General features: G+C 42.4%; 89 protein-coding genes, 1 tRNA gene and 5 pseudogenes. 10 read left to right on the forward strand and 85 right to left on the reverse strand.

Annotated features, from left to right (window positions below):
* Positions 1-537: 537 nt before the first annotated feature.
* The 50 genes and pseudogenes from NF418_RS05490 to NF418_RS05735 all read right to left on the reverse strand — a co-directional run bounded on the left by NF418_RS05490 (position 538) and on the right by NF418_RS05735 (position 36,070).
* Complete coding sequence (locus tag NF418_RS05490) at positions 538-1,023, reverse strand: PBECR3 domain-containing polyvalent protein (protein WP_256778764.1); 486 nt, start codon at positions 1,021-1,023, stop codon at positions 538-540.
* A pseudogene (locus tag NF418_RS05495) lies at positions 980-1,726 on the reverse strand (CHAP domain-containing protein); the annotation flags it as partial. The pseudogene NF418_RS05495 and the gene NF418_RS05490, both read right to left, overlap by 44 nt.
* Positions 1,692-2,042, reverse strand: coding sequence for a phage holin (locus tag NF418_RS05500; RefSeq protein WP_256778765.1), 351 nt, complete (start codon positions 2,040-2,042; stop codon positions 1,692-1,694). The pseudogene NF418_RS05495 and the gene NF418_RS05500, both read right to left, overlap by 35 nt.
* 1 nt (position 2,043) lies before the next feature.
* Positions 2,044-2,469 carry a hypothetical protein gene (locus NF418_RS05505; protein WP_256778766.1) on the reverse strand — a complete coding sequence of 142 codons (426 nt, stop codon included), beginning with the start codon at positions 2,467-2,469 and terminating at the stop codon, positions 2,044-2,046.
* A 3-nt stretch (positions 2,470-2,472) separates the two neighbouring features.
* The gene (locus tag NF418_RS05510; protein ID WP_256778767.1) at positions 2,473-2,685 is read right to left on the reverse strand and encodes a hypothetical protein; all 213 of its coding nucleotides are present in this window, start codon (positions 2,683-2,685) and stop codon (positions 2,473-2,475) included.
* Positions 2,686-2,688: 3 nt separating this feature from the next.
* Entirely contained in the window at positions 2,689-3,195 is a 507-nt protein-coding gene (locus NF418_RS05515; RefSeq protein WP_256778768.1) for a hypothetical protein, read from the reverse strand.
* On the reverse strand, positions 3,192-3,428 hold the full coding sequence (locus tag NF418_RS05520; RefSeq protein ID WP_256778769.1) for a hypothetical protein: 237 nt from the start codon (positions 3,426-3,428) through the stop codon (positions 3,192-3,194). Before NF418_RS05520 ends, NF418_RS05515 begins: the two co-directional genes overlap by 4 nt.
* Before the next feature lie 4 nt (positions 3,429-3,432).
* Positions 3,433-7,605: a phage tail spike protein gene (locus NF418_RS05525; protein ID WP_256778770.1), complete on the reverse strand. Its 4,173-nt coding sequence runs from the start codon at positions 7,603-7,605 to the stop codon at positions 3,433-3,435.
* A complete protein-coding gene (locus NF418_RS05530) occupies positions 7,602-8,390 on the reverse strand; it encodes a distal tail protein Dit (protein WP_256778771.1) in 789 nt (262 codons plus the stop codon). The genes NF418_RS05525 and NF418_RS05530 overlap by 4 nt, the downstream gene beginning before the upstream one ends.
* A gap of 8 nt (positions 8,391-8,398) precedes the next feature.
* Complete coding sequence (locus tag NF418_RS05535; protein WP_256778772.1) at positions 8,399-11,836, reverse strand: phage tail protein; 3,438 nt, start codon at positions 11,834-11,836, stop codon at positions 8,399-8,401.
* On the reverse strand, positions 11,836-12,156 hold the full coding sequence (locus NF418_RS05540; protein WP_256778773.1) for a hypothetical protein: 321 nt from the start codon (positions 12,154-12,156) through the stop codon (positions 11,836-11,838). The genes NF418_RS05535 and NF418_RS05540 overlap by 1 nt, the downstream gene beginning before the upstream one ends.
* Before the next feature lie 38 nt (positions 12,157-12,194).
* Positions 12,195-12,542 carry a tail assembly chaperone gene (locus NF418_RS05545; RefSeq protein ID WP_105100369.1) on the reverse strand — a complete coding sequence of 116 codons (348 nt, stop codon included), beginning with the start codon at positions 12,540-12,542 and terminating at the stop codon, positions 12,195-12,197.
* A 10-nt stretch (positions 12,543-12,552) separates the two neighbouring features.
* Positions 12,553-13,086, reverse strand: a complete 534-nt coding sequence (locus NF418_RS05550) for a phage major tail protein, TP901-1 family (RefSeq protein WP_256778774.1) — start codon at positions 13,084-13,086, stop codon at positions 12,553-12,555.
* A 15-nt stretch (positions 13,087-13,101) separates the two neighbouring features.
* Positions 13,102-13,485, reverse strand: coding sequence for a hypothetical protein (locus tag NF418_RS05555; protein WP_172073977.1), 384 nt, complete (start codon positions 13,483-13,485; stop codon positions 13,102-13,104).
* On the reverse strand, positions 13,482-13,835 hold the full coding sequence (locus tag NF418_RS05560; protein ID WP_256778775.1) for an HK97-gp10 family putative phage morphogenesis protein: 354 nt from the start codon (positions 13,833-13,835) through the stop codon (positions 13,482-13,484). The genes NF418_RS05555 and NF418_RS05560 overlap by 4 nt, the downstream gene beginning before the upstream one ends.
* On the reverse strand, positions 13,828-14,136 hold the full coding sequence (locus NF418_RS05565) for a hypothetical protein (protein WP_256778776.1): 309 nt from the start codon (positions 14,134-14,136) through the stop codon (positions 13,828-13,830). Before NF418_RS05565 ends, NF418_RS05560 begins: the two co-directional genes overlap by 8 nt.
* Complete coding sequence (locus NF418_RS05570) at positions 14,133-14,450, reverse strand: phage head-tail connector protein (RefSeq protein WP_256778777.1); 318 nt, start codon at positions 14,448-14,450, stop codon at positions 14,133-14,135. Before NF418_RS05570 ends, NF418_RS05565 begins: the two co-directional genes overlap by 4 nt.
* Before the next feature lie 4 nt (positions 14,451-14,454).
* Entirely contained in the window at positions 14,455-14,619 is a 165-nt protein-coding gene (locus NF418_RS05575) for a hypothetical protein (RefSeq protein ID WP_256778778.1), read from the reverse strand.
* Positions 14,619-15,458 (reverse strand): N4-gp56 family major capsid protein, encoded by an 840-nt coding sequence (locus NF418_RS05580; protein ID WP_256778779.1) that lies wholly within the window; start codon positions 15,456-15,458, stop codon positions 14,619-14,621. Before NF418_RS05580 ends, NF418_RS05575 begins: the two co-directional genes overlap by 1 nt.
* A gap of 3 nt (positions 15,459-15,461) precedes the next feature.
* A complete protein-coding gene (locus NF418_RS05585) occupies positions 15,462-16,055 on the reverse strand; it encodes a DUF4355 domain-containing protein (RefSeq protein WP_256778780.1) in 594 nt (197 codons plus the stop codon).
* Between the two features lie 138 nt (positions 16,056-16,193).
* Complete coding sequence (locus NF418_RS05590) at positions 16,194-16,403, reverse strand: hypothetical protein (protein WP_256778781.1); 210 nt, start codon at positions 16,401-16,403, stop codon at positions 16,194-16,196.
* A 7-nt stretch (positions 16,404-16,410) separates the two neighbouring features.
* On the reverse strand, positions 16,411-16,656 hold the full coding sequence (locus NF418_RS05595) for a hypothetical protein (protein ID WP_256778782.1): 246 nt from the start codon (positions 16,654-16,656) through the stop codon (positions 16,411-16,413).
* Positions 16,657-16,720: 64 nt separating this feature from the next.
* Entirely contained in the window at positions 16,721-17,266 is a 546-nt protein-coding gene (locus NF418_RS05600) for an NUMOD4 domain-containing protein (protein WP_256778783.1), read from the reverse strand.
* Positions 17,267-17,269: 3 nt separating this feature from the next.
* Entirely contained in the window at positions 17,270-17,458 is a 189-nt protein-coding gene (locus NF418_RS05605) for a hypothetical protein (protein WP_044672854.1), read from the reverse strand.
* On the reverse strand, positions 17,455-18,120 hold the full coding sequence (locus NF418_RS05610; protein WP_238143442.1) for a hypothetical protein: 666 nt from the start codon (positions 18,118-18,120) through the stop codon (positions 17,455-17,457). The genes NF418_RS05605 and NF418_RS05610 overlap by 4 nt, the downstream gene beginning before the upstream one ends.
* Positions 18,060-19,007, reverse strand: coding sequence for a minor capsid protein (locus tag NF418_RS05615; protein WP_256778784.1), 948 nt, complete (start codon positions 19,005-19,007; stop codon positions 18,060-18,062). Before NF418_RS05615 ends, NF418_RS05610 begins: the two co-directional genes overlap by 61 nt.
* Positions 18,997-20,391, reverse strand: coding sequence for a phage portal protein (locus NF418_RS05620; RefSeq protein WP_256778785.1), 1,395 nt, complete (start codon positions 20,389-20,391; stop codon positions 18,997-18,999). The genes NF418_RS05615 and NF418_RS05620 overlap by 11 nt, the downstream gene beginning before the upstream one ends.
* Complete coding sequence (locus NF418_RS05625; protein WP_256778786.1) at positions 20,391-21,620, reverse strand: PBSX family phage terminase large subunit; 1,230 nt, start codon at positions 21,618-21,620, stop codon at positions 20,391-20,393. Before NF418_RS05625 ends, NF418_RS05620 begins: the two co-directional genes overlap by 1 nt.
* Complete coding sequence (locus NF418_RS05630; protein WP_256778787.1) at positions 21,610-22,143, reverse strand: terminase small subunit; 534 nt, start codon at positions 22,141-22,143, stop codon at positions 21,610-21,612. Before NF418_RS05630 ends, NF418_RS05625 begins: the two co-directional genes overlap by 11 nt.
* 74 nt (positions 22,144-22,217) lie before the next feature.
* Positions 22,218-22,323 (reverse strand) — tRNA-OTHER (locus tag NF418_RS05635).
* Positions 22,324-22,485: 162 nt separating this feature from the next.
* Complete coding sequence (locus NF418_RS05640) at positions 22,486-22,899, reverse strand: transcriptional regulator (RefSeq protein WP_256778788.1); 414 nt, start codon at positions 22,897-22,899, stop codon at positions 22,486-22,488.
* A gap of 74 nt (positions 22,900-22,973) precedes the next feature.
* Complete coding sequence (locus tag NF418_RS05645; RefSeq protein ID WP_256778789.1) at positions 22,974-23,822, reverse strand: prohibitin family protein; 849 nt, start codon at positions 23,820-23,822, stop codon at positions 22,974-22,976.
* 222 nt (positions 23,823-24,044) lie between these two features.
* Positions 24,045-24,353: a DUF1372 family protein gene (locus NF418_RS05650; RefSeq protein WP_256778790.1), complete on the reverse strand. Its 309-nt coding sequence runs from the start codon at positions 24,351-24,353 to the stop codon at positions 24,045-24,047.
* Positions 24,340-24,558: a hypothetical protein gene (locus NF418_RS05655; RefSeq protein ID WP_044672869.1), complete on the reverse strand. Its 219-nt coding sequence runs from the start codon at positions 24,556-24,558 to the stop codon at positions 24,340-24,342. Before NF418_RS05655 ends, NF418_RS05650 begins: the two co-directional genes overlap by 14 nt.
* The gene (locus NF418_RS05660) at positions 24,545-24,952 is read right to left on the reverse strand and encodes a RusA family crossover junction endodeoxyribonuclease (RefSeq protein WP_256778828.1); all 408 of its coding nucleotides are present in this window, start codon (positions 24,950-24,952) and stop codon (positions 24,545-24,547) included. The genes NF418_RS05655 and NF418_RS05660 overlap by 14 nt, the downstream gene beginning before the upstream one ends.
* A gap of 391 nt (positions 24,953-25,343) precedes the next feature.
* Entirely contained in the window at positions 25,344-27,608 is a 2,265-nt protein-coding gene (locus NF418_RS05665) for an AAA family ATPase (RefSeq protein WP_256778791.1), read from the reverse strand.
* A gap of 8 nt (positions 27,609-27,616) precedes the next feature.
* Positions 27,617-29,200, reverse strand: a complete 1,584-nt coding sequence (locus tag NF418_RS05670) for a DEAD/DEAH box helicase (protein ID WP_256778792.1) — start codon at positions 29,198-29,200, stop codon at positions 27,617-27,619.
* 9 nt (positions 29,201-29,209) lie between these two features.
* Positions 29,210-29,770, reverse strand: coding sequence for a hypothetical protein (locus tag NF418_RS05675; protein ID WP_256778793.1), 561 nt, complete (start codon positions 29,768-29,770; stop codon positions 29,210-29,212).
* 18 nt (positions 29,771-29,788) lie between these two features.
* A pseudogene (locus NF418_RS05680) lies at positions 29,789-30,524 on the reverse strand (hypothetical protein).
* 1 nt (position 30,525) lies between these two features.
* Positions 30,526-30,945 carry a hypothetical protein gene (locus NF418_RS05685; RefSeq protein ID WP_044681205.1) on the reverse strand — a complete coding sequence of 140 codons (420 nt, stop codon included), beginning with the start codon at positions 30,943-30,945 and terminating at the stop codon, positions 30,526-30,528.
* 47 nt (positions 30,946-30,992) lie between these two features.
* Complete coding sequence (locus NF418_RS05690) at positions 30,993-32,093, reverse strand: ATP-binding protein (RefSeq protein WP_256778794.1); 1,101 nt, start codon at positions 32,091-32,093, stop codon at positions 30,993-30,995.
* A gap of 10 nt (positions 32,094-32,103) precedes the next feature.
* A complete protein-coding gene (locus NF418_RS05695) occupies positions 32,104-32,307 on the reverse strand; it encodes a helix-turn-helix transcriptional regulator (protein ID WP_256778795.1) in 204 nt (67 codons plus the stop codon).
* A gap of 13 nt (positions 32,308-32,320) precedes the next feature.
* Positions 32,321-33,613 carry an AAA family ATPase gene (locus NF418_RS05700; protein WP_256778796.1) on the reverse strand — a complete coding sequence of 431 codons (1,293 nt, stop codon included), beginning with the start codon at positions 33,611-33,613 and terminating at the stop codon, positions 32,321-32,323.
* A complete protein-coding gene (locus NF418_RS05705) occupies positions 33,594-33,821 on the reverse strand; it encodes a hypothetical protein (RefSeq protein WP_170239321.1) in 228 nt (75 codons plus the stop codon). Before NF418_RS05705 ends, NF418_RS05700 begins: the two co-directional genes overlap by 20 nt.
* A complete protein-coding gene (locus NF418_RS05710; protein WP_256778829.1) occupies positions 33,812-34,588 on the reverse strand; it encodes an HNH endonuclease signature motif containing protein in 777 nt (258 codons plus the stop codon). Before NF418_RS05710 ends, NF418_RS05705 begins: the two co-directional genes overlap by 10 nt.
* Positions 34,560-34,790: a hypothetical protein gene (locus tag NF418_RS05715; protein WP_256778797.1), complete on the reverse strand. Its 231-nt coding sequence runs from the start codon at positions 34,788-34,790 to the stop codon at positions 34,560-34,562. The genes NF418_RS05710 and NF418_RS05715 overlap by 29 nt, the downstream gene beginning before the upstream one ends.
* Positions 34,783-35,013: a hypothetical protein gene (locus NF418_RS05720; protein WP_256778798.1), complete on the reverse strand. Its 231-nt coding sequence runs from the start codon at positions 35,011-35,013 to the stop codon at positions 34,783-34,785. Before NF418_RS05720 ends, NF418_RS05715 begins: the two co-directional genes overlap by 8 nt.
* Positions 35,006-35,278, reverse strand: a complete 273-nt coding sequence (locus NF418_RS05725) for a hypothetical protein (RefSeq protein WP_256778799.1) — start codon at positions 35,276-35,278, stop codon at positions 35,006-35,008. Before NF418_RS05725 ends, NF418_RS05720 begins: the two co-directional genes overlap by 8 nt.
* A gap of 40 nt (positions 35,279-35,318) precedes the next feature.
* Entirely contained in the window at positions 35,319-35,573 is a 255-nt protein-coding gene (locus NF418_RS05730; RefSeq protein ID WP_002936992.1) for a hypothetical protein, read from the reverse strand.
* A 302-nt stretch (positions 35,574-35,875) separates the two neighbouring features.
* On the reverse strand, positions 35,876-36,070 hold the full coding sequence (locus NF418_RS05735) for a hypothetical protein (RefSeq protein ID WP_256778800.1): 195 nt from the start codon (positions 36,068-36,070) through the stop codon (positions 35,876-35,878).
* An 89-nt stretch (positions 36,071-36,159) separates the two neighbouring features.
* On the opposite strand from NF418_RS05735, the gene NF418_RS05740 reads away from it, so the two are divergent.
* Positions 36,160-36,825, forward strand: coding sequence for a hypothetical protein (locus tag NF418_RS05740; protein WP_256778801.1), 666 nt, complete (start codon positions 36,160-36,162; stop codon positions 36,823-36,825).
* A gap of 377 nt (positions 36,826-37,202) precedes the next feature.
* Here the strand turns inward: NF418_RS05740 and NF418_RS05745 are convergent, their stop codons facing one another.
* The gene (locus NF418_RS05745; RefSeq protein WP_105125659.1) at positions 37,203-37,412 is read right to left on the reverse strand and encodes a helix-turn-helix transcriptional regulator; all 210 of its coding nucleotides are present in this window, start codon (positions 37,410-37,412) and stop codon (positions 37,203-37,205) included.
* 482 nt (positions 37,413-37,894) lie between these two features.
* Between NF418_RS05745 and NF418_RS05750 the strand changes: the two genes are divergently transcribed.
* From NF418_RS05750 to cysK, 3 genes are all read left to right on the forward strand, one after another.
* Entirely contained in the window at positions 37,895-38,644 is a 750-nt protein-coding gene (locus NF418_RS05750) for a S24 family peptidase (RefSeq protein ID WP_256778802.1), read from the forward strand.
* Between the two features lie 375 nt (positions 38,645-39,019).
* Positions 39,020-40,177 (forward strand): tyrosine-type recombinase/integrase, encoded by a 1,158-nt coding sequence (locus tag NF418_RS05755; RefSeq protein ID WP_256778803.1) that lies wholly within the window; start codon positions 39,020-39,022, stop codon positions 40,175-40,177.
* Between the two features lie 228 nt (positions 40,178-40,405).
* Entirely contained in the window at positions 40,406-41,338 is a 933-nt protein-coding gene (gene cysK, locus NF418_RS05760) for a cysteine synthase A (protein ID WP_256778804.1), read from the forward strand.
* Between the two features lie 183 nt (positions 41,339-41,521).
* Here the strand turns inward: cysK and NF418_RS05765 are convergent, their stop codons facing one another.
* The 13 genes from NF418_RS05765 to NF418_RS05825 all read right to left on the reverse strand — a co-directional run bounded on the left by NF418_RS05765 (position 41,522) and on the right by NF418_RS05825 (position 56,088).
* Entirely contained in the window at positions 41,522-41,893 is a 372-nt protein-coding gene (locus tag NF418_RS05765) for a S1 RNA-binding domain-containing protein (RefSeq protein WP_105144517.1), read from the reverse strand.
* A gap of 1 nt (position 41,894) precedes the next feature.
* Positions 41,895-43,295, reverse strand: coding sequence for a bifunctional Cof-type HAD-IIB family hydrolase/peptidylprolyl isomerase (locus tag NF418_RS05770; protein ID WP_256778805.1), 1,401 nt, complete (start codon positions 43,293-43,295; stop codon positions 41,895-41,897).
* 45 nt (positions 43,296-43,340) lie between these two features.
* Positions 43,341-43,982, reverse strand: a complete 642-nt coding sequence (locus tag NF418_RS05775; RefSeq protein WP_105108451.1) for a response regulator transcription factor — start codon at positions 43,980-43,982, stop codon at positions 43,341-43,343.
* Positions 43,954-44,970, reverse strand: a complete 1,017-nt coding sequence (locus tag NF418_RS05780) for a sensor histidine kinase (RefSeq protein ID WP_256778806.1) — start codon at positions 44,968-44,970, stop codon at positions 43,954-43,956. The genes NF418_RS05775 and NF418_RS05780 overlap by 29 nt, the downstream gene beginning before the upstream one ends.
* Positions 44,967-45,662, reverse strand: a complete 696-nt coding sequence (gene liaF / locus NF418_RS05785; protein ID WP_172082954.1) for a cell wall-active antibiotics response protein LiaF — start codon at positions 45,660-45,662, stop codon at positions 44,967-44,969. The genes NF418_RS05780 and liaF overlap by 4 nt, the downstream gene beginning before the upstream one ends.
* Positions 45,663-45,758: 96 nt before the next feature.
* Positions 45,759-47,771, reverse strand: coding sequence for a Stk1 family PASTA domain-containing Ser/Thr kinase (gene pknB, locus NF418_RS05790; protein WP_256778807.1), 2,013 nt, complete (start codon positions 47,769-47,771; stop codon positions 45,759-45,761).
* Complete coding sequence (locus tag NF418_RS05795) at positions 47,771-48,508, reverse strand: Stp1/IreP family PP2C-type Ser/Thr phosphatase (protein WP_256778808.1); 738 nt, start codon at positions 48,506-48,508, stop codon at positions 47,771-47,773. Before NF418_RS05795 ends, pknB begins: the two co-directional genes overlap by 1 nt.
* Positions 48,509-48,545: 37 nt before the next feature.
* The gene (gene rsmB, locus NF418_RS05800) at positions 48,546-49,859 is read right to left on the reverse strand and encodes a 16S rRNA (cytosine(967)-C(5))-methyltransferase RsmB (RefSeq protein WP_256778809.1); all 1,314 of its coding nucleotides are present in this window, start codon (positions 49,857-49,859) and stop codon (positions 48,546-48,548) included.
* Positions 49,849-50,784 carry a methionyl-tRNA formyltransferase gene (gene fmt / locus NF418_RS05805; RefSeq protein ID WP_256778810.1) on the reverse strand — a complete coding sequence of 312 codons (936 nt, stop codon included), beginning with the start codon at positions 50,782-50,784 and terminating at the stop codon, positions 49,849-49,851. Before fmt ends, rsmB begins: the two co-directional genes overlap by 11 nt.
* Before the next feature lie 140 nt (positions 50,785-50,924).
* Positions 50,925-53,318 (reverse strand): primosomal protein N', encoded by a 2,394-nt coding sequence (locus tag NF418_RS05810; RefSeq protein WP_256778811.1) that lies wholly within the window; start codon positions 53,316-53,318, stop codon positions 50,925-50,927.
* 69 nt (positions 53,319-53,387) lie between these two features.
* Entirely contained in the window at positions 53,388-53,702 is a 315-nt protein-coding gene (gene rpoZ, locus NF418_RS05815) for a DNA-directed RNA polymerase subunit omega (RefSeq protein WP_004195201.1), read from the reverse strand.
* A 32-nt stretch (positions 53,703-53,734) separates the two neighbouring features.
* The gene (gene gmk, locus NF418_RS05820; protein WP_043025413.1) at positions 53,735-54,355 is read right to left on the reverse strand and encodes a guanylate kinase; all 621 of its coding nucleotides are present in this window, start codon (positions 54,353-54,355) and stop codon (positions 53,735-53,737) included.
* A gap of 119 nt (positions 54,356-54,474) precedes the next feature.
* Positions 54,475-56,088: a ribonuclease Y gene (locus NF418_RS05825; protein ID WP_256778812.1), complete on the reverse strand. Its 1,614-nt coding sequence runs from the start codon at positions 56,086-56,088 to the stop codon at positions 54,475-54,477.
* 127 nt (positions 56,089-56,215) lie between these two features.
* Between NF418_RS05825 and NF418_RS05830 the strand changes: the two genes are divergently transcribed.
* Both NF418_RS05830 and NF418_RS05835 read left to right on the forward strand, forming a co-directional pair.
* Positions 56,216-56,698: an S-ribosylhomocysteine lyase gene (locus NF418_RS05830; protein ID WP_172054340.1), complete on the forward strand. Its 483-nt coding sequence runs from the start codon at positions 56,216-56,218 to the stop codon at positions 56,696-56,698.
* A 546-nt stretch (positions 56,699-57,244) separates the two neighbouring features.
* Positions 57,245-58,405: a DUF6688 domain-containing protein gene (locus NF418_RS05835; protein ID WP_256778813.1), complete on the forward strand. Its 1,161-nt coding sequence runs from the start codon at positions 57,245-57,247 to the stop codon at positions 58,403-58,405.
* A 290-nt stretch (positions 58,406-58,695) separates the two neighbouring features.
* Here the strand turns inward: NF418_RS05835 and NF418_RS05840 are convergent, their stop codons facing one another.
* The 5 genes from NF418_RS05840 to NF418_RS05860 form a co-directional block, all read right to left on the reverse strand.
* Positions 58,696-59,535: an HAD family hydrolase gene (locus NF418_RS05840; protein ID WP_171999726.1), complete on the reverse strand. Its 840-nt coding sequence runs from the start codon at positions 59,533-59,535 to the stop codon at positions 58,696-58,698.
* Between the two features lie 139 nt (positions 59,536-59,674).
* Positions 59,675-61,435, reverse strand: coding sequence for a dihydrolipoyl dehydrogenase (gene lpdA / locus NF418_RS05845; protein WP_099831571.1), 1,761 nt, complete (start codon positions 61,433-61,435; stop codon positions 59,675-59,677).
* Between the two features lie 269 nt (positions 61,436-61,704).
* Entirely contained in the window at positions 61,705-63,093 is a 1,389-nt protein-coding gene (locus NF418_RS05850; protein ID WP_256778814.1) for a dihydrolipoamide acetyltransferase, read from the reverse strand.
* Between the two features lie 216 nt (positions 63,094-63,309).
* A complete protein-coding gene (locus NF418_RS05855) occupies positions 63,310-64,305 on the reverse strand; it encodes an alpha-ketoacid dehydrogenase subunit beta (RefSeq protein ID WP_014638601.1) in 996 nt (331 codons plus the stop codon).
* Between the two features lie 388 nt (positions 64,306-64,693).
* The gene (locus tag NF418_RS05860; RefSeq protein ID WP_002942391.1) at positions 64,694-65,662 is read right to left on the reverse strand and encodes a thiamine pyrophosphate-dependent dehydrogenase E1 component subunit alpha; all 969 of its coding nucleotides are present in this window, start codon (positions 65,660-65,662) and stop codon (positions 64,694-64,696) included.
* 229 nt (positions 65,663-65,891) lie between these two features.
* Between NF418_RS05860 and NF418_RS05865 the strand changes: the two genes are divergently transcribed.
* On the forward strand, positions 65,892-66,551 hold the full coding sequence (locus tag NF418_RS05865; protein ID WP_256778815.1) for a trimeric intracellular cation channel family protein: 660 nt from the start codon (positions 65,892-65,894) through the stop codon (positions 66,549-66,551).
* Between the two features lie 35 nt (positions 66,552-66,586).
* Here the strand turns inward: NF418_RS05865 and NF418_RS05870 are convergent, their stop codons facing one another.
* From NF418_RS05870 to rimP, 8 genes and pseudogenes are all read right to left on the reverse strand, one after another.
* Positions 66,587-67,735: a carbohydrate-binding domain-containing protein gene (locus NF418_RS05870; protein WP_256778816.1), complete on the reverse strand. Its 1,149-nt coding sequence runs from the start codon at positions 67,733-67,735 to the stop codon at positions 66,587-66,589.
* A gap of 240 nt (positions 67,736-67,975) precedes the next feature.
* Positions 67,976-68,329, reverse strand: coding sequence for a 30S ribosome-binding factor RbfA (gene rbfA, locus NF418_RS05875; protein WP_024379497.1), 354 nt, complete (start codon positions 68,327-68,329; stop codon positions 67,976-67,978).
* Positions 68,330-68,483: 154 nt separating this feature from the next.
* A pseudogene (gene infB, locus NF418_RS05880) lies at positions 68,484-70,835 on the reverse strand (translation initiation factor IF-2); the annotation flags it as partial.
* Positions 70,836-71,189: 354 nt separating this feature from the next.
* Positions 71,190-71,282 (reverse strand): annotated as a pseudogene (locus NF418_RS10770) (translation initiation factor IF-2 N-terminal domain-containing protein); the annotation flags it as partial.
* 17 nt (positions 71,283-71,299) lie between these two features.
* Positions 71,300-71,608, reverse strand: a complete 309-nt coding sequence (locus NF418_RS05885; RefSeq protein ID WP_238594771.1) for a YlxQ-related RNA-binding protein — start codon at positions 71,606-71,608, stop codon at positions 71,300-71,302.
* Entirely contained in the window at positions 71,595-71,891 is a 297-nt protein-coding gene (gene rnpM, locus NF418_RS05890) for an RNase P modulator RnpM (protein ID WP_029177377.1), read from the reverse strand. Before rnpM ends, NF418_RS05885 begins: the two co-directional genes overlap by 14 nt.
* A 16-nt stretch (positions 71,892-71,907) precedes the next feature.
* Complete coding sequence (gene nusA / locus NF418_RS05895; protein ID WP_256778818.1) at positions 71,908-73,062, reverse strand: transcription termination factor NusA; 1,155 nt, start codon at positions 73,060-73,062, stop codon at positions 71,908-71,910.
* A 39-nt stretch (positions 73,063-73,101) separates the two neighbouring features.
* On the reverse strand, positions 73,102-73,572 hold the full coding sequence (gene rimP / locus NF418_RS05900) for a ribosome maturation factor RimP (protein ID WP_256778819.1): 471 nt from the start codon (positions 73,570-73,572) through the stop codon (positions 73,102-73,104).
* A gap of 230 nt (positions 73,573-73,802) precedes the next feature.
* Here rimP and NF418_RS05905 point away from each other — a divergent pair, with 230 nt between their 5' ends.
* Positions 73,803-73,988, forward strand: coding sequence for a hypothetical protein (locus tag NF418_RS05905; RefSeq protein ID WP_256778820.1), 186 nt, complete (start codon positions 73,803-73,805; stop codon positions 73,986-73,988).
* 34 nt (positions 73,989-74,022) lie between these two features.
* Here NF418_RS05905 and trmB read toward each other — a convergent pair whose 3' ends face one another.
* From trmB to NF418_RS05925, 4 genes are read right to left on the reverse strand one after another with little or no spacing between them, the layout of a single operon-like run.
* Positions 74,023-74,658, reverse strand: a complete 636-nt coding sequence (gene trmB / locus NF418_RS05910) for a tRNA (guanosine(46)-N7)-methyltransferase TrmB (protein WP_105109340.1) — start codon at positions 74,656-74,658, stop codon at positions 74,023-74,025.
* Positions 74,655-75,449 carry a cell cycle regulator CcrZ gene (gene ccrZ / locus NF418_RS05915; RefSeq protein ID WP_256778821.1) on the reverse strand — a complete coding sequence of 265 codons (795 nt, stop codon included), beginning with the start codon at positions 75,447-75,449 and terminating at the stop codon, positions 74,655-74,657. Before ccrZ ends, trmB begins: the two co-directional genes overlap by 4 nt.
* 49 nt (positions 75,450-75,498) lie before the next feature.
* Positions 75,499-76,539, reverse strand: coding sequence for an ABC transporter permease (locus NF418_RS05920; protein ID WP_256778822.1), 1,041 nt, complete (start codon positions 76,537-76,539; stop codon positions 75,499-75,501).
* Positions 76,536-77,270, reverse strand: coding sequence for an ABC transporter ATP-binding protein (locus NF418_RS05925; RefSeq protein WP_256778823.1), 735 nt, complete (start codon positions 77,268-77,270; stop codon positions 76,536-76,538). Before NF418_RS05925 ends, NF418_RS05920 begins: the two co-directional genes overlap by 4 nt.
* A gap of 61 nt (positions 77,271-77,331) precedes the next feature.
* Here NF418_RS05925 and NF418_RS05930 point away from each other — a divergent pair, with 61 nt between their 5' ends.
* Positions 77,332-77,745, forward strand: a complete 414-nt coding sequence (locus NF418_RS05930) for an HIT family protein (protein ID WP_256778824.1) — start codon at positions 77,332-77,334, stop codon at positions 77,743-77,745.
* A 1-nt stretch (position 77,746) separates the two neighbouring features.
* Positions 77,747-78,046 (forward strand): chemotaxis protein, encoded by a 300-nt coding sequence (locus NF418_RS05935; RefSeq protein WP_172054004.1) that lies wholly within the window; start codon positions 77,747-77,749, stop codon positions 78,044-78,046.
* Positions 78,047-78,181: 135 nt separating this feature from the next.
* Here NF418_RS05935 and tnpA read toward each other — a convergent pair.
* The 4 genes and pseudogenes from tnpA to tsaE all read right to left on the reverse strand — a co-directional run bounded on the left by tnpA (position 78,182) and on the right by tsaE (position 81,144).
* Positions 78,182-78,673, reverse strand: a pseudogene (gene tnpA / locus NF418_RS10685) (IS200/IS605 family transposase).
* A gap of 275 nt (positions 78,674-78,948) precedes the next feature.
* Entirely contained in the window at positions 78,949-80,187 is a 1,239-nt protein-coding gene (locus tag NF418_RS05945) for an LCP family protein (RefSeq protein ID WP_256778825.1), read from the reverse strand.
* Positions 80,184-80,711 (reverse strand): GNAT family N-acetyltransferase, encoded by a 528-nt coding sequence (locus NF418_RS05950; protein ID WP_256778826.1) that lies wholly within the window; start codon positions 80,709-80,711, stop codon positions 80,184-80,186. The genes NF418_RS05945 and NF418_RS05950 overlap by 4 nt, the downstream gene beginning before the upstream one ends.
* Positions 80,704-81,144 carry a tRNA (adenosine(37)-N6)-threonylcarbamoyltransferase complex ATPase subunit type 1 TsaE gene (tsaE, locus tag NF418_RS05955; protein ID WP_306172680.1) on the reverse strand — a complete coding sequence of 147 codons (441 nt, stop codon included), beginning with the start codon at positions 81,142-81,144 and terminating at the stop codon, positions 80,704-80,706. The genes NF418_RS05950 and tsaE overlap by 8 nt, the downstream gene beginning before the upstream one ends.
* Between the last annotated feature and the right edge of the window lie 212 nt (positions 81,145-81,356).

Consider the following 81,356-nt stretch of genomic DNA (forward strand, 5'->3'; position numbering starts at 1 on the left):
AAGTTCTTGATAGACTGACCACTTTGGCGTAGTTCATAGATTTCGATTTTGTCTTCATAGCTCAATTTCATAAAAATAGCACCCCAAATGTTAGATTTTTTCTGTCTAACTTTTGGGGTGCGGTTCACTTAGATAGTTTTTTTACTTATTATATAGCTGTTTATAGTTACAACTCCCCGACTATTCCCCGACCTCTGGACAAGGTCTTTTTTTGTCTGCAAAAACGGCAATTTTGCAAAAATGACCGTGGATAAGGTAAGTGCTATTTTGTCATTTTGCCCGTTTTGTCAAAATAGAAATCAAATCTCGCAACCATTATTGACAAAATGGCTATTTTGAACGAAAAGATTACTGTGTTTTACTGTATCTTGAGACTATCTTGAGATTATCTCGAGCACAAAAAAAGCCCCCAGCGTTTGCTGAGGGGTTTTTGAAATACAATGATAGCGGTTGGGCGGCGTATCCAACATCTCAGGTACTCTCTCGAGTGCGTCAGGAGCCTTTCTGACCTCGTTATCATTCATTGTATTTAGTTTACTACTTATCTTCTATTTTGTCAAATGTTTTGATGCGACCGTTTCTCTTCATGTGATTTAATTTGGAATCTGTGATGTCATAAACCGAAGCCACAAAGAAATAGTCGTTTTTCTTATCTAGTTTGACAGCGACCAGAACATTATCTGCAAGGACTTTGATAACTTCAAAACTCTCTGTCTTCACATTCTTATTTTGACCAACAAAATCCGGCGAATCCAAAATAGTAGCAACATCTGGGATATATTTGATCATCTTTCGATGTCTGCTTTTTAACATATGTTTTTCAAGATTTTCTTCGTGGATCAGGATATCGGTTGCAGAAGTTTCTAACCCTACTATTTCCTTGATTTTTTGACTAATTTTTACATTGTATTTCATGATTTTTATTATACCACATTCCTTTTCACAAATCATAATCCCCAACAAACGCTGGGCTGAAACTTTATTCGATGTTTCCCCACAAGCTAATGCGGTTTCCTGCTTCATCTGTCTGACCGATTGCCATGTAATTACGCAAACCGCTTCCGCCGATGTAGGATATCCAACGGTAGCCATTTGCAGAACCTTTGCTGTCGTATTTGACAGATTGACCAGGCTCATAAACAGCCACAATTTCACCGCTGAGGTTAGGTGCACGGCGGACATTGATAGGGCTTTCGCCGACAGTGAACGTCCCGGTCTCCGGAATTAGCTCAATCTCATCGCTTGTAGGCTCTGAGTAGATTGGTGTATCTGCATTTTGAGCATACGGCGGATAAAACCACCCGGTAACTCCCGTAAAATCACGAGTATTATACCGTGCTGGACCACCAACTTGTAGGCTATCCCAATTACCATCGATATTCTGCTCGATGGTCTGCATGGTATAGCCGTCACTGTCCGAAATGACAAGGCCTGTATGTCCAAAATGATGACCAGGTACAGACATCACGAATATTGCCCCTGCCCGTGGATTGGCATCGGTAGGCATATGATGTACTTCCCAACCAACGCCAGCTGCTGAATTTAGCAGGTCAATAGCATTTCCCCAAAGATCAACACCAAACCAATTTTTGGCAATGTAGCATGGCAGGTCTGCACACTGTGTCCCAAACATGCCATCCTTATCAACACCCATGCCAGCGTTGGCAAGGTTAATAGCATACTGTACTACTTCATTTGCTGTCGTCATTCGTTTCTCCTTTCCAGCTATCATTCATCTGCTTAACCGCAGCTTCGATAAATGTTTCCAATTGAGTTTCGGTCATGTAAATATCGTATTTAGCAAGCTGACTAGTGATTCGTCGCTTAGCCATATCGTACTTATCAATGTTTTTGTCCTGGTCCAGGGCAGCAATCTGCTCTACTGCATTGACGGCATTTCTTGCCAAAATCTCTGTGATTTCAATGGCGCGTTTTCCGCCCTTGGCAAGCAGATACTTCTTGATTTCGTGGATTATCACACCAGCTAGGATTCCGAAAATCCCTGTCGCTGTACCTAAAATAAGCTCTGATAAATGATTCATATTATTCCTCCTTCATAGGTAATTGAATATAAATTTGGTACATGGTCTCAATCTCGCCATTACCGCCAAGTATCTTGTAGCTGTCAAAAAGTTTGGCAATCTCCCTGCGTTCCTCCAATGTTGTCCAGCCTCGTTCGATAGCCGTTTCCAAGTCTTTGTACAGCAGATATCTACGGCTACTGCGACTGCTATTTTTAAGCGTGCCTACCTCTTCCTTGACATCGCTAAGGCTGTTTCGGTTATCGCTAACGACCTTTTTTACATTGGACACATCGTCTTTGATGTCTTCCATACTCTGTTTAAGTTCGCCGAATTGAGCCTTATTGAGATTGTTAGACCGTGCAGCTAGATATCCAAAACCACCAGTAGCGATGACACCAATGGTAGGTGCCACCGCTCCAATGATATGTAAGATTTGATCTGGCATAGGCTACTTCCCATCTTCTGCAACGGTTTCGTCAAGCATTTCTTTGACGACATCGCGCAAGTTCCAAAGGTTAGGCACCTCTTCAAAAGTCGCAATGCCATTGGCAACACGACGGTACCAAGTTTTCGCTACAACATGTTTCTTTGTAAATTTCATAGTAAATTGTCCTTTCTTAATTAAGCTAATTCCTGTCAAAATTGTATTGATAAATCCCATGATCTATTCCTCAATTTCTACCTCAACATCATGAGGGGTATTGTCCTGTGGAATTTCTTCAGTCACTTCCTCTTCTCCAAATTGACCTGCAAAGCCTGTGAACATAATGGTCAATTCAGCGACTGCGTCATCAATCTTAGCCTGCATATCTGCTTCTAGATTGCTAAAACGCTCATTACGTTCAGTTTCAGCTGCATCTTGCCGATTCTTGATAGCTTCGAATTCCTGCTTTGATTCGGCCATGAATGATTTGGCTTCTTTCGTCACTTGTTCCAGTTCATCAATCTTCTGCACGCTTTCGGCCATGGCACGGTCTGCGTACTCTGATTTAAAGTGAGCCTCACGGGCCAATTCGACAAGTTCGCTCTCAGGCTTATCCATGTGATTGCCCGCTACCTTTTCTGTGTAGGTCGCATAACCACCAGTCGTTGATGCGATGGCGATTTCGGTATGACTGACCACTCCGTCTGTATAGATAGGGTATTTCCCTACCACATTCCACGCTCTCATTCGACTACCTCCACAGTCATATCATCAAGTTGCTTTAATAGCGACTCATTGTGTTCTTTTAAATTTGCGTTCTCTGCTTCCAGCTCCTGGATACGATTAGTAAGAGTTTGCTCTGTATTCGCTTGTTGGTTAACAGTTGCTTGCAAACTCTCGTTTTGGGCTTCCAGCGTTGCGATAGTAATAGCTTTGCTTGCAATTTCAATTGCTAACTTTGATTGGATTTGTTCGTTCATTTTTTTAACCTCTACTTAATAATTGAGATAGTGATGCTCTCCTAGCACCAGCCTGAAATATGATATCATCACTCGTAAATCTTATGGATACAAACGCCCCGCCCAGGCCTATAGACACCCCGTCAGAATCTCCACCGATTCTCAAATATTCGTCCCCATAAAAATTCGGATACAACTTTCCACTTGTTAACCGCAAAGATGTCGGGATGATAACATTTCCAGTACCTCCATTTACCTGAATGGCAGTCGAGTATACACCGCCGGTTGATAATTCATACCCAAGGGTGATTGTAGAATTCTTTGATGTGTAGATATCAATCCCTTTGCCTAAACCGGTACCTAATTGTGTGATATTCCCATACCCGATTCGTCCGACTACAGAATTGCCATCTTTGAATACGAAACCGCTTTGGTTATTATTGACTGTTATTACACCAGTTGCTAAATCAAAGGTAGTTGCATCGTTAACTGCGGTAATCGTTTTACCTTTCATCCACTCAATGAATGCATTTTCGATTTTCGCTTTGATAAATTCTGCATCGAGACCCTTGATATTCGACACGTCCAGATTGATGATTTTAGCTATCCCTGCATCAATCTCACCGATATGTGCCGTACCGATTTGACCTTTGCCAATCTTAGCGGATGTAATCACACCGTCTTGAATGTATGTGGTTCCAGTAATCTGCACCAACTTACCGTCAATCTTGACCGAACCGTCTTTGTTTAAATTTAGCTGATTGAGTACCGTGCCAGAGTTGGTCAAGTTTTTTACTGCCCAGGACCCAGCAAGCGTGCTGACTTGTGTCTTGAGTCCGTTAGTACCAGATACTTCTGTGACTAGTCCTGCTGCAGTCTGCACTAACGTACTGACAGTCCCATTAATCGTCGAAATAGTCCGTGTGTGACTGTCGACTGTGTCGCGGACTGAGTGCAGTGCTGTGACGGTGGCGAGGTCTTCAAGAGCTGGTGACCAATCTGTAGACAACACTCCAAATTCGATTTTAGGATTGCTTACTTTAACATTACCATCTGCCTGTATCCATAATGTTGGAGAATAAAATTTTGTAATAGTTTTACCTTCAGGGACTGTGAATGTCTGGCTAATTCGCTTCTTGCTTGTATCTTCAGCTTGCCAAACTTCCCAATAATTCACTACACCGTTTATCTCAACTGAACAAGCTAAACCATACCGTTTTCGTGAATTTATAGTGGAAACATTGGTACCCTCGACATCACATGATATTGTAACTGATTTTATTTTATTCAAATTGTCAAGCAGTTCTGGAGAAAGTGAGATTACTTTACTGCCCCATCCCCCACTTATTTCTGTTTTGGAATTAAGTAGGTAGTTTCTCCCACCAACTTCAGTCGGAATAAGTGATTTAGTCTCACTAATTGTCCGACTAAAACTATCTGCCGTCTCTTGCACGAGATTTTGGACTGTCGTAGCCAACGCATAAGGCTGCAAAGCGCTATTTGTGATGTACCCACGACCTGTGATATTATTATCCACCTGCGCCTTCGTCTGGTAGCCTTTACTAGTGATAGCAGATTCAATCTGTGTACTGGTCAAGCGCTTGCTAATCTCTTGTGCATTTTGCGTAATAGCCGTTTCAGCGCTATCAACTCGACCGGTCAGCGTATTGTAATCGGTCTGAGATACTTTGCTAGATACGTCACTAATCAACTGACTAATTTTAGTCTCAGCAGTCGTGACCTTGCTATCAGTCGTAGTCAGGCTAGTCGATAATTGCTCGACACCCGAAGCAGTCTGAGTGATCGTGGTTTTGACTAATGATATTTCATCAGCTAAATCTTCAGGGGCCAATGTGTAATCTGTAGGTATCCTTCCAAATTCGATTTTAGGATTGCTTACTTTAACATTACCATCTGCCTGTATCCATAATGTTGGAGAATAAAATTTTGTAATAGTTTTACCTTCAGGGACTGTGAATGTCTGGCTAATTCGCTTCTTGCTTGTATCTTCAGCTTGCCAAACTTCCCAATAATTCACTACACCGTTTATCTCAACTGAGCAAGCTAAACCATACCGTTTTCGATTATTAAATTCAGTGACATTCCTTCCTTCGACATCACAGGAAATTGTGACAGTCTTAATTTTCGACAAATTAGATAGTAAGTCACTCGACAATTTAAACGTTTTGTTTGACCACCTACCTGCGCTACTGATTTCGGCTTGAGATTTCAAAATGTAATTTCTTCCACCTATCTCGGTCGGTATCTTTCCTTCAACCTCACTAATCTCAGTTGTTATCCTGCTGCCAAGCTGTGTGATAGAACTTTCAGCTGTTGAGATGCGCTGTTTCGCTTGGTCAAAGTCGCTTGATTTGACACGACTGGCAATTTCACCAGCTTGGACTTGCAAGGTGGATTCAGCAGATGAGATACGCCCTGTCAGAGCTTCAACAGTTGCCCTTGTAGCTAGAAGTTTGATAGTTTCCTTGGTTTGGCTCAAATCTGTAGATACATTAGATATCTGTCCAGATAATAAGGTTTTGGCAGTTTCAACCAGCCGAGTCGCTTCTGATATTGCTTGACTCTTAGCTGTTGCCAACTTTGTTTCCGTAGCCTGTCTTTCGACTGTGTCGAGCCGTGTCGCTTCAGCGATAGCTTCGGTCTTGACCTGGTTGGCTCTAGCCAATGCACTAGCAGCATCCGACTTTGCCTGGTTGGCAAGCGATTCGACAGACTGGGTTTTGGATAAGATGTCTGCGACCTGTCTGTCGTGTTCCTGTGCCTGTGCTTGCATGGATTGGTTGACTTGGGCGATTTCTTCCGCGATTCTATCTCTTAAAGCTTCACTGTCATAAGTCCGGAGGATTTCTTCCCAGACTTCTCCTGTCCAGCGCAACATGATTTTATGTCCCTCATGCTCTGAATCTGGCTTAAACCAAATATCATTGATTAAGACCTTGCCTGGATACTGGACAGTAGGGTCTTCAGTGCCGTACCAGTTATTATTAAAACCATCAGCGCTTGGCAGATAGTCCGGCAAATTCTGGACAAAGTTGGAAAATTCATTATTAACAAACTGCTCTACAGCCTTGTCTGCAATAGTCTGAACTTTGGCTTCGTTACTTTCGCCGATTCGGTCACCCAACTTAATGTCGCTGGATTGATTATTCAATCGGTTGAAGGTAATTTCAAAAATCCGAGTATCATAGTCCAGTTTTTTATCATGCCGAACCACTCGAATCGTATCTCCAACCTTGACACCTCTCAGATAGACACTTGAGGTCTTCAAGGTCAACTGCGGACGTGCAGCATCAATCAAAGCCCTGTAAGTCCGCTCAATCAAAATTTCTGGATTCTCTTCTTCCGAAAAGTCCACAAAGCCGATTTTAGGCCGCATGGAGCCATCAGCGTTCTTGATACCGTATTGTCGCGTCATCAAGGGCAATTCTAGGTATTTCTGTCCTTTAGGCTTGTTGACTGGCTTGCCTTGTGTCCTTGACCAAACTACATCTTCAAAGGTGATTTTTCGACCGTATCCGTCACCAGTTTCTTCACCCTTGCCACGTCCGACCAGGGCAGTAAAGATGTTGGTACGCTCCACCTCTTGCAGGATTTGCAAGGCATTGTGACCATAGACCACACGCTTACCGACTGCTTCACCAATTCTTTGTTTAAAGTCAATGTAACGGGCACCGATTTGATTTCCGTTCATCTCGACAAAGAATTGCATTTCCAAGTCCCAGACTTCACAGACCTTTTTCAAGGCATCGAATATCGACGTGTAGTAGAAATTGGTACTGTGTGCCGTTGTTTCACCAACAAAACGAGCTTGCCAGTTGGTACCAGCAAGCAAGTCTGCAATCACATCACGAGCCAAAGCATTCTTTGGACGCTTATCAAAGACTGGCGACTTCCGAAGCTCCTCGATCCCTGACTGGACACCAATCAGCGTTGTCAGACTATCCGAAAACTTCTGGGCCACATAGAAATAATGAAAAGTGTGGGCATCTTCTATGGTCTGAATGGCCATGTACTCAACCTGTTCCAATTCATCCGCATTCAGCCCTTTGAGTTCAACCGTCAAACGGTCAGATACATACCGCTCTGTCGTCAATGCGTACTTTTGCAGGGCAGTCTTGACAGCCGATTTTCTGACAATCTTTATCAGCTTCTCGTCTTTATCGAATAAATAAATCACGCTCTCTCATCCCTCCAAACTACATTTTTTACTGTGGCATTCCGTGCCGTAATCCTGTCGCCGTTCTTCACCGTGAATTGCTCCAAGGGACTGAACCGCTCCAACTCACTGAGAATACTTCTGCCATTGTAAGTGGCAGTTACTTCTTCATCTCCAAATGTGACCACAATGTCTTTTCCAGCCACATAAGAGCCAGAGAAGGATAAAATCTTAGTTCCGTTGATAATCTGTACTTGGTTAACCGTTCCAGTCGGTGTGACCGTAATAGACTCAGGCAAAACTTCCAATGCATCCGATAAAGAAATAAGCCCAGTAGAATTCTGGGCATTTTTCTTTTTATAGCCGTCTGGCACTACCAGAGTGAACTTGCTGACGATAGAAAGAGAAGTTTCCTCAATATCATCCGCCCCACTGAAGTAGCCATAGTAGGTGTAAGTCGGTTCGTCCTTGAAAGTAATTTCCAGATACCCACTGCTTGCAAGTGTCCGCAAGATCCTGTTGAGTTTCGCAAACTTGTCTCGCATATCCGCGCTGGTTCTAGCTTCCAGTTGGTACTTAATTTCAAGCACCCGTTCATCATCAGACACATCTTCTACCCAAACACCTCTACGACCAGGGACAGAGGTTGTCTTGATCGATTGACCAAGCAAGCCCCTACCTGTTACCGTCAAATGGCGGTAGCCCTCAACCAGTTGATTGAGGGGTACTCCGTTGATGGACATGTTGTCGGAAGGGATTGATTGAACTAGCTGATTGCCTGTTGTTGTGTCTGTATAATCGTACATATCCCCTCCTAATAATTATCTAAAATCAATTCAAGATTTTGAGTGTTAGTAATATCTTCCGTAAAAGCACGGAAATTATTTGCCCCAAGTCTAAAATGGAACTCCATCGGCTGTTTCGGTCTCGTTGATTGTTCGCTATTCAAACTCAATTGACTAGCAATAGTATGCTTCATCGCACTGAACTTCTCCCCGATATTCAAAGGTTGGATGTCTGGAATAGCAGAAACTGCCAATTTATCAGCTACCTTGCTAACAGCTGGAATCATCCCTTCCATACCGACTGCCAAGCCCTCACCAGTGTATCCTCCAAGTTTCGCCATTACCCTTGACGGCGAGTGGATACTCAAGGCCCGACGGATTGTAGCAGCAACATTGCTCGCAATCGAATTGGCAACACTGTAGATATAGCCAGCTTGACCGGCTAAGCCATTCGCAAAACCTGCGCCTGCAAAACTACCTGCCGATGACATTTGACCTGCTAACCCTCTAAATATCGACACAATCTGATTACCAGATGATTGCGAAACACTCACAGATCTACTCATTCCATTTGAAATAGCGCTAACCAAAGCACTCATGGAACTTGTTGTTTGCGATCTAATTCCATTGAATGTGGTATTGAAAGCATTTTTTAGATTATTCAAGCCATTTTGCGATGTAGACACAATCTTACTAAAGCCACTCTGCACATTCGTAGCCAAGCCTTGCATGGCAGTTGAAGCCGCTGTCTTAGCTTGGTCAAAACCTGTTCGGATAGCATTGGTAATCGCCGTCGACTGAGATTGTGCAGTTGAAGCCGCTTGTGATAATTGGCTAGAAATGTCACTGCTCAAACCTGCAACCGCATTTGAACCGGCTCCCTGCATAGTTTGCAAGTTACTGGAAACATTGCTATTGATAGCCTGTGCCTGACTAGTCGCATTAGCTGAAGCTGTGGCGATATTAGCCCCGATACCGTTCGCTAGTTGCAAAGTATGATTCACACCATCCAGGTTCATACCGCTGACTGCCCCGGTCACACCCGAAGCCATAGCCTGCGCTTGACCCGTTGCGCTTATGTTTGCAGTCGCCAGATTAGCACCGATAGACGTGGCCAGAGACTGTACATCTGCAGTGGCTTGCATATTGGTCTGGCCTGTTGCGGTTGTTACACCAAGCTGGAAGTTTTGCATATTCAAGCTCGCACTTGTTGCCATCTCAGCCGTCTTAGCAGAAACAGTAGCAGCCGTCGTACTGGTATCAGCAGTAACTTGACTATTACTTTCTTTAGACTTACCAGTGATCCAATCAAATGCAGAAGTAAATCCGTTTTTAATACCTTCCCAGACACCTGTAAGAGCCTGAGGAATAGCTTCTAACATTGCTTGACCAAGACCAATAATCAACTGAATACCTGCTACGATAATTTGTGGCAAACCTTGAATTAGGGCGCCAGCGAGCTGAACAATCATTTGTATCCCTGTCGAGATAATCGTCGGTAAGGCGCCGACTAAACCTTGTATCAATGACTGAACAATAGAAATAGCTGTTTGCACAATCTGCGGTAGATTTGTGATAATCCCCTGTGCCAAGGTTACGATAATCTGCAAACCACTCTGTAAAATAGTTGGCAGATTTATGGCTACCGAGCTGATAAAACCTGCCACAATACTCTGAGCAGTTGTTAGCAAGGTCGGGATATTCTGCACAACTCCCTGTGCCAACTGAACCAAGAACTGCATACCGACGGACAACAATTGAGGCAGGCTGGTCAAAAGACCATTAACCAATACCCCTACAATCTGAACGGCAGAGTTAATCAACTGACCAGCATTGGCACCCACACCCTGCACCAAGGAAGAAATCAAAGCGACTGCCCCTTGAAATACCGCAGGAGCATTGGCAACAATGACCTGTGTGAATTGTTGGATTAACTGCGTCCCTTGGTTGATTAACTGAGGGATTTGACTCACCATTCCATTTACCAGATTGGTGATGATGGTCGGACCTTTTGTGACCGCTACATTGACCAATTCATTGATTTTATCTCCGAACTGCCCCTGCAACAAACCAAGACCGGCTAGAAAGACACCGAAAATCGCCGCTGGCATCAGGGCGTTCATGGCTATCCCAGCAAAGGTTGTCATAATCGAACTCATGCCTGAAAATGCAGTTCCGAAAGTCCCTAAAACACCACTCAAAGCACCAGAAAAACGAGGGAACAAAGCAGTTACCCCAGATAGTTTGGCAGTTAAAGCTGCAAATGGAGCTGTTAGTTTGGCACCAAGAGGAGCAAATTTTGCACTAAGAGCATCCCCCAAGTACATTCCTTTAATCGCAACAGTTTCCAGGCCCCCTTTTACTGTTGCCACTGCAGGTCCAAACGGAGCAAAAACCTTACTCAAATGTCCACCAAATGTTGACAAACCAGTTTTGACCTTCGAAAAACCACCCTGCAGAGTATCTAAACCGATTCCCAATTCACCAAACTTAGCATGTAAGCCAGCGATTCCTGCCAAAACACTTGCCCCACCAATAAATGATAAAGCTTGTTTCAAGACAGGGAATTTTTGAGCGATAAAGTCCACCTTTTCACCCAAAGAATCAAATTGATTTAACTCTGTACCAAATGCACGAATTTTTTCGGCTGCATTGTTCGTCCAGGTTGTGATTTGTTTCATCCCTGAAATAGCATCGTCGAAGAAAATACTACCTATAGCAGAAGCAAGGTCTGTCCCGCTTTGTTTCAAATTCCCAAGGGCATTCTCAAAACCGTCTGCCTCACGACTAGCTTGCCCAAGAGCTCCAGATAGCTTATTCCCATCCTCGACCATTTGTAGTAGGGTCAGTTGTTTCTGGGCTTCATCCAACTCTTTGAAGGATTTACCATAAAGTTTGTTAGCAGCTGCATTCCGAGTAGTTTCTGTAGCAGAAATACCCAAAGCCGCATCATTCTCATAATTTCCTTTCAAGAAAGACTGCAAACTCTCCGTCACATCCTCAATAGAACGGTCGTAGAAAGCCGCACTATCTGCTGCAACCTTAGTCGCCCGACTGGTCAAATCTAGCGACTGAGCAGTATCCATACCCGCCGTCTTACCAAACGCCGCAATCTTCGTGAACGAATCCTTTAGTCGATTGGAGCTAATATTGGTTTCAGACGAGATAGCCTTCAAAGCACTCGTCGCATCGCTCTCCATTGTGTCAAAGACCTGGCTAAACTGAGCCTGCATAGCTCGGTAAGACCCTTCCGACTTGGTCGCAAAACCAACCAAGGCAGTAGCCGAAGCCCCTGCTGCCGCAATCGCAATCTTAGCCGCATTAGCAAATCCACTGGCGTAAGCACTGGAAGCCTTGGTCGACACCGAACCAAAGTTAGCAATCTGATTCTCTGCATATTTCAGTGTGCTTGTAAATCCCTTATCCACAGCCCTGAGGACTGCTTCAACAGTATATGATTTTGACACTAATCCCCTCCTTCTCTAAATTCACGAAGCCTGTTGACCCGTTGGATAAGCCGTTTGTCTACCGTCTTGGTTCGCTTACCAAACAATTCTTCGTACCGTTTTTGGCGATCATAGAAATCTGACATCTCTTTATACACGTACTCACCTTTTTTATTTGTCGCCTTGGCATTTCGGTTAGCCATTGCCTGCAAGTGAATAAAGTACTCCTTGTCTAAATATGACAAAAAATACCCCCTCATCCTGAGAGAGTATTCTTTCAATGTCATTCTTCTAGCCACATCGTAGTCCGTCACGCCCAACAATCCGAAAATATCCGCCAACAAACTCTCATACTGTTCTTCAGAACTAGGGGAAGAGATTACTGTTCGACTTCGGCTCTCAACTTGTCGACTTGGAGCTTGGTAGCTGGTGCAGTTTCTAAGCTCTTTAAAAAATCTGTAAACACCGCATCCAAATCAGGCTGTTCAAAAATCCACTCTTCGATGTCCTTCTTGCTAGGAATAGACTTCAAGGTGTGGGTAGCAGATAGGATAATATCCTGCAAAATCACAGGGTTATAGGTCCCAAGATAGTACAAAGCAGACTGGATACCTGCACCAAAATGAATTCCATTGCCTGAAATACCGTATCTCTTGTCCATCTCACGAATAAAATCAAGACCATAATGCAATTCATAGGTCTTCTTGCCAATCGTAATCTCTTTCATTTCCTACTCCTTAACCTGTAATTGCTGTCACATCTTGGAAAGCATAAGCAATTTCTTCAGCCTGTTCAGCCGTCAAAGTTGCATGGCCTTCCTGAGGTTTTCCGTCCACCTTGAACTCTGTTGACAAAGTTTCTAAGTCGTTAACGTTCGACGGCACTTCCCAAGATGCCAAACTTCCCTGCATATAGAGAGCTGGGTATTTGCCACCTTGCTTCTCGCCAGCAAGGTCAATCTCCCACACTTCCAATTTAAAGCCTTCAACTACCGAATCCTTCAACATCTTGTTCAATGGGTCGCGAGTTGTCACCGCTTCAATTTCCAACGTAACTTCCAAACCGCCGACAGCGTTTACTACACCATCTTTGGTCTTCTTAGCGTCTGATTCACGCTCGTACTTGATTTTATGTTCGATTTGTAGGGCTAATTTTGCAGCTGCAGTCTTATCTCCTAATTTACGAAACATCAGAATCTTGTCTTTACCATAGGCTGCCGCCAATTCTTTCAAATCTGTTGTCTGCTTAGCTACTGCTGTAGTTCCTGACATATTTTCTTTCCTTTCTTACAAAAAACGAAATGTGACATCTGCCACACCGTGATAAAGCACCTCAGGGGTACTATTGTCTTTCAAAAGCTGAGTATCACTGGTCAAGTCCATAGACCATTGCCTGCTATCTAGTCGCTTGATACGACTGCATACTTCCATCACCCTTGCCAAGGTATCAGATACAAGTCGACGGTCCTTGAAAGACCCCCAGACATGAATATCTACAGCTACCGAACCAATCATTCGCGACTTGGTCGGTCTGGGCAACAAATGCGTATCCCCCATGACAATAAAGGGGTAAGCCGTCCCCAAATCAGGCAAGGTTGGGTAGACTTTCAAATCCAGCTTACTCACTTCTTCCATAATAGCATCATGGATTTGTTGATCTGGTTGCTTCATTTCAATACCTCTCCAAGAGCTTCGATAAACTCTGGCTCTACTTTTTCAAGAGCTGGCTTCATAAACGGCTGAGCTTCCATGAAACGCGTTCCCTTCTCCAGATAACCTGAATAGTCTGTCTTAGCTTCGACTGCCCCTTCAAGCCCCATTGCTCGAATTTCAGGCGTGATACTTCGCTTGGTCGCTCCTGTGGAATAACCCTTGCTAAAGAATGCTTTTCGCTTGGCAACTGTGTCTAATCGAGCCGTATAGTCCTTCACGACTCCTTTAACAGCCGTTAAATTTGCCAAAGCCTTCAAATCCTGAGCCATTTTCTTATTGCCCTTGATTTCAATCAATGCCCTAGCCACCTGGATACACCTCACTAACATACAAGACAAAGCCTTGTAGACCATGGTTGACTTTCTTCAACACCTTAAAACGTCGCCCATTCACGAAGACCTCCTGCCCAACAGGGAGTTCTCTCTGTACATGGACAGTATGCGTTGCCTCTGCCAGCTTATCCGACATCCGATTAAGCGAATGAACACTAATCGGGCCCAAATGACAAGGGATAACGACCTCCTCGCTATCCCCTACCATACGCCCTAATTCAGTGTCGTATCGTTCCCCAGACACCGTCACAACGGTCAATCTATCCGCGTATCTCATAGCATTTTAAACCCCGCTTGGAAGTCGCTGGCAAACTGACGGTGAATAACCTTGTCGTAGCTAGCGAAATCATCAAGGTCAAAAGACATAGACAGCCCTTCGACCCCGTGACTTGACATTCCTTCCGAACCTAGCTTATTGAACCGCTTCACCATCACTTCAACGATGATGAATTCCAGAGAACTAGGCACAAATGCTTGATTGGTATAAGCCATGAAATGAGCTTCTGTGAGTTCTCGAATCACTTCCAAGAGATCATCTTGTAAGTTATCAGAAATCCCCAACAGAGCCTTTACTTGCTCAATAATCTGCATAAGCTTACCCTTTCAATACTTTGATGATATCTTCTTTTTTCAAGTCATCCGAAAATTCCAGACCTTTCTGTCTTCCCAGCTCGATAAGTTCGCTTTTCTTCATTTTTGAAAAATCTAGCCCACTCGCCTGGTCATTATCTTCGTGATGACGACGTAGCAACATACCCATTAGTTACCTCCGAAGCGAACTACTTTCGTATCGTCATAAAGGTACACGCCATAATGCTCATCACCAGTGATGACTGTGGTTTTTTTCAAGATGTCACGGTCAGTCTCGACAGAAACATCACGTTTCATGTTGATAACAAAAGCACCGTAACGAGCATCATCCTCTGTATCTGTCGAACGTGCGGAAACGGCAACAATAAAGCCTTGACCAGCCGTCACTTTCTTAGAACGAACGATTTCAACACCCAAGACTTCACCAAACACACCAGAGACAAGTGCTTGAGCCCCAAGCTCTGACCCACGCAAGAAGTCTTTGCCTGCTGCAGTACGTAGCTTCATGGCATCAACAGGGTTAAAGATACCAACGTAACGCACATCTTCCTCATCCGCAAAAATATCCAGAGCTTTTTGAATCGCTTCAAGTGTATTCGGCGCATCTGTTACGTGTTGGGTAGCTGTCTTAGCCAATTCGATAATGTCGTTATCAATCTTATCAGCAATAGCCAAACCGAGTTGACGAACAGCTTCACCGACAGGGTCACCCATACCAGATAGGATAGCTTCATCAGTGATTTCATAACCTGTAGCGATTTTTTTAATGGTCATTTCAGTAGTAGTTGTTCCAAGCTTGTTCAATGGAATTGCTTGACCTTCTGCTACTTCGGATGCAGCACCTGTGTAAGTAAACTTAGGTACAGTCAATTTTGTACCAGGCTGACCAACAAGCGTACGTTCAACAGTTGCTAGCGGTGTAAATTTCAATAACTTAGGTAATTTAGCAGAGATGTGGTTTGCCATTACCTGCGGATTGATTAAATCCGCGATTTTAGTTTGTGTCATACTTTAATATCCTTTCGATAATTTCTCATATAGTTCTGGATCAGATTTTTGCAAATCCAGTTGAGCACGATAGCTCATGCGATTAAATTGCTCTTGGGTAATACTTGCTGAAGTGGTTTGTTCAACCTTCTTCGGTGTCTTACCTTTAAGCATTTCGCTGACTTTCTTGTCAGCAAGGTCATTCACTAGAGCAGAGAAGCTATTCACAGCCTCTTGCGTGGCTTCTGCGGTGTCTCTGACGACAAAGCCTAGGATTTCATCATCGGCAACCAAACCGCTCTCAGAAAGCATTTTAGACGCTTCTTTTTCAAGACCGCTACGGTTGATTTTAGCTTCAAGTTCAGCGATGTAGTCGGCCTGTTTCTTAGCTTCATACTCAGCTTTTTGCTCAGCGTTCATTTTACGCAACTTCTCAGCTTCATCTAGCTTAGCTTGGTACTCCCTTTCAGCAGCACGTTTGGCTTTGCCTTTTTCCTTCTGAATGATAGCGTCAAGCTCTTCCTGTGTGAATGTTTTTTCAATAGCTTCAGCCGTTTCTGAGGTGTCAACTGCCTCTTCTTCGGTTTCAACTACTGTGTTTTTAATATCTTCTGCCATACGGCACCTCCTTTTTAAGTCCAGAGTGGACTGATAAACCCTGCACCTTTTAAAGCCGTGAGCAAGTTTTGGGCATAAATAAAACCGTATGGATTTCCAAACGGTTAGGTTATGAAATTATCGCAGTCTTTCCTGCTGTCAAGATGAGCGGCCACCTCCTATCAAAAGACCAGCCGATGCAGACCACCCTGCAATATTGTCAAAGTAGAAAGCACCACTTTTTTCTTGATTTGTACTCTTTCCAAAATAATCAAAAGCAACATATTCATCTGTCACATCCACATTACTTACATCTTGAAACAATAATGTTTCGCCATTTTTCAAAAAAATAATAATTTGTTTTTCCATTTTTCTCCTACTTTCTACTAAACCAAGACTTCTTGGTGTTGCTATTAGCCACTTGCTTCTCGATTTTGTCAAATCTTGAATTGGTAGCTTGCGCGTTGCGTTCGATTATCGAACGTAATTCAGTGTTTTCTTTTACCTGCTTAACAATCTTGTCATTCTGCTCAATCACAGCTGACATAAGCAAGTGCTCACGAGCCAAACATTCGGCTAACTTGATTTCAAGCCAACGCTTTTTCTTAATACGCTTGTTCATAGCGACCTCCTTTCTATTTTTTTGCAACAAAAAAGCACTTAGATTTCTCTAGGTGCTTGAGTTATTAAATTTTCTTCCAAATAAAGCCGCCATATTTCCAACCCTTACGAATACCGTGGCCAATCGCTGTTGCATTTATACCCGTTTGTCGTTCTGCTTCTCGCATGCTTGGGAACGTTGCAATTAAGTTCATATCTAGATCATATTGAGCTACTTTAATTGACCCCTTGCAGTTTCTTCGGTGTCTTTTGTCGTTCAGACCTGTTGAATATGCGTGGTTATTATTTTCTTTATATGTTGCCCATTCTAAGTTTGAAATATGGTTGTTCAGCTTGTTTCCGTCAATGTGGTTGACGGTTTCTTGCTCTTCTTCAGATGAAAAAGCTGTAATAACAAGCCTATGGATATATCTATTGTGGTTCTTATTGTCCTTGTAAAGACTTACTTTGAGATAGCCACTTGTTGACAATGATGGTTTTTTTGGTTTCCCTTTTAGAGATTGAAGACCTTTATTATGATTGACCATTCTATCAACACTTCTGACATTTCCATAATTGCTGACTTCATACAATCCTTCAAAGTCTGTCACTTCTTTCCAAATTTCAAGCATGAACTACACTCCTAATACAAATTTTTCGGCTTCATCATCTGTTAAAGGACGGCCAAGCCGTTCAGCTTCTGAAGCTATCTCTCTAATGTTGTATTTTGGCATATCATCAGAGGGCAGAGTATAACAACCTTCTGCTATTCTATCAACAGCGTCGTCAAGTCTAATCAAAGACTCCATTGCTTCTTTTGTCATTTTTTGTCCCCCTCAATGAGTTCATATTTACTTAGCAGATTATAAGCAGCCTGTTCATCAATTGCCATCACACGACCTGAAACAAGTTTTGCTCCAAGCTCTTTTTGATAGTGCGCAATAAGGTCTGTTTTCGCTGTGAAGTAAACAAAACCACCGTATCCGTTTGAGTCACTCTTTTCAGCAGCTATGGCAAACAAATGTCCACCAACACCGTTATATTCCTTGTTAGTTCCTCTATTTTCAGGAGAACTCTCAACAATATCAACATGAACAGCGCTATTGGCATTATCAAGTTTCAAGGCAATCATTCCTTCAACCCTATCAGAGTTATTACGATATAGCTTGTAAATATCATATCCGTTTGATTGAGGTTTAGACCAATCGAAATTCCAACCACTGCTTTTCAACTTCCTTGCTTCTGATGGAGAAATCCTGTCACTAACAAAATAATTTGTCTTCACTATCTCGCCAGTTTTTGCGTCTTCTAAGCATGGTGTGAACTTATCAAGTTCAATATAATTACCTTCACCTAAATTATACCTTGTTTTTCTTCCTTCGTCAACTCCTATTCCTGTATTGTAGATGTTGTTTTCCCGCTCTACTACCGCATTTCTGGAATTAGCACTTTCTCTGATAAGTTTTTCATACTCTTTATCAGACATTGAAAAGTGTGCAGCAGTAGAGCAATGACAAAAGGGTGCATGGGTGCAGCATTCTCTCCAGGCTCCATGTCCTTGACTTTGAATATCTTTCCATCTAACTTAGCACAATTCCTACATGCTGACGGTTCTGCGATGAATTCATATTCATCATACCCATTAGCTATATAGGCCTGTTTCTGTCCCTCAGTAGCTACTCGAGCACCTTCTGTTACTGCCAAACGCTTAGCTTCACTGACCAAAACATTGAACTCCTTACGTAGCTGAGCAACCATGGTAGTCGGGTTCTTACCCTGCAAAAGCAAGCGTTCAGTCATTTTGGCTACAACTTCACGCAAAGCCGTTTGCCTTTTCCAGATATTGTCCGACCAATTAGCCCCATGAAAAGGAGTATTTAAAATAGCCTGTGCCGTAGTACCGATTTGACTAGCTGACAAAACAGACCGACCAAGCAAGCCAGATTGCGTTTCAATAGCTTTGACGAATTCATCATTCAAAAAACGCTCCGTCAATTGACGCTCATCTTCTGCTAACGCAATCAATTCCAGATCTAGTTGATACTGTAACAAAGCAAGCCGATTTGTCTTCATTTTCAAGTTGTACAATGCCAACTCTGAATTCGCTCGTGCAGAAAAATTCTTCTCAGCTACATACCGCTTGGCTTTCTCCTCAAAAGACTTTACATCGAAATCATCAACTCGAGCCTTCACTTCGGACAATGACAAACCATGCTTATCAGCGTAACGTTGCTCAAAGGCTCTAATTTCCTTTTCTAGCTCGTTAAAGTGATAAGAGTATAATCTATCCATCTCCTCGCCTAACGTCGCACCACGCTCCATTTTGGCTAGCTGTTCAGCTTGTATCCGTTTTTTCCAATCATCACTCGCCATCCGCTATCACCATCTGACTATCTGGCTGAAGGTCCTTGTCAGTCATCCGCTCATTTATTGCGATTTGTTTGGATAACAAGCTAGAACTCTCTTCCTCTTCAGCCATTTTCTCTAATTCATCTTGTGGGCTATCCACGATGGACAAAACAGATAGCTTAGTAGCATTAGAAACTTGACCTGAAAGCTGCGCTACAATCTGGGCTTCTTCAAGGACGTTGCGTGGCACGTTCCGAGTGAATTGGTACTTGATACCAGTCCAACCATTGCTCGGTACTTTTGCCATTGGCACGTTAAAGACAATCTCATACAATCTGTTGAAAGCAGACTGCATTTTGCGGTCTTTCATCTTGGCTAGGTTGTCCATTGCTTGCAATTTGAAGGCTAGTGCAGTTCCCGAAGCATTACCAAAATCCTCTTCGGACAGATTTGCGACCATAGAAATTGCAAAGATGGACTCTTTGAGCAACGCGATCAAATTTTCTTGAGTTGTGTCTGAGTTTGGTTTTTCCAGGAAGCCGACATCGGGCAATGGACCATCCGAACCATTCCTCCACAAGTTGAAGATACGATTTTCTCGGATTTGTCCTGCCATATCACTGTCCAACTCAACACCCACAACCTTCAAATAAGCATCTGCGAAATAGTCAACGTCATTAGCTTTCTCGCTTGCAGCTTTGTTCAGAGCATTGATGAGCGTTTTGACACTATCAAAAATTCCTTGACGCTCTTCATTCTCGATTAGCTCAACTACTGGCAATCTGCCATAGATGTGAGGTGTGCGTTCGTGGAATGTGACGCCCCCTCCCTGTTGAAAAGTTGCATCAATGACTTCCGACGCAGTGATAACCTGTCCATACCCAGTTGCCGCACCTTCATCAAATGCGTACCGAACAGCAAATAACGGCTTTTCTTGGATACTATCATCATGAACAATAAGCATATTTGCTGGGCTATTATAGGTTGCCCTCGTATTCCCTTCCTCGTTCTGATAGACATACAGGAAAGCATGTCCAAAAATATCTGCAATCTTGGCCATCTCAAACTCATTGTCTTCCATGTCATTCAATTTGCGGAAATTGTCAATGAAATCTACAACAGCAGTATCATCGTGAGTAATTTTCACTGGAACTCCGATTTGATACCCACTGAACGTATCAACGATATATTTAGCATAATTGATGACTAGTCTATTATCTGGTTTCCATGGGTCTTTAGGGCTACCCTTTAAAATACTATGATTTGACATGTACATGTCTTCGTTTTCAAGATAGCCTTTAAGCAATTTTGAACGATGCAAGTCAACAGCATCTGCCACCAACTCTGGCGTAATTTCTTCCGCTGATGTTGTCAATAGCTTTCGTTTGTTTATGCTAACTAGCGACATTAAAAACCTCCCTTAAATAATTTGATTTTGCTACCAACCCCCTGAAATTTTGAATAGATAGCATAACGAAGTGCATCCAGTACATCATCATTCTTCTTTTCTGGCTCGCCTGTTTTCTCATTCCAGACATACTGATAGATTTCATCCTTGAATTTTTCAACCTTTTCCGAACAAACAAAAAAGCGACCTTGTTTCATCAACTTAGCCACTTGTTCAATTCCGCTCAAAACAGATTTATCAGCATTCACGCATTTTAGATGTTCTCGTTCAAACCGTGCGACATGTTCAGGACGAGCAGAGTCTGCATAGAAATAGATATTCCCGTACCGTAATTTGATGTCTTTGGCAATCTCCACCCAGTAATCAATTTCTTGGTACTGCGCAGCGTGTTCTTCCAGGAGATAGACACGTCCATCTGCCGTCTGTCCGCAGACAACGATGGCCCCATGGTGTTCATATCCCCAGTCAACCCCAGCATAATAGATAGTGATATCGTCTATTGGAATAGCATCACCAGAGATTAACATGTCTTCTTTGAAATCACGATAAACAGCTCCTTCACCACTGACCCAACGGCCGTAGATGCCACGTTCTGTAAACATACCACTCGGCGTTGTTGCGATAAGGTTCTCGATATACCGCTGGTTTAAGAATGTATTATCAAATATCGTAAAATGATTGGCGATAATGCTCTTGTCATCTGCTTTGTCAATGTAATCTTTTTTCAGCCAGTGATTTGGATGGTCTGGGTTAGTATCGCATATAATACGAGCGCCAAAACCTGAACAACGCTTGCGGATTTCGTCAAAGACTTCCTTGTTTGCTAGCGTCGCTTCGTTGATATAAGCTCCGTATGCCGTCATACCACGGATGGCACGCAAACCAGCGACTGAACCTGTGAAAGTCGTAACCACATACACACCAAAGAGCGTAAAGTTCCCATGCTTATCAAACTTGAAATCTAACCCATACTTCTCTGACAGTTCTTGCAAGATGTTAGTCCGCAAAGTACCAGCACTAGTTGCGCCTAGAATATACATAGGATTGTCAACACCGCAAGTCTTAGCATTTCTTTTCGCTCTACGCAATTCCATGAGAAATAAATCATTATCCAGCTGAGTCTTCCCTGCACGGACAGCCCCGTGATTGATCATCATGTACCAATCTTCACGCAAAGCCCGCTTTAAGATACTGAGTTGCTTATTGTGGTATAACCTATCAATTCCCATTTATTTCCTCTTCCAATTTATCAAATAGCTTGTCTAGGGCTTGTTCTGTCCGGTTGGTGTTCTCGCTGTCAGACAGCATTTTAACTAAGCTATCTGCTGATTTTTGTCTTTCCTTGATTCTCGGAGGAACTTCTTCAATACTCGTAGTACCGCTAACCGAAGTCACAACTTCGAAATCAGTTTCTTCTCCTCGAAGCACCCTTGTGTGAAATTGTTTGATTTCAACCAAGGACGCAATGGATAGTTCTGTACTTCGTTTATCAAAGTTTTCCTTTAATATCTTGATAACTTCTTGGACGTGAAAAAAGTCAACAAAAGTCAACAATCGATTAGATATTTGCTTAGCGGTCTTCTCCGAATATCCAGCCTGTCGTGCCGCTTCCGTAGCATTTTTAAACCCACTTGAAATATAAGCGAGTACGAACTGCTTCTGTTTTTCTCTCGCCGATGGCCAATCTGACATCAGCTTGATTGCATCGCTAGTTAGCTCGTCAATAATTTGTTGATGTCTATCAATGACCACCACCTCCAATCAAAATTAAAAAGCCACACGATTGTGTGACCAATTTTCCAACTTGAACTACCAATTCAAATGAACGGGAACAGCAGGAATCGAACCTGCACATAGCGTTATGCCGTGGACGTCACACGGTCTTGCTCAGGGCGCTACCCTTGCCAATTTCCAATCTTGGCTCATGTTCCCACAGATAGCGTCCATAGATGTCGCACGCAACATCCGATAGCCACAGCTTTATGCCTCTTTTTACGGGACCGTCTCCCGAAGGGATTCTATCATAACCTTGTAATCTGATGATACAACTTTAACATTAAAATCGTGACACTTATACACTTTTTTGTGTCAACTTTACAAATCTCCTCGAAAATCTGCAAAAATTGTCAAAATCCGCTCTCTTTTGCGATAGATACTCTTGCGAGATACATTAAGCATAACAGCTATTTCCTCCCAAGTATTTACCGACCGAATTGACCAGCGTAAATAGAAAATCCTTTTTAGCTCGTCATCCAAAGACTCAATTGTTGCTTCCACAGCTTTTCGGAATTGCTCTAGTCCGTTTATCCTCACATCACTCGACCAACGTGCCACAAGCGACTCTGTTGGTTTAGAAACGATATTCGGCTTACCCCCACCAACATTGCAATCGTTGGACACCTCTGTTTGGATTTCAAGCTTGCGGATAGCGATTTTCTTGTCAATCTGTTGGTAGTCAAATAACTTCGAATCTAATGCTCTCAATTCTACATCTGATAACTTGTTCACACTCGCACTCCTTTGTGATATAATATTATTAGAGTTTTATTCACATAGTCAGTACAAGTGTGCTGGCTTTTTTGTTACTCTTGATTCGTAATCACATCCCCTTGTGTGATAACTTCAATCCAGCCATGCTCCAAACGAGCCTCAGCTTCTTTCATTCGAATCAAATTATCCGAAATAGAGTTATTCAATTCAGCGTTGGCTTTTGCTTGACCTTGAGCCTTGATAACCTCAGCATCGGCATCAGCTTGAGCTTGGATTTTTTTAGTTTCTGCTTCAATCTTAGCTTTCTCTTGGTCCTGTTTAGCTGAATCTACTTGTTTCTGCTTAACAGATTCATCTTTGATAGCTTTTTCGATTTCATCGCCTGCATCTTGGTCAGTGATAGTAAATGATACAAATTCCAAGTTATCTGCTGCAAACCGTTCTTTTAGCTTCTGGTCAATTTTGCCATAAACTTCTGTACGCTTAGAGCCTAGAACTTCATAAATATCATACTCACCAGTTACGGATTCAATGGCCCGTTGCACAGCTGGAGCGACAACGCTATTACTCACGTTTTCTAGGTCTGTGTAATTAGTAAACACAGTCATAGCTTCTGCCTTGTTGACCTTGTACTTGACGTCAATATTGGTATTTAACCACTGACCATCTTTCGTCTGTGTCGTGATAGCTTCCATGGTCTTGGTCTGAACTGATGTCGGCAATTTATACACCTTATCAGCAAATGGTACTTTAAGATGGTAGCCCGTCTGTAAAGTTTTTTCTTGTACTCCATTGAAAGCAGAGACTTTCACACCTACGGTATTTGCTGGAATTTTGACAACCGCGGTCAATCTAAAAAATACTGCAAAAATAATAAGTCCAATAATTGTAGCGCCTGCCGCTACCTGACGTTTTGTTACTTGAAATTCATTTTCATACATTGTTTTATTCCTCCAATTTTATAATATTCGTCCCCCACCCGTACCACAATAGGGAGTTGGACTATGATACCATTTGCAATTACTTTCTATTTATTTTATTTGTGGCTGACCGTACTGCCATTGGCCCATAATGTGACTTTGATCTACAAAGGAGTCCTCCTTTTTAATTTATTTTTGGCAGAATGACCAACCGACCTGTGACAGTCGGATAGCCTTAAGTCATCAACTACCCCTTCCTTGTAGGTAATCCGGAATATCGTCACCGATATTAATACTCTCGTACTGATCCTTGGTAACGAGAAATTTGCCATAGGCACCGATTTCTACATAGTACCTACCGTCAATAATGTCCTTCCCTGTGACTTTTCCAACCATAGTCACGCCCGCATTATCAACCTTGTGAATAATAACCGTTTCACGTTCTTTCAGTTTCATAATTTCTTGTTTGGATTGTTCGAGTTTAACGATAAGTACAATTATCACTCCAAGCAAGATGACTAACGGATTCAATACTTTTTTAAACCTTTCCATTTGCTTTCTCCTCTAGCCAATCAAAAATCATTTCAAACTGATTCATGACCAGTCTGTCATTGTTGTACTTCTTGCTGATTTCCGCCATAGATACCACAACCCAGTTCCAGTATGCCTGTGTATTAAATCCAACTTCTTGCATCTTCTGGTTACTGGCTCGCATCCAATTTGGGACTTCTGTTTCAAAAAATTCAATGTAATTCATCCAGCACCTCTACTTTGATATAGATACCGACTTGATCAGACCAAAACTTCTCGACAATCTCGCTAGCCACTTGGGCATCATCTTCCCAAAATCCAACTGCAGTCATGCAGTCCTTTAACAACTTCTGCAGATTATCTGTATCTGGTTTAGTCGTCTTGTACTGGCCATGCTTCGTTTTCTTTGTCCGAGGAAACAACCATTTGACTGTCAGACGAATCGGACCATGCAGCTTATCTGGAGGTAAATGCCTTGCCAATAATGCCTCATATTTTGCTCTGGCATCTGCCAACTTGTCAGGTTCGTAAAATTGTGGCTTCCCGTTTACCACTCGGACCTGTTTTTGCTGATGTGTCACAGTCGGTATTTTTTTCATCGGCAGGAAAAATTCAACCACCATATTTATTTTACCTTTCCATATTTTTTTTATCTTCGCGACTAAGTCCATGTCAGGGGACATGGTTACAGGGTTACATGGGGGAGTCTTAGGACCCCCATGTTCCTGTTCATGTACCCATGGACCATTAGGGACATTTCCTAAATTCTTCTTCTCGAAGAGAGAAGAATTCTGTCCCTCGGTTTGTCCCTGAATTTCTCCAGTTTGTCCCTAACCCTCTAAACCTGCATGGTTGAGCGATTTCTTAGGGACATTTTCCAGTTTGTCCGTTGTCCAAAACTATCATTTGGGACACAGGGACATTTTCCAGTTTGTCCGTAATTTCGGACAGACAAATTGGATTTTTGTCCCCAGTTTGTCCCTCCAATTTGTCCCCAATTTGTCCCTGTCCCTAACCATTATTTTTAGGTAATATTTGACCTTTTTCAACTTCAAATTGACCTGTATTTTTTAGCCATCTTCGGATTGTTTTTTCACTTATTGGTTTTTCTTCCGTCGAAAAATATTCTACAACTGCATCAATCGTCACAGGTTCAAGACCGTCATCTAGGATTTGGATTGCGTTCATAAGTTTTTCTTGCTTATCCTTCGCAGATTCTTTCTTAGCTTTCGGACCTTTATCAAGGTTTTTCTGCCAATTCGGCTTGTTATCATCCAACTGAATATCAGCCAGCACGCCCGATGTGTCTACACTATGCACTGGATAGCTAAACCACATATTGACTGGCTTAAACTTGGCAAACTCACGCAGCGTACCTTCCACACGCCACGCAGTAGAAATCTCCACCGCATGCACAACCTGGGAAATCTCGTCTGTATAGACCTTTCGGACTAATACATCCTTGATGGCTTTTTCGAAGTGATCCCGCATCTGCACCCTGCTTTCCAGGTCATCCAAGCTGACATACTGCTGATAGTAGTCCAAGGCACGCTCCTGCAAGGCTTTTTGATAGATAGCACAGGTAGCTTTGTCAGATCGCATCTTAATCAAGTCATCGTTTAACTCTAGCTCTACCAAGTCAATCAAAGCATCTGGATCGCGGGCAAAGACTCCCGAGCCACTTGCGCGGTCCATGGACTTCTTACCACCTTGACTACCTTTTGAGTGGTGGTGGCAGTAGATAACGCTACAACCAAGCTCGGTCGCTACCTTGTCAAATTGATTGGTAAAGTGTGCCATTTGGTCTGCACTGTTTTCGTCGCCCGTCAAGACCTTGTAAATTGGGTCAATGATGACTGCGATGTAGTCTTTTTTTAAGGCCCTACGGATGAGCTTTGGTGCTAGTTTGTCCATTGGCACAGTCTTACCACGTAAGTTCCAGAGGTCAATATTTTGGATATTGTTAGCTGGCACACCCATAGCCGTATAGACATCCTTAAAGCGATGCAAGGCTGACGGTCTGTCTAGTTCCAGATTGACATAGAGGACATTGCCTTTGGTACATTCCCAACCCAGCCACTTGATACCCTCTGCAATAGCAATTGAGAGCTCAATCAATGCAAATGACTTTCCAGCTTTTGATGGCCCTGCCATAAGTAGCTTGTGCCCCTGTCTGAGTACACCTTTGATAAGTTCTGGTGCCAAAGCTGGCATATCATCCCAAGATGCTGCAAGCCCTTCTGGATCTGGCAAATCGTCATTCAAATCCTCAATCCATTGGTACCATTCTTCATAATTGGTCTTACCAATATTGGTATCAATCAAAAACTGCTTCTTGCCGTTTCGCATGATACCAGGCATCCGAGATAATCGGCTAGGGTTACGGTTTTGGGTATCAATGTCCAGTCCGTTCTTCTTGCATATTTGGTAAATGTAGTCCACACGTTTCCGGTATTCTTGGTAATCTCTAGCATCTACCTTGACGATAGCATGTAAGGACTTCTTCCCACTATGAACCAATGCTGCAATAGGCAATTCAAGCTCTTTAAACAAAGCGTACTGCTTACCTAATTCCATGCTGTCGGATTCAACCAAGGCATAGCGGAAGTCAGTCACATTGTCATTCTTGACACCTTTCCCATCCAGCGGGTTGAAACGAATCCAGGCCCCGGCTTCTTCCTTGTAGTCACCAAAGACCGCTCCAATATCACCGTTACACCCCTGCAAGAGCTGAATCAACTCGCCAGCCGTCCTATCGAACGCACCTTGTGTAGGTTTGTATATCGGTCCATTATCAGTATCTATCTGATAGGTCTGTGTGACATAGCCAACGTTATCCGTGCTATTGAAGATTGTTTCCAAGTAAGTAATCAATTCCTGAACTGGCGCCCAGTTGAGAGGCTCACGAATCTCTTTTGATTCTATCCAGTTCTTATCGACAATCTTATAATCACGGTCAATTGTGTCATTCCACCCCAATTCATGGGCATCATCGGTCATTTTAAATTCAGATACCCAGCCATTATCTTTGGCCATTTGGGTGATAGTTGCCCCGGTTACTGCACCAAGACTACCACCCTGGAAAGTATCCCATTTTTTGAAACACTCCCCTCGCCTATATCTAACTGGGTCTTTTTGCGACCACACATCCCAATCCATTGCTGTGTAGCCCTCTTGCTTGAGAGCCATCCCTACATTAACCCAGTCTTGATATGACAGAGTGGCTGGGTTAATGTAATCAAGCAATGGGATGAGGTCAAATTCTCTTTCTGTCATTTACTCTCCTATCCTGGTTGATATTCTCTCGGACTGACACCAGCCGGACATCTCCATCCAGCTGCTGCTATCCGGTCAATCATGGACCTAGCTTGGTCAAATTGCCACATACCGACATTGCGGAAACCATAGCGTTCCAGCAGTCTGATCTGCTTCGGTGTAGTCAATCCTTCATCGCGACGTTTAGATAATCGGTCAAGTAATTTAGCAGCTTTACCAGCATTCCCAATCTCATCTGTAAAAATGCCAAATTTTTCCAAAGCCTGCTTCTGCTTGGCGGATACTGGTGACTGCTCCCAACCAAATTCTGGTACATAGTCCACCAAATCTTCCGCATGGATTGACATTTCAAATTGCAACGGATCCACTAGCTTCCGCTTGCGTTTCCGCATTTCTTCCAGTTGCTTAGCCAACGCTTCTTCACGCTGAGCTACTACATCTTCTGCCGATTTGACTTCTAGCTCCTCGATGTCAAAGAGAGCTCCAGCTTCTTCTTCCATGTTCTCAACCATCTTCTTGGCTACTTCTTCTGTGCCTGCGATAAGATGTGCAGGTCGGCAGAGCTCGTGCCTCTCTGTGTGCCACAGGAAGTCAAGTAGTAATAGATTTTCTTTCCCTGGGAATAAGCGAGTGCCACGTCCCACCATTTGGCTATATAGAGCCCGTACTTTGGTCGGCCTAAGAACCACTACACAATCAACTGACGGGCAGTCCCAACCTTCTGTTAGGAGCATAGAATTACACAGTACATTGTACTTATCCTTGTCAAAGTCTTCCAAGACTTCTGCACGGTCCTTAGATTCTCCGTTGACTTCGGAAGCTCGAAAACCTTTGGCATTTAAGATGTCACGAAACTTTTGCGATGTCTTAACCAAGGGCAGAAACACTACAGTCTTACGGTCCGCACATTGCTTGACCATCTCGTCAGCTATCTGTTCAAGATATGGGTCTAGCGCAGTCCCAAGGTCACTAGCCTTAAAATCTCCCGACTGCATAGACACGCTCGATAGGTCCAAAGTCAAGGGAATTGTCACAGCAGTAATCTTGGATAAGTAACCAGACTTGATAGCCTGCACCAAGGAATACTCATAGGCCAGACTGTCGAAATATTGCCCTAGATTTCGCTTATCGCCTCGGTCGGGAGTGGCGGTGACTCCTAAGACATTGCTGTCGTCAAAGTGTTGTAAGACACGCTGGTATCCGTCTGAGATAGCATGGTGGGCTTCATCGATGATAATTGTGTCAAAATAATTTGGTGGAAATTGACTCAATCGCTTCTCGCGTTGCAAGGTCTGTACCGACCCGACTACAACCCGAAACCATGAGCCTATAGAGGTACTTTCTGCCTTTTCTAAGGCTGTGCCCAGCCCAGTAGCAGTCATTAATTTATCAGAGGCTTGTTCCAGCAATTCCGACCTATGAGCAAGGACGAGCACACGCTCGCCCATTCGCACACGGTCTTCAATGATTTTGGAAAAGACAATCGTTTTACCGCATCCTGTTGGCAGAACCAATAGTGTCCGCTTGCGACCTGACTGCCATTCCTGCTGGACTGCACCACGAGCCTCCTCTTGATAATCTCGTAGTTGCATCTATCCCCCCTAGAATCCTGCAAAGCCACCTTGAGTTGGTTGTGTCGGCTGGGTTGGCTGTTGATATTGTGCCTGCGGTTGTTGATAACTAGGCTGTTGTGGCTGACTAGCATTTAGCACTTTAGACCAATCAACATCATCTGCATAGATCATAGACTTGATATTGTCAAATTCCTGGTCGGCATATTTACCAGTACCTTTGCGTTTGTTAACGCTACAAACACCTTTAGCACCAATAATGTTCCAGTTCATACGTAGTGGTTCCCCGTGTTTCTTCTGGCCAATCGCACCGAAGAATGCTGATAACATTCCTTCTGTTGAAGTGTGCAGGAACAGATTATGCTTCAATTGAGCCGTACCTTCAGCAGTTTCAATCTCAATAGAGACAACTGCTTTGTTGCACGCAGGTAGCTTCCCTGGATTTTGAGGATTAGGCGTGTGACGTGTTCGTTCGATACCTGTTACTGTAAACTGATAATCCCCTGGAGTAAGCGTGACGAACCCGCCGTCATTAACGATTTCATCTTCCCATCCAAGTTCACGTTCTGGTTGATTGTATTGTTGTGTCATTCTGATATTCTCCTTTGATTAAGCTAAAATTGTGATGTTGTCTTGTTCGCCTAACTTGGACTTCAAGTAGTCGGCAATGTTGTTGATGGCATCCAGTTTCCACTTGCCCCCATCAGCTTCAAATAAGGCCATATAGCCTGCTTTGTTGATACGGTAGATGAACTGGCTAGCAGGTTGTTCCACCTCTGCAAATGTCCGATATGGTCGCAAAGTGACAGGGTTTGGCGCTTTAGCTTGACCAAGGCTAGCTACACCCGTCTTGATAGTTGCGGTTTGACTTACACCGTTATCAATAATTTCTGTACCATTGTCAATCTTTAAGGCACTGGCGAATTCAAGCACTGTGCCACGGTCTTCTGCGTCTGCAAATTTAGACTGCAGCATGATGTTAAAGTCAGACGCTTCTTCATACTGGTCAAAACGAATATATGGTGCCATTGATTCGACCGTGACCAACGCTACTCGATTAGCCTCCTTGTCCAGCTCTTCGTAAAACGGTTACTTCTTTTGGACCTTCGACAACAACCAATACGCGCTTGTTTCCTAGCTGATCCAAATCAGTCTTCAAATAATCTACTAGACTGTCTAATGTATTGAGATAAAGCCGAGGCGGAATTGGTCTGGCATCTAACTCACGCAATGAATGGATGTTTCCGTCATAGTAGAGCTTGCCGTTTCCTGCTGCAATAATCTTTTCTTCTCTGTTTGCTAATTCAACTGCATACTCCAAAGCATCTTTGATATTTTCTGTCATTCTAGTTACCTACTTTCTTCTTGTTAAAATCAATCACTTCAGCGTTGATACCTTTTTCAATTTCTTCTACTGGTTGCCCAATGTCTGTACGAAGCTGTGCCTTATCATCAAAATACATTTGACCCGGCATGTTACTCCTAAGCTCATTGGCATAAGTCTTACCGTCTTTCTTGCCGACAAGCACCGTAGTCGCAACGCCAGTCTGTGGTGCAAGCGTGGATTTTACATCCATGCTTGTGCTGACTACTTCGCGACTATCATCAGCCTTCATAGTTAGCGTGATGACTAGCTTACGAGCAACCTTGCTATCAGTATTTGGATCAAGGATATTGTCAAAAACCTTTTCCAACTCCTTGTCTACTTTTTCCTGCAATCCGCCCTCGCCGAGAGCAGATAAGTCCAATTTAATTGTTTTGTCCATTAAGTTTTAACCTCGCTATCATTTCTAAGACCCAAAACGGTCTGAATCTAGTTACCTTCGACTGTAAAGGGCATCTCTGGGTTTGCACGAACTTGTTTTGTAATAACTTCAAGAGTTGCACCCCAGTTCGCTACAATCATGTCCCAATACTCAGGAACAAAATTTTCAATCGGTGTCCCCATCGCATAGTGACCGCGAATGTAAGCTACTTGTTGCAATTCTTCAGCAGTCACATTTGCTGGTGTCATTAAATCCGTTAACGACCTAGGAAGAGATGGTGGATATGCTGTAGATAAAGACTTCGATTGCTCTTGTACAGACTGCTCTGGTTGGTCAGTTCCCAACATTTGTGTCGGTTGCTCTACATGTGCAGATTCGTGTGCGGATTGTTCCTGTACTGATGTTGGTTGAGCTTGCGTTTGTGTCGCAAAGATGTGCGCAATACCAGCAAAGTCCATGGGCAATTCTTCCGGCAAGTTATGACGATTCTTGGCGTCCCAGCTTGGCGAATGAGTGGTTTGCATGACACGCTGACCACCCTGTGCTTTTTGCTTCTTGGTCTTGTCATCTGTGATGATGTAGGTCTTGTAGTTGAGGAATAGTACCATATCCGCCCATTCTTTGACCTTGGCAGATACGTTGGTTTCCGTCTTTTTGTTGCTCAATTTGAGCTCGTAACGGTCATAGCCACCTAATTCATCGGGCTTGGTGAATTTCTTGACTTGGGCATGAGCAGTTAGTACTACGTTGATACCGAGTTCAACTAACTCCTGCAGTCTGTCTAATAGCCGTCCAATCTCCTCGATGAGATAAGTATAGCCACTGCCCCAGTTAAAGTCTTCGATACCACTCTTGTTGTGTTGGGCACAGATATATTGCAAGGCCAAAGCCTCTGCCCAGTCGATCGTGTCAATGACCAAGGTCTGACAGATTGTCGGATTGGCCTTGACAAATGCGATGTGATTCATAAGCATGGTCCAGCTTGTCGGCTTGTCAGCCCGTGCCACATCCATGTTATCTGTGGAACCTTCCGTGTCAATAAAGAGCGGATTGGGAAATTGAGCCGCTAGACTAGACTTGCCAATCCCCTCTGGACCATAGATGACAACACGTTGGGCCCGTGCCCGTTTACCTTTTGTAATTTGCATTATTGTTCTCCTAATCTGAATAAAATAGTTCATCGATGGTGATGCCTGGTTCAACCTCTGCGACAATGGTCTTGATTGCTTTCTTTTCCTTGTCATTGAATGGTGTTTTGCCAGTTTCTTTGTTGTTGTACGACTGTAAAGAAATATTTAGCTTGTTCGCCATTGCTTGCTGGGTTAACCCTAACATGACGCGATAGCCTTTGAGTTTGCTCATGCCGTTCTCCTTTCTAAAATCCTCCTTCCCAAGCTGGTTTAGCTTGGACTTGTTGATGTTGTTCATTTTCGACCGAGTATCCGTCTTCGATGATGATTGAACACTCATCACCAGTAGACACCCGTGTCGCAATAGCTTGCAGACCTTCTTGCTCCAGCCACGCTCCGAATTGCTGCAATGTGACCTGGTCCATCTGCTCCAGTTTGTCGATGAGCACAAAGCCACATTCTGGCTTGAGTTTGCGTACAATAGCAGTGGCAACTTGCAGTTGTTGGCTGCCACTCATGTTGTCCCAGCGCTGACCAAGATAGAGCAATTCACCGTCATCAACTGACAGACCTTCCAACGGCAAGTCAGCGTTGGTCAGCAGGTCACGTTTTTGCTTGCGGACATCTTCGATTTCAACCGATAAGGCATTGTACTGCTGACGAATTTCTTTAGCGTCTTCCTCGGCTTTTTCTTTATCCAGATTGGCTCGAACCTTTCGGTTAATATCATCAATCTGCTGGATATTCGCTTCAATTTCAGCAGTTGATTCATCGTGTAGCTCAATCGCATCCTTTTGCGCGATAGCCAAGTCCTGCTTGTACTTATCACGTTCATCAATCGCTTTGGCCAGTTCCTGCTTCAATCGATCTACAGCAGACTCTGCATTCTCATATTGCATCTTGATAGTGGCTACATTTTGACGCTTGCGGGCATTCTCACCATTCTTGGCTAAGATTGCTTGTTGTTGTTGGATAAGCTCTGCAATGCTGACTAGCTCTTTAGGAGCTTCTGGGTAGAATTCCTGCTCCTTGGCAAACTTCTCCTTCTGGTCAGCTATCACACCGATAGCATGACGGTTATTATAAAGCTCTTTTTCCTTGAGTTCCAGCTCCGCCAATTGGTTGCCAACACCGATAATCTGCAAAAGCGTTTCAGCTTTCTCTTTTGGTGTGCTGTCCATAAACTTAGGCAGATTGATAGCGAGCTCTTCCACAAAGCTATCCAACAGCTGCTGTCCGCCTTTCTGGCCATTTGGATCAATGACCTTTAGGCTGGCATTCTTCCCCTTACGCTCAACAATCAAGCCATTAGACATCACGATTTTTAGCGTTGGTGGTACCTGTGAGCCCTCGCGCTGAGCCTGGCTAGGCTTGTACTTATTGCCACCAAGAGCCCAAGCAATTGCATCTAGCACACTTGTCTTACCTTGATTATTGTTACCACCCACGATGGTCAGACCTGTTGCGGACGGCTCGATTTTGACCGCCTTGATGCGTTTGACATTTTCGATTTCAAGTCTATTGATTGTCACTGTCATAATTTCCTCCAATAATTAATCGACTTTCTTTGACTACTTTTTCTGTACTGACAACTTCAGCGTGGTTCAATGCATACAGTAATAGCGATGTTGATACTGTTGCGATAGTCAAATCACATTCGTTGGCAAGCTCTACGATTTGGTCATAAGCTTCCTTGCTACAACGTACATGATGATAAGTTGTCTTAGCTTCTTTCTTTACTTCCATTTGATATCCTTTCTATTTACAAATCTAATCTTATTTTGCAACTTTACCAGACCAATCCCGACCTTGGTCAATTCGGCATCATCTGTAATTAAATGTTGCTGGTTCAGTCGAGCCACCTCATTCTTGCTCAAACAAGCAAGATTTGAAATATCCCAATTGGTCTTGTCGCCATTCAAAAACACAACTGCATGACCGCTTGGAATAGGTCCATAGTGTTCTTCCCAAACTTTACGATGCATTTGTTTCCAAATATTCGGTTCAGCAATTTTAATCTTCGGATACCCATCTGTTGTATATCGAATCGTTCCAACCGGTACCCAGTTGATAGGTTTTGACCCTTTTTTGAATTGTCCGCTATTTGGGTACATGCCAGGATACTTCTTACCCTTGTTGTGTGGAATTCGTCCTTTTTCAAAATGACCTGTCAACCCACTGTATAATTTATTATTATTACGGTAGTTTTTAATTTGTTGGCCAGTTAGGGTTAGACCGAATTTCTTATTCATTTCCTCGGCGAAGATATGAGCCACCTTACCTCGATGATTATTTAAGAAATATTGATGTTGCTCGTAATTCAATAACTTCTTTTTGAATATTTTTCCGACTGGCAAGCCTAGCCGTTTTCTGACACCTGCAATTTGTGACTTTGTGTAACTGGTTCCGAACTTTGCATTTAACATTTCAGTAACTTCTGGCGTTAATCGACCAGGACAAATCTCATGCATATAAACAGTATATTCATCCTTCCAGCAAAGCGATTGGGGCATGTTCAACACCAGCTTCCTGTTTTAATTTTTCAGCTTCAATAGCCAATTTGCCAATCGACACTATTTGACCAGCCACGGAAACCATGGCTTTGGACCGTTCGATTTCGATTTTCAGTTCATTTTCTGTGAGTTCCCTATCATCCAAATATTCCAATTGAGCGAATAAGGTATCAGCTAGGTTTGACATTTTATTCCTAACCATAGGCGCCTCCTAAAATTTCTTCTTTTTCTGCGATACGTTGCAGACGTGCATTTTCATCAACCAACTGTTGATTGACTCTTCTGTATTCGCAATTTTCTTTATCAAGATCATTTACCATGCTACGAAGAATGGCGTTTTCACGCTCAAGTCGATCAATTGTCTTAGTTGGTAGGTCAATGCCATAGCTGTCGACTTGATTTGTTCTAAACAACTTACTAAGCATGTCTGCCCCACTTTCTAGGCGTCCGAGTTGGTGCGTCATCTGTGTATTTGATTGGTTCCCAACTAGCAAGTGTTTGTTGAGCACTAGATTTCCGCGCTAACCGATCAGCTTCGACAGCTCTCTCACAAGCCATAGCGATTTTGTAGTCGAGCAAAAGCTCCTGATCACGTTTCTTCCGCTCCTTCTCAGCTTTCCGCTGTTCCACAATGCCTGCTGCCAATACGGGCAGGGCGAAAATTGATAATGATAATAATGCTTCTGTCATAAATTTTTTCCTCGTTTCAGACCTTGTCCAGATTGGTCTTTTAGTCTTTTTCGCTAAGCCAAATTTTAATAGCTCTTTTCTTCCATTTTGTTCCCTCTTGTTCTTTAGGGAAATTCGGTAATTTTCTGTATTTATCAAAGACGGTCCCGTCTACCTTTAGAAATCTGATGCAATCCTTTCGGTTCATCATTTCTGGGAAACCATCGTCGTTGTCCTTCTCTAGTAAAATCTCGTTTACAACATCTCTTATTATCGATTTTATCCAGTCGGACAAGTCAACAAATATCTTGTCCATAGTAGGCCTCCTGTGTTATAATTTTGTTAGTTAATTTTAGTAAGCCACTGTTCCCGCAGTGGTTTTTTTCATCTCTCCCATGCTATAATAAAGCTGAAAGGAGGTGAAGTTTTATGTCCGTTACAATCAATACAAACATTCCTGAAGACCAAGTGACTAAAGTGGTTCACGAAAAAAGGTCCAGGTCATGTTTATGTAGAAACGTTCTATCCTAACGGTTTAATCATCAATTACGACATGCTTCCCGACGGCACTGTCAATGTTGATTGCAATAAACCATTAAAACTTGAATCGGACGGAAGTTACACTCCTGTAATAGATTGAGCTTTTATCTCAATCTTAGTACCAGAGAAAGTAATTTCCGAATTTTTGCTTTTGATAACTAAAGACTGACTAGCTATGTCATTAGCATCCATCCGATTTGTAATAATCTTTTTAGGGTCTATCGTTACCGCGATAGGTTCTTTTTTTCTATACGGATAACGTTTCGGTCTCATGTCTTTCTCCTTTCTGTAAATAGCAGAGCTGGTAAGCTGGTTACCTAGTTTTTTGATATAATAAAAATAAAAACGATTGGAGTATAATAATGTCTAATAAAACTTGCTTCGTAGTCACTGCAATAGGTCAAGCTGGATCGCAAGAAAGAATCCATGCCGACAAAGTCTTGACTTATCTAATTGAGCCCGTTTGCTCTGAATTAAACATTCAGGTCATTAGAGTTGATAGAGAGACTACCAACGGTGATATAAACGAATCTATACTCAACCATTTGAAAAATGATGATCTGGTTATCGCTGATTTGACTTGGCATAACGCAAATGCATTTTACGAATTTGGATACCGACAAGCACTTGGTCTTCCTGTAGTACCAATCATCAAACACGATCAGCGTTTGCCGTTTGATGTGATTTCAAAGCGTACTGTATTTTATGACACAGATGTTTCGACTATCGAAGATTCGAAATCAAGACTCAAAAACATGATTTTAGATTTCGAAAATTTCATAATGCCAAACAAACGTGATGACACAAAATCTGAATTAGAAATCATCATTGAAAAACTGGACTTAATCATCGAACAAACTAAACCACAAAAAACAGGTTCATCTTCACTAACCAATTACGATGCAATTGGCAACGAAACGAGCAAGGTATTAGCAAACGCTAGAGATATTCTCGCGAATCAACCTAAATTCAATTTTGCTTTAACAACGAATCCACACCTGCAACATAGCCTTGGAGATACCGAATAAGTACCCTGTCTTCTTCCATTTCCTTTTCTCTCGTCGCTATCCGATTTTCAAGTTCGGATAGCTTTTGTTTTACTTCTTGAAAGTCCATCCCTTTCTCCTTTCCATAAATGCAGAGCTGTACCGCCCTACTCCTCTCTCAACTTCTCCGCCAGCACCAACCGCACATAAGCCGCCATCGACAGCCCCAGACGCTGGCACTCCACCCCCAACCGTTTCTTCATCTCAACCGACAAAGACACATGTATAGACGTCATGGTCACCCCTCCTTCCACCTGTTAGTTAAAGTTCTTGAAGAAGTCAAGAACTTTTTATACAAGTATTGTATAAAGTTTGACCAAAGACTGACCATTGGGGAAATAGCAGAGCTGGTGTGTTTGTTACCTTTCATTTTGTGAGGTTGTATTTGTAAATAAATCGCTAATCTCTTTGTTCAAGATTTTAGCGATTTTGTAGCATTCACTCAATTTGAAATCATTTTGACCAAGTTCTTTCTGACGGTAAGTTGTTTCTGAAATCCCTAGCTTGTCAGCGATGTCTTTTTGAGTGTATCCAGCTTGTTTTCGAGCCTCATACAACAATAATTGCAATAACCCTCACTCCTTTCCTTCTTTTTCCTTTCTGAGTTTCTCCAGCTTTTTATCCAAGTACCACTTTGTGATGTGTCTACCTATAAACATGAGAACCCATAAACCTGCTAACCAATACAACATTGCTTTTTCTGGCAAATGGTGGTATACTCAAATAAGAGGTTGGGGCTTCCGCCCCTTGCTCTTAATCTTTATTTGCTAGTTTGTAGTCTAGAATTATCTTGACGAGCATTCTAGTTTCCCTAGCCAAGCCTAACACTATCAGAACTGTGCCAAGTTCGTCAGGTGTTAGGCTTTTTATGATGTCAACCACCATTTGCCGTTCCTCCTGTTTTTATTTTTGGCGGGGTTAATTCCTTAACCTTGACTATATTATACCTCACAATTTGAAAGGTGTCAACACTTTTTTTGCGAAAACACAAAAAAACTTTTCTTTTTGTGAGGTTTGTTGTATAATTAGGTAAACAAAGGAGGAATATCTCGTGAACGACAAAGAATTATCAATTTATGTAGGTCAAAAAATAAAAGATTTTCGTTTATCTCGTAACATGACCCAAAAAGAATTGGCTGAACGTATCGGGATGGGAGATACTACAATAGTTAATTATGAAAAAGGTATCCGAACACCTAAAAAAAATACACTTTTCAAAATATCCGAAGTGTTAAAAACTTCTATTGATGACTTCTTTCCTCCTATTACCACCACAGCCCCTAACAGCCTCGTAGAGCAGATTTCGGACAAGGTGGTGCAATTAACCGAACCAAACCAGAAAAACGTGCTACGCTACTCTAGCGAGCTTCTAGATAAACAAAATACAGTAGCATACAGTAAGAATACAGTAAGCGAACTGCAAGCCACCTACCACACCTACAACTACTACGACCAACCTGCTTCCGCTGGCACAGGTCAATATCTGAATGATGTAAAGGTCGAGACTATCGAATTACCTATAGAAGTGGACGCCGACTTCGTTGTCCCTATTTACGGAGACTCCATGGAACCAGAATACCACTCAGGCGATTATGTATTCGTCAAACTATCAGTAGATCTATCTGACGGCGACATCGGAGTATTTGCCTATAACGGCGACGCCTACATCAAACAACTCCGCATCACAGACCAAGGTGCCTATCTTCACAGCCTAAACCCAGACTACGACAATATCCCAATCACAGCAGACACCGACTTCCGAACCATTGGTGAAGTGGTGGATATTTATAGGGAGAGGTAAATTAAATCTAAAATAGAAAGTATCTTTTTTGAAACAATTTTGTTTGACAAATATTCGCTAAGTCTTTATCATATACTTATGATTAAGACTTAGCAACGCTTGCACCTTGCAGCGTACCAGTGCTAAGTCGTTTTTTGTTTTATAAGATTCAACCAATTGACCTAGGTTTTCCGGATAATTGGCTTGATTTGCTTAACTAACAAAAAACCCCCACACTTCCAACCGACCAAAGCCGAAGTGCAGGGTAACCAAATAAGCAAAGACCAGCTATTCAGCCGGACCTTTTGCGTACTCTATTATATCATTTTAAGGAGGTGATGCCAATATCCTTTCGAAAAACCTTGTCCAGATTGGTCTTACAGAAAGGAAAAGAGAATGAAATATACAAAAACAAAATACCCGAATATTTTTACGTACGAAACCCAAAAAGGATTGCGTTACTATGTCCGCAGAGGATACTTTGTTAATGGCGACAAGAAAGAATTTAACAAGAGCGGACTACGAAGCTTAAAGGACGCCCAGAGAATTCTAAGGGATATTGAAGAAAGAATTTATCATGATGAAATGGATGTCAACCTAGAACTTACTTTAAATGAATACTGGGAAATCTACTCAGCAAAGAAAGAAAAAACAGGTCAATGGAATGATACATCCATCTACACTAACGCAGGCATTTATCGTACCATGATAAAAGAAAAGTGGGGAAACCTCCCGCTAAAAAAAATAAATCGCAACGATTATGAAGAACATCTGGCAGAAATGCTTGGCCAGTACCGCAGAAATAGTGTACTTACCAGTAATCGACTTTTGAATTCCATTTTAAACGATGCTGTCAAAAATGGTAATCTTAGACAAAATAAATTGTCTGGTATTTATCTTGGGGAATCAGAATTAGAACCTCTTAATAAAGAGTTAAAAATCGATGATTTTCAAACGTGGATAAAAACCGCAGAAGAATTACTATCGACCACACATTTTGCATTTGTCTACCTGACTATTTTTGGACTTAGACGCGGGGAAGTCTGTGGTATCAGGTTCATGGACGTTACTTTCGATTCGAATAATCGAGCAGTCTTAAATATAAGAGACTCTCGTTCCAACAGGACAAAAGATGGTGCTGGAAGAACAAAAACAGAAAGTTCTGTGCGTTACGTCGTTTTAAATGACAGAGGCAGTGAGCTGTTGTTACAGATCATGGAAACAGCAAAACAAGTCAAAAAGAAAGCAGACGTCATTGTTGAGCAGGAAAAAGATTACCTGAGCATCCGAATAAAGAATAATAAATACTATTTGGAAAGACCTGCTTTTTTAAACAAAATTTTTAAACGAGTAAGTGAGGAATGTGGTATCTATATCACTCCACACATTATGCGTCACTTCTTTACCACTCAATCGCTCATTGCTGGAGCCAGACCAGAAGATGTCATGCACTTCCTGGGACATGCAAGCCTTCAAACAACCAAACAATATACTCACATCAAAGAAGAACGAGCGCATAATGTTACTGATCTATTTGACAAGAAAGTTCTATAATTTTCCCCGACTTCTTCCCGACAATTCCCCGACAACTACACCGAGTTACGACAATATCAACAATAAACATTTTTTCGAAAAGCTAGTAGTATCAACGTTTTCAAATTGTTACATAGATACCATGATTGGTTAGGTATAGCTTTTTCTTAACGCTTAGATAGTTTTTTTATATTATACTTTTTAGCTTTTCTGCTATATACTAGTGGTAACATGATTTGGAGGTGCCATATGGCTATTTATCAAAATATTACGCAATTAGTTGGAAAAACACCAATTATCAAGCTCAATCATATTGTTCCTGAGGGAGCAGCGGATGTCTATGTTAAGTTAGAAGCCTTTAACCCTGGTTCTTCTGTCAAAGACCGTATCGCCTTGGCTATGATTGAAGATGCTGAGAAGGCTGGTACCATTAAACCTGGTGATACCATTGTCGAACCAACCAGCGGAAATACTGGTATCGGTCTTGCTTGGGTCGGTGCAGCAAAAGGCTATAAAGTGATTATCGTTATGCCTGAAACCATGAGTATTGAGCGTCGCAAAATCATCCAAGCCTATGGGGCTGAGCTAGTCTTAACCCCAGGTAGTGAAGGAATGAAGGGAGCTATTGCCAAGGCAAAAGAGATTGCGGAAGAAAAAAATGGCTGGGTACCATTCCAGTTTGCTAATCCATCCAATCCAAAAGTTCACGAAGATACAACAGGACAGGAAATTTTGGAAGACTTTGGAACAACTGGTTTAGATGCCTTTATATCTGGTGTTGGTACTGGTGGAACTGTTTCTGGTGTTTCGCATGTATTAAAAGCTGCCAACCCAAACATCGTCATCTATGCCGTAGAAGCTGATGAATCGGCAGTCCTATCTGGTGAAGCACCTGGTCCGCACAAGATTCAAGGAATTTCAGCAGGTTTCATTCCTGATACGCTAGATACAACAGCCTATGATGGCATTATTCGTGTAAAATCAGATGATGCTTTAGCAACAGGTCGAGCAATTGGTGGACAGGAAGGTTTCCTTGTGGGGATTTCATCTGGAGCAGCAATTCACGCAGCTATTGAAGTTGCGAAGGAATTGGGAGCCGGTAAAAAAGTATTGGCTATTTTAGCAGATAACGGTGAGCGGTACTTGTCTACTGCCCTCTACGAATTTGATATAGTCGTTTAGTTTGCTTTTAGTACAAGGCAACGAGCTGCAGGTTGCTTATACAGTCGAATGGCTGTATAAGGTTGGAAATAGCACTTGCGGAGCAAGTCACCCCTACAGAGTACGGCAAAGCGAGTTAACGAAGTAATCAAAGATAAACTAAATGACTATAACTAGAAAAAAGAAGGTTGGGAGTTCAAGTCCCTAAACCTTCTTTTCTTTTTGTTCTTTAAGATAATTTTTCGATTCCTTTATCCACTTTGGTAGACTTTTTGCCAAGGGTGCAAAACCAATTTTGTTTCGTTCATTGGTAAATCTATGGTGTCGAGGAATTTTTTGGTGTTCTTCTTCAAGTGTCCGAATGGATAGACTGGCTTTTTCTGTATATTCATCAAAATCAACCACCTGTACCAAAACCTCTTGACCAATCTTGACATGGTCGTAGATATTATCCACAAAACCTGTCTTGATTTCGGAAATATGGATCAAACCTGTCGTGCCATTTTCTAAATCTACAAAGGCTCCGTAGGGTTGCACTCCCGATACCGTTCCTTTGATCTTATCTCCAATCCTCATCTTAATCCTCAATTTCGATGGTTTCAATCACCACATCTTCAAGTGGACGGTCTGCTGAATCTGTATCAACCTCAGCTATTGCATCGAGTACAGCAAATGATGCTTCATTAGCTAGGTGACCAAATACGGTATGGCGTTGGTCTAAATGTGGCGTCCCCCCATTTTCAACATAGGATACTGCAATTTCTTTTGGCCAACCACCACGTTCTAGCTCTTTGGCATTGTAAGGGAAGTTTTGATTTTGAACGATAAAGAACTGGCTTCCATTGGTGTTTGGACCCGCATTGGCCATAGACAAGGCACCACGAAGATTGAAGGCTTCCATTGAAAACTCATCTTCAAAGGACTCACCATAAATGGACTCACCACCCATGCCTGTACCAGTTGGGTCACCACCTTGAATCATGAAATCCTTGATAATTCGATGGAAAATAATGCCATCGTAGTAACCATCCTTAGACAGAGCGATAAAGTTAGCTACTGTCTTAGGAGCAATTTCTGGGAAGAGTTTTAGGGTTAACTCACCGTGATTGGTCTTAATACGAGCTACTGGTCCTTCAAATTGCTCCAAATCTAATTGCGGGAAGTATTTTTCTTTTTCTACCAAACCTAATTTCTCCAAGGCATCAAAAATGCCATCCTCTTCTACTTTTTTTGTAATATAATCTGCGCGCTTTTGCAATTCTGGATGGGAATGCCCCATAGCAATGCTAATCCCTGCATAGTCAAACAATTCAATGTCATTTAGTCCATCACCAAAAACAAGGACATTTTCAGGTTTCAAGCCAAGTTTTTCAACTACTTTAGCCACACCAGCATCCTTGGAAGAGTCTTTTAGGACAATATCAGATGAGATAGCATCCCAACGAACCGTACGTAAATCATTTTGCAAGTCTTCTGGTAATTCAACTTCCTGTCCATCCTTCTCAAAGGTCAACATCTGATAAATGGAATTGTCCTTATAAAATTCTGGGTCTGTTTCCAAGCCTTCGTAAATTAAATCAATCACCTGACTAATTCGTTCTGTACGAGCAGACAAGGTTCCTTTTTTGCTACCCAGTAAACCATATTCAATACCAACTTCCTTGGTCCAGGCAATCACTTTTTCTACTAGGTCCTGAGGAAGCGGTTGGTGATGAACAAGCTTCCCTTTGGCATCTTCAACATAGGAACCGTTTATCATAGCAAAGAAATCTGGCTGGAGGGCCTTAATTTCTGGCACCAATCCATAGGGTGTCCGACCAGATGCTATTCCGGTTAAAATCCCCTTTTCTTTCAAGGATTTAAAAACCTGTTGAATGGAATCAGGGATGTAGCCCGTATTTTTGACACGTAAGGTATCGTCAATATCAAAAAAGACAATCTTTATTTTTTTTGCTTTATATTTTAATTTTGCATCCACTATTTAGGCATCCTTTCTGGAAACTAACTAGTTCTCATTATACCATTATTCTTCCTCTTGTGCTACCAGTCCATGTTGGAAGGCATATACAACTGCTTGTGTTCTGTCGCTGACAGCCAGTTTAGAGAGAATGTTGGAAACGTGGGTTTTTACGGTTTTCAAGGAAATGAAGGACTCATCCGCAATTCGTTGGTTGTCATAGCCCTTGGCTAATAGGGTTAATATTTCGCGTTCACGGGCTGTCAAATCATCATGCAAGTCTGGGTGGCGTTTATGGTGCTCCACTTTTTTCTCCACTTCGGTTTCAATAGCAAATTCCCCACGCGCCACCTTGCGAATGGCTGTCAAAATCTCATCTGCACTAGAGGTTTTTAACATATATCCTTTGGCACCTGCTTCTAGAACTGGATAAATTTTCTCATTGTCAAGGTAGGAAGTCAAAATGACAATCTGTGCTTGAGGCCATTCCTTAAGAAGAGCTAAGGTAGCTTCTACACCTGTCATCTTTGGCATAACCAAGTCCATGACCACCACATCTGGCTTAACCTCTAAGGCCTTACTCAAACCCTCTTCACCATCACTTGCCTCGGCAACAACTTCCACATCTGCCTGTAAATTTAAATAACTTTTTAAACCTAGACGAACCATTTCATGGTCGTCAACCAACATCACTCGAATCGTATTCATCTTCTTTTCCTTTCAATAATGGGATACGGATATCAATGGCAACACCCTTATTCAGTGCTGAGCGAATCTGAATGGTACCTGCCATGTCTTCCACTCGTTCCCGAATATTTTGTAGACCATAGCTGAGCTCTCCATCCTTTTCCTGCTGGAAACCAACTCCGTCATCTGTCATTTTTAGCTGTAACTCTGTTTCTTTTTGTATGAGATAGACATCTAAATGCTTGGCCTTGGCATGACGCAGGGTATTGCTGATAATTTCCTGGGCAATTCGAAATAGGTGTTCCTCGATTAACTTAGGTAATTCTTCAACTTCATGTTGGAAATGGACGATGATATTACTCTTATCACTGACTTCACGCAAGATGAGTTCGAAGCCCTCAACCAAGGTCTTGCTCTCAAGCTCACTCGGTCGGAGATGAAGTAGTAAAATCCGCAAATCCCTCTGGGCTGACTCAATCATATCCTTGACCAGAACCAACTGCTCCTGCAAAGTTTCCTGGGGTAGATTGGGCAAGCTGGAAGATAGACCTGATAGAATCATACTGGTCGCAAACAATTCCTGACTAACCGTATCATGCAAATCTCTGGCAATCCGTTTTCGTTCACCCTCAACAATTTCCTCTCGCTTAACCAAATCTTGATTATCTACCAACTGGACTTGACGGGTCAAGGTCCTCACCTTATCAGACAACTGAAGTAAGAGTTGATCATTTTCACTATCTGTTCGGATACTTTTATTTTTCAAAATAGCCTGTAACTTTGCTCGCATAACCTGAGTCGAAGCCAGGCTAACCGTTTGAACCATAACCGCTAAGAATAAGGTCAAAACGATAACCAACAAAATCAAGGTAAAAATCAACTGTTCTGTAGAGGTCCATAGATTAACATCTAAGAGTGAATGGTTGAGAAGGGGCAAGGTAGAGGAAATAACCACAAATACAATCAGACTGGCAAACCAGGCCAGGAGGAAATAGGTACGTTTTCTCATACGCGAACCACCTCCACATCTCCGAAAATATTATTCGTTACTACCTTAACGCGTTTATGGGATTCTTGATAGTCTGGACTATTGATAGCTATACTCTCATTCCGGAGATCCCATTGGGATTGTCCCAAAAAATTAACCCTACCATAGATACTAGTCGCTGACAAAGAAACCTCTACATCGATAGGAACGATAATTTTTGTCCGTCCGAACGTTTTTCGAATGACGACAATGTTATCTCGGCCCACTAAGACAGTCTTATCCAAATCAACCACATCATTGCCAAACAAACGGACAATATTAATATCCTCAAAACCAAATCGGTCTTGAGAATGGTCATGATTCCCAAACCACCTATTCTTTTCTTTTTGCACCTGTAAGGCATAGTCGCTAAATACTATCTGGGTGTACTGGTTACGTTTCTCATAGCGTGAGAAGAAATTGACAAACATATAAACAACCAGAAGCATAACCCCTATGATGAAGTAGGGATTTAAGACAAAGACCAGAAATACCAAAGACAGCGAACTGACTAATAAGACACTATTTAAACGCCGCCCTAAAAAATACCAGGCAAGTAAGAGCAAGGCCGAGAAGAGCAACAAGGTCCGACTGGCCTCATTGGCAACGACATCAAAAGCTGCCATAGTAAAGAGCATACTTTCTATCAACAGAAAAAATTGAACTTTTCTCATAATCGTATCCTTTCCTTACTATTGTAACAAATTTTAGATAAAAGAACTCCGACCAGGGTAGGAAAAAAGGGTAGGATAAACCTGCCCTAGTTTCTATTATTGTCCATTATCTGATGTAGTGGTTGTAGTACTTGTGCTTGTAGTCGATGTTGCAGAACTCTCACTACTTACACTAGCTGAAGCAACTGACACATAGAGGGTCACCGTACCATCAATAGTAGCACCTGCCGCAGGATACTGGCCAATAACAAGATCACTTGTTGTCGCATAGTAACTTCGATCCTCTTGCCGTTCAATATTAGCGACATTTACTCCTAAAGATTGGAGCTGACTACGTGCTTGAGAGTAGGTATATTGACCTGAAGTAAAGTTGGGCATAATCAGTTCTTTTCCTTTGGAGATAACAAGGTTAATCGTTGATCCCACAGGCAATTCTGTTCCAGCAACAGGATCCGAGCTGATAACAGAGCCTGCAGCTATCGAAGTATGATACTCTTGTGAGACAGTTCCAACAACAAACCCTGCAGCCTCCAATAATTGAATGGCCGCACTTTCTGTTTTACTAACCACATTTGGAAGAGTCTGTGGAGCCACGCCTTTAGAGACTGTTATGGTAACAATATCCCCTTTTCCAACTAAAGCATTTTCATTTGGATCCATGGCAATGACTAACCCAGCTCCATACTGACTGCTAAATTCCTCTTTGATGCGAACTTGTAATCCTAGGCTCTCCAACTCTTGTTGAACTATATCTTTAGCTTGACCTATTAGCGATGGAACTTCAATAGTTGCAGATTTTGCAAGTACAATATCTACCCTACTTCCTTCTTTTCTAGATGTTTGAGCACCTGGTTTAGTTCTGAGGACTTTACCTTCTTCTACCTTAGTTGTTGCTTCTTCTGTCACCGTACCAACTTCTAAGCCAGCTACTTCAATATTTTCAGTAGCAACTTGCAAGGTTTGACCAATTACATCAGGCACCGTGACTGTCCTAGGTGAATTATTAAACACAAAATACAGACCTGCAACCGTAAGTAAAACTGCCAACAATAAAACTTTATAGCGCGTCCGAACTCCCCTACGTGGGGTATTTCCTGTTTTTCCAATAGCCGGTTGCTTACTAGGCTTACCTACACTCGATTTATTATTTTTTTTACCAACAGGGAGCTCTGTTCCTTTATCTTTTTTATTCTTTGACTCAACTGCCGTTTGGGATAATTTAGGTAAGGTTTTTGTATCAATCTTGTGACCTTCCAAAATAATTGGGGGTTCATCTTTCCGAGCCGCAGATAGTGAAGAGGCCAAATCTGTATACATCTCCGCAACAGATTTATAACGGTCACTCAATTTCTTGGCTGTTGCTTTTAAGACAACATTTTCAAGAGCTTGCGGAACATTGTTATTTTCTTCTCTGACCGACGGTAATGGCTTTTGGAAATGCTGAAGCGCAATGGTCACAGCACTATCCCCATCATAAGGAATGCGGCCGGTTAACATCTCAAAGAGAATAATACCCATTGCATATATATCACTTTGAATAGTCGCTTTCGAACCACGTGCCTGCTCTGGAGAAAGGTAATGAACCGAACCCAACATAGAATTTGTTTGAGTCAGACTCGTTTCCGCAAATGCCACTGCAATACCAAAGTCTGTAACTTTAGCCACTCCATTTGAGGTCAAAATAACATTCTGAGGTTTCAAATCCCTATGGACAATACCACGTGTATGCGCCATTCGCATAGCAAGTAATATTTGCCCCATAATGCGCACTGCAACATCATTTGACAAGGGAGCATTTTCTTTGATGTAACGCTTTAAATCGAGACCATTGACATATTCCATGGCAAGATACTGTTGACCATCTTCTTCACCAATATCCGAAATTCGTACGATATTTGGATGATCCAGTTCTGCCATAGCACGCGCTTCCCGTTGGAAACGCTGGATAGCAATCTGATCTGTCTGATAATTGGTTCGCAGCACTTTAACTGCTACTTCCTCACCATCTAAAATCAAATCCCTAGCTAGGTAAACATCTGCCATACCGCCTCGACCAATTTGCCGAACGATTCGATACCGTCCAGCAAAGATCTTACCGATTTGAATCATTACCTAGCCTCCTCCGTAATGTGGAGCAAGCCTACTGTAATATTATCCAGACCACCGGCATTATTGGCAAAACGAATAAGAGTCTCTGCCTTGCTCTCCAGCGATACATCACTTAAGACAATATCACGAATATCTTCCGTCGATACCATATTGGTCAATCCATCGCTGTTTACAATAACAAAGTCTCCAACTTCGAGGGTCTTCAAGGCAATATCCGGTTCAATCGGTTCAGCTTGTCCGATAGATTGTGTCACTATATTCTTTTGCGGATGACGTTGAGCCTCTTCTTCTGTTAGCTGACCAGCTCGCACCAAAGCACCAACCAATGAATGGTCATTGGTTAATCGAGTGTACTCTCCGTCTCTGATCAAACCAACTCGTGAATCGCCAACATGGGCATAAATCATCTGGTTATCAATAACAACTACCGCTTCAAGTGTGGTACCCATTCCACGGTACTCCTCTGTTTGCCCCAATTCATAAATCTTTTGATTTTCCACATCAATGATTTCAACTAGCCATTCACGAACATCATTTAAGGTAACCAATTGAGTATCAACCCAAGCTGCCCCTAAATCTGTTGCAGCCATTTCACTGGCAATATGACCAGCACGATGACCACCCATGCCATCTGCCAAGACTAGCAAATCGATACCTGCACGGTTTTTGAAACAGTTAATATAGTCCTGATTATTTGAACGTTTTTGTCCAACGTCAGTAAGTAATGCAATTTCCATAATTTCTCTCGTTGCTATGCAACTTCCTCCTCTTATTCTAGGATTTTCGTCTTAATTGACCGATGAAAAATCCATCTGTTCGGTATTGTTCTGGGGTTATCAAGAGACAACCATCCACCATAATATCTGTTTTGGGATGGTCCAGCATGACCTGCTCAAAATTAGGATGCTGGTGTAAAAATTCGTGAATAACTTCTTGATTTTCCTTAGCAATAATCGTACATGTGCTATAAGTAATTATACCACCGATTTTCAGGCTTTGACAAACGCTATCCAGTATTTGTAATTGGACGGTTTTAAGCGAATCAAAATCCATAGCCGCCTTGTTGTAACGAATATCAGGCTTACGTCGAATGAGCCCAATACCGGAACAAGGAGCATCTACCAATATTTTATCAAAGGTATCTGGACCAAATTCCTCATGAACGCGACTGGCGTCTAAAAGTTTGGTTTCAATCTTATCTGCTAGTCCTAAGCGTTGGGCATTTTCCTCAATCAAGGCCAATTTATGCTCGTATAAATCAAGGGCAATAACTTTACCACTTGTCAGATAGCTGGCCATGTGACAGGTTTTTCCACCAGGGGCTGCACAGGCATCCAAGATGATTTCATCCCCTTGAATATCCAAAGTCGGAGCCACCAATTGACTGGTTTCATCTTGAATGGTGATTAGCCCTTGTTTAAAGTAATCAGTAGCTGCAAAATGTCCGCGGGATTTAACCAATCCAACTGGCGATAACAGCGAATGTTGGGCACCTAATTCCTTTGCCAATCGCTCCACTTGTTGACCATCCGTCACGCGTACGCTAGCCTTATTCCGAATATGCAGACTTTGGAAAATCTTCTCTGCACGTTCATCGCCATACTCTGCAATCAGGGTTTGTACCAACCAAACTGGCACAGAATACTGAACGGATAGACGTTTGTTCTTTCTTTTAATATCTGCAGGTTTGGGCAAGGAATCCTGACTAAGCTTACGCAAAATGGCATTGACAAATTTGTCAGTTCCAGGCTTTCGCTTGGCAATATTAACTGCCTCGTTGACAACTGCATGAGTTGGAAGTTTATCCAAATAAAGCATCTGGTAGAGGCTCAGCATCAGGAGATAGTAGACCCAAGTGTCCAACTTTTCTCTATCTTCGATAAAATGCGCCAAGTACCACTCCAGCGTGATTTTACGAGAAACAGTCCCATAGACTAGCTCCGTCGCCAATCCCCTGTCCTGTGCAGATAAACGAGAAGATTCTAGGGCCTTATTGAGAGCGATATTCGAGTAAGCTCCTTGATCAAAGACGTCTTCCAGTACAGATAAGGCTAGACTTCTGGCTGTTTCATGTTTATTAACCACCAAATTGATCTCCTACTACAATCTCTCGACCTGCTCCATTCAAGAAGTCCGCAATGGTCATTTTAGGCTTACCAGCAGGCTGGACAGTTTTCAGTGAAAGGGCTCCCTGTCCTGTCGCAACGACCAATTCTTTCTTGCTTCGAACAAGCACTTGACCGACTGGACCTGAACCTTCTACTTCGACAGCTTCTTGAATTTTAAACCGTTCTCCTTGCCAATAGGTGTGGGCAACTGGCCATGGGTACATACCACGAATCTGATTGAAGAGTTGACGAGCTGACTTGTTCCAATCAAGCACTTCTTCTTCTGGCTGAATATTTGGCGAGAAAGTTACTTGTTCTGGATCTTGAGCTACTGGCTCCACATCCCCAGCAATATAGGCTGGTAAGGTTTTCAATAGCAAATCCCGTCCAACAACAGCCAACTTTTCAAACAAGGTGCCAACATTATCCGTTTCTTCAATAGTAATGCTATCGCTAGAAATCATGTCACCAGCATCCATTTCCTTGACCATTTCCATGATGGTTACGCCGGCACGTTCATCACCGTTAATTAGAGCATAATGAATAGGGGCACCGCCACGGTATTTAGGAAGAAGAGAGGCATGAACATTGACCGCAAAGTCAACTGAGTTCAGTAATTTAGTCGGTAAGAATTGTCCAAATGCAGCTGTCACAATCCCGTCTGCACCCAAGTCCATCAGGTCAGCCATTTCTTGACTTCCTGATAACTTTTCTGGCTGAAAGACTGGTAAATCATGCTCCAAGGCTACTTCTTTCACAGGTGTCATTTGGATGACTTTTTTACGACCAACAGCTCGATCAGGCTGGGTAACAACAGCCAGAATTTCATACTGATCATTCGCCAAAAGACCTTTTAAGACTGTTGCTGAAAATGCTGGAGTTCCCATAAAAATCAACTTTGTCATCTTTGCTTTCTCATCTCCTTTACTCTATAAGGTTTCTACTAATTCTATTATCCCTTAATTATACCATTTTTGCTTACTTTTTCCTTAATTTAGGGTGAAACTCCTGAATAAAATCAAAAAATGCAAGGCCTATCCAGACCTTACATCATATTCTGCGGTTCATTATCAATAATCAAACGCAAATCTTGGTTCTCTCTCTCCTGCGTCCAATCCAAAATCTGATTAAGCACCTCTTCCAATCTGTCTTCATAACGGTATTTCAAGATAATCTGGTAGTGGTAGAGATTATGTGTTCTAGCAATGGGCTTGGGCGTTGGTCCCAAAATTTGAATTGCATCTGTTAAGTGTTGGCGGAGAAAGGCTACTGTTTCATAGGCTTTTTTCACGACAAATTCTTCCGACTTGTGTGAAAAAGTTAAGCCAACCGTAAAATAGTAAGGCGGATAGCCAAGATTTTTCCGAATGCCCATCTCATAACGATAGAAACCTTCATAGTCCTGCTCTTTGGCAAAGGCAATAGCATAGTGGTTTGGGTTGTAGGTCTGAATTAAGACCTCACCCTCCTTATCTGCCCGACCAGCCCGACCAGCTACCTGAGTGAGAAGTTGGAAGGTCCGCTCAGAAGAACGAAAATCAGGCAAATTGAGGGCCGTATCCGCATTGAGTACACCAACCAAGGTGACATTGGGAAAATCCAAGCCCTTGGCAATCATCTGGGTTCCTAGAAGAATATCCGCGTCTCCTCGACCAAACCGTTGGAGCAAGTCTTCGTGAGCCCCTTTTTTCTTGGTGGTATCTACATCCATCCGCAAAATTCTGGCCTCTGGCAAGAGCTCCTGTAACTCATCGTAGGCCTTTTGCGTACCAGTTCCATAATAGCGAATAGAGGAACTCTGGCAGTTTGGACAAGTCTGGGGAATTCCTTTTTGAAAACCACAGTAGTGGCAATTCATGGTTTTTGTATCCATGTGAAGCGTTAGGGAAATATCACAGTTTGGACACTGGTCCACAGTCCCACAATCCCGACACATGACAAAAGAAGAATAGCCACGCCGATTCAACATGAGAACAACCTGTTCCTTACGAGCCAACTTTTCTCTAATCTTCTCAATCAAAACAGGGGTGAAATTACTAGCCTCCTGCTGACCGATGTAATCTCGGAAATCCACAACTTCCACTTCTGGAATACGAGCCAAGGGATTAGCACGTTGGTTGAGCATTAACCTACCATAAACTCCTCGACTAGCCCGAGCCCGTGTTTCAAGGCTAGGAGTAGCCGAACCCAAAACCAGAGTCGCTCGATTATAGTCTGCCCGCAACTTTGCTACATCACGCGCATGATAGCGTGGATTGCTGTCCTGCTTGTAGGTTGCTTCATGCTCCTCATCAATGATGATAACACCCAAATTGGTCAGAGGGGCAAAAATGGCCGAACGAGCCCCGACAACCACCTGGGCATTGCCTGCCTCAATCTTCCGCCACTCGTCATACTTCTCTCCATCCGATAATCCAGAGTGGAGAATGGCAACTTTCTGACCAAATCGAGAAATGAAGCGATTGGTCATCTGAGAGGTCAAGGAAATTTCAGGCACTAACATTATAGCTGTTTTCCCCATTTTTAAAACCCTATCAATAACCTGGAGATAGACTTCCGTCTTCCCAGAACCTGTCACTCCTTGAAGAAGAAATGTCTGACTTTCCTGACCGATAGAGGCCACAATCTCCCGAACTGCAATCGCCTGCTCTGGATTCAAATCCAAGGCCTGCGTTTTTTCCACCTTATCAAAAACTCCCTGAGTCCGCGACACTTCCTCCTCCCAGACTTCTATATAGCCTTTTTCTTGGAAATAGCGGAGCGTATCAACTGAATAGTCTGCTTTTAAGCTTGAAAGGAGCTGGTCTTCTGAGTGTTCCAGAAGAAATTCCCTTAACTGCTGCCGTTTTTTAGCCCGATTGCTAATGTCTGCTTCTCGTAATTTCTCCAGACAAACCCGGTACCATTTTTCTGTCTTGATTTGCTTTTTATCCTTGGCCACATAGTCTACCAAGATTTTCCCTGACTGGGCCAGACGCATGATTTTCCCTTGCTCTTTCACGTCCAAGTCAGAAAAACGAATCTGGTCCTTTTCACCGAACAGACTGACCTGCTCTGCCATTTCCAAGCCATATCCCGGTCTGAGCAATTTGTCATAGGTTGAATTGAGCAAGCTGGGTAGCATAGCTTTCAAGAGGGTAATTTTATAGGAAAATACTGACTTTCTCATCTGGTCAGCTAACCAAAATTGCTCTTGATTGAGAACAGGACTATAGTCCAAAACTTCCACAATCTCTTTCAAATCCTGCAAGTCAGGCGCATCATCATCTTCATCAATCAAGTCAACTACAATCCCTTGAATTAGTCGGTTGCCCTTACCAAAGGGGACATGGACTCGTACACCAACCATAAGCCCCTCTTCCAACTCAGCAGGAATCCGATAAGAATAAGCTTGATCGGTCTGCATCAAGGGGACATCCACAATAACTTGTGCTAACATAGGACCTCCTTTCTTTGAATGTCCATAAGTGAAAAGAAACCCGGATGGCAAGCCCAACCGAGTTTTTTATTAAATCTTTTCGCCTTCTTCTTTTTCTTTGGCGATTTGTTCTTTGATTTTCTTCTCTTCTTCTTCTGCCAGACGCTTCGCTTCTTCCGCACGGCGACGAACTGCCTCACGTTTTGCTTCTGGATCTGGGTGGATAACCACATTACCAGATTCAATTTCTTCCAAGGCACGAAGGGTTGATTTTACTGAAGTAAATTCTTGAGTTGGCTTTGCACCTGCTTCCAATTCATGGGCACGTTTTGCCTCAAGAATAACCAAGGAATACTTAGATGGTACCTTGTCCAACAAGGTATCGATAGATGGTTTCAACATCATAGTTCTATTCTCTACTTTCTGTTAAGGTTCTGTTACTTGTTCACATCACGAATCATTTCGTCATAACGACCGATTACGCGATCGACACGGAAATGCTCTGCTTCGATAATACGTTTCACACGTTCTGCTGCCAAAGGAACCTCATCATTGACAACCGCATAGTCATACTCACGCATGAGGGCAATCTCTTCCTTGGCACGTTCGATACGTTGCGCAATGACTTCCTCACTGTCTGTCCCACGACCAACCAAGCGATCTTGTAATTCTTCTAAATCTGGCGGCGTCAAGAAGATGAAAACTCCATCTGGAACTTTTTTCTTGACTTGAAGAGCTCCTTGTACTTCAATTTCCAAGAAGACATCTATCCCTTTATCAAGCGTTTGATTAACATAAGTCAAAGGAGTTCCATAGTAATTGCCTACATACTCAGCATATTCTAACATCTGACCTTGACGAATCAAATCTTCAAACTCCTCACGGCTACGGAAGAAATAATCTACCCCATCAACCTCTCCAGGTCTTTGTGGACGTGTCGTCATGGACACAGAATATTCAAATTTATTATCCGAACTCTCGAAAATTTCCTTTCGAACAGTTCCCTTCCCAACTCCCGACGGGCCGGAAAATACGATGAGTAAGCCTCGCTCTTTCATGATATCTCCTTTAAAATCTTTCATTCTAGTGTAACAAAAATCCCTAGGAATTTCAACTGATTTTAAATGAGCAGAGTATTTTTTCAAACAGAAAGGGAGCTGACTGGGCTCCCTCTGCATTATTTAGCAATATCTGTCGCTCTTGTTTCACGAATGACAGTGATCTTGATATTTCCTGGATAATCCAAGTTATTCTCAATTTTTTCACGGACATCGTGGGCCAAGATAGTAATTTGATCATCTGAAATTCTATTTGGATGAACAATAATCCGTACTTCACGACCTGCTTGAATAGCATAAGATTGTTTAATTCCATCGAAGCTATTAGCAATCTCCTCCAAGTCTTGTAGGCGTTTGATATAGGCCTCCATAGACTCACGGCGAGAACCTGGACGAGCTGCACTCAAGGCATCCGCTGCTGCTACAATAACAGCAATGGTACTTGTAGCCTCGACATCACCATGGTGACTGGCAATCGTGTTAACCACAATCGGATGTTCCTTGTACTTCTTAGCCAACTCTGTACCAATTTCAACGTGGCTACCATCAACCTCACGGTCAATGGCCTTACCAACATCATGGAGGAAACCTGCACGTCGAGCCAAGTTGACATTTTCACCCAACTCAGCAGCGAGGACACCTGCCAATTTAGCCACTTCAATCGAGTGACGGAGGACATTTTGACCATAAGATGTACGGAAATGCAAACGTCCCATAATCTTAATCAAATCTGGGTGAAGATTAGGTGCGCCCACTTCATAGGCAGCAGCTTCACCATATTCACGAATGCGGTTGTCCATTTCCACACGGTGTTTTTCAACCAATTCCTCAATACGAGCCGGATGAATCCGACCATCTTGAAGCAAGGTTTCCATGGTCATACGAGCAATCTCACGACGAATGGGGTCAAAACCTGATAGGACAACGACTTCCGGCGTATCATCAATGATAACATCGATACCGGTCAAGCTTTCAAAGGTACGAATATTACGACCTTCACGTCCGATAATCCGACCTTTCATGGCATCATCTGGAAGGTGAACTGACGTAATAGTCTGCTCAGCTACATATTCACCTGAAATCCGTTGCATAGCCTGAGCCAACAGGTCCTTGGCCATCTTATCCGAACGTTCTTTGACCTCACGCTCTGCATCTCGGATTTGAGTTGCAATCTCATGCGTCAACTTATCGCGTGTATCTGTCAAGATAATGTCTTTCGCTTCTTCCTGACTGAGTGCCGCTACACGTTCTAATTCTAGAGCCTTTTGCTCTTCCAACTTAGCAACTTCTTGCTCACGCTCATCAATGTGTTTAGATTTATCCGTTAGACTTTGTTCTTTTTGCTCCAAAGTCTTTTCCTTATTAGTCAAATTGTCATCTTTTCGATCCAAATTGCTAGCACGTTCGGTCAAACGCACTTCAATCTGCTTCAATTCCTGACGCTCTGACTTAAATTCTTCTGCGATTTCTTCTCGGTACTTACGAGCCTCCTCCTTAGCTTCCAAGAGTAATTCTTTTTTCAAGGTCTGACGGTCACGCTCAGCTGTCTTCAAAATAGCCTCTGCTGCTTCTTCCGCACGACCACGAACATTACTAGCTTCTTGTTCGGCATTTAAAAGGGTTAATTCTGCAGTTTCTTTTGCAGATTTCATCTTCAAAGAAATGGCAAAGTAGCCAATTACTAAACCAATGAGAGCAGAAACAAGAGCCACTACAAATGTAATGATTCCCATATTTCTACCTCTTTTTTAAAATTCGATTTTCACAAAATCTGTATCTATTTTATCATAATTGAACCGATTTCACAATTCCAAATCAACATATGTTATAATAAATTCATTAAATAGTTTGGAGGAACACATGAAAAAAGAAGTTACAGTTGAAAGTTTTGAATTGGACCACACCATTGTGAAGGCACCCTATGTCCGATTGATTTCAGAAGAAGTTGGTCCCAAAGGGGATATTATCACAAATTTTGATATCCGACTTATCCAACCCAATGAAAATGCCATGGATACAGCTGGTCTGCATACCATTGAGCATCTCTTGGCTAAACTCATCCGTCAGCGTATTGACGGTTTGATTGATTGCTCCCCATTCGGTTGTCGAACAGGTTTCCACATGATTATGTGGGGTAAACAAGATCCAGCAGAAATTGCTCAAGTCATCAAGGCAAGTTTGGAAGAGATTGCAGATGGAATTACTTGGGAAGATGTCCCTGGAACAACCATTGAATCGTGTGGCAACTACAAGGACCACAGCCTACATTCAGCTAAAGAGTGGGCAAAATTGATTGTTTCACAAGGTATTTCAAGCGATGCCTTTGAAAGAAAAACGATTTAAATTTGATACATTTGCTATTGCTATTAAAATATAGTCGAATGAATTAGCTTTCAGACAAGGAACTGAGGTGCAGGCTGTACTAGAGTACGGCAAGCCGAAAGTGACGATGTATCAAAGTTAATTCAAATGACTATAAATCACAAAATATGAAGCTCTCACTTGATAAGTAATCTTTGTGAGGGCTTTATTATTTGGAATGATAGCCGTCAAGAGTTAAACGAAACCTTTCATGAGACTACTCTTTAATAGTCATCAGTAACCCTCTTCCGCTAAAACTGATTCACGGGATTAGGACAAAACAACTCAATAAAGCATGCTATTTCCCAGAAAAACGCAGGAAGAAACTTGTACGCTTTGGAATAGATTTTTAATGTCGCTGTCAATGTTTATAGTAAATTTATGATGGAATGCTTCGAAAATGAGGGAATATCCCTGTTAAAGTGTAAACTTCGTGAAATTATCTTGAAAAATGCACTCATCGTGGCTCATTCCCTCCTGTCCTTGAATTTTCTATAAATTGATGATAGGCTAGAGAAGGAGGAAGTCATGAAAAAACAGTTAGACACATTTTGGCAAATTTTTATTATCTCAAGCATCTTTGTTCCTTTTATGTGGGTAATCAATATCCCCATCATCTGCTTGATCCTTCCCCTTTATCTGACCTGGAAAAACCTCCGCCATTTTGTGGACCTTTTGAAAAAACAGTTAAAAGAGTATAGTTTTTGGATTAACGATGGTTTGATTTTCTTTTTAGGAACAGGTCTAAGTTGGTTGGCTCTTGAAATGGCTCAAGTTGTTTACGTCGATTGGCCAGAAACCCTTGTGAACCACCAACTCCATAGCCCGATACAAACGGAGGCCTGGTCAGGGCAGTTTTTCCTACTCCTTTTGGGTGTTTTACCTTATTTGGTCCTGAACATCTACCAAACCAGGCTCCTCCCCCCTCTCCTAACCGTCCTACTCATCAGCTGCCTGTATCCAAGTTTTGTCTTTGCTGTTTTATGGACCATACAACTTTCTACTTTGATTGAAACAGATTTCTTCACCTACTGCAACCTGTGTTTGGTTCCTTTTAATATTTGTCTCATTTACAGTCGGACCATTTTACAAACCATTCAACTGTGGCAAGCAGAATTAGCCAAGCAGAGCAACCCACGCGTTCCCAGACTTTACGCTCTCCTGCAAAAAAGCCTTTCTCTGCCCATCTGGCTCCTCTTCTTCAGTCTGCCCTATCTTGCAACTCTTGGCTCTTATCTCATTCTCTTTGGTCAAAAACCTGACCAGCTGCTTCAGATGTGGACGGAAACCAGTGATTGGGCCTTATCGGAAAAGATCTCCCCACCAAATGCCTTCTATGATGAACACTATCTTTGTACAGTGGGGGCTGCTGGACACCGTAAACTGGTCAAACCCATTCGTATGGGGGAACGCCATGGACATCGTGTGGTGGTCAATCGTCAGCTACAAATTGCCAATGCTTTTGAACAGATTTTAGAAGAAAGATGTCCACGCCTGCATCGTTGCATTCGTTCCAACTACGACCGGTATGGCTATCCCATTTCCAAACATATTCGCAATGCCTGGCAGGCAGATCTGATATATCTGATCATGAAACCAGCCGAATGGCTCTTCCTCATCGTCATCTATCTGCACGATCGTCAGCCGGAAAATCGTATTGCACGTCAGTATTTACCAATAAAAAAATAAGAAGCTGGACCCCCAGCTTCTTTCGTATACACATTACTCCACATCTGCTCCGTTTGTAGCGATGACATTTTAAGGCTCTATAAGACTGTAGTGGGTAAATCCACCATGGAAATTATATAGCTTTTTTGATTGTAGAAAAAGAACCCAAATCCACACCAAAGAAGACTGTCGCCAGATTTCTTGCTATGAATTTAGGTTTTGCCTGCTGTTCAGTAACAATCCTACTCTTATCTCATCAAATTGTAAGCGGTTTTGCAATACCTTTAAACACTTGTTCTCAAACTAGTGACTCACAACAAACCCAATTTTTCAAAGGCATTGTAGAGGCCGTTTTCTTCGACATCGTCAGTAATCATATCTGCCATAGCCAAGATTTCTGCTCCGCCATTTCCCATAGCAACACCAGTAGCACAATAGTTCAGCATGGGAATATCAATTTTAGCATCCCCAAAAGCGATGGTATCCACTTGGTTTGCACCTATGTGATCCAACAAAACTGAGATGGCGTGGGCTTTGTTGATGTCTTTGACACCTAAATCACCAAATAGTGCTGTCTCGCCACGGCCTCCCCAGGTGTTTGCAACCAGTTGCGGAAAGGCTTCTTTGGAGTCCAAATGATCCTGGTAGGAGTCGAGTAGAAAACTAACTTTATTCAAATCATCTCGATACAATTCTCCATCAAACACTATCCCGTGTATGACATCTTCTACTTCTTGATTGGCAACCTCTTCGGCAGTTTTCCCTTTGTTCATGGAATATATCCGCAGGGTTTCACGAGCACGTTCACGGAAATTCTCACTGGCAAAGAGCCCGTTGTTGCTTTCCAGATAAAATTCCAAACCACGTTCGTGAAGCCAGTCTACAATCGCTCGGCTATCATCTTTTGAAATAACCTGATGCATGACCACCTGTCCTTGATGCTCAACATAAGAGCCGTTGCCACCAATCATTCCGTCAAGACCAATCTCCCATAGTTCTGGTTGCATTTCCGCCCGACTTCGACCTGTACAGACATAAACCAAGTGCCCATTCTCTCTGGCCTGTCGAATGGCACGAATGGCAGATTCTGGAATCCGATTATGATAGTCAACCAAGGTTCCATCCACATCTAAAAAAATTATCTTGCGCACACTATATTCTCCTTACTATTTTTCTACTACAAGTATAGTCTGTTTTTCTATCAAAAAACAGTCGAAAACTGCGAAAGAATAATACTATCCTATGAACTTGGAAAAAGAAAGCCAATCGACTTTCTTTTTGCTTATCTGATTATTTGCGTTTTGGTGGGTTGTGGATTGCAACACCAAGCACATCGAGAAAGGCTTCATACATAACTTCTGAGAAGGTTGGGTGACCGTGGATAGATGCTGCCACGTCGTCAACTGTCAACTCAGATTCCATGATAGTTGCTGCTTCGTTGATCATTTCAGCTGCAACTGGACCGATGATGTGAACACCAAGGATTTCATGGTATTTCTTATCAGCGATAACTTTTACGAAACCGTGAGCTTCGTTAGAAGCAATGGCACGACCATTACCAGTGAAGCTGTTGCGACCGATAAGTATGTTTTCTTTACCGTATTTCTCGATAGCCTGGTCTTCTGTCAAACCAACCATAGCGATTTCTGGGTGTGTGTAAACCGCTGCTGGTGTGAAGTCCAATTTAGCCTTGTGGTGGTTACCGTGGATGGCATTTTCAGCTGCCACTTCACCCATACGGTAAGCAGCGTGTGCCAACATCTTAGTACCGTTGACATCACCTGGTGCGTAGATACCAGGGATAGATGTTTCTTGGTATTCATTAACCTTGATACGACCGCGGTCTAGTTCAAGGTTCAAGTTTTCAAGACCAGCCAATTGTGGTACACGACCGATTGAAAGAAGGGCTTTTTCAGAAACGATTTCTGAGCCGTCATTCAATTTGATGGTCAATTGGTTGTTGGCTTCAACGATTTCAGATACACCAACAGATGTCAAGAATTTCATACCTTTCTTAGAAAGGACTTTTTGCAATTCAACAGATACTTCGCGGTCCATACCTGGAATGATACGGTCAGCCATTTCAACAACTGTTACTTCTGTGCCGTATGATGCGTAAACCAAACCAAGTTCTACGCCGACTACACCGCCACCCATAACAGTGAGTGACTTAGGAATTTCACGCAAGTCAAGGATATCATCAGAAGTCAATACCAACTTAGAATCGATACCTGGGATGTTGATGCGGGATACTTTCGAACCTGTTGCAAGAACGATGCTACGACCTTTGATAACCTTGTCGCCGATAACAACAGTCTTATCAGGGTTTACTTGACCAAGACCGTTGAAGATGGTTACCTTGTTAGCTTTCAAGAGACCTTGAACGCCACCAGTCAATGTCTTCACAACCTTGTTCTTGAAGTCAACTGTCTTGTCCATATCAACGGTATAGTTTGTTGAAGCAAGGTTGATACCACGCTCAGCAGCAATCTTCAAACCGTCAAGGATTTCAGCGTTTTTGAGGTAGGTCTTAGTTGGGATGCAACCCTTGTTCAAGCAGGTACCGCCAAATTCTGATTTCTCAACGATAGCGATTTTACCGCCCAATTGAGCACCACGAATAGCAGCGTAGTAACCAGCAGGACCACCACCGACAACAACCATGTCATACTCGTCAGCTGCCAATTCAGCCTTAGGCGCCTGTGGAGCTGCAGCAGGAGCTGCAGGTACTTCCAAACCAGCTGCTTTCAAGTCGGCAGTTGCTTGTGCAACCTCAGCTGGAGCAGGTGCAGCACCCACTTCAACTGATTCGCCTTCTGCACCAAGATAAGCAATGACTTCTGTTACAGGAACAGTTGCACCGTTACCGTGAACGATTTTCAAAAGAACACCTGATTCTTCTGCTTCCAATTCCATACTTGTCTTATCTGACATCATCTCCAAGATAACATCGCCTTCGTTGACAAAATCACCCTCTTGTTTTTTCCACTCGATGATTTCGCCTTCCTGCATATCTACACCAAGTTTAGGCATAATAATTTCAATTGCCATAGTTATGATACAAAGAACGTCAAATGCGACAGAATTTTAGGAGTCCAACGTAGGATGCTTGCATCCAAGGCGGACTATCTAAATTCCGAAGCATTTAGTTCGTGTTCAAATGTCACGAACTCGTTCTACATCCTTTCTTTATTTTTTCTCTTTACCAAATTGAGCACAGGCTAAAAACCTATTGAAAAAGATAAATCGCCTCGTGCCTCAAGGCACATCGTTGATTTCCTATTTTCATACGGTTTTCTTAACGCCTTTTGCATCTTATCTCAGATCAACAATTCCAATGGGTTTTCCAATAAGTTCTTCAAGTCAACCATGAACTTAGCACCATTCATACCATCAACGATACGGTGGTCAATGGTCAAGCAGAGTGCCATGATTGGACGGATTTTGATTTCGCCGTCAATAACAACTGGTGTTTGAACAGTTGCTGCTACACCAAGGATAGCTGAGTTTGGTTGGTTGATGATTGGGTTAAAGGTTTTAGTACCAAACATACCCAAGTTGGTGATAGAGAAGGTAGAACCTGACATTTCTGCCCCCTTCAACTTACCAGATTGTGCCTTCTTGATAACATCTTTTGAAGCTACCACGAAGTCAGACAAGCTCATCTTATCTGCACCGTGAACAACTGGCACCACCAAGCCTTCATCCAAACCTACCGCGATACCAAGGTTGACAAACTTGTGCAACTCGATTTCCTGTGCATCGTTAATCAAAGATGCATTCATATAGCGGTGTTCTTCCTTCATCAAGGTACGAACCACTGCAAGACCGATCAAGTCTGTAAAGGTTACTTTCAAACCAGTCTTGTTCATGATTGGCTCAAGGACTTGCTTGCGAAGTGCCATGAGGTTGGTCATGTCAATATCGTAGTTAAGCGTAAATGTCGGTGCCGTCAAGTAAGAGTTAACCATACCTTTTGAAATCGCCTTACGCATTGGGCTCATCTTGATGATTTCAACGCCTTCTGGCAATTCTTTAGCTGGTTTCTCTTCTGCTTTCTGTGCTGGAGCAGCAGTTTCTACAGCTGCAGGAGCAAGTACTGCCAGAACGTCGTCCTTGACAATCTTACCATTGACGCCTGAACCTGTAAGGGTTGACAGGTCAACACCTTGGTCTGCTGCAATACGGGCTGCAAGCGGAGTTGCTTTTGGAGCTGCTCCCTTGAAGTCTTCAACGTCAGCCTTGTGGACACGGCCATTTGCACCAGTTCCTGGCACAAGTCCTAAATCAATACCAAGCTCACGCGCCAACTTACGCGCAGCTGGCGTTGCACGAACCTTGCCTCCACCTTGTGGTTTGGCAGCAGATGCAGGAGCAACGATTACTGGTGTACGACCTGCAGGTACTTCTTCAATAGCCGCTGCTGGTTCAACAGCAGGAGCAGATGAAGCGCCGGCTTCAACCGTTTCACCTTCTGCACCGATATAGGCAATAACTTCTGTTACGGGAACAGTTGCACCGTTGCCATGAACAATTTTTAATAGGACGCCTGACTCTTCTGCTTCCAGCTCCATGCTAGTCTTGTCAGACATCATTTCCAAGATGACATCGCCTTCATTGACGAAATCGCCCTCTTGTTTTTTCCACTCGATGATTTCACCTTCTTGCATGTCCACACCGAGCTTAGGCATAATGATTTCAATAGCCATTTTTAAGATACCAAGTCCGAACAGAAAACGATTGAAAAATAGAAAATCCTCATTTTCGTAGCTAATTATCTTTTTTCCGAGTTTTCCGGACGGGTTCAATTCCTTTCTTTCAGTTTCTTACGTAACCAATAAACCAGACCGTTCATCAAGTCAGGTCAAATTCTGGCTACACTCTTTCAAACAGGGCTAGGACGGTTGCCCGTCCTTTCATGATTCTTAACCCTTGTTTACTTGCTTATAAATTGCCGCTTTGATTTTCTCTACGTTTGGCAATACTGCGTTTTCAAGAATGTTTGCGTAAGGAACTGGTACATCGTCTGAAGCGATACGGATGATTGGTGCATCCAAGTAGTCAAAGGCTTCGCTTTCTGTGATGATTGACGCGATTTCACCGATGAAACCACCTGTTTTGTAAGCATCGTTAACCAAGATAACCTTACCAGTTTTCTTAACAGATTCGATGATCAATTCTTTATCCAATGGGATAAGGGTACGTGGGTCAACCACTTCTACGCTGATGCCTTCAGCAGCTACTTCTTCAGCCGCTTTCAAGGCACGTTCCAACATACGACCATATGAAATGATGGTTACATCTGTACCTTCACGTTTGATTTCGCCTTTACCAAGTGGAATGTAGAAATCTGGGTCCAAGTTAACTTCTTCTTTTTTACCGTAAAGTGCTTTTGGCTCCAAGAAGATAACTGGGTTGTTGTCAAGGATAGATGATTTCAAAAGACCTTTTGCATCGTTAGCTGTACCTGGTGCAACCACCTTGATACCTGGAATGTGGGTCAACCAAGCTTCGAGAGATTGTGAGTGCTGTGCCGCTGAACCAATACCTGAACCCGATGCCACACGGAAGGTTACAGGTGTTTTCAAGCCACCACCAAACATGTAGTTTGTTTTCGCAGCTTGGTTAACAATAGCATCAAGGGCAATTGTTACGAAGTCCATGAAGGTCAAGTCAACGATTGGACGAAGACCTGTTTGAGCTGCACCAACTGCAGAACCAGCGATTGCTGCCTCAGAGATAGGCGTGTCGCGAACGCGTTTTGGACCAAATTCGTCCAACATACCAACAGATGTACCGAAGTCACCGCCGTAGATACCGACGTCTTCACCCATCAAGAATACTTTTTCATCCTTACGCATTTCTTCGCTTTGAGCCAAGTTAATCGCTTCACGCAAGGCCATTACTTTTGTTTCAGCCATTTTTTACTCCTAATTTATATCAATTTATCTTTACTGTAACAAGTAAAATGTAGAAAACTAATCAATTACTTCATTGTAATCAAGCGTCATAGCTGCTCGAGCTACCCTAGTTTGACTTGCTCTTTAGAACTTAGTCAAACTGATCACATCACTTACGACACGGAGACTATTCAGCCGATATTGCTGAATAGGCGAAGTTAGTGAGGTAAGTAGGTAGTCCACCATAGTGGCTACCGTAGTTTGACTTGCTCTTTAGAGCTTAGTCAAACTTCTTACGTTAATAGTTGGGTTCAGACTAGAGGCTTGGAAAAATAGATGAGCCATTAGTGATGTCCGCATCACTAGCTGACTCCCTAATTTTTCTGTGCCTCTTTAACGTCTTCACACCCTAGTCTACAAACACATCCTCATACGCTACTGAGATGTCTGGATCTGGGCTTTCTTGTGCGAATTTCACAGATGCTTCTACTTGTTCTGCAACTTGTGCTTCGATGGCATCCAATTCTTCGTCAGTCGCAATCTTGTTCTCTGTCAAGTATTTGCGGTATTTCTTAAGTGGGTCTTTTGCTTTCCACTCGTTAACTTCTTCTTTTGTACGGTAAACACCTGCATCGGCAGTTGAGTGACCAAACCAGCGGTATGATTCAACTTCGACCATGGCTGGTCCATTACCTGCACGAACGTACTCGATAACTTCTTGCATTTTCTCATAAACGGCAATCACGTCGTTTCCATCTTCAACATAGTGACCTGGCATACCATATGCAGCAGCACGTTGGTAAAGGTGAGGAATCTTAGTCGAATAAGAAATATCTGTTGAGATACCGTAACGGTTGTTGGTAATGAAGAAGATAACTGGCAAGTTCCAAACAGCTGCCAAGTTCATTGACTCATGGAAGGAACCTTCGTTAGTAGCTGAGTCACCTGAGAAGGCGATAACGATGTTATCTGTACCAAGATATTGTTGGGTAAGGGCTGCACCAACTGCAAGGGCATAACCACCACCTACGATACCGTTTGAACCGAAGTTCCCTTTTTCAACGTTAGCCAAGTGCATAGAACCACCACGGCCTTTAGATGTACCTGTTGCTTTACCAGCAAGCTCTGCCATCATACCGTTGATATCAATACCTTTTGCAATAACGTGACCGTGTCCACGGTGGTGTGAGAAGATGATGTCCTGCTCTGTCAAACCAGCGATTGGGCCAACAGCTGCCGCTTCTTCACCAACTGAGAAGTGAGTCATACCTTGTACGAAGCCACGACGCACCAATTTATTCAATTTCATGTCAACATCACGGATTTGTTGCATTTTTAGAAACATGTCCAAATGTTGTTCTTTTGAGATAGATACCATAATTTCCTCCAAAGGTTTTCTCTTACCTTTCTATGATAGACTAATCTTTCACAAATGGCAAATTTTTGAACCGTTTTCTTTTTGCAGAAATTTTCTTGAAAAGCCTATTCTAGTGCGATTTTTCACAATTTAGTCATAAATTACAAACAACTCTTGAAATATTTTTCACAAACTTCATCTACTATTGAAAGCCAGTTCCCTTTTTGTTAATATATAGTTGGAGGTACTTATGGAATTTGATCTATTTATTACGATTTGCAATTACATTGGTACAATTGCTTTTGCCGTTTCTGGAGCGGTTAAGGGTTTTAAAAAGAATCTAGATATCTTTGGTATCTGCCTTCTCAGCATAATAACTGCTGTCGGAGGTGGAATCATTCGTGACATCATGGCCAATCGCATACCAACTGCACTAACCGATCCAAAGGCTGCCTATCTTTCTATAGGAGTAGCCATCATTCTGTACATCGTTGTCATCAATGTAAAGCAGGACAAGCCCCTTGATAATAAGATGATTCTATTTCTTTCCAAGGCTAATCTAGTCTTCGATGCAATTGGACTAGCAATTTTTTCTCTAATCGGAGCCAGTACGGGAGTCTCACTTGAATTAAATGCGATGACAAGTGGAATTTTAGCAGCACTGACTGGTGTCGGAGGAGGAATAGCACGCGATATGCTTGTTAATGAAACGCCTATCGTTCTTAAAGAAGATGTCTATGCTGTTCTTGCACTCTTCTCTGGAATCCTTTATCATCTTTGCGTTGTAAATTGGAAAGTGCCACAAATTCCAATCTTCATCACAATTTTTAGCATTTCTTTATTCATTCGACTCCTTGTCATTAAATACAAAATTAATCTGCCAAATATGGAACATAAAAGAAAGGTCTGAGTTCTTCTACTCAGACCTTTTAGTATGATTATTGATTACCAGCCACCGCGACCACCAGGTCCTGTCGCTGTGATTTGAGTAATTTGCTCGCCGTTAACTGTCACAGTACCTCCTGTCAACTCAGCCGTTCCATCAAAGTCAAAGGCTGATTGAGCCGTTACATCGATTGTACCACCTGAGATGTAGATATCACCATTGGCATCGAAACCATCAGTATCTCCACTACCTACAGCGACTTTCAAATCTCCTCCAGTTACTTTGATAAAGATATCCGTAGAAATTGTACTTGCTGCATTGATAGCATCATCTGCCCCATAAACATCTAATGTACCACCATTAATGGTAATATTCGTTCCTTCAAGAGCTTCTGCTGATTCTGGAACAGTAATCGTACCTCCATCAATTGTCAGTGCTGTTTCTGCCTTAATAGCATCATCGCCTGCCTTCACAGTGATATCACCACCAGTAATCGTTGTGTAACCTTTTGTTGTATCAGTATCATTGGTTGATTTAATACCATCACCACCTGCAGTTACATCGATCGTACCTCCATTAATTGTCATAGAATCCTTACCACGGATACCATCATCCACCGCAGTGACGGTAATATTTCCTGAATTCACGACAAGGTCATCTGTCGATACGATACCATCTTGGAAGTTCCCCTCAACCGTCAGACTACCATTACCTGTAATGGTCAAATCAGCTTCAACATGGATAGCCCCTTCAATATTGGTATCTGAGTGACTGCTTGTATCCTTAACAGTATTTGTGGTTCCATCTTTGATTTCCAATTCAACATTATCAGCATTTATGACATTGATTGCGGCGGTATCTGAACTTGAAATCTCAGCACCTGCTAAAATAATACGAACATTAGCATCTGTTTCAACTGTTACTCCAGCTGTTGTTGAGCCAGTCAAGATGTAAGTACCACCTTCTGTAATTTTCAGGCCATCATTTGACAAAGTCACTTCTTTACTTGGAAGAGTTGACCAATCTATGGATGACGAACTTGAATCAGATGATGAGCCGTTATTTGAAGTTGTCGCTACGCTTGTCTGACTAGTTGCAACTGAACTTGAAGTTGTTGTTGAACTAGAAGTAGTTGAACATGCAGCAAGAACACCTAAACTCATAAGAGTAACACCTGAGTAAAGTAATTTTTTAAGATTTGATTTCATAATTTAAGTTCCTTTTCTTTCATTAGGAAGTTATATCCCTTCCCTATATGCTATAAGTTTACCTGTCAAACCTAAAAGAAAGGTTAAAGATAGCCAAAAGAAAACTTAAAGTAAATAATTATTATTTTCCGACTCATTATCAGAATTGCCAAATCTTACTTAACACATACAATAGAGCTTTGCACATAAAGTTATGTGTAACAAGAAAAAAGCCGAATGTTCCCATTCGACTTTCCTATCTTAATCTTTCTGCTCAAGAGCACGCAACATTTGATCAATCTTGTTGCCGTACTCAATGGATTGGTCTTTTTCAAAGACTAAATCAGGAATTTTATAGAGGGTCAGTTTGCGACCTAGTTCTCTCTTAATGGTTCCCGTTGCTTTTTCAAGACCAGTTTGAGCTTTTTGATTGTCAGAAGCCAGGTTACTCATAATCGTATAGTAAACCTTGGCCATAGACAAATCACCTACCATCTGCACATCAGTAATAGTCACACCTTGCACGCGAGGGTCACGGACTTTCTTTTGCAAAATCTCATTGACTTCACGCTTAATCTCCATCCCTACACGGTCTGTTCGAAAATGGTTTGCCATATTCTCTCCTTTCTCGAATGATAGAAAAGCTGAGTTTCCTCAGCTTGAAAAATTTATGTAAGCTTGAACAATTACTGTTTCAAACTTATTATATTCTGTTTTGGTTATCTTTCTCTACTTGATTCTCATCAAAAAAGTAGAGTGTTTGAACAAATTACTTCTTAATTTCTTCCATGATGTAGGCTTCGATGGTATCATCTACACGGATGTCGTTGTAGTTTTCAATCATCAAACCACCTTCTTGGGCATTACCGACTTCTTTCACATCGTCCTTGTAACGTTTCAAGCTGCCCAATTTACCGTCGAAGATAACAACACCGTCACGGATAACACGAACACTTGAGTCACGGGTAACCTTACCACGTACGACCATGAAACCACCGATTGTGCCGACTTTAGAAACTTTAAAGGTTTCACGAATGATTGCCTCACCAATGATTTTTTCTTCGTATTCAGGATCCAACATCCCTTTCATGGCATCTTCCATCTCTTCAATCACCTTGTAGATGATGCTGTGAAGACGTACTTCGACATCATCCGCTTCCGCTTGGTTACGAGCTTCGGCAGTTGGACGAACGTTGAAACCAATGACGAGGGCATTTGATGCTTCTGCAAGGGTGATGTCTGATTCGTTGATGGCACCTACTGCAGAGTGGACAATATTGACACGCACGCCTTCCACTTCGATTTTCTGAAGAGAAGTTGCGAGAGCCTCAACGGAACCTTGTACGTCAGCCTTGATGATCACATTAACAGACTTAACTTCACCTGCTTTAAGGGTGTCAAATAGGTTTTCAAGGCTAACTCGTTGCGTTGCTTGACGCTGTTTAAGAAGGGCACGTTTGGCACGCTCTTCACCAGCTGCACGCGCAGATTTTTCATCTTCATAGACAGCGAAATGATCACCAGCCATTGGTGTTTCGTTGAGACCTGTAATAGATACTGGTGTAGATGGTCCAGCCACCTTGACACGACGACCAAGATCGTTGGTCATGGCACGAACACGGCCAAAGGTATTTCCGACAACGATTGGGTCTTGAACATTCAAGGTACCTTGTTGAACGAGAAGGGTCGCAACCGCACCTTTTCCTTTGTCCAAATGCGCTTCGATAACCGTACCAATAGCACGTACAGTTGGGTCTGCCTTGAGTTCTTGGATTTCAGCTACAAGTAGAACCGTTTCCAACAAATCATCAATGTTTTGGTTGAATTTAGCAGAAATTTCTACGAACTCAGACTCACCGCCCCAGGCAGTTGAGATAACACCGTGTTCAGCCAATTCACCGATAACACGCTCTGGGTTTGCACCTGGCTTGTCAATCTTGTTGATAGCTACAATGATTGGAACGTTGGCAGCTTTAGAGTGGTTGATAGCCTCAATGGTCTGTGGCATGACACCGTCATCAGCTGCAACGACTAGAATTGTCAAGTCTGTGACTGATGCACCACGAGCACGCATAGATGTAAAGGCCGCGTGTCCAGGCGTATCCAAGAAAGTAATTTTCTTGCCATTTTCTTCGATTTGGTAGGCACCAATATGCTGAGTGATACCACCCGCTTCGCCTGTTGCAACACGAGAGTTACGAAGGGTATCCAAAAGCGTTGTCTTACCGTGGTCAACGTGTCCCATGATGGTCACAACTGGTGGACGCTCAACCATTTCTTCTTCATTGAGGTAGCCTTCTTCTACGAAGAAACGCTCAATATCTGCATTATCCACTTCAACCTTTTCCTTGGCTTCAATACCATAATCCACCATGAGGAGTTCGATAGTATCTCCATCCAGAGATTGGTTTTGAGTTGCCATAACACCCATGAGGAAGAGTTTCTTGACGATTTCGGCAGGTTCACGTTTGATCCGTTTTGCAATTTCTGCAACGGTCATGCCAGCTGTGTATTCAAATTCTGTCGGCAATTCGTGGAACTTGCGCTCTGTGACAGGCTTGACAGGTTGGTTGTTCTTGCCTTTTTTATTTTTCTTGTTGTTATTCCAGTTACTATTCTTTTGATTTCTCACTTGATTTTGACTATTTCGATTTCTTTGTTGTTTCCGTGGACCATCTTCTTCGTCACTATTGAAGTCACGTTTCTTGTCTGGTCGAGCTTGTTTCTTACGACGAGTATCTACAGCACTTTCTGCAACTGTTTCAGGTACCGATACAATCGGGGTTGGTTTGACAAATGGCTTGCTTTCGAACACCGGTTCTTCGAACTTGATTTCCTTTGGTTTTTTCGGTTGCTTTTTAGCCTCCTGAGCCTGACGGAAACGTTCTTCGCTGGTACGAGCATACTCTGCATTTTGCTCTGCTTTTAGGGCAGCTGCACGCGCTTTGAAGTCAATCTTAGGAGCTGCTGGTTTTGCAACCTCTTTTTGCTCAAAACGTGCTGATTGAGCAGGTCGATTGTCTTGACGACGGCTGTCACGATTGTCGCGACGGTCGCCAAAACGATTATCCTTGCGTTTGTCTCCACCTTGTTCACGTCGGTTGTCGCGACGATCATTGCGGTCGTTATTTGGGCGACTTTGACCTTGTTGACGGTTGTCACGACGGTCTTGGTTTTGTTTGCCTTGACCACCTTTACCTTGTGCTCGCTTAGCTGCTTGTTCCTTAGCACGCGCTTCCCGTTCTGCCTTAAAGTTACGACTCTGAGGGCGGTGTGGTGCTGCTGGAGCAGTCGCCTTTGGTTCTTCCTTGGTTACTGGAGCAGGTGCTTCTTGCTTTACTACTGGAGCCTTGCTTTCGGCTGGTTTCTCAACGGACTGAACCTTCTCTGCAGGTTGTGGAGTTTCTGCTTTCTTAGCAAAGCTATCCGCCAAACGTTTGGCACTTGCTTCATCCACGCTCGAAGCATGGCTTTTGACTTCAAAACCCAATTCTTGAGCCTTAGCAACAACTTCCTTGCTGCTTACGCCTAATTCTCGGGCAATTTCATTCAATCTCTTTTTAGACAATGCCTTGTCCTCCTGTTCTATTCCATAATAGACCTCATCTTCTTTGTAAATCCAGCGTCTGTCACTGCAAGAACTTTTCTAGCCTTGCCGACGGCTGCACTCAATTCCAGTGTTGAAAACACTGTTACAACTTCTACTTGATAGGTATGACTTTTATCTGTAACTTTTTTACTTAAATTTCCAGCAGCATCATTAGCTAAATAAACCAATTTCGCCTGCCCTTTTTGAATAGCTTCAACAACCAGATCCTCACCTGAAACCAAGCGACCTGCTCGTTGGGCTAATCCCAATAAATTTAAGATTTTCTGTTTCTTATTCCAGTCCAAGCTCTCTCCTCTTGACCTTGTGATCAACATAGGCAATCAATTCATCGTAGAACTCTTCAGCCACTTCCATGCTAAATGAACGATCAAAGACACGACGTTTCTTAGCTTGGCTTGCCTCATCATTGTCAAGCTTGATGTAAGCTCCACGACCATTTGCCTTGCCTGTTGGATCGATAAATACTTGACCTTCTTTATTTTTTACAATACGGAGCAAATCCCGTTTGTCGATGATTTCACCGGACACCACAGACTTGCGCAAGGGTATTTTTCTAGCTTTTGCCATGGTTGCTCCTTTTGTTCTATTCTTGTTCTTCTGTAAATTCTTCCGCGACTTCTTCTACAAGCTCTTCTGCCGCATATTGAGCAGCCTCAATTGCTTCATATTCTGATGCAGACTTGATGTCGATACGGAATCCGGTCAAATGAGCTGCTAAACGAACGTTCTGACCACGACGACCGATTGCCAAGGACAATTTATCATCTGGCACAACAACAGTAGCATGCTTGCCATCTTCTGTATCAAACAATACTTGGTCAACTTCTGCAGGAGCGAGAGCATTGTAGATAAATTCTGCTTCATCTGCTACCCACTCGATGACATCAATATTTTCCTCAGTCGGAATCATGCGGTCATTCTTAGCATCGTAACGAGCTGGGTGGAATTTGCTGGTGATTTTCTTGATATTTGAACCACCACGACCAACGATTGTACCGATAGCATCTACGTTTGGATTATGGCTACGAACAGCCACTTTCGTACGGTCTCCAGCTTCACGGGCCACACTCATGATTTCAACAGTTCCATCATATACTTCAGGAATTTCCTGTTCCATGAGGCGTTTGATCATCTCTGGATGGCTACGGCTGACAAATACGTTCACCCCACGGCCGTTATCTTCTACCTTGTAAACATAGACCTCGATACGGTCATGTGATTGAAAAACCTCACCAGGAATTTGATCCTGTTTGGACAGCTGAGCTTCAATGGTGCCAAGATTGACATAGATGAAACGATTGTCAAAACGCTCAACCGTACCTGACATAATCTCATTTTCATGTTGCTTGTAGGTATTGAAGGTAATGGCACGCTTTTGCTTGCGCATTTTTTCCATGATGGTCTGCTTAGCTGATTGAGCAGCTACGCGACCAAATTCTGCAGGATCTTCTTGGAATTTGATTTTATCACCCATTTCATACGCAGTTGAGATGGCCAAGGCATCCTTGAGGCTGATTTCCAACCGGCTATCAAAGACCTCATCCACTACTTCACGGACAGTATATACGTGGAAATCAGCCTTCTTCTCATCAAACTCGATAACTGCTGACTCAGCTTGTCCATAGCGACGCTTATAAGCAGAACGAAGTGATTCTGTTACTGCATCAATAATATCCGCCTTGTTAATACCCATGTCTTCCTCTAAAATACGGAAGGCTTCTAGCATTTCTCTACTCATTTTGATTTCCTTTTGATGTCAAAAGGTCCTTTCTTACACTTAAATTTTAACGGCCAAACGTGCCTTAGCTACTGTTGAATATGGAATGGTCACTTCTTTTTTACGTGTCTTGTCCATGTACTCCATGACCAAGTCTGTACCATCAAAAGATAGAAGAGTTCCTTCAAAAACCTTGACTTTGTCAATAGCCTGATAGAGCTTGACATGGATGTATTTCCCAACAGCCTGGGTAACTGCATCTGCTGTCTTCAAGGGACGTTCTAGACCTGGACTGGTCACTTCAAGCATATACTGCTCTGGGAAAGGATCCGGCTGAATGGTATCCAAAAGCGGACTAATGACTTCTGATAAATCTGCCGTATCTTGAAGGGAAATCCCTCCTTCCTTATCAATAAAAATAGACAGGACATAGTCACCACCCATTTTGCCATATTCCACATCTACCAATTCATAGGGAGACTGGATAGCTGGTGCAATGGTAGCCGTGACTAAATCAACAATTGATGACATAGGCACCTCCTTTTACAATTCTAACCTGTCACAATCTGCATACAGGGAAAGGGTTGACTGACGTCAACCCCCTTTTCTCTTTATTTCTACCCTGTATTCTATCATAATTTCGAACACCTGTAAAGGAAAACGATAAGGATAGAAATTGTAAGCGTTATCCATTTTTAATCTTGTCTTCTAAAACTTGAAATTGGGGAATCATTCATTTATACTATCCTTGGAGGTGCATCATGAAAAAAGAAAGTATATTATTCACACTTTGTCTAGTGTTTCTCACCATTACCCTCGCTGTCTTTCTCTTTGTTGATAGCCACTTAACATATGGTTTAGAGTTTCTGAAACCAGTAGCCTATTTACTCGTAGGCTCAGCCATTACCGCCTGCATCATTTATCTGATTCATTTTACAAAAAAATAAGGAGTCCATTTGGATTCCTTATTTGCTTTTCTTATCAAAATCGTGCTTCCACACGATAGATGACCTGACCCTTGTTTGAGAATTTCTCCTCATACTCCGTCATGACATTTCCTTCAAGACCATCTGCATGTAAGTCTAACCAAACCTGCTTCAAGACCATACCGTATTGGGAAAAGCTAGCCAGACTGTATTCGAATAAACCACGGTTATCCGTCTTAAAATGAATTTCTCCATTTTCAGGCAAGATTTCCTTATAGGTATCCAAGAAAGACTTATAAGTCAAACGGCGTTTTTCATGACGTTTCTTTGGCCATGGATCAGAAAAATTTAGATAGAGCTGATCAATCTCCGCAGGTGCAAAATAATTTGTCAAACTTGACCCGTCAACCTGCAAGAGTTTAATGTTCGGTAGACCTGCTTCAAGCACTCTGTCCAAGGCATAGCTCAAGACCGTCATTTGAATATCAATACCGATGTAGTTAATATCCGGATTTTGTGCTGCCATGCCTGTCACAAAACGCCCTTTACCTGACCCAACCTCGATATGAATGGGGTTATTATTTCCAAAAATTTCTGCCCATTTTCCCTTACATTCCTCCGGATTGGAGATAACATACTGGGGATTATTTGCTAGGAGCTCACTGGCTCCCTTTCGATTTCTAACTCTCATACTTCCCTATAAAAATTCTGGCGGAATTGACGCAAAGCGTAAATTTCTTTGTTAGCTGCCATGGTATTGTAACTCTCTACGTGCTTAGCAATTTGATTAAGGTAGGCAAGTTGTCCATACCAAAATACTTTATTTAATACTGTTCGATTATACTTGTAGCCATAAGCACGAAGCCATTCCTCCCATCCTTGACGAGGAATGTAGTGGGTCAAGATATAGGCAACATCAACCATCCGATCAGCTACACAAGCCGTTTCCCAATCCGTCAAATAAACTAGACCTGATGTCGTTTCTACCCAGTTACTATGGTGTAAATCCCCATGAACAAAGGTCGCGACTTCCTGTCGGAAATTAGGCAAATTCCGTAACAAATCTTGACAAACGGACTGCAAATACGAATTTTGAACCAAACGAGCTGGAGCATCCTTTTGCCAACGATAGACCAAATCTTGGGGCTCCATATAAGTATAATTCATTTGCAAGGCTTGATTCAGCAGAATTCGTGAATAATGCATACGTACCAAAATCTGTCGAACCTGCTTGCTAGTCATATCTTGTCGATCCAAAGTACGACCACTTAACCACTCTTGTTCTACACGGTGGCCCATTCCCACTTCCCGATTCGCAGACAAAACAGGTGGTGTGATTTGCTCACGAGCTAGTGCAGAAACGATAGGAGGCATCTCATACTTCACAAAGACTTGCGTTCCGTCTGACCGTAGGCCCTTAAACGCTTTGCCACTATTTCCTGCAATAGACTGTAACTGTAGCCCACTAGTATCAAACTGCATGCCTTACCTCCTTTAAAAATTCCTTACTATTTTACTAATTTTCAGCTATTTAGTCAATCAATTTTTTCAATTTTATTGGCAAATAAACTTCATGAAGGAAAAGACATACAATTGGCAGAGCTGCAACCATGATTTTATCTTTGACAAATAGCAGAGCGACCAGCATTTCCACTATCAAAAGTCCATACAAAATAACCCGAAGCAAATGCTGAAAATCTTTCATCTTCCTTTTTTTATCCAAAGGATAAAGCTGGGTCAAATACTGATAATCAAAGTGCTTATAGAGCGCCAACAGCTGAAATAGGAGCAAATAATGAAATACTAAAACCAGACCAAGAGAGAGCCACGCCTCTTCAATTGCAATCACGGACAAGAGAGACAAAAAGATGAGACGCAAAGTCAAGCCCCAATAATCGCCTGCCCGAAAAAACGCTCGTAAATAAAGATGGAACCAAGTCTGGCGAGATTGAACAAGACTTAATATCCTGTTCAGGTACTTTCTAGGCTTGACACTCGTGCTAATCCCCTTAACTGTAGTAAAGAGGGCAAAGAAGCGCAGAATAGATTGCTTTCTTTTTTGCTCATCCTGAATGGCTTTTGACCAATCTAGCACACCCTGGCGCTGATAGCTAGCCTGTTGATGTTTTACTAAAAAATATTTGGCGAACAATAACACCAATATATAGACGACCACCATCCAAGTTGCTAATCCAAGCTTGAGGTATATTGGTAAGAAAAGCAACTGCACTAAGACCTGCAAAACAGACCAAAGCACGAATGAACGACGGCTTGCTGCTACCAATTCTTCTAAAACTTCCTTTTCTCTAGTCAACAAGAAAATCTGATCAGCTTCCTCCAAATAAGTCGCTATTCTACCGGAACATAAAACTAAGAAGCTAATTGCGAGAAGAATCAAGATAATCGGCATGCGATTTTCTGGAAAGGAAACTAGTAACTGGCGATACTGCAAACTCAAGAATCCCAAAAATACCATCAGAACCAAGACAAAATGATCATTCAATACATAACGCATGTACTTGGAACAACGTTCTAGAAAATCATGTCTGCGTTTTTGAAACAAAACTTTCATCCGGCCGCTCCTTCTTGGGTCAAGGCCAGATAAATATCATTCAGACTAGCGCCTTCCATGCCAAATTGAGCCTGCAAATCCGCCAAATTCCCTGTTGCTCTCACCTGTCCTTGATGTAAAATCACAAAGGAATCGCACATTTTTTCAGCAGAATCCAAGACGTGAGTGGACATAAGGATAGAAGTGCCTTTAGCCTTTTCCTCCTCCAAAAGAGCGATCAAATCCGCAATAGCAACTGGATCCAAGCCCAAAAAAGGTTCATCAACGATTAGCAAACTTGGCTCCACCATAAAGGCACAGATAATCATAACTTTTTGTTTCATACCCTTAGAAAAATTAACAGGATACCAGTCTAACTTCTCATTCAAACGAAAGATTTTCAACAATTTTTCCGTTCTTCCCCATGTTTCTTCCCAAGATAATCCGTAGGCCATAGCAACGATTTCCAAGTGTTCCTTGAGAGTTAATTCTTCATATAAGCTAGGTGTTTCGGGTATAAAACCAATCTTCTTCCGATAAATTTCAGGGGCCTGAGCCAGCCCTTGTCCATCAATCAAAATTTGCCCCTGATAAGGCGTCAATAGACCAATGATTTCCTTGATAGTAGTTGATTTCCCTGCACCATTTAAACCAATTAAGCCGACGAGTTCTCCGTCTTTAACGGAAAAAGACACATCTTTCAAAACAGGGATATTAACATAACCCCCTGTGACATTTTTTACTTCTAACATACATTTATTCCTATAATTTGATATAATTATTATAACAAAAATCCGAGAAAGAGGGCGTATTATGTCAGATTGTATTTTTTGTAAAATTGTAGCTGGAGAAATTCCAGCCTCTAAGGTCTATGAAGACGACCACGTTCTAGCCTTTTTAGATATTACTCAAGTCACAAAGGGGCATACCCTAGTTATCCCTAAAAAACATTTTCGAAATGTCTTAGATATGGACGCAGAGGTAGCTGGACAAGTTTTTGCCGCTATTCCATCAATTGCCCGTCAATTGACAGAAAAATTGGGCGCTAGCGGTTTAAATATTGTCAATAATAACGAAGAAGCTGCTGGACAGACCGTCTTCCACACCCATATCCACCTCTTGCCACGCTTTGACCAGAATGATGGGCTGGATATTCAATTTAAGGTCAACGAACCTGATTTTCCTGCCCTAACCAATTTGGCTCAAGACCTCTACTTAGGAGAATAAGATGAAACTTCGTAATCTACTATTGGCCCTATCCGCTGCTAGCGCTACCTACCTAGCCATCTCAAACCGAGAAAAAATCGCTAAAGAAGTCAAGGCTACCAAGCAATTAGTGACAGATATAGAAACAAGTAAAACCAATATCCAAGACCAACTTGCCATCATCCATAGCTTCCAAAAACCGCTACAAGAAATGGTCGAAGATCTCCAATACAAGGCCCGCGTTTATCAGCAAAGCATCGCAGGAAATCTGGATGAGATACAAAAAATTCAACAGAAATACACCAATGAGGAAAAATCATGACCACCCGTCAAACGAGTGGTTTGAACAAGGGCTATAAGCCCACATCACCAGCCAGCGCCTAAAGACGCTGGCTTTCACTTTGTTCAAGCCTCACTGCTTTTGACTCGTCACTAACCTCTTAAAGAGGCATTCGTACTACTTGCCATTATCCCTAAAGGGATCTTCATGCTCTTTTACACTCAAGAATCAAGTGCTATATCATGTTTAGCTCGCTTTCTAGATTTTAAGCTCGTGAAGAAATCATCCACTGGATAATTTCTTTATTCTTGTATATATTTCTTAATTGTGGCTTCATTTAGTCCAACTTACACTCTTCAACAATTCCCCAAATTGTTGAAGCTCTCTGCCCACAAATGACGATTGCCAAATTTATAGAGAGATTGGCGTGTTTGTCAAACATCCTAAGAGCACTCTTGACTTTTAAATAGCCCATAAAACTTGATACACTTAACCTTGGAGGAATACTGACTAACATGTGAACATGGTCTAGCATCAGATGACCTTCGATAATTTCAACACCTTTATAACTACACAATCGTCGAAATATCTCTCCAAGACTACTTCGATATTGATTATAGATAATTTTTCGTCTATACTTAGGAGTGAAGACAATGTGGTAGAACACAGCCACTTTGTATGTGATAAACTATGTGCCTTTTGCGCCCCTCAACTCTTAAATTTTTAGGTTTCGGCAAAAATCATCCACTGGATAATTTTTCTCCTCCTTTCGCTTTACAATAGGCTTGAACACCTTTAGTGTATCGCGTTTGGAGTTTTTTGGTATAACCTTCGTCGCGCACCCGCATAGTGGGTGGTTTATTTGTCATGCACCTTACGGAGTGTGACGGACTAAAAGTCATATAATGAAAATGAGATTGGAATTCCAACCTCATTTTTATTTGTTATTGATCATTCGTTTCAGTTTGCGTACTAGTTCCCACTTCTGTGTCTATAGAACTTTCTTGATTATCACTAATCTGTGTATTACTTGTACTACTTGTATTATTTGTACCATTTGTATCACTTGCAGATGTGCCAGTAATAGCTTCCATATCAATCGCTTCAACCCCTGGACTTGCCTCAAGTTCCAACTGACCTGTAAATGCATTGTATACACTTATCGGGCTAGGCCAACCCATTTGCATTTCGTAAACCTTGACATTCGTAGACAAGTCTGTCCCCTCTGGTAGCCCAATTGATTTTTTCAAAACATTTTGCATATCTAACAAATGCTGTGCAGGTGGCAACTGATAATAAAGCTCATTTACTATCTCATCAAGACCTCGTAGCTGATAAGAATTCAACTTCCCAATTGAATCTCTGTATCCCAACAATGTCGGAATCGTAGATGCACTGATTTCAATATCTGTCCTCATATTGTTAGAAATGGCATTGATAATCTTTTTGTATTGGGTAAAACCATCCAGTTGTAGAAGTTTCTTCACAATAGCTGTAATAACTTCACGTTGACGACGTTGACGACCAATATCTCCTTCCGGATCATCATAACGCATCCGTGCATAAACCAAAGCCTGATCACCATTGACTAAATGTCTACCCGGAGGTACAACTGATGTATAGGCCGGCTCCTGAGCTTCTATGGATATAGGGAAACCTAAGGTATTATTGACCTCAATTCCACCGACCGCGTCCACTAGCTCCACCAAGCCATCCATATTGATCTCGATATAACGTTCTATATCAATATCCATCATTTTTTCAATGGTCGCAATGGCCATCGGAGCTTGACCATAACTATAAGAATGGTTAAGTTTTTCAATAGAACCCGTCGAATCGCCATTAGCTTCTGCAATTTCTACCATGATATCACGAGTCAGACTCATCATAGTCGTTTCTTTGGTCTGAGGATTGACCGTCACCAAAATCATGGAATCACTTCGGCCACCTTCCCAATCTCCTCCACGAGTTGCCTGGTCCATATCCACACCCATCAAAAGAATAGTTAATGGCTCCGTGGGATCTAAAGGACTAATCTCATCACTATCACCCAGTTGTCTAAAAGTCTTAGAAATAGCATCCGTAGAAAAGTTTAACAAACTAGCACCATAAATAAAACCTGCTCCAATCGTTAAACCTATAATGGCCAATAACATTAAGAATATCTTTTTTCCAATTGTCATACGTCACCAATTAGCTTGCCCATATAATAGAGATCAAGCCACTCTCCTTTATCTGTTCTTGCTCCTCTTACTTGAGTCCCTTCAATAGTAAAACCTAACTTCTGATATAAATGAACTGCTGCTTGATTGCGGGCCTGAACGGTCAATTCTAGGCGTTTCAAGATATCCATTTCTTCTGCCCAATGTATCACTTCATCTAGTAAAATAGTCCCAATACCATAACCCCAATACGCTTTTTTAACCGCAATGAAAATATTTCCGATATGGCTGATACGAAACTGCTTAGAGGACTTAACTGAAATGGCACCGATAACTTCTTCTCCCGCTTTTGCAAGCAAACACAACTCCCCAGGATTTTCAATACCAGCATCAAAGATTCTTGCCATCTCTTCAGGACTAAATCGAAATCCCGTTTCATCCATGACCAGATAATCCGTTTCTCTAGCCACTTGGTTCATAAAATCAATAAAGGCCACCGCATCAGCTGGCTCAGCCTCACTAAAATATATTTCTTTCTCAGCCATTCTGAATATCCTCAGCCAATACTTGACTTTTAGCCCCATGAGCCTCAAAAGTCAGACGACGACCATCATCTTCCTTCTCGATACGAATGAGTAAATAGTCATCCAAGAGGCTAGCATCCAACAATTCGCCCCATTCGATAACAGTCACACCACCCCCATAGAGAAAATCATCTAAATCAATAGATTCCGGATCGTCACCAATCCGATAGACATCCAAGTGATAGAGAGGCATTCGACCTTCATACTCACGGACAATGGTATAAGTCGGACTTTTAATCATCTGGTCAATATCCAAACCCTTAGCCAAACCCTTGGTCAAAGTGGTCTTGCCTGCACCTAAATCTCCCGACAGGACTAGCACTTGATTGGCCTTACAAGCCCTACCAATTCGCTCGCCAATGGCAATCAATTCATTTTCATTTTGACTATACATACTTGTTATTATACCATAGCCATTCGGCTTTGTCATAGGTCTACTGGAAATTGTAGACAAATCGACAGAAAAAAATCGCAAGCCTTGAACAGCTCCCTGTCAAGTGGACAATGAAATAATAAAAGATTAGGCGACGGCCTTGTTCCTCATTTCAAGAGGGGCAAGGCCGTTGTTGCGTTCTTGAAAACGTTGGTGATTGTAAAAATGGATGT

Origin of the sequence: Streptococcus suis (assembly GCF_024509555.1) — a bacterium.
GTDB classification, from domain to species: Bacteria; Bacillota; Bacilli; order Lactobacillales; family Streptococcaceae; genus Streptococcus; species Streptococcus suis_AD.

What these genes read in the sequence shown, in the direction of transcription:
- NF418_RS05490 (WP_256778764.1), bottom strand. Translation starts at nt 1,023, where the DNA reads ATGAAGCAGGAAACCGCATTAGCTTGTGGGGAAACATCGAATAAAGTT.
- NF418_RS05500 (WP_256778765.1), bottom strand. Translation starts at nt 2,042, where the DNA reads ATGAATCATTTATCAGAGCTTATTTTAGGTACAGCGACAGGGATTTTC.
- NF418_RS05505 (WP_256778766.1), bottom strand. Translation starts at nt 2,469, where the DNA reads ATGCCAGATCAAATCTTACATATCATTGGAGCGGTGGCACCTACCATT.
- NF418_RS05510 (WP_256778767.1), bottom strand. Translation starts at nt 2,685, where the DNA reads ATGGGATTTATCAATACAATTTTGACAGGAATTAGCTTAATTAAGAAA.
- NF418_RS05515 (WP_256778768.1), bottom strand. Translation starts at nt 3,195, where the DNA reads ATGAGAGCGTGGAATGTGGTAGGGAAATACCCTATCTATACAGACGGA.
- NF418_RS05520 (WP_256778769.1), bottom strand. Translation starts at nt 3,428, where the DNA reads ATGAACGAACAAATCCAATCAAAGTTAGCAATTGAAATTGCAAGCAAA.
- NF418_RS05530 (WP_256778771.1), bottom strand. Translation starts at nt 8,390, where the DNA reads ATGTACGATTATACAGACACAACAACAGGCAATCAGCTAGTTCAATCA.
- NF418_RS05545 (WP_105100369.1), bottom strand. Translation starts at nt 12,542, where the DNA reads ATGAAAGAGATTACGATTGGCAAGAAGACCTATGAATTGCATTATGGT.
- NF418_RS05550 (WP_256778774.1), bottom strand. Translation starts at nt 13,086, where the DNA reads ATGTCAGGAACTACAGCAGTAGCTAAGCAGACAACAGATTTGAAAGAA.
- NF418_RS05555 (WP_172073977.1), bottom strand. Translation starts at nt 13,485, where the DNA reads ATGAAGCAACCAGATCAACAAATCCATGATGCTATTATGGAAGAAGTG.
- NF418_RS05565 (WP_256778776.1), bottom strand. Translation starts at nt 14,136, where the DNA reads ATGAGATACGCGGATAGATTGACCGTTGTGACGGTGTCTGGGGAACGA.
- NF418_RS05570 (WP_256778777.1), bottom strand. Translation starts at nt 14,450, where the DNA reads ATGCAGATTATTGAGCAAGTAAAGGCTCTGTTGGGGATTTCTGATAAC.
- NF418_RS05575 (WP_256778778.1), bottom strand. Translation starts at nt 14,619, where the DNA reads ATGGGTATGTTGCTACGTCGTCATCACGAAGATAATGACCAGGCGAGT.
- NF418_RS05580 (WP_256778779.1), bottom strand. Translation starts at nt 15,458, where the DNA reads ATGACACAAACTAAAATCGCGGATTTAATCAATCCGCAGGTAATGGCA.
- NF418_RS05585 (WP_256778780.1), bottom strand. Translation starts at nt 16,055, where the DNA reads ATGGCAGAAGATATTAAAAACACAGTAGTTGAAACCGAAGAAGAGGCA.
- NF418_RS05590 (WP_256778781.1), bottom strand. Translation starts at nt 16,403, where the DNA reads ATGGAAAAACAAATTATTATTTTTTTGAAAAATGGCGAAACATTATTG.
- NF418_RS05595 (WP_256778782.1), bottom strand. Translation starts at nt 16,656, where the DNA reads ATGAACAAGCGTATTAAGAAAAAGCGTTGGCTTGAAATCAAGTTAGCC.
- NF418_RS05600 (WP_256778783.1), bottom strand. Translation starts at nt 17,266, where the DNA reads ATGCTTGAAATTTGGAAAGAAGTGACAGACTTTGAAGGATTGTATGAA.
- NF418_RS05605 (WP_044672854.1), bottom strand. Translation starts at nt 17,458, where the DNA reads ATGACAAAAGAAGCAATGGAGTCTTTGATTAGACTTGACGACGCTGTT.
- NF418_RS05610 (WP_238143442.1), bottom strand. Translation starts at nt 18,120, where the DNA reads ATGTCTGATAAAGAGTATGAAAAACTTATCAGAGAAAGTGCTAATTCC.
- NF418_RS05615 (WP_256778784.1), bottom strand. Translation starts at nt 19,007, where the DNA reads ATGGCGAGTGATGATTGGAAAAAACGGATACAAGCTGAACAGCTAGCC.
- NF418_RS05620 (WP_256778785.1), bottom strand. Translation starts at nt 20,391, where the DNA reads ATGTCGCTAGTTAGCATAAACAAACGAAAGCTATTGACAACATCAGCG.
- NF418_RS05625 (WP_256778786.1), bottom strand. Translation starts at nt 21,620, where the DNA reads ATGGGAATTGATAGGTTATACCACAATAAGCAACTCAGTATCTTAAAG.
- NF418_RS05645 (WP_256778789.1), bottom strand. Translation starts at nt 23,822, where the DNA reads ATGTATGAAAATGAATTTCAAGTAACAAAACGTCAGGTAGCGGCAGGC.
- NF418_RS05650 (WP_256778790.1), bottom strand. Translation starts at nt 24,353, where the DNA reads ATGGAAAGGTTTAAAAAAGTATTGAATCCGTTAGTCATCTTGCTTGGA.
- NF418_RS05655 (WP_044672869.1), bottom strand. Translation starts at nt 24,558, where the DNA reads ATGAATTACATTGAATTTTTTGAAACAGAAGTCCCAAATTGGATGCGA.
- NF418_RS05665 (WP_256778791.1), bottom strand. Translation starts at nt 27,608, where the DNA reads ATGACAGAAAGAGAATTTGACCTCATCCCATTGCTTGATTACATTAAC.
- NF418_RS05670 (WP_256778792.1), bottom strand. Translation starts at nt 29,200, where the DNA reads ATGCAACTACGAGATTATCAAGAGGAGGCTCGTGGTGCAGTCCAGCAG.
- NF418_RS05675 (WP_256778793.1), bottom strand. Translation starts at nt 29,770, where the DNA reads ATGACACAACAATACAATCAACCAGAACGTGAACTTGGATGGGAAGAT.
- NF418_RS05685 (WP_044681205.1), bottom strand. Translation starts at nt 30,945, where the DNA reads ATGGACAAAACAATTAAATTGGACTTATCTGCTCTCGGCGAGGGCGGA.
- NF418_RS05690 (WP_256778794.1), bottom strand. Translation starts at nt 32,093, where the DNA reads ATGCAAATTACAAAAGGTAAACGGGCACGGGCCCAACGTGTTGTCATC.
- NF418_RS05695 (WP_256778795.1), bottom strand. Translation starts at nt 32,307, where the DNA reads ATGAGCAAACTCAAAGGCTATCGCGTCATGTTAGGGTTAACCCAGCAA.
- NF418_RS05700 (WP_256778796.1), bottom strand. Translation starts at nt 33,613, where the DNA reads ATGACAGTGACAATCAATAGACTTGAAATCGAAAATGTCAAACGCATC.
- NF418_RS05705 (WP_170239321.1), bottom strand. Translation starts at nt 33,821, where the DNA reads ATGGAAGTAAAGAAAGAAGCTAAGACAACTTATCATCATGTACGTTGT.
- NF418_RS05710 (WP_256778829.1), bottom strand. Translation starts at nt 34,588, where the DNA reads ATGCCCCAATCGCTTTGCTGGAAGGATGAATATACTGTTTATATGCAT.
- NF418_RS05715 (WP_256778797.1), bottom strand. Translation starts at nt 34,790, where the DNA reads ATGGTTAGGAATAAAATGTCAAACCTAGCTGATACCTTATTCGCTCAA.
- NF418_RS05720 (WP_256778798.1), bottom strand. Translation starts at nt 35,013, where the DNA reads ATGCTTAGTAAGTTGTTTAGAACAAATCAAGTCGACAGCTATGGCATT.
- NF418_RS05725 (WP_256778799.1), bottom strand. Translation starts at nt 35,278, where the DNA reads ATGACAGAAGCATTATTATCATTATCAATTTTCGCCCTGCCCGTATTG.
- NF418_RS05730 (WP_002936992.1), bottom strand. Translation starts at nt 35,573, where the DNA reads ATGGACAAGATATTTGTTGACTTGTCCGACTGGATAAAATCGATAATA.
- NF418_RS05735 (WP_256778800.1), bottom strand. Translation starts at nt 36,070, where the DNA reads ATGAGACCGAAACGTTATCCGTATAGAAAAAAAGAACCTATCGCGGTA.
- NF418_RS05740 (WP_256778801.1), top strand. Translation starts at nt 36,160, where the DNA reads ATGTCTAATAAAACTTGCTTCGTAGTCACTGCAATAGGTCAAGCTGGA.
- NF418_RS05755 (WP_256778803.1), top strand. Translation starts at nt 39,020, where the DNA reads ATGAAATATACAAAAACAAAATACCCGAATATTTTTACGTACGAAACC.
- cysK (WP_256778804.1), top strand. Translation starts at nt 40,406, where the DNA reads ATGGCTATTTATCAAAATATTACGCAATTAGTTGGAAAAACACCAATT.
- NF418_RS05765 (WP_105144517.1), bottom strand. Translation starts at nt 41,893, where the DNA reads ATGAGGATTGGAGATAAGATCAAAGGAACGGTATCGGGAGTGCAACCC.
- NF418_RS05775 (WP_105108451.1), bottom strand. Translation starts at nt 43,982, where the DNA reads ATGAATACGATTCGAGTGATGTTGGTTGACGACCATGAAATGGTTCGT.
- NF418_RS05780 (WP_256778806.1), bottom strand. Translation starts at nt 44,970, where the DNA reads ATGAGAAAACGTACCTATTTCCTCCTGGCCTGGTTTGCCAGTCTGATT.
- liaF (WP_172082954.1), bottom strand. Translation starts at nt 45,662, where the DNA reads ATGAGAAAAGTTCAATTTTTTCTGTTGATAGAAAGTATGCTCTTTACT.
- pknB (WP_256778807.1), bottom strand. Translation starts at nt 47,771, where the DNA reads ATGATTCAAATCGGTAAGATCTTTGCTGGACGGTATCGAATCGTTCGG.
- NF418_RS05795 (WP_256778808.1), bottom strand. Translation starts at nt 48,508, where the DNA reads ATGGAAATTGCATTACTTACTGACGTTGGACAAAAACGTTCAAATAAT.
- fmt (WP_256778810.1), bottom strand. Translation starts at nt 50,784, where the DNA reads ATGACAAAGTTGATTTTTATGGGAACTCCAGCATTTTCAGCAACAGTC.
- NF418_RS05810 (WP_256778811.1), bottom strand. Translation starts at nt 53,318, where the DNA reads ATGTTAGCACAAGTTATTGTGGATGTCCCCTTGATGCAGACCGATCAA.
- rpoZ (WP_004195201.1), bottom strand. Translation starts at nt 53,702, where the DNA reads ATGATGTTGAAACCATCTATCGATACCTTGTTGGACAAGGTACCATCT.
- gmk (WP_043025413.1), bottom strand. Translation starts at nt 54,355, where the DNA reads ATGAAAGAGCGAGGCTTACTCATCGTATTTTCCGGCCCGTCGGGAGTT.
- NF418_RS05825 (WP_256778812.1), bottom strand. Translation starts at nt 56,088, where the DNA reads ATGGGAATCATTACATTTGTAGTGGCTCTTGTTTCTGCTCTCATTGGT.
- NF418_RS05830 (WP_172054340.1), top strand. Translation starts at nt 56,216, where the DNA reads ATGAAAAAAGAAGTTACAGTTGAAAGTTTTGAATTGGACCACACCATT.
- NF418_RS05835 (WP_256778813.1), top strand. Translation starts at nt 57,245, where the DNA reads ATGAAAAAACAGTTAGACACATTTTGGCAAATTTTTATTATCTCAAGC.
- lpdA (WP_099831571.1), bottom strand. Translation starts at nt 61,435, where the DNA reads ATGGCAATTGAAATTATTATGCCTAAACTTGGTGTAGATATGCAGGAA.
- NF418_RS05850 (WP_256778814.1), bottom strand. Translation starts at nt 63,093, where the DNA reads ATGGCTATTGAAATCATTATGCCTAAGCTCGGTGTGGACATGCAAGAA.
- NF418_RS05855 (WP_014638601.1), bottom strand. Translation starts at nt 64,305, where the DNA reads ATGGCTGAAACAAAAGTAATGGCCTTGCGTGAAGCGATTAACTTGGCT.
- NF418_RS05860 (WP_002942391.1), bottom strand. Translation starts at nt 65,662, where the DNA reads ATGGTATCTATCTCAAAAGAACAACATTTGGACATGTTTCTAAAAATG.
- NF418_RS05865 (WP_256778815.1), top strand. Translation starts at nt 65,892, where the DNA reads ATGGAATTTGATCTATTTATTACGATTTGCAATTACATTGGTACAATT.
- NF418_RS05870 (WP_256778816.1), bottom strand. Translation starts at nt 67,735, where the DNA reads ATGAAATCAAATCTTAAAAAATTACTTTACTCAGGTGTTACTCTTATG.
- rbfA (WP_024379497.1), bottom strand. Translation starts at nt 68,329, where the DNA reads ATGGCAAACCATTTTCGAACAGACCGTGTAGGGATGGAGATTAAGCGT.
- rnpM (WP_029177377.1), bottom strand. Translation starts at nt 71,891, where the DNA reads ATGGCAAAAGCTAGAAAAATACCCTTGCGCAAGTCTGTGGTGTCCGGT.
- nusA (WP_256778818.1), bottom strand. Translation starts at nt 73,062, where the DNA reads ATGAGTAGAGAAATGCTAGAAGCCTTCCGTATTTTAGAGGAAGACATG.
- rimP (WP_256778819.1), bottom strand. Translation starts at nt 73,572, where the DNA reads ATGTCATCAATTGTTGATTTAGTCACGGCTACCATTGCACCAGCTATC.
- NF418_RS05905 (WP_256778820.1), top strand. Translation starts at nt 73,803, where the DNA reads ATGAAAAAAGAAAGTATATTATTCACACTTTGTCTAGTGTTTCTCACC.
- trmB (WP_105109340.1), bottom strand. Translation starts at nt 74,658, where the DNA reads ATGAGAGTTAGAAATCGAAAGGGAGCCAGTGAGCTCCTAGCAAATAAT.
- ccrZ (WP_256778821.1), bottom strand. Translation starts at nt 75,449, where the DNA reads ATGCAGTTTGATACTAGTGGGCTACAGTTACAGTCTATTGCAGGAAAT.
- NF418_RS05920 (WP_256778822.1), bottom strand. Translation starts at nt 76,539, where the DNA reads ATGAAAGTTTTGTTTCAAAAACGCAGACATGATTTTCTAGAACGTTGT.
- NF418_RS05925 (WP_256778823.1), bottom strand. Translation starts at nt 77,270, where the DNA reads ATGTTAGAAGTAAAAAATGTCACAGGGGGTTATGTTAATATCCCTGTT.
- NF418_RS05930 (WP_256778824.1), top strand. Translation starts at nt 77,332, where the DNA reads ATGTCAGATTGTATTTTTTGTAAAATTGTAGCTGGAGAAATTCCAGCC.
- NF418_RS05935 (WP_172054004.1), top strand. Translation starts at nt 77,747, where the DNA reads ATGAAACTTCGTAATCTACTATTGGCCCTATCCGCTGCTAGCGCTACC.
- NF418_RS05945 (WP_256778825.1), bottom strand. Translation starts at nt 80,187, where the DNA reads ATGACAATTGGAAAAAAGATATTCTTAATGTTATTGGCCATTATAGGT.
- NF418_RS05950 (WP_256778826.1), bottom strand. Translation starts at nt 80,711, where the DNA reads ATGGCTGAGAAAGAAATATATTTTAGTGAGGCTGAGCCAGCTGATGCG.
- tsaE (WP_306172680.1), bottom strand. Translation starts at nt 81,144, where the DNA reads ATGTATAGTCAAAATGAAAATGAATTGATTGCCATTGGCGAGCGAATT.